The organism is Streptomyces sp. OR43 (assembly GCF_008042275.1).
Lineage (GTDB): Bacteria > Actinomycetota > Actinomycetes > Streptomycetales > Streptomycetaceae > Streptomyces.
Window position 1 is genome coordinate 3866863 of the sequence record NZ_RDBK01000043.1, and the last position, 91599, is coordinate 3958461.

At 71.0% G+C, this 91599-nt stretch carries 72 protein-coding genes, 1 pseudogene and 1 riboswitch; of the genes and pseudogenes, 51 read left to right on the top strand and 22 right to left on the bottom strand.

Annotation, left to right across the window (positions count from 1 at the left end; all coding sequences use genetic code 11):
- Positions 1–242 (bottom strand): antitoxin (locus EAO72_RS36575; RefSeq protein ID WP_148022239.1); only part of this gene is annotated, 242 nt, incomplete at its 3' end.
- 238 nt (positions 243–480) lie between these two features.
- On the opposite strand from EAO72_RS36575, the gene miaA reads away from it, so the two are divergent.
- The 6 genes from miaA (at position 481) to hflX (ending at position 8621) form a co-directional block, all read left to right on the top strand.
- Entirely contained in the window at positions 481–1419 is a 939-nt protein-coding gene (miaA, locus tag EAO72_RS36580; RefSeq protein ID WP_148021310.1) for a tRNA (adenosine(37)-N6)-dimethylallyltransferase MiaA, read from the top strand.
- 107 nt (positions 1420–1526) lie between these two features.
- The gene (locus EAO72_RS36585; RefSeq protein WP_148022240.1) at positions 1527–1967 is read left to right on the top strand and encodes a hypothetical protein; all 441 of its coding nucleotides are present in this window, start codon (positions 1527–1529) and stop codon (positions 1965–1967) included.
- 76 nt (positions 1968–2043) lie between these two features.
- The gene (gene dapF / locus EAO72_RS36590; RefSeq protein ID WP_148021311.1) at positions 2044–2931 is read left to right on the top strand and encodes a diaminopimelate epimerase; all 888 of its coding nucleotides are present in this window, start codon (positions 2044–2046) and stop codon (positions 2929–2931) included.
- Positions 2932–3171: 240 nt separating this feature from the next.
- Positions 3172–5343: a RelA/SpoT family protein gene (locus tag EAO72_RS36595; RefSeq protein ID WP_148021312.1), complete on the top strand. Its 2172-nt coding sequence runs from the start codon at positions 3172–3174 to the stop codon at positions 5341–5343.
- Between the two features lie 160 nt (positions 5344–5503).
- A complete protein-coding gene (locus EAO72_RS36600) occupies positions 5504–6967 on the top strand; it encodes a M1 family metallopeptidase (protein ID WP_148021313.1) in 1464 nt (487 codons plus the stop codon).
- 133 nt (positions 6968–7100) lie between these two features.
- Positions 7101–8621, top strand: a complete 1521-nt coding sequence (gene hflX, locus EAO72_RS36605; RefSeq protein WP_148021314.1) for a GTPase HflX — start codon at positions 7101–7103, stop codon at positions 8619–8621.
- Between the two features lie 73 nt (positions 8622–8694).
- On the opposite strand, the gene EAO72_RS36610 is transcribed toward hflX, so the two are convergent.
- Together EAO72_RS36610 and EAO72_RS36615 are read right to left on the bottom strand one after the other, a co-directional pair.
- The gene (locus EAO72_RS36610) at positions 8695–9867 is read right to left on the bottom strand and encodes a trypsin-like serine peptidase (protein ID WP_148021315.1); all 1173 of its coding nucleotides are present in this window, start codon (positions 9865–9867) and stop codon (positions 8695–8697) included.
- A 257-nt stretch (positions 9868–10124) separates the two neighbouring features.
- Complete coding sequence (locus EAO72_RS36615; protein WP_187285331.1) at positions 10125–11354, bottom strand: trypsin-like serine peptidase; 1230 nt, start codon at positions 11352–11354, stop codon at positions 10125–10127.
- Between the two features lie 361 nt (positions 11355–11715).
- Here EAO72_RS36615 and EAO72_RS36620 point away from each other — a divergent pair, with 361 nt between their 5' ends.
- The 5 genes from EAO72_RS36620 (at position 11716) to EAO72_RS36640 (ending at position 19757) form a co-directional block, all read left to right on the top strand.
- The gene (locus EAO72_RS36620; RefSeq protein WP_148021317.1) at positions 11716–13095 is read left to right on the top strand and encodes a diaminobutyrate--2-oxoglutarate transaminase family protein; all 1380 of its coding nucleotides are present in this window, start codon (positions 11716–11718) and stop codon (positions 13093–13095) included.
- A 29-nt stretch (positions 13096–13124) separates the two neighbouring features.
- Positions 13125–15017: an IucA/IucC family protein gene (locus EAO72_RS36625; RefSeq protein WP_148021318.1), complete on the top strand. Its 1893-nt coding sequence runs from the start codon at positions 13125–13127 to the stop codon at positions 15015–15017.
- 76 nt (positions 15018–15093) lie between these two features.
- Positions 15094–15801, top strand: coding sequence for a GNAT family N-acetyltransferase (locus tag EAO72_RS36630; RefSeq protein WP_148021319.1), 708 nt, complete (start codon positions 15094–15096; stop codon positions 15799–15801).
- Positions 15802–15861: 60 nt separating this feature from the next.
- Entirely contained in the window at positions 15862–17736 is a 1875-nt protein-coding gene (locus EAO72_RS36635; protein WP_148021320.1) for an IucA/IucC family protein, read from the top strand.
- 50 nt (positions 17737–17786) lie between these two features.
- A complete protein-coding gene (locus EAO72_RS36640; protein WP_148021321.1) occupies positions 17787–19757 on the top strand; it encodes an ATP-dependent DNA helicase in 1971 nt (656 codons plus the stop codon).
- Positions 19758–19840: 83 nt separating this feature from the next.
- Here EAO72_RS36640 and lexA read toward each other — a convergent pair whose 3' ends face one another.
- Complete coding sequence (lexA, locus tag EAO72_RS36645; protein ID WP_148021322.1) at positions 19841–20635, bottom strand: transcriptional repressor LexA; 795 nt, start codon at positions 20633–20635, stop codon at positions 19841–19843.
- Positions 20636–21223: 588 nt separating this feature from the next.
- Between lexA and nrdR the strand changes: the two genes are divergently transcribed.
- Positions 21224–21736, top strand: a complete 513-nt coding sequence (gene nrdR / locus EAO72_RS36650; protein WP_148021323.1) for a transcriptional regulator NrdR — start codon at positions 21224–21226, stop codon at positions 21734–21736.
- A gap of 164 nt (positions 21737–21900) precedes the next feature.
- Complete coding sequence (locus EAO72_RS36655) at positions 21901–24807, top strand: vitamin B12-dependent ribonucleotide reductase (protein ID WP_148021324.1); 2907 nt, start codon at positions 21901–21903, stop codon at positions 24805–24807.
- Positions 24808–24908: 101 nt separating this feature from the next.
- Here EAO72_RS36655 and EAO72_RS36660 read toward each other — a convergent pair whose 3' ends face one another.
- Positions 24909–25445, bottom strand: coding sequence for a TerD family protein (locus EAO72_RS36660; RefSeq protein ID WP_148021325.1), 537 nt, complete (start codon positions 25443–25445; stop codon positions 24909–24911).
- Positions 25446–25585: 140 nt separating this feature from the next.
- A complete protein-coding gene (locus tag EAO72_RS36665; protein ID WP_148021326.1) occupies positions 25586–26542 on the bottom strand; it encodes a DUF1152 domain-containing protein in 957 nt (318 codons plus the stop codon).
- A 90-nt stretch (positions 26543–26632) separates the two neighbouring features.
- On the opposite strand from EAO72_RS36665, the gene EAO72_RS36670 reads away from it, so the two are divergent.
- The 4 genes from EAO72_RS36670 to EAO72_RS36685 all read left to right on the top strand — a co-directional run bounded on the left by EAO72_RS36670 (position 26633) and on the right by EAO72_RS36685 (position 31187).
- Positions 26633–27238 carry a YdbC family protein gene (locus tag EAO72_RS36670; RefSeq protein WP_148021327.1) on the top strand — a complete coding sequence of 202 codons (606 nt, stop codon included), beginning with the start codon at positions 26633–26635 and terminating at the stop codon, positions 27236–27238.
- A gap of 92 nt (positions 27239–27330) precedes the next feature.
- A complete protein-coding gene (locus EAO72_RS36675) occupies positions 27331–27990 on the top strand; it encodes a histidine phosphatase family protein (RefSeq protein WP_148021328.1) in 660 nt (219 codons plus the stop codon).
- Between the two features lie 10 nt (positions 27991–28000).
- Positions 28001–28897, top strand: a complete 897-nt coding sequence (locus tag EAO72_RS36680) for an ADP-ribosylglycohydrolase family protein (RefSeq protein WP_148021329.1) — start codon at positions 28001–28003, stop codon at positions 28895–28897.
- A gap of 484 nt (positions 28898–29381) precedes the next feature.
- The gene (locus EAO72_RS36685) at positions 29382–31187 is read left to right on the top strand and encodes a DUF4153 domain-containing protein (protein WP_315986327.1); all 1806 of its coding nucleotides are present in this window, start codon (positions 29382–29384) and stop codon (positions 31185–31187) included.
- A gap of 194 nt (positions 31188–31381) precedes the next feature.
- Here the strand turns inward: EAO72_RS36685 and EAO72_RS36690 are convergent, their stop codons facing one another.
- Positions 31382–32935, bottom strand: a complete 1554-nt coding sequence (locus tag EAO72_RS36690; RefSeq protein WP_148021330.1) for an MFS transporter — start codon at positions 32933–32935, stop codon at positions 31382–31384.
- Between the two features lie 252 nt (positions 32936–33187).
- Between EAO72_RS36690 and EAO72_RS36695 the strand changes: the two genes are divergently transcribed.
- The 3 genes from EAO72_RS36695 (at position 33188) to EAO72_RS36705 (ending at position 35369) form a co-directional block, all read left to right on the top strand.
- Positions 33188–33814: a TetR/AcrR family transcriptional regulator gene (locus EAO72_RS36695; protein ID WP_148021331.1), complete on the top strand. Its 627-nt coding sequence runs from the start codon at positions 33188–33190 to the stop codon at positions 33812–33814.
- Positions 33815–33977: 163 nt separating this feature from the next.
- On the top strand, positions 33978–34688 hold the full coding sequence (locus EAO72_RS36700) for a ribonuclease HII (protein WP_148021332.1): 711 nt from the start codon (positions 33978–33980) through the stop codon (positions 34686–34688).
- Between the two features lie 60 nt (positions 34689–34748).
- Positions 34749–35369, top strand: coding sequence for a hypothetical protein (locus tag EAO72_RS36705; protein WP_148021333.1), 621 nt, complete (start codon positions 34749–34751; stop codon positions 35367–35369).
- 259 nt (positions 35370–35628) lie between these two features.
- On the opposite strand, the gene EAO72_RS36710 is transcribed toward EAO72_RS36705, so the two are convergent.
- Both EAO72_RS36710 and EAO72_RS36715 read right to left on the bottom strand, forming a co-directional pair.
- Positions 35629–36258 carry a hypothetical protein gene (locus tag EAO72_RS36710; protein ID WP_148021334.1) on the bottom strand — a complete coding sequence of 210 codons (630 nt, stop codon included), beginning with the start codon at positions 36256–36258 and terminating at the stop codon, positions 35629–35631.
- Between the two features lie 218 nt (positions 36259–36476).
- A complete protein-coding gene (locus EAO72_RS36715) occupies positions 36477–38648 on the bottom strand; it encodes a RecQ family ATP-dependent DNA helicase (protein WP_148021335.1) in 2172 nt (723 codons plus the stop codon).
- Positions 38649–38759: 111 nt separating this feature from the next.
- Between EAO72_RS36715 and EAO72_RS36720 the strand changes: the two genes are divergently transcribed.
- The 6 genes from EAO72_RS36720 (at position 38760) to EAO72_RS36745 (ending at position 47082) form a co-directional block, all read left to right on the top strand.
- On the top strand, positions 38760–40070 hold the full coding sequence (locus EAO72_RS36720) for a DUF4192 domain-containing protein (RefSeq protein WP_148021336.1): 1311 nt from the start codon (positions 38760–38762) through the stop codon (positions 40068–40070).
- Between the two features lie 114 nt (positions 40071–40184).
- On the top strand, positions 40185–40949 hold the full coding sequence (locus EAO72_RS36725; RefSeq protein WP_148021337.1) for an NUDIX hydrolase: 765 nt from the start codon (positions 40185–40187) through the stop codon (positions 40947–40949).
- 236 nt (positions 40950–41185) lie between these two features.
- Positions 41186–43153: an ATP-binding cassette domain-containing protein gene (locus tag EAO72_RS36730; RefSeq protein ID WP_148021338.1), complete on the top strand. Its 1968-nt coding sequence runs from the start codon at positions 41186–41188 to the stop codon at positions 43151–43153.
- Positions 43154–43334: 181 nt separating this feature from the next.
- Entirely contained in the window at positions 43335–44201 is an 867-nt protein-coding gene (locus EAO72_RS36735) for a FadR/GntR family transcriptional regulator (protein WP_315986331.1), read from the top strand.
- 324 nt (positions 44202–44525) lie between these two features.
- Positions 44526–46076, top strand: a complete 1551-nt coding sequence (locus EAO72_RS36740) for an RNA polymerase sigma factor (protein ID WP_148021340.1) — start codon at positions 44526–44528, stop codon at positions 46074–46076.
- Between the two features lie 175 nt (positions 46077–46251).
- Entirely contained in the window at positions 46252–47082 is an 831-nt protein-coding gene (locus tag EAO72_RS36745; RefSeq protein WP_148021341.1) for a S1 family peptidase, read from the top strand.
- Between the two features lie 103 nt (positions 47083–47185).
- Here the strand turns inward: EAO72_RS36745 and EAO72_RS36750 are convergent, their stop codons facing one another.
- A complete protein-coding gene (locus tag EAO72_RS36750) occupies positions 47186–47419 on the bottom strand; it encodes a DUF7455 domain-containing protein (protein ID WP_024489001.1) in 234 nt (77 codons plus the stop codon).
- A 434-nt stretch (positions 47420–47853) separates the two neighbouring features.
- On the opposite strand from EAO72_RS36750, the gene EAO72_RS36755 reads away from it, so the two are divergent.
- The 6 genes from EAO72_RS36755 to EAO72_RS36780 all read left to right on the top strand — a co-directional run bounded on the left by EAO72_RS36755 (position 47854) and on the right by EAO72_RS36780 (position 54652).
- Positions 47854–49974: a DNA gyrase/topoisomerase IV subunit B gene (locus tag EAO72_RS36755; RefSeq protein WP_148021342.1), complete on the top strand. Its 2121-nt coding sequence runs from the start codon at positions 47854–47856 to the stop codon at positions 49972–49974.
- A 158-nt stretch (positions 49975–50132) separates the two neighbouring features.
- Positions 50133–50651, top strand: coding sequence for a DUF1453 family protein (locus tag EAO72_RS36760; RefSeq protein WP_148021343.1), 519 nt, complete (start codon positions 50133–50135; stop codon positions 50649–50651).
- Positions 50648–51814 (top strand): sensor histidine kinase, encoded by a 1167-nt coding sequence (locus EAO72_RS36765; RefSeq protein ID WP_148021344.1) that lies wholly within the window; start codon positions 50648–50650, stop codon positions 51812–51814. The genes EAO72_RS36760 and EAO72_RS36765 overlap by 4 nt, the downstream gene beginning before the upstream one ends.
- Positions 51811–52488, top strand: a complete 678-nt coding sequence (locus EAO72_RS36770; RefSeq protein ID WP_148021345.1) for a response regulator transcription factor — start codon at positions 51811–51813, stop codon at positions 52486–52488. The genes EAO72_RS36765 and EAO72_RS36770 overlap by 4 nt, the downstream gene beginning before the upstream one ends.
- Before the next feature lie 131 nt (positions 52489–52619).
- On the top strand, positions 52620–53063 hold the full coding sequence (locus EAO72_RS36775; RefSeq protein ID WP_148022242.1) for a DUF485 domain-containing protein: 444 nt from the start codon (positions 52620–52622) through the stop codon (positions 53061–53063).
- Entirely contained in the window at positions 53060–54652 is a 1593-nt protein-coding gene (locus EAO72_RS36780) for a solute symporter family protein (protein ID WP_148021346.1), read from the top strand. Before EAO72_RS36775 ends, EAO72_RS36780 begins: the two co-directional genes overlap by 4 nt.
- Positions 54653–54816: 164 nt before the next feature.
- Here EAO72_RS36780 and EAO72_RS36785 read toward each other — a convergent pair whose 3' ends face one another.
- On the bottom strand, positions 54817–55179 hold the full coding sequence (locus tag EAO72_RS36785) for a DoxX family protein (RefSeq protein WP_148021347.1): 363 nt from the start codon (positions 55177–55179) through the stop codon (positions 54817–54819).
- Positions 55180–55284: 105 nt separating this feature from the next.
- Here EAO72_RS36785 and EAO72_RS36790 point away from each other — a divergent pair, with 105 nt between their 5' ends.
- Complete coding sequence (locus EAO72_RS36790; protein WP_148021348.1) at positions 55285–55668, top strand: winged helix-turn-helix transcriptional regulator; 384 nt, start codon at positions 55285–55287, stop codon at positions 55666–55668.
- A 52-nt stretch (positions 55669–55720) separates the two neighbouring features.
- Here EAO72_RS36790 and EAO72_RS36795 read toward each other — a convergent pair whose 3' ends face one another.
- Positions 55721–56404, bottom strand: coding sequence for a DUF7342 family protein (locus tag EAO72_RS36795; protein WP_148021349.1), 684 nt, complete (start codon positions 56402–56404; stop codon positions 55721–55723).
- The gene (locus EAO72_RS36800) at positions 56401–58047 is read right to left on the bottom strand and encodes a sensor histidine kinase (protein WP_148021350.1); all 1647 of its coding nucleotides are present in this window, start codon (positions 58045–58047) and stop codon (positions 56401–56403) included. The genes EAO72_RS36795 and EAO72_RS36800 overlap by 4 nt, the downstream gene beginning before the upstream one ends.
- A 97-nt stretch (positions 58048–58144) precedes the next feature.
- Between EAO72_RS36800 and EAO72_RS36805 the strand changes: the two genes are divergently transcribed.
- Positions 58145–59164 (top strand): LacI family DNA-binding transcriptional regulator, encoded by a 1020-nt coding sequence (locus EAO72_RS36805; RefSeq protein WP_148021351.1) that lies wholly within the window; start codon positions 58145–58147, stop codon positions 59162–59164.
- A gap of 29 nt (positions 59165–59193) precedes the next feature.
- Here EAO72_RS36805 and EAO72_RS36810 read toward each other — a convergent pair whose 3' ends face one another.
- Positions 59194–60489, bottom strand: a complete 1296-nt coding sequence (locus EAO72_RS36810; RefSeq protein WP_148021352.1) for a citrate synthase — start codon at positions 60487–60489, stop codon at positions 59194–59196.
- Positions 60490–60596: 107 nt separating this feature from the next.
- Here EAO72_RS36810 and EAO72_RS36815 point away from each other — a divergent pair, with 107 nt between their 5' ends.
- On the top strand, positions 60597–61754 hold the full coding sequence (locus tag EAO72_RS36815) for a citrate/2-methylcitrate synthase (protein ID WP_148021353.1): 1158 nt from the start codon (positions 60597–60599) through the stop codon (positions 61752–61754).
- 19 nt (positions 61755–61773) lie between these two features.
- Positions 61774–62871 carry a CobW family GTP-binding protein gene (locus EAO72_RS36820; protein WP_261991743.1) on the top strand — a complete coding sequence of 366 codons (1098 nt, stop codon included), beginning with the start codon at positions 61774–61776 and terminating at the stop codon, positions 62869–62871.
- Between the two features lie 24 nt (positions 62872–62895).
- On the opposite strand, the gene EAO72_RS36825 is transcribed toward EAO72_RS36820, so the two are convergent.
- Positions 62896–65346, bottom strand: coding sequence for a DNA gyrase/topoisomerase IV subunit A (locus tag EAO72_RS36825; RefSeq protein ID WP_148021355.1), 2451 nt, complete (start codon positions 65344–65346; stop codon positions 62896–62898).
- 247 nt (positions 65347–65593) lie between these two features.
- Between EAO72_RS36825 and EAO72_RS36830 the strand changes: the two genes are divergently transcribed.
- The 4 genes from EAO72_RS36830 (at position 65594) to EAO72_RS36845 (ending at position 70545) form a co-directional block, all read left to right on the top strand.
- Positions 65594–66964 carry a M16 family metallopeptidase gene (locus tag EAO72_RS36830; RefSeq protein ID WP_187285333.1) on the top strand — a complete coding sequence of 457 codons (1371 nt, stop codon included), beginning with the start codon at positions 65594–65596 and terminating at the stop codon, positions 66962–66964.
- A gap of 26 nt (positions 66965–66990) precedes the next feature.
- On the top strand, positions 66991–68373 hold the full coding sequence (locus EAO72_RS36835) for a M16 family metallopeptidase (protein WP_148022244.1): 1383 nt from the start codon (positions 66991–66993) through the stop codon (positions 68371–68373).
- A 228-nt stretch (positions 68374–68601) separates the two neighbouring features.
- Positions 68602–68768: riboswitch (cyclic di-AMP (ydaO/yuaA leader) on the top strand.
- A gap of 13 nt (positions 68769–68781) precedes the next feature.
- The gene (locus tag EAO72_RS36840) at positions 68782–69618 is read left to right on the top strand and encodes a M23 family metallopeptidase (RefSeq protein WP_148021356.1); all 837 of its coding nucleotides are present in this window, start codon (positions 68782–68784) and stop codon (positions 69616–69618) included.
- Positions 69619–69837: 219 nt separating this feature from the next.
- A complete protein-coding gene (locus tag EAO72_RS36845; RefSeq protein ID WP_148021357.1) occupies positions 69838–70545 on the top strand; it encodes a GntR family transcriptional regulator in 708 nt (235 codons plus the stop codon).
- A 178-nt stretch (positions 70546–70723) separates the two neighbouring features.
- Here the strand turns inward: EAO72_RS36845 and EAO72_RS36850 are convergent, their stop codons facing one another.
- A complete protein-coding gene (locus EAO72_RS36850; RefSeq protein ID WP_123462851.1) occupies positions 70724–71005 on the bottom strand; it encodes an HPr family phosphocarrier protein in 282 nt (93 codons plus the stop codon).
- Positions 71006–71178: 173 nt separating this feature from the next.
- On the opposite strand from EAO72_RS36850, the pseudogene EAO72_RS36860 reads away from it, so the two are divergent.
- From EAO72_RS36860 to EAO72_RS36880, 5 genes and pseudogenes are all read left to right on the top strand, one after another.
- Positions 71179–74078, top strand: a pseudogene (locus tag EAO72_RS36860) (bifunctional acetate--CoA ligase family protein/GNAT family N-acetyltransferase).
- 80 nt (positions 74079–74158) lie between these two features.
- A complete protein-coding gene (locus EAO72_RS36865) occupies positions 74159–74755 on the top strand; it encodes a DUF5998 family protein (protein WP_148021358.1) in 597 nt (198 codons plus the stop codon).
- Positions 74755–75945 (top strand): alkaline phosphatase family protein, encoded by a 1191-nt coding sequence (locus EAO72_RS36870; protein ID WP_148021359.1) that lies wholly within the window; start codon positions 74755–74757, stop codon positions 75943–75945. The genes EAO72_RS36865 and EAO72_RS36870 overlap by 1 nt, the downstream gene beginning before the upstream one ends.
- Positions 75946–76001: 56 nt before the next feature.
- The gene (locus EAO72_RS36875) at positions 76002–76652 is read left to right on the top strand and encodes a thymidine kinase (protein ID WP_148021360.1); all 651 of its coding nucleotides are present in this window, start codon (positions 76002–76004) and stop codon (positions 76650–76652) included.
- 152 nt (positions 76653–76804) lie between these two features.
- Complete coding sequence (locus EAO72_RS36880) at positions 76805–77596, top strand: hypothetical protein (protein ID WP_148021361.1); 792 nt, start codon at positions 76805–76807, stop codon at positions 77594–77596.
- 4 nt (positions 77597–77600) lie between these two features.
- Here EAO72_RS36880 and EAO72_RS36885 read toward each other — a convergent pair whose 3' ends face one another.
- A complete protein-coding gene (locus tag EAO72_RS36885) occupies positions 77601–78095 on the bottom strand; it encodes a hypothetical protein (RefSeq protein WP_148021362.1) in 495 nt (164 codons plus the stop codon).
- Positions 78096–78218: 123 nt separating this feature from the next.
- Between EAO72_RS36885 and EAO72_RS43895 the strand changes: the two genes are divergently transcribed.
- On the top strand, positions 78219–80714 hold the full coding sequence (locus EAO72_RS43895) for an MDR family MFS transporter (RefSeq protein ID WP_148021363.1): 2496 nt from the start codon (positions 78219–78221) through the stop codon (positions 80712–80714).
- A 9-nt stretch (positions 80715–80723) separates the two neighbouring features.
- Here the strand turns inward: EAO72_RS43895 and EAO72_RS36895 are convergent, their stop codons facing one another.
- A complete protein-coding gene (locus EAO72_RS36895) occupies positions 80724–81500 on the bottom strand; it encodes a VOC family protein (RefSeq protein WP_187285334.1) in 777 nt (258 codons plus the stop codon).
- A 233-nt stretch (positions 81501–81733) separates the two neighbouring features.
- Between EAO72_RS36895 and EAO72_RS36900 the strand changes: the two genes are divergently transcribed.
- Positions 81734–82567, top strand: coding sequence for a sulfurtransferase (locus EAO72_RS36900; RefSeq protein WP_148021364.1), 834 nt, complete (start codon positions 81734–81736; stop codon positions 82565–82567).
- A 193-nt stretch (positions 82568–82760) separates the two neighbouring features.
- Here the strand turns inward: EAO72_RS36900 and sepH are convergent, their stop codons facing one another.
- Positions 82761–83825 carry a septation protein SepH gene (sepH, locus tag EAO72_RS36905; RefSeq protein ID WP_148021365.1) on the bottom strand — a complete coding sequence of 355 codons (1065 nt, stop codon included), beginning with the start codon at positions 83823–83825 and terminating at the stop codon, positions 82761–82763.
- A 497-nt stretch (positions 83826–84322) separates the two neighbouring features.
- Here sepH and EAO72_RS36910 point away from each other — a divergent pair, with 497 nt between their 5' ends.
- Positions 84323–85429 carry an ICP22 family protein gene (locus EAO72_RS36910; RefSeq protein ID WP_148021366.1) on the top strand — a complete coding sequence of 369 codons (1107 nt, stop codon included), beginning with the start codon at positions 84323–84325 and terminating at the stop codon, positions 85427–85429.
- Positions 85430–85518: 89 nt separating this feature from the next.
- On the opposite strand, the gene EAO72_RS36915 is transcribed toward EAO72_RS36910, so the two are convergent.
- Positions 85519–86841, bottom strand: a complete 1323-nt coding sequence (locus EAO72_RS36915; RefSeq protein ID WP_148021367.1) for a D-arabinono-1,4-lactone oxidase — start codon at positions 86839–86841, stop codon at positions 85519–85521.
- A complete protein-coding gene (locus EAO72_RS36920) occupies positions 86798–88045 on the bottom strand; it encodes an MFS transporter (RefSeq protein WP_148021368.1) in 1248 nt (415 codons plus the stop codon). The genes EAO72_RS36915 and EAO72_RS36920 overlap by 44 nt, the downstream gene beginning before the upstream one ends.
- A gap of 173 nt (positions 88046–88218) precedes the next feature.
- Here EAO72_RS36920 and EAO72_RS36925 point away from each other — a divergent pair, with 173 nt between their 5' ends.
- A complete protein-coding gene (locus EAO72_RS36925) occupies positions 88219–89346 on the top strand; it encodes a ferrochelatase (protein ID WP_148021369.1) in 1128 nt (375 codons plus the stop codon).
- Positions 89347–89383: 37 nt separating this feature from the next.
- The gene (locus tag EAO72_RS36930; RefSeq protein ID WP_148021370.1) at positions 89384–90202 is read left to right on the top strand and encodes an inositol monophosphatase family protein; all 819 of its coding nucleotides are present in this window, start codon (positions 89384–89386) and stop codon (positions 90200–90202) included.
- 112 nt (positions 90203–90314) lie between these two features.
- Here the strand turns inward: EAO72_RS36930 and EAO72_RS42325 are convergent, their stop codons facing one another.
- Positions 90315–90488 (bottom strand): hypothetical protein, encoded by a 174-nt coding sequence (locus EAO72_RS42325; RefSeq protein WP_187285335.1) that lies wholly within the window; start codon positions 90486–90488, stop codon positions 90315–90317.
- Between the two features lie 434 nt (positions 90489–90922).
- Here EAO72_RS42325 and EAO72_RS36935 point away from each other — a divergent pair, with 434 nt between their 5' ends.
- Positions 90923–91576, top strand: a complete 654-nt coding sequence (locus EAO72_RS36935; protein WP_018551468.1) for a response regulator transcription factor — start codon at positions 90923–90925, stop codon at positions 91574–91576.
- Positions 91577–91599: the final 23 nt, after the last annotated feature.

Here is a 91599-nt window from a genome sequence, read left to right on the forward strand (position 1 = left end):
GTGCTGCCGGGGGTGGGCGGCGTACCGCCCCCGTCCTTCTGAGCCAGCTTGTCCACCGCTCCCTTGGCCTTCTGCGTACCCGACACGATCTTGTCGCTGTACTTGCCCTTGGTCTTGGCGTCCACCGTGCGCGCGGCCTTGTCGAGCCCCTGGTCGATCTTGTCCCCGTGCTGTTGCGCGAGGTCGCTCACCTTGTCCTTCGCGGGGCTCAGCTTCGCCTTCAAATTGTCCATGAAGCCCATCGGACACCTTCTCTGCTGGGGGCTGCGTGCGCGTGCTCTCCCCGGTCCCGATACCCGCCGCGCCGCCCCCTACTCTCCCGGCCGCGGTATCGGCGGCCTCGGGGGACAAACGGCAGAACCATGAGAAACCACCCATATGGAGACACCATTTTACTCGGCGGTGCGTGACGACGCGCATACCCCGCGGTCTGTCCGTCGCCCATTCGGGAACGGCCCGGAGGTTTGCGAGACTGTGGCAGTGAGAAGTCCAGCTCCCGCACCGCGGGTCATCGCCGTCGTCGGTCCCACCGCAGCCGGAAAGTCCGACCTGGGGGTGTTCCTCGCTCAGCAGCTCGGGGGCGAAGTGGTCAATGCCGACTCCATGCAGCTCTACCGGGGGATGGACATCGGCACCGCCAAACTGACACCCGCCGAACGCGGCTCGGTGCCCCACCGGCTGCTGGACATCTGGGACGTCACCGAGACGGCGAGCGTGGCGGAGTACCAGCGCCTGGCCCGCGCCGAGATCGACCGGCTGCTCTCCGAGGGCCGCACGCCCGTCCTGGTCGGCGGCTCCGGTCTGTACGTGAAGGGCGCGATCGACGCCCTGGAGTTCCCCGGTACGGACCCCGGCGTCCGGGCCGCCCTGGAAGCGGAGCTGGCCGAGCACGGCTCGGGCGCTCTGCACGCGCGGCTGGCCGGGGCCGACCCGGAGGCGGGCCGCGCCATCCTGCCGAGCAACGGCCGGCGCATCGTGCGGGCCCTGGAGGTCATCGAGATCACCGGCAAGCCGTTCACCGCCAACCTTCCCGGTAACGATGCGGTCTACGACGCCGTGCAGATCGGCGTCGACGTGGCCCGCCCCGAACTCGACGAACGCATCACCGTACGCGTCGACAGGATGTGGGAGGCCGGGCTCGTGGACGAGGTACGCGACCTGGAAGCACGCGGGCTGCGTGAGGGCCGCACCGCCTCCCGTGCGCTCGGCTACCAGCAGGTGCTCACCGCCCTGGCCGGGGAATGCACGGAGGACGAGGCGCGCGCCGAGACCGTGCGCGCCACCAAACGCTTCGCGCGCCGCCAAGACTCGTGGTTTCGCCGCGACCCGCGTGTCCAGTGGCTGAACGGTGCCGTGGAGCACCGCGGGGAACTCCCGGGCCGGGCGCTGGCGTTGGTCGAACGAGCGGTTACAGCCTGATCACGTGATGGCATCGGGAAGCCCTGCCCGTCATTTCGGCGACCTGCGGCGTGCCATCATCGAGCATCGATCGACCAGTGGAGTCCGAGTTGGGAGGGCGCGTGGCGATGGAGGCCGGCCCTCGCGACACAGAACAAGACGCACCGGACACGCAGCACGAGGCAGGACGTCTGAGCCCCGACGGGCCCGATGAGCTCGCGGTGACCCCCGAGGTCGAGGTGGAGCTGCGTCCCGCCCGTCGGATGCGTATCTGGCAGCTCGCGCCGATCGTCATGCTGGCCGCGCTGGGATCGCTGATGTTCGCCTTCCCGCTCGCCTTCGAGGTGGGTGACGGTGGCCCTGTGGTCGCCATGCTGGGGCTGCTGATCAGCTGCTGCGCCGCGGGCTGGGGCATGATGGCCGCCCGCCGCGTCGGGCACATCTGGCCAGGACTGCCGTCCCGGGGTTCCGGGGAGCGGGCCGACTGGCGGGTGATCGCGCTGTACGTGGCGGTGTGCGCCGTACTGGTCGCGCTGGCCGTCTGGCGCGTCGCCCGGCTGCGGGGCTGAGGGAGCGGACCGGGCGCCCGGGCCGTCCGGCGGGCCGGTTCGCCGCGCTGTCGGTGCGGGCTCGTACAGTTGTCTCGTGACCACCTCGCAGATCGCCTTCCTCAAGGGCCACGGCACCGAGAACGACTTCGTGATCGTTCCCGACCCGGACAACGCCATCGACCTGCCGGCGTCCCTCGTCGCGGGGCTGTGCGACCGGCGCGCCGGTATCGGCGGCGACGGCGTGCTCCACGTCGTGCGCTCCGCCGCCCACCCCGAGGCCCGGGTCATGGCGGACGACGCCGAGTGGTTCATGGACTACCGCAACGCGGACGGCTCGGTCGCCGAGATGTGCGGCAACGGCGTGCGGGTCTTCGCCCGCTATCTGCAGCACGTCGGCGCCGTGGAGGAGGGCGACCTCGCGGTGGCCACCCGTGGCGGCGTGAAGAAGGTGCACCTCGCCAAGAACGGCGACATCACCGTGTCGATGGGCCGCGCCCTGCTTCCCGGCGACGGGGTCACCGTCACCGTCGGCGACCGCAGCTGGGACACCCGCAACGTGAACATGGGCAACCCGCACGCCATCGCGTTCGTCGACGACCTGGCGCACGCCGGGGACCTGTTCAGTGAGCCGTCGTTCGCGCCGGCCGCCGTCTACCCCGACGGGGTCAACATCGAGTTCGTCGTGGACCGCGGGCCCCGGCACGTCGCGATGCGGGTCCACGAGCGCGGCTCGGGCGAGACCCGCTCCTGCGGCACGGGCGCCTGCGCCGTGGCCGTCGCCGCGGCCCGCCGGGACGCGGCGGACCCCGCGGAGACCGGAGTTCCGGTCACGTACACCGTCGATCTGCCGGGCGGCACCCTGGTGATCACCGAGCGCCCGGACGGCGAGATCGAGATGACCGGAGCAGCCGTGATCGTCGCCGAGGGCACGATCGATCCGGCGTGGTTCGACACGGTGGACGGACAGCGCCCGAAGCGTTGAACGGGCCGCGAGTGACACGGTGACGGGACAGCGCCCGACACGCTGAAGGAACAGGGCCCGAAGCTCCGAGCCGGCGAAGATCGAAACGCTGAGCGAACAGAGCTTCGCTCGAATGGGTGATCCGTTTCACGCTGGGCGAGAGCCGGACTCCGCCGCGTGGTGGGGTCGGTAGCATCAAGCACCGGCCCGGAAGCGCGACCGCGCCTCCCCACCGCCGGTCGACGTTGCCGGAGGTGCCCCATGAGCGCAGAGGCCACCAACCCAGGTGCTCCCATCCGCAGGCGGGGCCGTCCCCGGATCGATCTCCGCAGGCTCGGCCGGGTCGCCCTGCTCGGCCCGGTCTCCCGGGACCGGCTGCCGGACGCCATCGGACATGTCGCCGAGGCGCACCGGGCCCACCACCCCGACGCCGACCTCTCCGTACTGCACCGGGCCTACGTCCTCGCGGAGAGCTCGCACCGCGGACAGATGCGCAAGAGCGGCGAGCCGTACATCACGCACCCGCTCGCGGTCACGCTCATCCTCGCCCAGCTCGGCGCCGAGACCACGACCCTGACCGCGTCCCTCCTCCACGACACCGTCGAGGACACCGAGGTGACCCTCGACCAGGTACGCGAGCAGTTCGGCGAGGAGGTCTGCTACCTCGTCGACGGGGTGACCAAGCTGGAGAAGGTCGACTACGGCGCCGCCGCCGAGCCCGAGACGTTCCGCAAGATGCTCGTCGCCACCGGCGACGACGTCCGGGTGATGTCGATCAAGCTCGCCGACCGGCTGCACAACATGCGCACGCTCGGCGTGATGCGCCCCGAGAAACAGGCCAGGATCGCCCACGTCACCCGTGACGTCCTGATCCCCCTCGCGGAACGGCTCGGTGTGCAGGCGCTCAAGACCGAGCTGGAGGACCTCGTCTTCGCCATCCTCCATCCCGAGGAGTACGCGCACACCCGCGCCGTGATCTCCGCCGCGACCGCCGCGACCGCGACGGCGGACCCGCTCACCGCCATCGCGGACAACGTGGCCTCGGTGCTGCGGGAGGCCGGCATCACCGCCGAAGTGGCCGTCCGGCCACGCCACTTCGTCTCCGTGCACCGCGTCCGGATCAAGCGCGGTGAACTGCGCGGCAGCGACTTCGGACGCCTGCTGGTGCTCGTCGGTGAGGACGCCGACTGTTACGCCGTCCTCGGTGAGCTCCACACCTGTTTCACCCCGGTGATCTCCGAGTTCAAGGACTTCATCGCCTCACCCAAGTTCAACCTGTACCAGTCGCTGCACACCGCGGTGGTGGGCCCGGACGGCGAGGTCGCCGAAGTCCTCATCCGTACCCACCGCATGCACAAGGTCGCCGAGGCCGGCGTCATCGCGCTCGGCAATCCGTACGCCGCGGACGGCACGGCGCCGAGCGCCGAACCCGCCGACGGCACGGCACCCGGAGCCGAACCCGTCGACGGCGAACGGGCCGACCCGACCCGACCCGGCTGGCTCTCCCGGCTGCTCCAGTGGCAGCAGTCCGCGCCCGACCCCGACACGTTCTGGACCACCCTGCGAGCCGACCTCGCCCAGGACCGGGAGATCACCGTCTTCCGCACCGACGGCGGCACGCTCGGCCTGCCCGCGGGCGCCAGCTGCGTGGACGCCGCCTACGCGCAGTACGGCGACGCCGCCCACAGCTGCATCGGCGCCCGGGTGAACGGCCGGCTCGCCACCCTCAGCACCGTGCTCGGCGACGGCGACACGGTCCAGCCGCTCCTCGCCGAGGACGCCGCGTCCGGCCCCTCGCCCGACTGGCTCGACCACGCCAGGACACCCACCGCCCGCATCGCCATCACCGGCTGGCTCGATACACACCCCCAGGACACGGAGGCCGCCGCCGGCGGCCCGGCGGACGCCCCCGGGCCCGGTCCGCAGCCGGACCGGGCCGCCCGGCCCGCGCGGGGCGGACCCGCCGGAACGGCAGGCCGTCCCGTGAGCGCCGTGGTCGAGCGGCCCGACACCACCGTGCGCCTCGCGGGCTGCTGCACCCCCGTACCCCCCGACGAGGTCACCGGCTTCACGGTGCGAGGCGGCGCCGTCACCGTGCACCGGCTGGAGTGTCCGGTCGTGACCAGGATGGAGGCCGTCGGCCGGGTGCCGGTCGTCGTGAGCTGGGGCGACGCGGCCGAATGCCGGGTGACCCTGGTCGCGGAGTCCTTCGGACGACCCCGCCTCCTCGCCGACCTCACCGAGGCGATCGCCGGTGCGGACGCGGCGGTCATCTCGGCGACCGTCGAGCCCCCCAGCGAACAGCGCGTACGCCACACCTACACCCTGCAACTGCCGGACGCCGCGGGACTGCCCGCGCTGATGCGCGCCATGCGTGACGTACCGGGTGTGTACGACGTGAGCCGCGCCCAGCACCCGGCCGCCGCGCTCTGACGGACCGCCGCGCCCAGCACCCGGCGGCCGCGCTCTGACGGACCGCCGCATGTCGGCGCGGCCTGAGCACCCCCCGCACTTCCGCCACGGCGGATCTCGTTCGGGTGGCGCGGTGCGCGCCGTCCCGGTATGGCGGGCGCGGCGCTGGTAGCCGTAGTCCATGCCGTTCCTCTCCCGCCGTCTGCGGGCCGCCCTGCTGGCCACCGCATCGGCCACTCTCGTCGCCGCCACCCTGCCCGCACCGGTGCCCCTCGGCATCGGGGACCCGCTCTTCCCGCATCTCGGCAACCCCGGATACGACGTACTCGCCTACGACATCGGCCTCAGCTACCGGGGCCGCAACAGCGAACCCCTCGACGCCGTCACCACGATCGAGGCCCGGACGACCGAGCCGCTGGACCGGATCAACCTCGACTTCACCCGCGGAACCGTTCACTCCGTCGACGTCAACGGCCTGCGCGCGGACTTCGCGGCTGAGGGCGAGGACCTGGTCATCGGAGTGCCGGGCCGCCTCCCGGCAGGCGTGCCGCTGCGCATCACCGTGCACCACACGAGCGATCCCTCGGGCGAGCGGGACAGCGGGGGCTGGGTCCGGACCGCCGACGGGCTCGCCATGGCCAACCAGGCCGACGCCGGGCACCGGGTCTTCCCGGGCAACGACCACCCCGCGGACAAGGCGTACTTCACCTTCCGCGTCACCGCCCCGCAGGAGCTCACCGTGGTGGCCAACGGGGAGCGGACCGGAAGGGTCCGGCACGGCGACCGCACCACCTGGACCTACCGCACCGGTCACCCCATGGCCACGGAACTGGCCCAGGTCAGCATCGGCCGGTCCGCCGTCGCCGAGCGCACCGGCCCGCACGGTCTGCCCGTGCGCGATGTCGTACCGGCCGCCGACCGGGAGAGGCTGGAACCCTGGCTGAAGAAGACACCGGGCCAGCTGGAGTGGATGGAACAGCAGGTCGGCCGCTACCCGTTCGAGAACTACGGCGTGCTGGTCGCCGACACCGAGACCGGGTTCGAGCTGGAGACCCAGACCCTCTCCCTCTTCGAGCGCCGCCTGTTCACCGACGGCGGTTACCCCGAGTGGTACGTCGACTCGGTCATGGTCCACGAGCTGGCCCACCAGTGGTTCGGCGACAGCGTCTCCCCGCTGACCTGGTCCGATCTCTGGCTCAACGAGGGACACGCCAGCTGGTACGAGGCGCGCTATGCGGAGGAGCACGCCCACAAGCCGCTGGAGCGCAGGATGCGCGAGGCCTACACCCGCTCGGACGGCTGGCGCGCCGCGGGCGGCCCGCCGGCCCGCCCCGCCGCGCCGGCACCCGGCGAGAAGATCAGCCTGTTCCGGCCGGTGGTGTACGACGGGAGCGCGCTGGTCCTGTACGCGCTCCGCCAGAAGATCGGCGAGGGCGCCTTCGACCGGCTGGAGCGGCTCTGGGTGCGGAAGCACCGCGACTCCAACGCCGCCACGGCCGACTTCACCGCCCTGGCGTCCCGGGTGGCCGGACGTGACCTGACCGCGTTCTTCGACGGCTGGCTGTACGGGAAGAAGACACCGCCCATGCCGGGGCACCCGGACTGGGCGAGCGCGACACCCGCGGGCAGCGGTAAACCCGCGTGACGGGCGGGGCCCGCCGTGCCACTATCGACGAGTCGCCACGGCGGCCGGACCGGAGAAATCCCCCTGCGGGAATCATCCCGGGAGGTCACGCGTTGTGACTGATGTACACCACTCCTCTCGACGTAAGGATCCAATGACCTCCTCTTCTTCCCTTCCCCAGGACGCGCAGGACGCGCAGAGTGCCACGGAGAACGTCACCGAGAGCCTCACCGAAAGCCTTCGGGCCGACGCCCTGATGGAAGAGGACGTCGCCTGGAGCCACGAGATCGACGGAGCGCGGGACGGCGACCAGCTGGACCGCTCCGACCGTGCCGCACTGCGGCGCGTGGCGGGCCTCTCCACCGAACTCGAGGACGTCACCGAGGTCGAATACCGGCAGCTGCGCCTGGAGCGCGTGGTGCTCGTCGGTGTCTGGACCTCGGGCACGGTGCACGACGCGGAGATTTCCCTCGCCGAACTGGCGGCCCTGGCCGAGACGGCCGGAGCCCAGGTGCTCGACGCCGTCTTCCAGCGGCGTGACAAGCCCGACCCGGCCACCTACATCGGTTCCGGCAAGGCGCTCGAACTGCGAGACATCGTTCTGGAAACAGGGGCCGACACCGTCGTCTGCGACGGTGAGCTCAGCCCCGGCCAGCTCATCCACCTGGAAGACGTCGTCAAGGTCAAGGTGGTCGACCGGACCGCTCTGATCCTCGACATCTTCGCCCAGCATGCCAAGTCCCGCGAGGGCAAGGCACAGGTCTCGCTGGCACAGATGCAGTACATGCTGCCGCGCCTGCGCGGCTGGGGTCAGTCGCTCTCCCGTCAGATGGGCGGCGGCGGTTCCAGCGGCGGTGGCGGCATGGCCACCCGTGGTCCCGGTGAGACCAAGATCGAGACGGACCGGCGACGGATCCGCGAGAAGATGGCGAAGATGCGCCGGGAGATCGCGGAGATGAAGACCGGCCGCGAGATCAAGCGGCAGGAGCGCAAGCGCAACAAGGTGCCTTCGGTCGCCATCGCGGGCTACACCAATGCGGGCAAGTCCTCGCTGCTCAACCGGCTGACCGGTGCGGGTGTGCTGGTGGAGAACGCCCTGTTCGCCACCCTCGACCCGACCGTGCGCCGGGCCGAGACGCCGAGCGGGCGGATCTACACCCTCGCCGACACCGTCGGGTTCGTACGGCACCTGCCGCACCACCTGGTCGAGGCGTTCCGCTCCACCATGGAGGAGGTCGGCGAGTCCGATCTCATCCTGCACGTGGTCGACGGCTCGCACCCGGTCCCGGAGGAGCAGCTCGCCGCGGTGCGCGAGGTGATCCGCGAAGTGGGCGCGGTCGACGTGCCCGAGATCGTGGTGATCAACAAGGCGGACGCTGCCGACCCGCTGGTACTCCAGCGACTGCTGCGCAACGAGAAGCACGCGATCGCGGTGTCGGCACGGACCGGCGCCGGCATCGACGAGCTGCTCGCCCTCGTCGACAGCGAGCTGCCGAGGCCCTCGGTCGAGATCGAGGCACTCGTGCCGTACACCCAGGGCGGACTCGTCTCCCGGGTGCACGCCGAGGGTGAGGTGATCTCCGAGGAGCACACGTCGGAGGGCACCCTGCTCAAGGCGCGGGTGCACGAGGAGCTCGCTTCGGACCTCGCCGCTTTCGTACCCGCGGTGAGCTGAGCACAGCGATCACGGCGGAGGGCCGGCACCCCATGGGGTGCCGGCCCTCCGCCGTTTCCGGGCGCGGGTGCTGCTACCGGGCTCCGAACTTGTCGCTCATCATCGTGAAGATCTGCTGGGCGCCCTCGCCGAGGTGGGGTCCGGCGAGCCAGCCTGCGGTCACCGGTCCGATGGACGTGTTGGACACCAGGGCCAGCTTGCCGTCGCTCGTCTCGCTGAACCAGCCACCCCCGGACGAGCCGCCGGTCATCGTGCAGCCGATGCGGTACATCGTGGGCGTGGCGGGGCTGAGCGAGAGCCGGCCGGGACGGTCGACACACTTGTGCATGATCAGACCGTCGTACGGCGGGGCGGCGGGGTAACCCCAGGCCCCCATCGCGCTGATCTGCGTGACCTGAGGGGCGTCGAAGTCGACCGGCAGGGCGTTGCCCACGGTCTCCTCCAGGGACTTGGTGCCCTGCTCGGGCTTCACGTGCAGGACCGCGTAGTCGTACGGGGCACCCTCGCCGCCGGTGGGGCCGCCGTCGGCCAGCCACTCGCCCGAGGTGCTGGCCCAGTCCGCCCAGTAGGCACCGTACGGGGCGATCTCCCGCGGCTGCGCGTTCTTCAGCGAAGTGGCGTCCTTGCCCTGGTCGTTGTAGGCGGGCACGAAGACGATGTTGCGGTACCAGCCGCCCTTCGCGCCGGCGTGAACGCAGTGACCGGCCGTCCATACCAGGTTGGACCTGCCAGGATTCTTCGGGTCCTTGACGACCGTGCCCGAGCAGACCATGGAGCCCTCGGGGGAGTCGAAGAACACCTTGCCGACCGGGGCCGCGTAGTCGTGGTACGGCGTCTTCTCGCGCTCGGCCGTGACCGGCGCCGGCTCCGGGTCGCTGACGCCCTGGTCACCGGAGAGGTCCCCCGCGGACATCGTCTTGGCCGGGTCCTTCGCCGTCTTCATCCGGTCGGGCTTCCACAGTCCGTCGATGACCGGGTTGACGAAGTCCTTGGCCTCGTGCAGCCACTGGTCCTTGTCCCAGTTCTTCCAGTCGCCGCTCTTCCACTTGTCCAGGTCGACACCGTGCTTCTTCAGGGTGTCGGCCAGGTCGGCGGATATGTCGCCGCCGGAGTCCTTGCCTTCGGCCGACGTGGTGGCCGCGGGCTTGTCGGCAGCGGCGTCCTCGCTCGGACCGCAGGCCGTCGCCGTCAGCGCGAGTGCGGCGACGAGGCCGGTCGCGCTCAGCAGCGGACGTATGAATCGCATGGAAAGATTCCCCCTGAAACCTTTAAAAATGGCATGAGCGTGTCATGTCGCACGCCGGACGGACCGGCTGTCGGTGATGTGCGGGGACCACCCTATGACGCCCGGGACGGCGGCTCCTGCCACCGGAGGGCCGACGGGCCGGGAGCCCGGAAGTCACGAGGTGGATCAGGGGCCTTCCGTGAAAGGGTGTCCCGCGCAAGGCCCCTGTCGGGCCGGGTCGCCCTTCGCCCCGGGGGGAAAGGCGACCCGATCCCGCCCTACTGTCCCGCGTACTTCTTGCTGACCGAGTCGTAGACGCCCTTGGCTTCCTTGCCGAGGCGCGGACCGGCGAGCCAGCCGGCCGACACCGGGCCGATGGAGGTGTTGGAGACCAGCGCGGGCTTGCCGTCCTGCCCCGCCGCGACCCAGCCGCCACCGGAGGAACCGCCGGTCATCGAGCAGCCGATGCGGTACATCGTCGGGTCGTTCTCGGTGAGCGACAGCCGGCCCGGCTTGTCCTTGCACTGGTAGAGCTTCTGGCCGTCGTACGGCGGAGCGGCCGGGAAGCCGGTGGCCGTCATGTCGGCGATCTTGGGCACCGCCGGGGCGTTGAACTCGACGGGCAGCGCCGAACCGACCGTCTCCTCCAGGGACTTGCCTGTAGAACCCTTCTCCGGGGTCACGTGCAGCACGGCGAAGTCGTACGGGGCGCCCAGGCCGCCGACCGAAGCGCCCTGGTCGATCCACTGCTCGGAGGTCTGCGCCCACGAGCCCCACCACACGCCGTACGGGGCGACCTTCTCCTTGGGCGGGTTGTTCCGCAGTTCGTCGCTCGACAGCCCGCTGTTGTTGTACGACGGAACGAAGGCGATGTTGCGGTACCAGCCGCCCTTCTTGCCCGCGTGCACACAATGTCCGGCGGTCCACACCATGTTGGACTTTCCGGGGTGTGCCGGGTCCTTCACCACGGTTGCCGAGCAGACCATCGAACCCTCGGGGCCGTCGAAGAACAGCTTCCCGGACTCGGCGGCGTTGTCGTGGAAGGGCGTCTGCACGCCGACGGCGCGGACCGGGGCGGGTGTCGGGTCCGTCACGCCGGCGTCGCCGGAGATGTCGTTGTCGACGGGCTGCTCGGGGGCCTTGTCGGCGTCCCGCATCCGGTCCGGGTCCCAGAGGCCCTCGATGATGGGGTTGATGTAGTCCTTGGCCTCACGCAGCCACTTGTCCTTGTCCCAGTTCTTCCAGTCGCCGCCCTTCCACTGGTCGAGGTCGATCCCGTGCTCCTTGAGCCGGTCCTTCAGATCATCCGGAATGGTGATCTTGCCGTCCGACGTCTGGCCCGCGGAACTGCTGCTCGGCTCGGTGCTCGCGTCGTCCTCGCCGGGCCCGCAGGCCGTCGCGGTGAGGGCGAGGACGGCGGTGACCGCCGCCGTCGCGAGCACGGTGGAGGGGGTGCGGCGAGCGCTTCCCCCACGGCGTGCGGTGAATCCTGGTCGAATGAGTCGCATCTCGTGATCCCCCTGGGACTTCGTAACCCAACGCTTCTGTACTGCACTTCCGCACTGCCCGACGCCCGCGGGCCGGCTCCACCGGACTGCGCTCCGGGCGCCTTTCCGGGCAGGCCACGGCGCCCAGGAGGTTGTCCCGGAGCCACGGCACGGTCCCCCACTATGCCGGTGCGGCCATGGACGGCGTGCGGCAGGGCCCCGGTTGGGGTCCGCAAGGATCTTCGGATTTACCCGTGATCCGCCGCGCCCGGCGTCGTTGGTACGTACGGGGGACACGGAGACAGCGTTCACCCCCGTAGTCCGTCCTTGCGGAATCGTGCTGACGTGCAACGCAACTGTTACAGCGGGAGGATCAACAGCCGTGGCCGTGACCGAACCAGCTCCGGCACCACCACTCGCGCCGCACGAGGGCATCCTGCGCCGTCAGTCGCTGCGTGAATCGGCCGCCCGTACCTATGCGCGCTCACTGCCGATCGTGCCGGTACGGGCGCGAGGGCTCACCATCGAGGGAGCGGACGGGCGGCGCTATCTCGACTGCCTGTCCGGCGCGGGGACCCTGGCCCTCGGGCACAACCACCCGGTCGTCCTGGAGGCGATCAAGAAGGTCCTCGACTCCGGCGCGCCCCTGCACGTGCTCGATCTGGCCACACCGGTCAAGGACGCCTTCACCACGGAGCTTTTCGCCACGCTGCCGCGGGAGTTCGCCGACAACGCGCGCATCCAGTTCTGCGGACCGGCCGGCACCGACGCGGTCGAGGCGGCCTTCACCCTGGTCCGTGCCGCCACCGGCCGCAGCGGCCTGCTCGCCTTCACCGGTGCGTACCACGGCATGACCGCGGGTGCCCTCGCGGCGTCCGGCGGCGCCGAGGACGTACGGGTGACGCGGCTCCCGTTCCCGCAGGACTACCGCTGCCCCTTCGGCACCGGAGGCGAACACGGCGCGGAACTCGCCGCGCGGTGGACCGAGAGCGTGCTCGACGACCCCAAGAGCGGAACTCCCGCACCGGCCGGCATGATCCTCGAACCCGTCCAGGGCGAAGGCGGGGTCAACCCGGCACCCGACCTCTGGACGCGGCGGATGCGGGAGATCACCGCGGCCCGTTCCATCCCTCTGATCGCCGACGAGGTCCAGACCGGCGTCGGCCGGACCGGGGCCTTCTGGGCCGTCGAGCACAGCGGCATCGTGCCCGACGTGATGGTGCTGTCCAAGGCCATCGGAGGCTCCCTGCCGCTCGCCGTGATCGTCTACCGCTCCGAACTCGACACCTGGCAGCCGGGCGCGCACGCAGGCACCTTCCGCGGCAACCAGCTCGCCATGGCCGCCGGCACCGCAACCCTCGCGTACGTGCGGGAGAACCGGCTCGCCGATCGGGCAGCCGACCTCGGCGCCCGGATGCTCGCGAGCCTGCGGGCCCTTGCCTCCCAGCACTCCTGCATCGGCGACGTCCGAGGGCGGGGCCTGATGATCGGCGTCGAGCTCGTCGACCCCGAGGCCGCCCCGGTCGGCCCGGGCGGCGAGGCACCACCGGATCCCGTGCTCGCCACGGCCGTCCAGCAGGAGTGTCTGCGCCGCGGACTCATCGTCGAGCTCGGCGGCCGTCACTCCACCGTCGTACGCCTGCTCCCGCCCCTCACGCTCACCGACGAACAGGCGACAGCGGTCGTCGACCGCCTCGCCGACGCCCTGGCAGCCGCCGAACGCTCACCGTATCGACGGGCCGCGACCGCGTCGATCCGCTGACCCCGGAAACCATCACAGGAAAGACCGCCGTGAACCCCACCCCCGCGCCCGAGGCCGACGGCCCTCCCTCCAGCCACCACCGGGGAGAGGCCGGGACCTCCGGCCACCTCGCCGTCGAGACGTCGACCGTGCCGCGCCAGAAGGAGGTGCCGCACGGTCAGTGGCAGAGCCACCGGACGACCGCCGCCTGTGCCGCACCGGCAACGGACCCGCTGGACCACCCGGACCCGCTGCGCGCCGCCGACGCGGCAGGCATCGAGAACCTGCTCCGCTGCTGGGTCCGCGAATGCGACCTGCCCCGCCCGGAAGAGGACACCCTCCGCATCCCGCTCCCCGCCAGCGGCACCGCTCTGCTCGTCCCCGTCCGCCACTGGTCCGCCACCGGCTGGCACCGCTTCGGCCCGCCCCTCCTGGAACAGGCCCCAGAAGGCGCGCCCACCGCCGACGCCGTCACCGTCGCCGCGCTCCTGGGCCGAGAGGCCGACCACAACGAGGGCGCCGACATGGTGGCCAGGGTGGCCGACTCGGTACGGCGGACCGCCGGATTCATCGCCGTCCAACGGCGCCGGCCCACCGCCCCCGCCGAAGCGGACCTCTTCCTCACCGCGGAACAGTCCCTGCTCCTCGGCCACCCGCTCCACCCCTCGCCCAAGAGCAGGGAAGGCCTCTCCGACTCCGAGTCCCGCCTCTACTCGCCCGAGGCACACGGCTCCTTCGCGCTCCACTGGATGGCCGTCGACCGTTCCGTCCTGGCCACCGACTCGGCCTGGACCGACCACGGCCGGCCGGTCCCGGCCGCGGAACTCGTGGCCCGCCACGCCGAGGGCCTGCGCATCCCCGCGCACACCACGCCGATCCCGCTCCACCCCTGGCAGGCCCGCGAACTGGCGATGCGCCCCGAAGTCGCCGCCCTCGCCGACTCCGGCCTGCTGCACGACCTCGGCCCGTACGGCGAGCGCTGGCACCCCACCTCTTCGGTACGCACCGTGCAACGGCCCGGCGTCGACCTCATGCTGAAGCTCTCCCTCGGCGTGCGCATCACCAACTCCCGCCGGGAGAACCTCCGCAAGGAGCTCCACCGCGGCGTGGAGGTCCACCGGCTGCTGCGCACCGGACTCGCCCGGCAGTGGCATGCCGCCCACCCCGGCTTCGACATCGTCCGGGACCCCGCCTGGCTGGCGGTCGACACCCCCGAGGGCGAACACGTCCCCGGCCTCGACGTCATGCTGCGCCACAACCCGTTCGACCGGTACGACGACGCCGTCTGCATCGCCGGGCTCACCGCACCGCGCCCCTGGCCGGACCGGCCGGAGATGCGCTCCCGCCTCGCCGACATCGTCCGCCGCCTCGCCGCCGCCACCGGCCGGACCACGACGGCCGTCGCAGCCGAGTGGTTCCTGCGCTACCTGGACCGCGTGGTGCAGCCGGTCCTCTGGCTCGACGGCAACGCCGGAGTCGCGCTCGAAGCACACCAGCAGAACACCCTGGTCCTCCTCGACGCCGAGGGCTGGCCGGTCGGCGGCCGCTACCGCGACAATCAGGGCTACTACTTCCGTGAATCCCATCGCGCCGTGCTCGACCGCAGGCTCCCCGGCATCGGAGCGGTCAGCGACACCTTCGTCTCCGACGCCGTCACCGACGAACGCTTCGCGTACTACCTCGGCATCAACAACGTGTTCGGACTGATCGGGGCGTTCGGGGCGCAGCAGCTCGCCGACGAACAGGTGCTCCTCGCCGCCTTCCGGCGGTTCCTGGGCACGGCCACCGCACTGGGATCCCCACTGCCCGCCCAACTGCTGGAAACCCCCCGCCTGCGCTGCAAGGCCAACATGCTCACGCGCCTGCGGGGCCTCGACGAACTCGTCGGACCCGTGGACACCCAGTCCGTCTACGTCACCATCACCAACCCCCTGTGCGGCTGAGGAAGCCGCCCCGTCCCCGCCGGGACGCCGACCATCGAGCGACGGACGCCAACCGTCCGGAGAGGAGAGCGTCACCGTGCCTCCCGCCGATGCGCCCACCGACCCCCAGGCCGACCAGGGCGCCGAGGACACACTGGACCTGCGGCTCACCGCCGAACTGCTCGCGCTCCTGGGCGAGGAGGTCCCCGCGGACGGAAACGGACCGCAGGACTCCGGTCTCCTCGACCGGCCGGAGCGGTGGAAGCCCGTCACGACGCCGGCCGGCGTGTTCCAGCTCGTCCCCGTGCGACTGGAACGCGACCTCGCGGTGATCAGCCGCTGGATGAACGACCCTGCCGTCGCGGCCTTCTGGGAACTCGCCGGAGCCGAGACCGTCACCGCCGGACACCTGATGCCCCAACTCGACGGCGACGGGCGCAGCGTTCCCTGTCTGGGGGTGCTCTCGGGTGTGCCCATGAGCTACTGGGAGATCTACCGCGCCGATCTCGACCCCCTGGCCCGGCACTGCCCGGTCCGGCCGCACGACACCGGTATCCACCTCCTCATCGGCGAGGTGGGCCGGCGGGGCCGCGGGACCGGGAGCACCCTGCTGCGGGCCGTCGCCGACCTCGTACTCGACAACCGCCCACGGTGCACCCGCGTCGTCGCCGAGCCCGACGTCCGCAACACCCCGTCCGTCTCCGCCTTCCTGAGCGCTGGATTCCGCTACTCCGCCGAGGTCGAACTCCCGGAGAAGCGGGCCGCGCTGATGGTCCGCGACCGAGCCCACCGTGCCCAGCTGTGAACGATCCGCTGCCCTGTCCCCGCCGCTCGAACCCCGTCGGTTCCCACCCGAGGAGTCCCCGTGCAGAAATATCCCGCGAGCCGTGACGCAGCCCCTTCGCCCGCGCTGCTCAGCACCCCGGAACTGAACCGCGCGGTCTGGGACCGGGCCGCCGCCCGCCTGCTCGCCAAGATGCTCGGCGAATTCGCCTACGAGGAGGTGATCCGACCCGTCCCACGATCCGCCGGCGGTGATACGTACACCCTGGTGCTCGACGACGGCGGCAGCCTGAGCTTCACCGCCCGGCGGGGGGTCTACGGCAGCTGGCGCGTCGCCCCCGACTCGATCCGGGAGGCGAACAGCGAGGCGACGGAGGCCGACGCCGCCGGGGCGCCGGGCCATGACCAGGTCGCGGACAGCGTCCCCTTCGGGGATCCGCTGCGGTTCCTCGCCCGCGCCCGCCGGCTCCTCGATCTGGACGGTGCCACCCTCGGCCATCTCGTGCGCGAACTCACCACCACGCTCACCGCCGACGCCCGCCTCGACCACGGCGCACTCGCCGCCGCCGAACTGGCCGACCTCGGCTACGCCGAGCTCGAAGGCCACCAGACGGGCCACCCCTGGATCGTCGCCAACAAGGGGCGGCTCGGCTTCTCCGCCGCCGACGCGGCCCGCTACACGCCCGAGGCCCGCACCCCGGTCACCCTGCCCTGGATCGCCGTCTCCTCACGGATCGCCGCCTACCGGGGCGTGAGCGAGCTGGCCGACCCCGGCCGCCTCTACGCCCAGGAGCTGGACCCAGCGGTCCGGGAGTCGTTCTCGGACGTCCTGCGCGGCCGCGGTCTCGACCCGGACGGCTACTACTGCCTGCCCGTGCACCCCTGGCAGTGGGACGAGTGGATCGTGCCCCTGTTCGCCCCCGCCATCGCCGCCGGCGACATCGTCCCGCTGCACGCCGACCCGGACCTGCGGCTGCCGCAGCAGTCCATCCGCACCTTCGCCAACCTGGACCGGCCCGACCGGCACACGGTCAAGCTCCCGCTGTCCATCCTCAACACCCTGGTCTGGCGCGGCCTGCCGACCGAACGCACCCTCGCCGCGCCCGCCGTCACCGGCTGGGTGCAGGGGCTGCGCGACAACGATCCGTTCCTGCGGGACACCTGCGGTGTCATCCTCCTCGGCGAGGTCGCCTCGGTCACGGTCGAGCACCCGCTCTACGACCACCTCCCCGAGACGCCGTACCAGTTCAAGGAGATCCTCGGCGCGATCTGGCGCGAGCCGCTGCTGCCGCGCCTCGCACCCGGCGAGCGGGCCCGCACCCTCGCCTCGCTGCTGCACACCGACCCCCGGGGCCGTGCCTTCACCGCCGAGCTGGTCGCCCGCTCCGGTCTGACGCCGACCGGCTGGCTGACCCGCCTCTTCGCCGCGCTGCTCCCGCCGCTGCTGCACTTCCTGTACCGCTACGGCACGGTGTTCTCCCCGCACGGCGAGAACGCCATCGTCGTCTTCGACGACCACGACGTTCCGGTACGCCTGGCGATCAAGGACTTCGTCGACGACGTGAACATCAGCGCCCGGCCGCTGCCCGAGCACGACACGATGCCGCCGGACGTGCGCCGCGTCCTGCTCACCGAGGAACCCGCCTTCCTCACCCAGTTCATCCACTCCGGCCTCTTCACCGGAGTCTTCCGCTTCCTGTCCCCGCTCTGCGAGGAACAGCTCGGCATCCCGGAGAGCGCGTTCTGGTCACTCGTCCGGGCGGAGATCCTGCGCCACCAGGCCCGCTTTCCCGAGCTGAAGGAGAGGTTCGAGATGTTCGACATGCTGACGCCCCGCATCGAGCGCCTCTGCCTGAACCGCAACCGCCTGCACCTGGACGGTTACCGGGACCGGCCCGAGCGCCCGCACGCGGCGGTCCACGGCACGGTGCCCAACCCGCTCCACCCCTCCGCGTGAGTCCCGGAGTGACCGTCGTTGTCAGCGGCGCCCCGTAGGCTGGACGAGCTATGACGAAGCCATCTCTCCCCGAGCTCCTGCACGCCGCCGTGACCGCCGTCGGCGGTACGGAGCGACCCGGCCAGGCCGCCATGGCCGATGCCGTCGCCGAGGCAGTGGACGACCAATCCCACCTGCTCGTCCAGGCGGGCACCGGTACGGGCAAATCGCTCGGCTACCTGGTGCCCGCCCTGGCCCATGGCGAGCGCGTCGTGGTGGCCACGGCGACGCTGGCCCTGCAGCGCCAGCTCGTGGAGCGCGATCTTCCGCGTACGGTCGACGCCCTGCATCCGCTGCTGCGCCGCCGCCCGCAGTTCGCCATGCTCAAGGGCCGGTCGAACTACCTCTGTCTGCACCGTCTCCACGAGGGCGTGCCGCAGGAGGAGGAAGAGGGGCTCTTCGACCAGTTCGAGGCGGCGGCCCCGTCGAGCAAGCTCGGCCAGGACCTGCTGCGCATGCGGGACTGGGCGGACGAGACGGAGACGGGCGACCGGGACGACCTCACCCCCGGTGTCTCGGACCGGGCCTGGGCACAGATCTCCGTCTCCTCCCGGGAGTGCCTGGGCGCCACCAAGTGCGCGTACGGGGCCGAGTGCTTCGCCGAGCAGGCCCGCGAGCGCGCCAAGCTCGCCGATGTGGTGGTCACGAACCACGCGCTGCTGGCCATCGACGCCATCGAGGGCGCCCCGGTGCTCCCGAGCCACGAGGTACTGATCGTCGACGAGGCCCATGAGCTGGTCTCCCGGGTCACCGGAGTGGCCACCGGCGAGCTCACCCCGGGCCAGGTCAACCGGGCGGTGCGCCGGGCGGCGAAGCTGGTCAACGAGAAGGCCGCCGACGCGTTGCAGACGGCGTCGGAGGGGTTCGAGCGGGTCATGGAGCTGGCCCTGCCCGGCCGGCTGGAGGAAGTGCCCGAGGACCTCGGATACGCGCTGATGGCGCTGCGGGACGCCGCTCGTACGGTGATCACCGCGCTCGGCTCCACCCGTGACAAGTCCGTCGCGGACGAGGACGCGGTCCGTAAGCAGGCGCTCGCCTCGGTCGAGAGCATCCATGGCGTGGCGGAACGCATCACGCAGGGCTCCGAGTACGACGTCGTCTGGTTCGAGCGCCACGACCGCTTCGGCGCCTCCGTGCGGGTCGCCCCGCTCTCGGTCTCCGGGCTGCTGCGCGAGAAGCTCTTCAACGAGCGCTCCGTGGTCCTCACCTCGGCCACGCTCAAGCTGGGCGGGGACTTCAACGGGGTGGGCGCGTCCCTCGGGCTCTCCCCGGAGGGCACCGCCGGCGATGACATCCCGCAGTGGAAGGGCCTCGACGTCGGCTCGCCCTTCGACTACCCGAAGCAGGGGATCCTGTACGTCGCCCGGCATCTGGCGACACCCGGCCGGGAGGGGTCCCGTACCGACATGCTGGATGAGCTCGCCGAGCTGGTGGAAGCCGCGGGCGGGCGCACGCTCGGGCTGTTCTCCTCGATGCGGGCGGCCCAGGCCGCCGCCGAGGAGCTGCGGGGCCGGCTGGAGAAGCCGATCCTGCTCCAGGGCGAGGAGACCCTGGGGGAGCTGATCAAGAACTTCGCGGCCGACCCGGAGACCTGTCTCTTCGGCACGCTCTCGCTCTGGCAGGGGGTCGACGTCCCCGGTGCGAGCTGTCAGCTGGTGGTCATGGACCGGATTCCGTTCCCCCGGCCCGACGATCCGCTGATGAGCGCGCGGCAGAAGGCCGTCGAGGAGGCGGGGGGCAACGGCTTCATGGCGGTGGCCGCCACGCACGCCGCGTTGCTGATGGCCCAGGGCGCCGGCCGTCTGGTCCGGGCCACCGGAGACAAGGGCGTCGTCGCCGTGCTCGACCCGCGCCTGGCCAATGCCCGGTACGGCAGCTATCTGCGCGCCTCGCTCCCCGACTTCTGGTACACGACCGACCCGAACCAGGCACGCCGCTCGCTCGCCGCGATCGACGCGGCGGCCAAGGCAGACGCGAAGTAGCCCGCACGGGCCGTGGAGACATGACCAGGGCCCCTGGATCCGTACAGCGGATCCCAGGGGCCCTCGCGGGTGACGACGGTGCTTCACACCCGCCGCAGCACCGCCACGACCTTGCCGAGGATCGTTGCCTCGTCGCCGGGGATCGGCTGGTACGCGGAGTTGTGCGGGAGCAGCCACACATGGCCGTCCTCGCGCTTGAAGCGCTTGACCGTGGCCTCGCCGTCCAGCATGGCGGCCACGATGTCGCCGTTCTCCGCCACGGGCTGGCGTCGTACGGTGACCCAGTCCCCGTCGCAGATCGCCGCTTCGATCATCGAGTCACCGACGACCTTCAGCACGAACAGTTCTCCGTCCCCGACCAGCTGGCGGGGGAGAGGGAACACGTCCTCCACCGATTCCTCGGCGAGGATCGGCCCACCGGCCGCGATCCGGCCGACCAGCGGCACGTACGACGCCGCGGGCTTCCCGGTGGTGTCCGTGGGCTGGGTGCTGGGCTGGTCGGAGCCACGTACCTCGTACGCCCGCGGGCGGTGGGGGTCGCGGCGCAGGAAGCCCTTGCGCTCCAGGGCCATCAGCTGATGTGCGACGGAGGACGTGCTGGAAAGGCCCACCGCCTGACCGATCTCCCGCATCGACGGGGGGTAGCCCCGGCGTTGTACGGAGTCCCGGATGACTTCGATCACTCGCCGCTGCCGGTCCGTGAGCCCCGAGCTGTCCGCCCGGATTCCAGGAGGTCGTCCGGGCAGCGAGCGCGCTGGGCGCCCGGGCTCCGGCCCCTCCGTGTTCGTGACTGAGTCATTCATGGCATGCACCGGCTCGAGTCGGCTCTGGGAGCGGTCCTGGGCAGTGATGATGGCACTGTCTGCGGTGGTGGTCACGTCGGCCCCTCTCGAATGGTCTCCCTAGCTGGACAACGGTAGTAGCTTTCGAAAGGTTGCGCCAAACACACGTTCGAGTGAAAAACGAATAAAAGTGTGCCGAGTGTTCAGTGCCGGGTGTATGAGCGAAGCCGGGAGGGGCGTCGCACCGTCGGGCCGGACGGTTTCCCGACGGCTTCCCGCGCGTGCGCACGTTCCGGCAATTCGCATCATTACGCTACCGTCCGTGCCCGCGGCGTGAGCGCGCGGGGTCGCGGTCCAGCTCGCCCGAGGTGGCCGCGGGAGTGGCCGGACGGATGCTCCCGCGGCCCCGGGAGCATCGCCCCGCACGCGGTCGCGCCGGGTGCTTCCCGTACCCTCGTGGTCGGTCGTACGCTGCCTTCCGGCCATGTCGGACGCGCGACACGCGCCAGGGCCAAATGCGCGACCAAACCCAAGATCTAGTGGTTGGATTGCTACAGCCACCCAGAAGTTGTGGTCCCCGTCCATCGGGGGTGTGGTCATCGCCTATGCTTGAGACCGCTTCGAAGGCCCCTCACCGGGCCTGAAGAGGCTATTCAGTCGTGCTGTGAAGGAGGGTTGGGAGCCATGCACTGCCCCTTCTGCAGGCACCCCGACAGCCGGGTCGTCGACAGTCGCACCACCGACGACGGGACCTCGATCCGCCGGCGTCGCCAGTGTCCCGACTGCTCCCGCCGTTTCACGACGGTGGAGACCTGCTCGCTCATGGTGGTCAAGCGCAGCGGCGTCACCGAGCCCTTCAGCCGCACCAAGGTCATCTCCGGCGTGCGCAAGGCGTGCCAGGGGCGGCCGGTCACCGAGGACGCCCTCGCCAAACTCGGCCAGCGGGTCGAGGAGGCGGTGCGCGCCACCGGCAGCGCCGAGCTGACCACTCACGACGTGGGTCTGGCCATCCTCGGCCCCCTGCAGGAACTCGACCTCGTCGCGTACCTGCGGTTCGCGTCTGTCTACCGGGCGTTCGACAGCCTCGAAGACTTCGAGGCCGCCATCGTGGAACTCCGCGAGCGGCGGCCTCCCGTACAAGGATGCGGGACCGGCGAGACCCTTGAGGTCCCCGTTCCCGCCGTCGCCGCCGACTGAGCGGCACCCGCCGGCGCGGCTGATCCGAGGATCGGCAGCGGCCTGCACCTGGACCTGTTCCGGACGGCGCATGACGTAGGCGGCGTCCGAAGCATCAGACACACACTGTGCCCGGGGAAGTTCTCGGCACTTCAGGGCGTTTTTGCCCACATATGGGAGGCGGCATGACAGAGACGGCGAGCGGCCCGGCACGAGGTTCCCGCAACAAGGGAGCCAAGTCGACTGCGACCAAGCAGGGCCTGCGTATCGAGCGCATCCACACCACTCCCGGCGTGCATCCGTACGACGAGGTGGCGTGGGAGCGCCGTGACGTCGTCATGACCAACTGGCGCGACGGCTCGATCAACTTCGAGCAGCGTGGCGTCGAGTTCCCCGACTTCTGGTCGGTGAACGCGGTCAACATCGTCACCAGCAAGTACTTCCGCGGGGCTGTCGGCACCCCCCAGCGCGAGACCGGTCTGCGACAGCTGATCGACCGGATCGTGAAGACGTACCGGAAGGCCGGCGAGGACTACAACTACTTCGCCTCTCCCGCGGACGCCGAGATCTTCGAGCACGAGCTGGCGTACGCCCTCCTGCACCAGATCTTCAGCTTCAACTCGCCGGTCTGGTTCAACGTCGGCACGCCCCAGCCGCAGCAGGTCTCCGCCTGCTTCATCCTGGCCGTCGACGACTCCATGGAGTCGATCCTCGACTGGTACAAGGAAGAGGGGATGATCTTCAAGGGCGGCTCCGGCGCCGGCCTGAACCTCTCCCGTATCCGCTCCTCCAAGGAGCTCCTCTCCTCGGGCGGCAACGCCTCCGGCCCGGTCTCCTTCATGCGCGGTGCCGACGCGTCGGCCGGAACGATCAAGTCCGGTGGCGCCACCCGCCGCGCGGCCAAGATGGTCATCCTCGACGTCGACCACCCCGACATCGAGAACTTCATCGAGACCAAGGTGAAGGAGGAGGAGAAGATCCGCGCCCTGCGTGACGCGGGCTTCGACATGGACCTGGGCGGCGACGACATCACGTCCGTCCAGTACCAGAACGCCAACAACTCGGTCCGCGTGAACGACGAGTTCATGAAGGCCGTCGAGTCCGGCGGGAAGTTCGGGCTGCGTGCCCGGATGACCGGCGACGTCATCGAAGAGGTCGAGGCCAAGTCCCTCTTCCGCAAGATGGCCGAGGCCGCCTGGGCCTGCGCCGACCCGGGCATCCAGTACGACGACACCATCAACGCCTGGCACACCTGCCCGGAGTCCGGCCGGATCAACGGCTCGAACCCGTGCAGCGAGTACATGCACCTGGACAACACCTCGTGCAACCTCGCCTCGCTGAACCTGATGAAGTTCCTCAAGGACGACGGCCTGGGCAACCAGTCCTTCGAGTCCGAGCGCTTCGCCAAGGTCGTCGAGCTGGTCATCACCGCGATGGACATCTCCATCTGCTTCGCGGACTTCCCCACCGAGAAGATCGGTGAGAACACCCGCGCCTTCCGCCAGCTGGGCATCGGCTACGCCAACCTCGGCGCGCTGCTGATGGCGACCGGCCACGCGTACGACAGCGACGGCGGCCGCGCGCTCGCCGGCGCCATCACCTCGCTGATGACCGGCACCTCGTACAAGCGCTCCGCCGAGCTGGCCGCCGTCGTCGGTCCGTACGACGGCTACGCCCGTAACGCCGAGCCGCACCAGCGCGTCATGAAGCAGCACGCCGACGCCAACGCCGTGGCCGTGCACGCCGACGATCTGGACAACCCGATCTGGGCCGCCGCGACGGAGGCATGGCAGGACGTCATCCGCCTCGGCGCGAAGAACGGCTTCCGTAACGCGCAGGCGTCGGTCATCGCCCCCACCGGCACGATCGGTCTCGCGATGTCCTGCGACACCACCGGCCTCGAGCCCGACCTCGCCCTGGTCAAGTTCAAGAAGCTGGTCGGCGGCGGCTCGATGCAGATCGTCAACGGCACCGTCCCGCAGGCCCTGCGCCGCCTGGGTTACCAGGAGGAGCAGATCGAGGCGGTCGTCGCCCACATCGCCGAGCACGGCAACGTGATCGACGCCCCCGGCCTGAAGGCCGAGCACTACGAGGTCTTCGACTGCGCGATGGGCGAGCGTTCCATCTCCGCGATGGGCCACGTGCGCATGATGGCGGCCATCCAGCCGTGGATCTCCGGCGCGCTCTCCAAGACGGTGAACCTGCCGGAGACGGCCACCGTCGAGGACGTCGAAGAGGTCTACTTCGAGGCGTGGAAGCTGGGCGTCAAGGCGCTCGCGATCTACCGCGACAACTGCAAGGTCGGCCAGCCCCTCTCCGCGAAGACCAAGGAGAAGGAGAAGGAGGCCGTCACCGCCAAGGCCGAGGACACGATCCGTACCGCGGTCGAGAAGGTCGTCGAGTACCGCCCGGTCCGCAAGCGTCTGCCCAAGGGCCGTCCCGGCATCACCACCTCCTTCACGGTCGGTGGCGCCGAGGGGTACATGACCGCCAACTCCTACCCGGACGACGGTCTCGGCGAGGTCTTCCTGAAGATGTCCAAGCAGGGTTCGACCCTCGCGGGCATGATGGACGCCTTCTCCATCGCCGTCTCGGTCGGTCTGCAGTACGGCGTCCCGCTGGAGACGTACGTCTCGAAGTTCACCAACATGCGCTTCGAGCCGGCCGGCATGACGGACGACCCGGACGTGCGGATGGCGCAGTCGATCGTCGACTACATCTTCCGCCGCCTGGCGCTGGACTTCCTGCCGTTCGAGACCCGCTCGGCCCTCGGCATCCACTCCGCCGAGGAGCGTCAGCGCCACCTGGACACCGGCTCCTACGAGCCGTCGTTCGAGGAGGAGCAGCTGGAGGCCGAGAACCTGGTCAGGTCCGCTCCGGCCGAGCGCGCGGAGCCGCTCAAGGTGGTCACCACCGTCGAGGAGGCCGGCACGCCGGCTCCGAAGACGGCGCACACCTCCGCGGAGCTCGTCGAGATGCAGCTCGGTATCAGCGCGGACGCCCCGCTCTGCTTCTCCTGCGGTACGAAGATGCAGCGCGCCGGTTCCTGCTACATCTGCGAGGGCTGCGGCTCGACCAGCGGCTGCAGCTGACCGGACCGGATGCCCCGAGAGGGGCTGAGGCACGTGCCGAAGGGGGCGGGCAGGACTCCGATCGTGGAGTTCCTGCCCGCCCCCTTCTTCGCCGTGTCAGGTCAGGCGCCGGACGGACGGCTGCCCATCGCCGCGGCGAACGAGTCGGCGTCCCCGTCGAATCCCCGTACCGTGTCGTGGAACAGCCAGACGCCCGAGGAGTCCCGTACGAACTCGGCGACGACGGCCGCCGTCGCCGTGGGGACCGTCGAGAAGTCGTCCTCGGCGAGGCTGGTGTATCCCTCACGGATCTGCACGCCGGTGCTGTCTATCGCCCCGAACGTCTTGTGGCCGTCGCGCTGCTGGATGGCGACACCGACGACGACCCGGGAGTACGCCTCCGAGAGCCGGTCCAGCTCCAGCGTCATGACCTCGTCGTACCCGAGGCCCTGACCGGTCCTGCTGTCGCGGTTCAGCGTGATCGTGCCGTCGGGCGCGCGGCTGTCGAAGTGCACGAGGTACGCAGGGGCGCCGTACGGCTCCTCGGCCGGGTAGGTCGCCGCGATGATGTCGAGGTCGTTGGCGGGCTCGCCGTGAGGGCTGGGGTCCCACTTGACCCTGACCTCGACCTTCTCGATGTCCTTGTTGGGAGTGCTCATCGGGCTTCGCTCCTTCACGCGGGGCCGTCGCTCGGGGCCGTCGCTCCGGTTCTATCACCCGATCATGTCGGTAACGGCCCCCGGAACCAACCGTCTTGGGGGCGAGGGGCGTAATCGGGCCACGTCAGGGGCGCGGTGTCTCAATGCGGGATCTGCCGCGGTGGACGCGTGCGCACCTCGTCCCGGAAGGCCGCGATCGCGCTGCTGACCTGACGCAGGAGGTGGGTGTGCTCGATGCGGTCGAGATAGAGACAGTTGCGGGCGACTCCCTCCAGTTCGAAGGCGAAGTACAGGGACATCAGCGGATTGACGAAGAGCTCGCTGTTGCTGGTGCGCGAGGTGAACCGGACATCTCCGAACTCTCCCCTGACCGCCGCGGCGATGGATCCGTTGACGATGCTCGGGTGATCGGGTGTGTGCTCCTGGGCATGGGCCACCGCGTCGACGAACAGCGCGCCCTCGCGGGTCGTGCGGGGCACGGAGAACGCGCCCAGATACGCGCCGTCGCGGTCGAGCGCGGCGATGTTCTCCAGGACGAGGCCGTGGCTCACACCGTGGTAGGCGTCGACGCCGAACCCGATGGAGACGACCAGGCGGTCCGGCCCCTCGATCGCGGCGAGCGCCGCGACGCTGGTCAGGTCCTCCTCCGGAGTGCCCAGACCGGATTCGTCGCCCCGCATCAGGATGTCCGTGCCGCCGTCGACGAGAACGACGGCGTCGATGTCGTACCGCTCGATCAGCGCGCGGTAGGCGTCGCGCAGCGGCTGGACGCCCGTACGGGACAGGGCGTGGACGCGGCCCGGGTAGCCGTGCAGGGTGAGCCACTGGGCGAGGGTCCGCTCCGGGAAGTACACCTGGTGGAGAGAGGTCTCCGGGGTGATGATGGCGAGGTCGGGGGCGATCCAGGAGTCGAGGGGGAGCCCTTCGAGTGCGCTGAAGGACAGATTGGCGAACTGCACCTGCTTGTTCCGGTGGATCAGGGAGAGCGCGAGGGGAAGCCCGGCGTAGATGTCGAAGCCGCCGCCCGCACCGGCGACGAGGATCCGTTCCGCCGAATCGAGGCGGTCGAACAGGGGGTTGGTGTGCAGCGACGTCATGGCGATCATTGTGCGATCACCCGTGACCGGTTCTGATGTACTCCGTCGGAGCGTGACCCACGCCACGTCCATCACCCGTACGATGATGCGGTGCTGGTCAAGTGGATTCGCTGCAGTGTGGGAGACCGTCGCGGTTTCGAGCGGGGGCAGCGGAAGTGGGCGGGGCTGCTGGGTGAGCCGGGGTTCAGGGGCCAGGGCGGCGGCTGGAGCCGCAGCCGGCCGGAGGTGGCCCATGTCTTCGCGTTCTGGGAGAACAGGGTCTTCTACGACTCCTTCATGGCGCGCGGACACGACGCGCTGGCCGCGGCACAGGTCGGTACGTGCCACGACATCCAGGTCAAGCTGTTCGAGTACCGCTTCGACGTGAAGACCGGCTTCGAGCCCCACTTCACGGACGCGGACGTGGTCAGGGTGGCGCACAGCAAGGTGCACGAGGACCGTGTCGAGCACTTCGCGCTGATGCAGCGGCGGGTGTGGAATCCGGCGATGGCCGGATCGCCCGGAATGCTGCGCGGCGTGTTCGGAGAGGCGCCCGGGCACGAGTTCCTGGTCCTGTCGATGTGGCAGTCCAGCGCGGAGCGCGGCAAGTACCGCCCGGCGAGTGCCGAGAGGCTCTCGCAGCGGGCACAGACCGAGGACGACGTGGTCTCGCTCGCCGGTGACGTCGTGCGGCTCGAACCGTCATGGACGGTGTGACCGGCCGGCGCGGCCAGGGGTTGATGCGCGACATGCACCGTCGGGTTCCGGACAATTGCTCGAACGGCGGCGACTCGATCTAGGGTCGGTACATGGCAAGACCGCAACGCATTGTCCTCGTCAGGCACGGCGAGTCCGAGGGCAACGCCGACGACACCGTGTACGAGCGCGAGCCCGACCACGCGCTGAGACTCACCCCGACCGGACTGCGGCAGTCCCGCGAGACCGGGGTGCGGCTGCGCGAACTCTTCGACGGGGAGCGGGTCAGCGTGTACGTCTCGCCCTACCGCCGGACGCACGAGACGTTCAGATCCCTCGGCCTGGACCTGGACCGGGTCAGGGTGCGGGAGGAGCCCCGGCTGCGCGAGCAGGACTGGGGGAACTGGCAGGACCGGGACGACGTGCGCCTCCAGAAGGCGTACCGGGACGCCTACGGACACTTCTTCTACCGCTTCGCGCAGGGCGAGTCCGGCGCGGACGTGTACGACCGGGTGGGCGCCTTCCTGGAAAGCCTGTACCGCAGCTTCGAGGACCCGGACCACCCGCCGAACGTGCTGATGGTCACGCACGGACTCACCATGCGGCTGTTCTGCATGCGCTGGTTCCACTGGTCCGTGGCCGAATTCGAATCGCTGTCCAATCCGGACAACGGGGAATCGCGGACGCTGGTTCTCGGTAAGGACGGCCGCTACACGCTGGACAGGCCGTTCGAGCGCTGGCGCACCCCTGAGCCGTACGGCATCACCGGATAGAGTGGAAGCGATGACCGAATCCGCTTCCGACCCGCGCTTCGAACGCGCCCTTGCCAGCCTGCGTGGCCTCTCCGTGGGGGACGCCCTGGGCTCCCAGTTCTTCGTGCCCGCCCACTATCCACTCCTGAAGGACCGCGCCCTGCCCGCGGGGCACTGGCAGTGGACCGACGACACCGAGATGGCCGCCTCGGTCCTGGCCGTGCTGCGGAAGCACGGCCGCATCGACCAGGACGCGCTCGCCCGCTCCTTCGCGGTGCACCACGACTTCGACCGGGGGTACGGCCCCGCCGTGAACCGCCTGCTCAGGCTGGTCCGGGAAGGCGGGGACTGGCGCGAACTGGCCTCCGCGCTCTTCCAGGGCCAGGGCTCGTGGGGCAACGGCTCGTCGATGCGCATCGCACCGCTCGGCGCCTGGTACGCGGACGACCCCGAACAGGCCACGCACCAGGCCGAGATCTCCTCATACACCACGCATCAGCACCGGGAAGCCGTCGTGGGCGCCATGGCGGTCGCGGCGGCCGCCTCGCTCGCGGCGTCGCCCACCGGCCCGCCGACGCCGGGGGACCTCCTGGACGGCGTGATCGCGCTCGTGCCGCGCAGCGCGGTCGGCGCCGGGCTGCGCAGGGCCCGCGACATGCTGGACTACAAGGACGCGGGCACGGTCGCCGCGGTCCTCGGCAACGGGCGCCGTACGAGCGCGCACGACACGGTTCCCTTCGCTCTCTGGTCCGCTGCACGCAGTCTCGGCGATTTCGAGCAGGCCTTCTGGGTGACCGCCCAGGCCGGCGGCGACGTCGACACGACGTGTGCGATCGTCGGCGGAGTGGTGGCGTCGGGCGCGGCGGGCGCACCACCGGCCGAATGGACGGCCCGGACGGAAGAACTGCCGGACTGGATGCTGCGGTAGGCCACATTCCGCCCTGGAGTGGAGGTCGGGGTGGGCTGTTTTCCGCCGCCTCACTGATGGCGGAACGGCCCGGTTCCGCCCCGATCGGATGGCGGGACGGCCCGGTTCCGCCCCGATCGGATGGTGCGACGGCCCGCATTCCGGTCCCTACCGGACGGCGGGACGGCCCGGATTCCGCCCCCGACCGGATGGCGGGACAGGCCGCCCTCCGTGCTTGACTGTCACGGAACTGCCACAGCGTCGCCCCTGACGGCTGACAGCCGTCACGGGGGGTTACTCTTTCGGCCACGCCGCCCTCGGTGATCATCACGACGGGTGCGCACCGAATGAGACGCCGGGGGGCCGCGCTGCCCAGGGCTCGCGCGAGCGGATCCCGGTGGGGAGGGGTCCCGTGTCAGATCACACGCCAGAATCACCCCGGCAGGAGCCTGCGCCCAGCGCACCGGAGGCAGCCGAGCCGGTGCCCGCGGAGGGCCCGCCATCCGTGGAGGCCGGGCCGGCCGGGATACCGGCGGAGCCGGCCGGTGCCACGCGGTCGGAGAAGGTCGCCGGTGCGCCGGCAGCCGGCACGTCCCGGCCCGAGGGCGTCGACGCGGCGCCGGCGGGAGACGCGGCACACGGGCCCGCCCGAGCCCCGCAGCCGCCCGGGAGACCCGCGGTCCCCCAGCCGCGGGACATCGGACCGCAGCCTCCGAAGGTACCGGCCTACGCTCAACAGGCACGGCCGCCGCAGCCCAATCCGTGGGGGCAGCCCAGGCAGGCACCGGCACCTTCGGAGCTCTCGCGGCTCCGCCCGGTCAAGCCGGGAGCCATTCCGGGCGCCACGCTCTGGGCCGTACTCGCCACGGGGCTGCTCAGTGCCCTGCTGCTCGGCGAGGGCATCGGTCTGAATCTGCTCGTCGTGGCGTTCACCGCAGCGCTCGCGGCGTACTTCGCCGCCCGCGCGACGGCCCGCCGACTGCGCCCCTGGACCGCGGTCTGGGCGGTCGGCGGGCTGGCCCTGCTTGTTGTCCCGGCACTCCGCGACGCCGGCTGGCCGAGCTTCCTCGCCATCGTGTCCGCGTTCGCGCTCGGATCCCTCGCGCTGCACGGCAGCCGCAGCTGGCTCGGGATATTCCTCGGATCGCTGGGGCTGCTCACATCCGTCGCCGAGTCGCTGGGCTGGGGCGCCCGGGGTGTCCGTGAGCGGATGGCGGGTTCCCGGGGGCACTGGGGTGTGGTCTTCCGGTCCACGGTCGTGGCGGTCGTGCTGCTCATCGTGTTCGGGGCGCTTTTCGCCAGCGCCGACGCGGCGTTCGCCGACGTACTCGGCAGCCTGATGCCCGATGTGTCCGTCGGTGACAGCCCGTGGCGGTTCTTCCTCGGCGTGCTCGGCCTCGTCGGCGCGCTCGCCGCCGCGTACACCGCGGCAGCCCCCGTGCGCTGGGACGGTCTGACGGTCCGCCCGGGCAAGGCGCGGGGCCGTCTGGAATGGGCCCTGCCGCTGGTCGTCCTGAACCTGCTCTTCGCCGCCTTCCTCGCCATCCAGCTCACGGTGCTGCTCGGCGGATACGACAAGGTGATGGCCGAGACCGATCTCAGCTACTCCCAGTACGCCCGCGAGGGGTTCTGGCAGCTGCTCTGGGCCACGCTGCTCACCCTGCTGGTCATCGCGCTCGCGCTGCGCTGGGCGCCGCGCGGCGGAGCACGCGACCGTACGCTCGTCCGCGGAGTGCTCGGCACGCTGTGCCTGCTCACGCTCGTCGTCGTCGCCTCCGCGCTGCGGCGTATGGACCTCTACGTCGACGCGTACGGCCTGACCAGGCTGCGGATCTCCGTGGCGGCGGTCGAGCTGTGGCTCGGCGTGGTCCTCGTGCTGATCATGGCGGCCGGGGTCTTCGGCGCCAGAATGCTGCCGCGGGCCGTTGCGGCGAGCGCGGCCGTCGGCGTCCTGGCGTTCGGGCTCCTCTCGCCCGACGGCCTGATTGCGGAGCAGAACGTCGCGCGATACGACCGCCATCACTCGATCGACGTCGAGTACCTCCGCGGCCTCTCGGCCGATGCCGTGCCGGCCCTCGACACCCTCCCGGAGCCCCTTCGCTCCTGCGCGCTGGAGGAGATCCAGCGGTCGCTGCGGAGTTCGGACGAACCCTGGTACGCCACCAGCTGGGGCGAGGCGAGGGCCCGCGACATCCTCGGGGACTGGGATCCCGGCTACCGCACCAGGGACTGCAGCGGTCTCGGCTCGGGCGACAACGGGAGCGAACGCGGCGACGTGGACGATCCGTACGACCCCTACGACCCGTACTGATCGCCGTAGCGCATCGCACCGGAAGCGGGCCGTCCCCTGGGGGCGGCCCGCTTCCGTTCGTCCGTACGGCGTCCCACCGTGCTTCCCCGTCGCGCGGGGGTTCCGTTCACACCCGCGCTTCTCTGCGGGGCGGCCGTCCGCACGCTCGGTTTCGGGACGCGGCCGACGGGCGGTCGGATCCAAACGGAACACCCCTAGGCCGCCGGCCCTCCTGCCGCCGCCTTTCCGCTCAGCGCCTCCAGGTCGCTCTTTCGCACCCGGATCACCACCAGCGCGGTCAGCAGGGCGAGTCCGGCCATGACCACCGCGGCGAGGAACGCGGTCGAGATGCCCTGGGAGAGCACCGCGTGCCCCCAGCTGCCGGGCAGCTCCTGCGTCTTGGCGAACTCCGCCTTCTGCTCCGGGGACGCCTGCGCAAGGAACTGCGGAACCTGCTTCTCCGCTTCGTTGCGGCTCGCCGTACCGAATACCGTGACCAGAATGGAGAGCCCCAGCGAACCGCCCACCTGCTGGCTCGCGTTCAGCAGGCTGGAGGCGGCCCCGGCCTCGTGCTGGGCGACTCCGGAGACCGCCGTCAGCGTGAGGGTCACGAAGTTCAGTCCCATGCCGAAGCCGAAGATGAGCATCGGGCCCAGGACACCGGACAGATAGCTGCTGTCGGGGGAGATGAACGTGAGCCAGAGCAGGCCCACGCCGGTGAACGCCGAGCCCGTGACCATGAACGGCTTGGGTCCGAGCACCGGAAGGAACCGTTGCGAGAGCCCCGCGCCCACGATGATCGCGACGGTCACGGGAAGGAACGCCAGGCCCGATTCGATGGGGCTGTACGCCAGCACGTTCTGCACGAACAGCACGATGAAGAAGAACATGCCGAACATGGCCGCGGCCAGACTGAGCATGATCACATAGGTCCCGGAACGGTTGCGGTCGGCGAACATCCGCAGCGGAGTGATCGGTTCCTTGGCGCGCATCTCGATGAGGACGAAGGAGGCGAGCAGGATCACCGCGGCGCCGAACGAAGCCAGGGTCACCGAGTCCCGCCAGCCCTCCTCGGAAGCCCGGATGAAGCCGTACACGAGCGAGGCCATGCCAAGGGTCGAGGTCAGGGCACCCGAGATGTCGAAGCGGCCCGGATGCTTCTCGGACTCGTTGATGTACAGCGGCGCCAGGACCGCGATCAGGACGCCGATCGGCACGTTGACGAAGAAGACCCAGCGCCAGTCGAGCCATTCGGTGAGCAGCCCGCCCGCCAGCAGGCCGATCGCCCCGCCACCCGCGGACACGGCGGCGAAGACGCCGAACGCGCGGTTGCGCTCGGGACCTTCCGGGAACGTGGTGGTGATGAGGGCGAGCGAGGTCGGTGAGGCGATGGCCCCGCCGATGCCCTGGAGCGCCCGAGCCGCGAGCAACTGCCAGGGTTCCTGGGCGAATCCGCCCAGCAGCGAGGCCAGCGTGAAGACCAGGATGCCCGTCATGAAGACGCGGCGGCGGCCGAGGATGTCCCCCGCCCGCCCACCGAGCAGCAGCAGACCGCCGAAGGTGAGCGTGTAGGCGCTGAGGACCCAGGAGAGATCGGTGGTCGAGAAGCTGAGTGCATCCTGGATGTGCGGGAGGGCGATGTTGACGATCGTGGAATCGAGCACAACCATCAACTGGCAGGCGGCGATGACGGCCAGGGCGATCCCCGGGCGGCCCTGCTTTCGAGCGGCGCCCGGTGCGTCCTGTGCTTCTAACTGAGAGGTTGTCACTATGGGTCCCCCACAAGTGAATTAGTGAACGGATCCGTTCACTGTCGCGTCAACGTTAGTGAGTCCCCTTCAGTGAACGCAAGCGTTCACTGAATCCTTCGTCGGCGTGCCGTGTCCGTGTCCACCGCCCGGCCGGGGCCTGCTCAGTCCCGCGCCGATCCGTTGCGACGCCCGCTCCGCCATTGACCGCCCGGTTCCGAGCACCGGCCGGCCGGCGCGGGCGTACCGACCTGTTCCGATGGAGAGAAGCTCATGGTTACTTCGCGATCGGCAGCCGCCGCCCGGCAGCCGGTGGTGTCCCTGAGGCGCCGTGGACCCGTGCTGGAACGCGCGATCCTCGATGCCGCGCTGGAGCGGCTGAGTACGGTCGGCTGGACCGGGCTGACGATGGAGGGCGTCGCGGCCGGTGCCCAGACGGGCAAGGCCGCGATCTACCGGCGATGGTCCTCCAAGGAGGACCTGGTCGCGGAAGCGCTGCGCAGCGCCCTTCCGGCGATCGGTGACGCGCCGGACTACGGGAACATCCGCGAAGACCTCTACCAGCTGTGCTGCGGGCTCCGTGACGCCATGCTTTCCAAGTCGGGCTCGGCGCTGCGTGCCGTCCTTCACGAATGTGATGCCGATACGGCGGAACGGTTCCAGTCGGTGATCCTGAGCGGCGTGATCGGGCCGACGACCGCTCTCATCAGAGAAGTCGTGAGCAGGGGGGTCGACCGCGGTGAGGTGCGCGCCGATGCGCTGCGCGGGATGGCCTTCGACGTCATTCCCGCGATGATGATGTACCGCAGCAAGGTGTGCGGAAGCGAATGGACCGACGGGGACATCGCCGACCTGATCGATCAGGTCGCGGTCCCGTTCTTCAGCGCCGGCCCCCGCTGAGCGTCCGCCGCCGAGCCCTGCGACAGGAGGCAGGCAGTGCCTCGCGGCCGAGCTCGTGCGGGCGTTTCCCGTCTCCGTCCGGTGACCCGGAGCCGGACGGAGACGGCCCGGGTACGCCCCGGGGTGTTCTCGGCGCCCCCATCGGCGTACGCTGGCTGACGCCATGCCGTACGAACCACCCACGCACACCGTCGAGCGCTCACTGCGCGCCACCACCGGTGCCAAGACCGTCGCCGGTGTCGACGAGGTCGGACGCGGAGCGTGGGCGGGACCGGTCACCGTGTGTGCCGCGGTCACCGGCCTCCGTAAGCCTCCCCCCGGACTCACCGACTCCAAGCTGATCAGCCCGAAGCGCCGCGCGGAGCTCGCGCCGCTGCTGGAGCGCTGGGTCACCGCGTACGCCCTCGGCGACGCCACACCGCAGGAGATCGACGAGCTCGGTATGACCGCAGCGCTCCGGCTCGCCGCTGTGCGGGCCCTGGAGGCGCTGCCGGTGCGGCCCGACGCGGTGATCCTGGACGGCAAACACGACTACCTGGGCCTGCCCTGGCAGGTGCGCACGGTCATCAAGGGCGACCAGTCCTGCGTCGCGGTCGCCGCGGCCTCGGTCATCGCGAAGGTCCGCAGGGACGCCGTGATGGCCGAACTGGGCGCGGAAACCGGCGAGTACGCGGACTTCGCCTTCGACGCCAACGCCGGTTACCCGTCCCCTGTGCACAGGGCCGCGCTGGAGGAGCGGGGCCCCACGGCCCATCACCGCCTCTCGTGGTCCTACCTCGACGCGCTGCCCAGGTGGCAGCACCTCAAGAAGGTCCGCTTCTCCGCCGAGGCGGCCGCACTGGAAAGCGGGGGCCAGCTCGGCTTCGACTTCTGATCGCGCACATGTGCCCACCCGCCGATGCTTCGTGCGTCGGCGTTTGATAGACAACCACCCATGCCTCTCATCCCCGAGGAGCCTCAGATTCACGAGAGCGTCCAGGGTCCCCGCGCCACCACGGCCACCGGCCGTACCGCGTCGACCCCCCGTCCCGTACCCGGTCCGCGTTCCGCGGCCATGCCGCGCCCCGGTCGTCCGGGTCCCGGCCCCGCGAGGCCCGCGCCCCCGGCGCCGCGCCCGCAATCCACCTCCGGCCGGCCCCAGGCGGCCCGTCCGGAGAATCGTTCCGCACCCCAGCTTCAGGTGATCCCCGCCGCTGCCGACGGTGCGCTGGATGCCGCCGACGAGGCGGTGGATCTGCTGCTCGACTCCGGTCGCGCACCCGGAGACATCCTGGTGCTCACCACCGGTGAGCAGCACCCGTGGGCGACGCACGAGCTCTCCTTCGGCGAGGGTGCCTACTGGGCCCAGCACGAAGCGGGCGAGGACGTGTTCTTCGCCGGTGCCGCGGCGGTGGACCGTCTGAAGCCACGGCCGGTGGTGATCATCGCGGTCAACGGTACCGATGACGACGCCGCCGAGCGTGCGCTGACTGCGGCGCAGGGCCGCGCCGGAGCCCTGTTGATCGTCTGCGGCGATCCGCAGCGGATCAACTCCGTGCTCGGCGCGGGTGTCTGAGCCGGACCGGATATGACGTAGCAGCGGGCACGTGAGCCCGGGCCGGAGCGCATCGATGATGTGCTGCGGCCCGGACAGGTGCGATGTGCCGCTGCCCGGAGGCCGGAGTCCTTGCCCCGGTGACTGGCGCCCCGGTGGCCGTTCGCCGGAGACGTGCTGCCGGCCTGTGGTGACCCGGCTGCCCGTGAGGGTGGCCGGGCCTGCGGCCCGGCCGGGCAGTCAGCCGAGGCCCGGTCAGGGGAGCCGCCTGCGGCTGGGCTCAGCGAGCCGCGGTGCGGTGCAGCGCCTGGACCGCACCGCCGCCCGTGCGCACGGGGCCGGGATCCTGGTCCCGCGCGGCGTCGGCGAGGGAAGCCGGCTGCGACGCGGAGTGGGGACGACGGCCGCCGCGGCCCTCCCCGAGCACCTGCCAGCCGCCACGGGTCAGCGTGATGTACGCGCCGCACCGCAGCCCGTGGAGAGTGCAGGCATCCCGCAACCCCCACATCCAGGCTCCGTCCTCCTCCGTCCAACGCTCGTCCCCCTCACGGCAGTAGAGCAGTACCGCGGTACGCACGGGGGTACGGCGGCGAAGATCGTGCGGAATCACCCGGCGCAGGTGCGCCAGCAGGGCGTTACGGAACTCCCAGCCGTCCGCCGACACCGAACGACGGGCGAACGAGGCGCTGGCCGTCAGACGTTCCTCGTGATCGAGCACAGCGACGACGGCGGTCTGCGGGGTCGGCCGATGCCTTGAGTGCAGGCCGCTGACCACCTCGCGCGGGCTGCGCAGCAGGGGTATGCCCGCTGCCGCCCACTCGGCCGGTTCGAGCATTCTGGCAAGGCGGTTGGCGGAGTCTGTGGCCGGCGACATCGACGTGGCTGCGGACGGAGCGAATCCGAAGGTCACGGTCCTCCCTTCGCATACGCGCCCACGATGCGGGCAGAGTCGAATGAGGGCGCGCCGCAGCACAGCCCTTCCGGGCCCGCGAAAAGACCGTGCGGGGAGCGAGTCCAATTCTTCCTGGCGTATCGGCAGGCGGCAACGAGCAATTGGCGCAGCTGACGGTAATCAGCTGGAATGACACGGATATCCCTGCCCAGTCCGGCACCGGATGACGCCACCCGTCACGCCTGAACAGCGAGGACCAGCGGAAACACGCCGCCCGCCCCGGCCTGCCGCAGAAGCCGGGCCGCCACGGCCAGGGTCCAGCCGGTGTCCGAGCGATCGTCCACGAGCAGGACGGGACCTTCCACCGCTGCCAGGGCCTCGGCCAGCTCGGGACCCACGACGAGCCGCTCGTGCAGGGCCCGGACCCGCTGGGCGCTGTTGGTCTGGGAGATCCGGGCTCCATCGGCTCCCGGGGCGTAGCCGACACTGCCCAGCAGAGGCATGCGTCCGACCTCGGCGATGCGGTTGCCGAGTGACTCGATGAGCTGGGGCCTGCTGTGGGAGGCCACGGTGACCACACCCACCGGCCGGGGGACCGGGTTCACCGCACCGGCCGCCCAGCCCCCCGGGCCCCGCGCCCAGTCGGCCAGCACGGTCACCACGGCTTCGGCCACGTCGTCCGGCACCGGAGCGTCGGGCGACTGCGCGGCCAGCAGGGGGCGGAGCCTGTTGCCCCAGCCGATGTCGGAGAGGCGGCCCAGCGCCCTGCCGGTACCGGACAACTCGCCTGCCGGGATTCGCCCCTTGAGGTCGACCCCCACCGCGGCGAGACCGGTCGGCCACATCTTGCGGGGCTCCACCTCGACGCCGGGCCGGCCGAGCTCGCCCCGCGCGGTGTCCAGGGCGGTCGTGGAGACGGCCTCGTCGAAGCGGGCGCCGGCACAGTTGTCACAACGTCCGCAGGCCGCCGCCTCCTCGTCGTCCAACTGGCGGCGCAGGAACTCCATCCGGCAGCCGTCCGTCGTCGCGTAGTCGCGCATCGCCTGCTGCTCGGCCGCCCGTTGGCGCGCCACCCAGGCGTACCGCTCGGCGTCGTAGATCCAGGGCTCGCCCGTGGCGATCCATCCGCCCTTGACGCGGCGCACCGCGCCGTCGACGTCGAGCACCTTGAGCATGGTCTCCAGGCGAGTGCGGCGCAGGTCGACCAGGGGTTCCAGAGCGGGCAGCGAGAGCGGGCGCCCAGCCTGGGCGAGCGCGTCGATCGTGCGCCGCACCTGTTCCTCCGGAGGGAAGGCGACCGATGCGAAGTACTGCCAGATCGCCTCGTCCTCCTTGCCAGGAAGCAACAGGACCTCGGCGTGTTCGACGCCGCGGCCCGCACGGCCGACCTGCTGGTAGTACGCGATGGGGGAGGAGGGCGAGCCCAGGTGGACGACGAAGCCCAGGTCGGGCTTGTCGAATCCCATACCCAGCGCGGAGGTCGCCACCAGGGCCTTGACGCGGTTGGCCAGCAGATCGTCCTCCGCCTGCTGCCGGTCGGCGTTCTCGGTACGGCCGGTGTACGAGGCGACGGTGTGCCCGCACTGACGGAGATACGCGGTGACCTCCTCGGCCGCCGCGACCGTCAGGGTGTAGATGATCCCCGAACCGGGGAGCTCCTTGAGGTGGTCGCCGAGCCATGCCAGCCGGTGTGCGGCATTGGGCAGTTGCAGCACACCGAGACTCAGGCTCTCCCGGTCCAGCGGGCCGCGCAGGACGAGCGCGTCCGTCCCCGCGCCGGTGCCCAGCTGTTCCGCGACGTCCGCGGTCACACGGGCGTTCGCGGTGGCGGTGGTCGCGAGGACGGGCACGCCCGCGGGCAGATCGCCGAGCATGGTCCGCAGCCGCCGGTAGTCGGGCCGGAAGTCGTGGCCCCAGTCGGAGATGCAGTGCGCCTCGTCGACCACGAGCAGTCCGGTCGCGGCGGCGAGCCTGGGCAGGACCTCGTCCCGGAAATCCGGATTGTTGAGCCGCTCGGGGCTGACGAGCAGCACATCCACTTCACCGGCGGCCACCTCGGCCTGCACGGTGTCCCACTCCTCGGTGTTGGAGGAATTGATCGTCCGCGCACTGATCCCGGCCCGGGCCGCGGCCGCCACCTGGTTGCGCATCAGCGCCAGCAACGGGGAGACGATCACGGTGGGCCCGCCGCCCTGCGCGCGCAGCAGCGAGGTCGCGACGAAATACACCGCCGACTTTCCCCAGCCGGTCCGCTGGACGACCAGTGCTCTGCGCTTGTCGGCGACGAGCGCTTCGATGGCCCGCCACTGGTCCTCACGCAGCCGGGCAGTGCCGGAGGTGTCCCCGACGAGTCGTGCCAATACGGAATCGGCCGAAGCCCTGAGCTCTGCACGGTCTGCGTTGGTCATACCCCCATGCAACCCGATGGGTACGACAAACCGCGAACGACCGCGCGGTCCCTGTGGATAAGTTATCCACAGGGGGTCGCGGAAATTGTCCGCCCGGGGGACGGTCATCCCATGAACAAGCACCACGAATCCACCGGACCGTCCGACGAGCAGCAGATCACCTTGCGAGGGCCGGCCGAGCTGGCCGACGCCCTCCCGTATCTCATGGGGTTCCATCCGAACGACAGCGTGGTCATGGTCGCGCTGCACGGCGGGCGCGGCCGTTTCGGCGGGCGTCTGAGGCTCGGGATCCCGCAGTCCGCGCACGAGTGGCCTTCGGTTGCCGAGCAACTCGCCGAGTGCCTGATCAAGGGGAGCGAGCGGCGCGGCGGGCGACCCGATGCGATCGTGCTGTTCCTCTGCCAGGATCCGGCCGAAGGAGAAACGGGCAGCCAGACGATGGAGCGGCTTCGGCCCTTCGCCCAGCGGCTGCGAACCGCCTGTGGGGCGCTGGACGTGCCGGTGCTCGAAGCGCTCTGCATCTCCGGCGACCGGTTCTGGTCCTATGTCTGCCCCGACGCCCGCTGCTGCCCGGCCGAGGGCAATCCCCTGGCCATGCAGGGCACCTCGGTAATGGCGGCGGCAGCGGCGTACGCCGGCATCCAGGTACGGGGATCGCTGCGCGAGATGGAGTCCAGGSTCGCGCCCCAGCCGAGCGGGGCAGGCCGGGAGCAGCGACGGGCGCTGGATTCGGCCGGGTCCGCTCTGGTGCCCAAACTCCTCGACGAGGAGAGCCGCAAGGAGGTCGGAGGCGCGACCCTGGACCTTGCCCGGCGGCTCATGGAGCGCCTCGGGCAGGCCCCGGCAGCGTCGCCTTCGCTGTCCGACCTCAACGACGACCGGCTGATCAGCCATGAGGAGGCGGCGGCGGTCATCCTCGGGCTTCAGGACCGGGAGACCCGGGACAGGGCCGCGGAGTGGATGGAAGGCCCGGAGGCGCAGCCCGCGCTGAGGCTGTGGCGGGCACTGGCACGCCGGTGCGTCGCGCCGTACGAGGAGCATGCCGCGGCGCCGCTGACCCTGGCGGGCTGGGTCTCGTGGTCGACCGGTGACGAGCCGGCGGCGCGGGTGGCTCTTGGCCTCGCCCTGCGGCTGGATCCCGGATACACCTTTGCCCAGTTGCTCCACGAGGCATGCAACCAGGGCCTCGATCCGGAGACGCTGCGGCGCTGCCTGCGCGGTGAGCGCAGCACACGGACGCTGGGACGCGGCCGCGGCCGCGGCACGGGACGGGTCGCGGGGGCCCGTTCCGTGCGGGTCCAGGCTGCTGCCGCGCGGCGCCGGACGCGGCCGGGCTCCGCCCGTCCGGGGACGTCCGCCGGTCGGCGTCGGACCGGACAGCTGCGCAGCCAGGGCCGGCGAGGGACCAGGACCGGACGATGAGCGTGGTGCGGTGCCGGATTCCGGCACCGCACCACCGGATCGCCTGACGCCGTGACCGACGAAGAGGGTTGCGAAGGGAGTGTTTATCGTCAGGCAGACGACTATGATCACGGCATGCCGCCCTACGACCCGTCGACCTTCCCGCCCTTCGCTGTCACCGTCGACCTGGTCGTGCTCACGGTGCGTCGTCACGCGCTCTGTGCCCTGGTGGTACGCCGGGGTGAGACGCCGTTCCAGGGCAGATGGGCGTTGCCGGGCGGATTCGTCAGGGCGGACGAGGACCTCGGTGCCGCAGCGGCGCGTGAGCTCGTCGAGGAGACCGGGCTGTGCGCGCACGACCCGGCGGCCCCGGCGGTCGGCAATGGGGCCCACCTCGAACAGCTGGCCACGTACGGCGACCCCGCGCGCGATCCGCGTATGAGGGTCGTCAGTGTCGCGCATCTCGCGCTGGCCCCTGATCTGCCCGCTCCGCGGGCGGGCGGTGATGCGAACAGTGCGCGCTGGGCGCCCGTCGAGGACCTGCTCGGGCCGGAAGGGGGCTATGGCCGGGACGGGGAAAGTCAGGCTCCGCTGGCCTTCGACCATGCCCGCATCCTGGCCGACGGCGTGGAGCGGGCCCGCTCCAAGATCGAGTACTCCTCCCTGGCCACCGCGTTCTGCCCGCCCACGTTCACCGTCGGTGAGCTGCGCCGGGTCTACGAAGCGGTGTGGGGCGTGGTGCTCGATCCGAGGAACTTCCATCGCAAGGTGACGGGCACGCCCGGATTCCTGGTGCCCGCCGGTGGGACGACCACCAGGCAGGGCGGCCGTCCCGCTCAGCTGTTCAGGTCGGGTTCGGCCACGGTGCTGAACCCGCCGATGCTGCGGCCCGAGGTCTGACCGGGACGGGTTCGGCTTGCTGAGGCCCTGCGTAGGACCTCACGGTTCCCCGCAGGCGGAGCATGCAAAGCGCGCACCCAGGTAGAGCAGGCACCTAGGTAGAGCGGGCACAGGCGCCGCAGGGCGGGTCCGCCGGAACGCCATGGGCCCGACCTTGAGCGAAAAGTCGGATATGTCGGGTTATCGTGCTGCGGTACCTCTGCCGTCGAGCGGCCTCACCTCCTGCGAGAGAAGCGATGCTCCAGGCCATCGGACTCACCAGCGCCCGCCACCGCGGACTTCCGCCCGCCGTGGACGACCTCACGTTCGAAGCGGGATCCGGAAGCGTGACCGCACTGCTGGGCCCACCCGGATCGGGCAAGACCTCGGCTCTGCGCCTGATGCTCGAAATCGAGCCCGGGCGTGGCGTCACGTACTTCCGGGGCAGGCCGCTGCACCGTGTGGCTCATCCGGCCCGCGAGGTGGGCGTGCTGTTCGGAAACGTACCGGGGCACCCTGCCCGCACGGTCCGCGGGCAGCTCCGCATGCTCTGCGCCGCTGCGGGGGTACCCGCGTCCAGGGCCGACGATGTCCTGGACGCCGTCGGTCTCGTCGGGCTGGGGGACCATCGCATCGGCACGCTCTCCCTGGGCATGGACCGCAGGCTGGCCCTCGCCTCGGCACTGCTCGCCGACCCGCACACGCTGATCCTCGACGAACCCGCCGAAGGTCTGGGTGCGCGGGAGGCGGCCTGGCTGCACGGAATGCTCCGGTCCCATGCCGACCGGGGCGGAACGGTCCTCTACACCACGCGGGACCCCAAGGAAGCCGCGCGGTCGGCCGGCCATGTGGTGACCATCGACTCGGGGCGCCTCGTCGCCGATCAGGAAGCCGCGGACTTCTCCCGTACCCGGTTGCGCCCCCGCGTCGCGGTGCGCACCCCGCATGCTGCCCGCCTTGCCGCGATCGTCAGCCGGGAAGCCCGTGCCGCCCGGCGCTCCGTCGAAGTCGTCACCGAGGCGAGCAGCAGCCGGCTCTCCGTCTACGGCAGCAGCTGCGCGGAGATCGGGGACACGGCGTTCCGCCATGGACTTCCCGTTCATCAGCTCGCCGACGAGGTGGGCGACACCGGCCTCGCGTCCGGCCCTCGCGACAACGGCCTCCTGAGCGACGGTCTCGGTGCCAGCGGTTTCCTCGGCGACGGTCTCGGTGACAGCGGCCGTCTCGGTGACAGCGGTCTCAGTTGCAGCGGCCTCTCCGGCAACGGTCTCCGCGACAACGGTCTCGGTGGCAGCGGCCTCCCCGGTGACGGCGGCGTCGCTGTCGCGGATGCCCGACCTGCCACGGGCAACGACGCGGTCGCCACCGCTACCCGGCGCGCCACGGACGGCCCCCCTCCGGCCGCGATCTCGGCCGGGGCCCAGTTGCCGCCGCGGATCAGGCGGCGCCCGGCCCATGGCCCGCTGCGCCCGCTGCGCTATGAGCTGCGCCGCCTTTTCGGCGTCCGGACTACGACCCTGATCGTCGCCGTCACCCTCGTCGCCTCGGCCGTGCTGTCCGTCGTGCTCGCCCGTGACGGCCGTGCCCCGCTGCCGAACGTACTGGTCGCCTGGCCTTCGCTGTTGCCGCTGCCCCCCGCAGCGCTCGGTGCAGGGCTGCTCGGCGCCCTGTCCTTCGGTGACGAGTTCCGCTATCCCGCGCTCGCCGCCGGCCGCGGGACCGTGCCCCGCAGACTCGGGCTGCTGCTCGCCAAACTGGCTGTCTCGGCGGGTGTGGCGCTGTCGCTGGGGTTGCTCGTGGTGCTCGTCTCGGCCGCATCTCTCCGCCTCGTATACGGAGGGGACTTGGTGCAGGTGCCTTCGAATGTGATGTCGCTGGCCGTGAGTTGGTCGGGCCTGACGGTCGGCTGTGCCTGGGCCGGGTTGCTGGCCGCCGGAATCTTCCGCGTGACGGCGGCGGGCGTCGCCGCCGTACTCGCCGTCCCCGTGCTGATGGTTCCGCTCATCGAGGCGCTGCCCAAGGCGCCGACCGCCCGTTCGATGAGCGGACTTCCGGGCCGTCTCGGGGAACTGACCTGGCTGCAGTGGCCGCACGAGGCGGACCGGTGGGTGCTGGCCCTGGTGAAGGTCGTGGCGCACCCGGTGGGGACGGCGCTGACCCTGTCGTTGTCGGTCCTTGTCTGCGCGTATCTGTTCACGGGCCTTCGCGGCAGAGTGCGTTGGTGATCGGCGAAGGAGATTTGAACCTGACGAGAGCCACAACTCCATTGAAAATGCCCGTTTTATACCATTAAGGCGTCAATTGGGAGGCGGGTGCCGATCACCCTTTCGTGTGCTTTTCACCAAAGACCTCAAGGGGTGGCTGAGCCGCGCCGACAAAGGATGCGTGAGTACCCTTGCGCACACCATGATGACCGCCGCCCGCACCGCCGACACCGGCCTCGCCGGCCCGGGCGAACTCGACCGATACACCCACGCGGATGCGCCGGCCGGCGAGCGTGCCGCCGCGCGGTCCTGGGGGGACCCTGATTCCGAACTGGGCCGTGTGGGCCGGCGAGGATCGGCCAGCCGGGGCCGAGGCCTGCACGGCCAACTTGTTCAGCAGCTGGGTCAGATGATCGTTTCCGGTGACCTCGGTGCGGACCGGCCCCTGGTGCCGGAGGAGATCGGCCAGCGTTTCGAGGTCTCCCGCACCGTTGTCCGAGAATCTCTGCGCGTGCTGGAGGCGAAGGGCCTGGTCAGTGCCCGGCCCAATGTGGGCACCCGGGTACGGCCGGTCAGTGACTGGAATCTGCTCGACCCCGACATCATCGAATGGCGTGCGTTCGGCCCGCAGCGTGACGACCAGCGTCGCGAACTGGGCGAGCTGCGGTGGACGATCGAACCCCTCGCCGCCCGGCTGGCCGCCGGTCACAAGCGTGACGATCTTCAGCAGAGGCTCGGAGACATGGTCGAGATCATGGGGCACGCGCTCGGGCAGGGAGACGTGATCACCTGCGCCCGTGCCGATGCGGAGTTCCACTCCTTGCTCATCCAGGCCGCGGGCAACCGCATGCTGGAGCACCTCTCCGGCATCGTGTCGGCCGCACTCCAGGTCTCGGGCGGCCCGGTCACGGGCTGTGACCGACCCAATGAGGCATCGCTCGGCCACCACGCCCGCATCGTCGACGCTCTGGCGACCGGTGACGCGGCAGGTGCCGAAACGGCCATGCGGCAACTCCTCGTCGTCCAGGTGGAGCGAGTGGTGCCGGCGCCGCGCGAGCGCGAGCACTGACAGCGGCGCGGTCAGGGTGTACGGGCCATGTGTCGTCGGACCTTCGCGGTCCGGCGGCACAATTGTGGAGAGATGTCACCCCCTGGTCGCCTTCGTCGCAAATGAGGTGTGACTCGGGCCACGCGGATTGGGCGTAACACTCCTCGAAACAGCGCGATGACTTAAGAGGTGACCGCCGCGGAAGGAATACAGCAGCCGTTCAGTGCGCTGTGCAGTTCTGAGGCCTAGCCCGCGCCGTCGGTACATTTCCAGCCCGACGGTCGTCGGTACCAGCCCTCTCAGGGCAGGGCCGGAAGCCGTTTCCATCGTTCCGAGAGGTTGTTCGTGTCGGCCAGCACATCCCGTACGCTCCCGCCGGAGATCGCCGAGTCCGAATCTGTCATGGCGCTCATCGAGCGGGGAAAGGCTGATGGGCAGATCGCCGGCGATGACGTGCGTCGGGCCTTCGAGGCTGACCAGATTCCGCCAACCCAGTGGAAGAACGTTCTGCGCAGCCTCAACCAGATCCTCGAGGAAGAGGGTGTGACGCTGATGGTCAGTGCCGCGGAGCCGTCGAAGCGCGCCCGCAAGAGCAGCGTCGCAGCGAAGAGCCCGGTCAAGCGCACCGCCACCAAGACCGTCGCGGCCAAGACGACCGTGACGCGGACCGTCGCGGCCACCGCCGCCGCGTCGGCCGAGACCGTGGACGCGGTGGCCGATGACGCCGCTGCGGCCACCCCTGCGAAGAAGGCGGCAGCCAAGAAGACGGCTGCCAAGAAGACCGCCGTGAAGAAGACGGCGGCGAAGAAGACCGCCTCCAAGAAGGCCGGCAAGCAGGACGACGAGATCCTCGACGGCGACGACGCAGCCGAGGAAGTCAAGGCCGGCAAGGGCGAGGAAGAGGAGGGCGAGGGCGAGAACAAGGGCTTCGTCCTCTCCGACGACGACGAGGACGACGCGCCTGCGCAGCAGGTCGCCGTCGCCGGCGCCACGGCCGACCCGGTCAAGGACTACCTGAAGCAGATCGGCAAGGTCCCGCTCCTCAACGCCGAGCAGGAGGTCGAGCTCGCCAAGCGCATCGAGGCGGGCCTGTTCGCCGAGGACAAGCTGGCGAATTCCGACAAGCTCGCTCCCAAGCTCAAGCGCGAGCTGGAGATCATCGCCGAGGACGGCCGCCGCGCCAAGAACCACCTGCTGGAGGCCAACCTCCGTCTCGTGGTCTCGCTGGCGAAGCGTTACACCGGCCGCGGCATGCTCTTCCTGGACCTGATCCAGGAAGGCAACCTGGGTCTGATCCGTGCCGTCGAGAAGTTCGACTACACCAAGGGCTACAAGTTCTCCACATACGCCACCTGGTGGATCCGTCAGGCGATCACCCGCGCCATGGCGGACCAGGCCCGCACCATCCGTATTCCGGTGCACATGGTCGAGGTCATCAACAAGCTCGCGCGCGTGCAGCGTCAGATGCTCCAGGACCTGGGCCGTGAGCCCACCCCGGAGGAGCTGGCCAAGGAACTCGACATGACCCCCGAGAAGGTCATCGAGGTCCAGAAGTACGGCCGCGAGCCGATCTCCCTCCACACCCCGCTGGGTGAGGACGGGGACAGTGAGTTCGGTGACCTGATCGAGGACTCCGAGGCGGTCGTTCCGGCCGACGCGGTCAGCTTCACGCTTCTCCAGGAGCAGCTGCACTCGGTGCTCGACACGCTGTCCGAGCGTGAGGCGGGCGTGGTCTCCATGCGCTTCGGTCTCACCGACGGGCAGCCGAAGACGCTGGACGAGATCGGCAAGGTCTACGGCGTGACGCGTGAGCGCATCCGTCAGATCGAGTCCAAGACGATGTCCAAGCTGCGCCACCCGTCGCGTTCTCAGGTCCTGCGCGACTATCTCGACTAGGTCGCTCAGCCACGCGGTAGGCCGAGGGCCCGGATCCCCCAGGGGATCCGGGCCCTCGGTTCTGTGCGGGTGCGGGTCGCGGCCAGCCGGCCGGTTCTGTGCGGGTGCGGGTGCGGGTCGCGGCCGACGGAATGACTCTGGGTAGGCATGGTCCATCACAGAGTCAGGAGTACGCATGTCCCGTACCGTCGTCCGCACCATGACCGGGGCGCTCGCCCTCACTGCCGCAACGGCTGTGATACCCCTCGTCTCGCCCGCCCCGGCGGTCGCCGACAGCATCGTCATCGGCGGCCAGCCCGCTCACGTCAAGGACAGTCCGTGGGTGGTGGCGCTCTCCAGCCGTGACCGGTTCGGTGGTACCCGCGCCGGCCAGTTCTGCGGGGCCGTCGTGGTCGGGCCGAAGAAGGCACTGACGGCCGCGCACTGCCTGAGCCGGGAGGCGCTGGGTGTCGATGTCGGCCAGGTGCGGGATCTGCGGATCATCTCGGGCCGGGACGAGCTGAACGGCACCGACGGCAAGGAGATCGCGGTGAGCGGGACCTGGGTCAACCCCGGTTTCGACGCCACCACCAACAGCGGGGACGTCGCGGTACTCACCCTCGCCGAGGCGTTGCCCGAACAGAACGTGATCCCCATGGCCGGGGCCGGTGACTCCGCGTACGCCCCGGATACCGCCGCGGTGGTCTACGGCTGGGGCGATATGACCGGAAACGGTGACTACGCGTCGTCGCTCCGGTCGGCGAAGGTGACCGTGCTCCCGGACAGTTCGTGCGAGCAGGCCTACCCCGGAGGCCGTAACGGCACCTACGACGCCTCCGCGATGCTCTGCGCGGGCGAACCCCAGGGCGGCTACGACGCCTGCCAGGGAGACAGCGGAGGGCCTCTGGTGGCCCAGGGGAAGCTGGTCGGCCTCGTGTCCTGGGGGAACGGCTGCGGGCTCCCTGGCAGCCCGGGCGTCTACACGCGGATCTCCGCCGCCATCGAGTGGATGGAGGGGGCCGCCTGACCGGCGCGGGCTGAGCGGATGCGAGAACGGGCGACTCCCCGGGTGGGGAGCCGCCCGTCGGCCGGTGCGGGACCGGCCCCTGGCTCGTCGTGGATGCGAGGTGTCAGTGTTGTTCCTCTTCGGCGGCTTGGGCCTGCACGGCCGTCAGCCGGTCCGTCTCATCCTGTATTTCCGCGGCGATCTTCTTGAGTTCCGGCTCGAACTTGCGCCCGTGGTGGGCGCAGAAGAGCAGTTCACCGCCGCTGATCAGGACGACGCGCAGGTATGCCTGGGCGCCGCAACGGTCACAGCGGTCTGCTGCGGTCAGCGGGCTCGCGGGGGTCAGAACAGTAGTCACGTCGCCTCTTCTCTAGCTCGACGAGCTGTCGTACCAGGGTCAACATCCAACCAGGCCGAAAACGTTCCCGCTCGTGGCATTTCTTCGAAAGTTCTTCTCAGGATGGCTGTCTGTTGCCGGTTCGCGGCGAATGTGCCGTATTGCGTGGCGCTACGGTTTCGCGTTGCTTGTCTTGGTCGGTCCCACCGGCCGGCTTGCCGGTTTGTTCATGAGGACGTGCCCGGAGCCTAAATGGTTCATGCCTGGAAGGGAACGTGATGTGCACGTCACTCCAAGGAGGGATCGAACGTGTATGCGAGGCTGGACTAGTGTGAGCGTTCTCCGAGGGTGGCGTTACACCCGCTCTACCAGGCATCGGTACCCTCTCAGCGGCGACCGAAGCCGAGCCCGTTACCCACTGGGCCCCAAATGAAATTCAGCGAGGAGCGAACCGCGTGACCGCCGATACGTCCGTGCCGTCCACTGCGCTGCTGACCGGAGCAGACCGAGACGGTTCCAACTACACCGCGCGGCACCTGCTCGTACTCGAGGGGCTCGAAGCGGTTCGCAAGCGCCCCGGCATGTACATCGGGTCCACCGACAGCCGCGGTCTCATGCACTGCCTCTGGGAGATCATCGACAACTCCGTCGACGAGGCCCTGGGCGGTTACGGTGACCACATCGAGGTGATCCTGCACGAGGACGCCTCCGTCGAGGTCCGTGACAACGGCCGAGGCATTCCGGTCGACGTGGAGCCCAAGACGGGACTCTCCGGCGTCGAGGTCGTGATGACGAAGCTGCACGCGGGCGGAAAGTTCGGCGGCGGCTCCTACGCCGCCTCGGGCGGTCTGCACGGCGTGGGTGCCTCCGTCGTCAACGCGCTCTCCGCGCGGCTGGACGTCGAGGTCGACCGCAACGGCTCGACCCACTCGATCAGCTTCCGCCGTGGCGTTCCCGGCATCTTCACGGAGCAGGGGGCGGAGAGCCCGTTCGATCCCGCCAACGGGCTCCGCAAGACCAAGCGGATCCCGAAGGCCCGTACCGGCACCCGCACGAGGTACTGGGCCGACCGGCAGATCTTCCTGAAGGAAGCCAAGCTCAACCTGGACACGCTGTACCAGCGCGCACGTCAGACGGCGTTCCTGGTGCCGGGCCTCACGCTCGTCGTCCGCGACGAGCGGCGGATCGACGGCGCACCGGCCAGCGTGGAGACCTTCCACTACGACGGCGGCATCAGCGAATTCTGCGAGTACCTGGCCCAGGACAAGGCGGTCTGCGACGTACAGCGACTGACGGGGCAGGGCAGCTTCAAGGAGACCGTGCCGGTCCTGGACGAGCGGGGTCACATGATCCCGACGGAGGTCACCCGCGAACTCGGCGTGGACATCGCGCTGCGCTGGGGCACCGGCTACGACACCGTCGTCAAGTCCTTCGTCAACATCATCGCCACTCCCAAGGGCGGCACCCATGTGACCGGGTTCGAGCGCTCGGTGACCAAGACGGTCAACGAGGTGCTCCGGTCCGCGAAGATGCTGCGTGTCGCCGAGGACGACATCGTCAAGGACGACGCGCTGGAGGGCCTCACCGCCGTCGTGACCGTACGGCTGGCGGAGCCGCAGTTCGAGGGGCAGACCAAGGAGGTGCTGGGCACCTCCGCGGCCAACCGGATCGTCGCCAACGTCGTGGCCAAGGAGCTCAAGACGTTTCTGACCTCCACCAAGCGGGACGCGAAGGCCCAGGCCAGGGCGGTTCTGGAGAAGGCGGTGGCAGCCGCCCGCACCCGGATCGCCGCCCGCCAGCACAAGGACGCTCAGCGTCGCAAGACGGCGCTGGAGTCCTCCTCGCTGCCGGCGAAGCTCGCCGACTGCCGCAGTGACGACGTCGAGCGCAGCGAGCTGTTCATCGTGGAGGGCGACTCCGCGCTCGGCACCGCCAAGCTGGCGCGGAACAGCGAGTTCCAGGCGCTGCTGCCCATCCGAGGCAAGATCCTCAACGTTCAGAAGGCATCCGTCTCCGACATGCTGAAGAACGCTGAGTGCGGGGCGATCATCCAGGTCATAGGAGCGGGGTCCGGACGGACCTTCGACATCGACGCCGCCCGCTACGGCAAGATCGTGCTGCTGGTCGACGCCGATGTGGACGGGGCCCATATCCGCATCCTGCTGCTGACGCTGTTCCAGCGGTACATGCGTCCCATGGTCGAGGCGGGGCGGGTCTTCGCGGCGGTGCCCCCGCTGCACCGGATCGAGCTGGTCCAGCCGAAGAAGGGCCAGGACAAGTACATCTACACGTACTCGGACAACGAACTGCGCCAGCGCCTGCTCGAGCTCCAGCGGAAGAACGTCCGGTACAAGGACTCGATCCAGCGCTACAAGGGTCTGGGCGAGATGGACGCCGACCAACTGGCGGAGACGACGATGGACCCGCGCCACCGCACCCTGCGAAGGATCAACATCGGCGATCTGGAATCGTCGGAGAAGGTCTTCGACCTGCTGATGGGCAACGAAGTGGCGCCCCGCAAGGAGTTCATCACCAGCTCGGCAGCCACGCTGGACCGCTCGCGCATCGACGTCTGAGACCGCGACCTGCCCGGCATGCCGCCGGATCGAGCCGTTGTCTCCACCCACGGGTGGAGACAACGGCTCCACCCGTGATCCACCCCTCGGCCGATCTGCCGAGCGGTCCGTTTCCGTAGCGTCGGATTGTCAGCACTTTCCGCAACTCGGAGGCGCCCATGTCCGGGCTCGTCAACGTCCTGGTGATCGTCGCGGTCATCGCTCTCGTCGTGGTGCGCCAGTGCTCGGCGCAGCGGATCGCCGGCGACCGCCGCTGGTGGGTCCTGCCGGGAGTACTGCTGGTCATGGCCCTGCGCGAGCCCGGACTCGTGGATCCGCGACATGAGGCGCTGTCCGTCGTCGTCCTGTGCGCCGAGCTGGCCGTGGGCCTGGTCACCGGTGCCGGCTGGGCCTGGACCACCCGGCTGCGACGGGCCGAGGACGGGACCCTCTGGGGCAAGGGCACCAGGGCGACCGCGTACGTCTGGTGCGCGGGCCTGACGCTGCGAGCGGGCTTGTACGGGTTTGCCGCGGCCATGGGCATACATCAGGGCACGCCCGCCCTGATGACGGCTCTCGCGGTCACCTTGCTGGTGCGCGGCGGCATCCTGGCCCGCCGGGCCGCGGAGATACCGGAGCCCGGCCGTGGATCTGCCGAGGGCATGAGCTTCCGGCCTACGTGGAAGGACCGTGTGTGACAGCCGCTGCCTGGACGAGCTGGCCGTCGAAGGAGGCCCTCGCGCGTGAGACGCGTCCCCGGTCGCGGACCGTCATCAGCCGGTTGGTGCGGACGGTCGGGCTGATCACCCTCATGCTCTGGGGGACTTTCGCGGATGGGCCGTTCGGCCCGTGGGAGATCGTGGCCGGCGTCGTCGGGGTGGCAGGTTGCGCCGCGGTCGCCATCGCCTTCTTCCGCGCCAGCCTGCAGAACCGCCTGTGGCCGTCGCTCGCCCTGCTGTTCCTGCTGATGCTTGCGGCGTTCGGGGCGCAGCAGGCGGGGGCCGAGGTGCCGGCGACGGTGCTCTGGTGCGGCTGCGCCGTCACCGCGTTGGAGCGGCTTCCACTGCGCGCAGGTGTTCCGTCCACGGCGGTGGCGCTCATCGCGTATGCCGTGGTGAACACCGACGACTGGCTGACCACGGCCGTGACCACGGTCGGGCTCTGCCTCGCGGGGTACGTACTGCGGCTGGACGCCGAGGCCCGTGGAAGCGCGCAGCGCCTTCTGGCACAGGAGCGTGCCGCACGGGTGGCGGAGGCCGAGACGGCGGCCCTGGACGAGCGGTCCAGGATCGCCCGGGAGATCCATGACGTGCTCGCGCACAGCCTTTCCGCCCAGCTGGTGCACCTGGAGGCGGCCCGGCTGCTCATCGAGAGGGAGCCTGCCGGGGACTTCCGGGACGAGGTGCTGCGGCGGGTGGTCGCCGCTCGTTCCATGGCCCGTGAGGGGCTCGCGGAGACCCGCCAGGCGCTCTCTGCCCTGCGCGGGGAAGTGGCGCCCGTGGAGGAGTTCCTGCGGCAGCTGGTGGCGGCCGAGCCGGTCGAGGTCAGGGTGGTAGGTGAGCGGCGGACGCTGACCGCCGAGGCCTCGCAGACGGTCCGGCGCGTGGCGCAGGAGGCACTCACCAACGTGCGCAAGCACGCACCGGGGGCCGGCGTGCTGATCAGGCTGGAGTATCAGCCGGACGCCATTGCCCTGGACGTCAGTGATTCGGGTGGGGGCGGCGCCGGGGGAGAGCTCGCTGTCAGTGGCTCCGGCTACGGTCTGCTGGGGATGAGGGAACGGGCCGAACTGCTGGGCGGCAGTCTGGAGGCCGGTCCAGGCGAGGAGGGGTTCGTGGTGAGTCTGCGAGTGCCCGCGTGACCGCGCGGGTGGTGGTCGCCGACGATCAGTCGGTGGTGCGTGAGGGGATCGTCATGCTGCTGGGGCTGCTGCCCGGGATCGAGGTGGTCGGATCGGCGAAGGACGGGGAGGAAGCCGTCGCTCTGGTCGCCGAGCACGCCCCGGACGTTGTCCTGATGGATTTGCGGATGCCCCGCTGCGACGGGGTCGAGGCGACGCGCCGCATCCGCAAGGAATTCCCCGGCACACAGGTCGTGGTGCTGACGACCTTCGATGACGACGACTCGCTCTTCCCGGCGCTCCGGGCTGGGGCCCGTGGATACCTGACGAAGGACGCGGGGGGTGACGAGATCGTGCGGGCCGTCGAGGCCGTGCTCTCCGGGGAGGCGGGGCTCTCGCCCGCCATTCAGCGCCGTCTGCTGGAACAGGTCACGGAGGGCCCGCTGCCGCGGGCGGTGAACGATGTGCCGGAGCTGCCCGACGGGATGACGCCCCGTGAAGCCGAGGTGCTCGTGCTGATCGCCGACGGGATGTCCAACGCGGAGATCGCCCGGAGCCTCCACATTTCACAGGCCACCGTGAAGAGCCACATCAACAACCTGTTCGCCAAGGCCGGGCTCCGCGACCGGGCCCAGGCGGTCCGCTATGCGTACGTTCGAGGGATCGCACAGCCGCCCGGGACAACCTTCACCTGAAGAGGTGAAGTCCGGGGAATGATGTGCCCGGGATCTTCCCGATCTGCCCATTCTTGAGTACGCGGCCGAAGTGGTCCGTGGACAAGGGGAGTTGTTCGGTGGAGAAGGAAGCAGGGCGCGAAGCCGCAGGGATGCGGCTCGACGACCCGTGGTACGACGCGCTGGCCTCCGGATGGGGGGAGCTGGACGGCACGGGAAGCTTTGCGCCCGCTGCGGTGCCCGTCCCCGCCACACCCGGGCGCGGTCCCAGCGCGGCGGAGATCTACCTGGAGGTGCAGCACAGCGAGGCATTCCAGGAAGTGCGCCGCCGGTACCGGCGATTCGTCGTCCCCGCCACCCTCGCCTTCCTCGTCTGGTATCTCGCCTACGTCGTCACGGCGGTCACCGCACCCGGCCTGATGGCCCGTCCGGTGGCGGGCGCGGTCAACGTCGCCATGGTCGCGGGGCTCGGGCAGTTCCTCACCACGTTCCTGCTGACCGGGGCGTACGCACGGCATGCGCGGCTGCGCAGAGACCGGGCCGCGCTCGATCTGCGCTGGGACACCCAGGAGATGACGCGGGGGATCGGACGTTGAGCGGGAACCATCAGACCCTGGCGCTCCTGCTGTTCAGCGCCTTCATCGCCGTCACCCTCGGCATCACGACCTGGGTCAGCCGCAACCGGCAGGGATCGGCCGAGGAGTTCTACGCGGGCGGGCGGTTGTTCTCCCCCATGGAGAACGGTTTCGCCATCGCCGGCGACTACATGTCCGCCGCCTCATTCCTCGGTATTTCCGGGGTGATCGCCCTCTACGGCTACGACGGCATGCTCTACTCGGTCGGCTTCCTGGTCGCCTGGCTCGTCGTGCTGCTGCTCGTGGCGGAACTCGTCCGCAACTGCGGCCGGTTCACCCTCGCCGACGTGGTGGCGGCCCGCATGGCGGAGCGCCCGGTCCGGATCGCGGCGGGGACGTCGTCCGTCACCGTCTCCGTGCTCTACCTGGTGGCCCAGATGGTGGGGGCGGGCAGCCTTGTCGCACTGCTCCTCGGCGGGACGAGCGGCGCCGCGCGGTCCTGGACGGTCATCGGAGTCGGGGCACTGATGGTGGTCTACGTGTCGCTCGGCGGCATGCGCGCCACCACGTGGATCCAGATCGTCAAGGCCGTACTGCTGATGGCGGGCACCGTGGTGCTCACCGTGCTGGTCCTGGTGCACTTCCACGGAAACTTCAACGAGTTGCTCAACTCCGCCGCCGACCGCAGCGGTAACGGCAAGGATTTCCTCTCGCCCGGACTGCGTTATGGCGGAAGCTTGACGGCGCGCGTCGACTTCATCAGCCTGGGGCTGGCCCTGGTGCTCGGCACGGCGGGCCTCCCGCACATCCTGTCCCGCTTCTACACCGTGCCCACGGCCCGTGCGGCCCGGCGGTCCGTCGTCTGGTCCATCGGCCTCATCGGCAGCTTCTACCTGATGACGATCGTGCTCGGGTTCGGAGCGGCGGCTCTGGTCGGCTCCGCCGAGGTACGGGAGTCGAACCCCGCCGGGAACACGGCCGTTCCGCTCCTTGCCCTGGTCCTCGGCGGCGGTGAGGGTTCGACGGGGGGAACGATTCTGTTCGCGGTGGTCGCCGCCATCGCCTTCGCGACCATCCTCGCCGTCGTCGCCGGTATCACTCTCGCCTCGTCCGCGTCCGTCGCCCACGACCTCTACGCCTCGCTCAGGCGACCGGGGTCCCGCCAGTACAGCGAGGTCGCCGTGGCGCGCGTCGCAGCGGCCGGGATCGGGGTGGCCGCCATCGGGCTGGGGCTGCTCGCCCAGGATCTGAACGTGGCGTTCCTCGTGGGCCTGGCCTTCGCGGTCGCCGCATCGGCGAACCTGCCGGTACTGCTCTTCTCACTGTTCTGGCGGAAGTTCACCACGCGCGGGGCGGTCTGGTCGGTCTACGGCGGTCTGCTTCCCGCCGTGGCGCTCGTCCTGATCTCCCCGGTCGTCTCGGGCAGCCCCACCTCGCTGTTCCCCGGAGTGGACTTCCAGCTCTTCCCGTTGGAGAACCCCGGCCTCGTCTCCATCCCGCTGGGCTTCCTGGCCGGCTGGGTCGGCACGGTCACCTCGGCAGAGCCGCCCGACGAGGCCAAGCACGCGGAGACCGAGGTACGTGCGCTGACGGGAGCCGGCGCGGTGTGACCGGACGCATCCCGGGACCGGATCGGACCGGGACCGGATCGGACCGGGACCGGATCGGACCGGGACCGGATCGGACAGGGACCGGATCGCACCGGGCGGCGACCCGATTGGCCCGGCGGGGACCGGATCGGACGGGAACGGAACAGGGCTCGGGGCCTTCGGCGTCACCAGGTCGTGGCGAGCCACGCCGCTGCTGCGGCCAGCGCGATCAGCGCGGCGTTGAGACCGGTTTCCTTGGCCTCTCCCCGGGACAGGTGCAGGGCGCCTGCCAGCACCTGGAGCAGGAGCAGGCCGAGCGCCGCAGCCATCGCCAGGACCGGCGCGATGCCCGTGAGCGGCGGCAGCACCAGACCGGCCGCCCCAAGGATCTCGACGACGCCGATGACCCGGACCTGCCACATCGGAACCGTGTCCACCCAGCCCATCATGGGCGCCAGCCGCTCCTGGCTCTGGACGGCCTTCTTGCCACCCGCGTACAGATAGAAGGCCGCCAGGAGCCCGGCGACGATCCAGTAGGTGATTTCCATGGTGGTCCTCCGTCACGGTTACGATGCGTAAGTAAGCACATGATCGGTGACTGTCGGAACGCTTACAAAAGGCACACGGGTGTGCCTGGCGAACAGGGGGCGACGATGTCGAAGTACCGCCACAGCTGTCTCATCCGTGGTGACGGAGGCCGGGCGATCCGCGGCATCCTGGACCGTATCGGCGACAAATGGACCCTGCTGGTGGTCGCCACCCTCGACGGTGAACGCATGCGCTTCACCGAGCTCCAGCAGCGCATTCCCGGCATCTCGCAGCGCATGCTCACCCGCACGGTCCGGCACCTGGAGCGCGACGGCCTGGTGTCCCGCACGGTGTTCCCCGAGGTTCCGCCGCGGGTCGAGTACGAACTCACCGCGAGGGGACGCACCCTGATCGAGCCCGCCGTGAAGCTGGCCGAGTGGGCCGTCGACAACAACCCCGGCATCGAACAGAGCCAGACGACCTACGACTCCGAGCACCGCACGGCGTAGGGCTTCTCGTTCGGATCAGGCCTGATCCGAACGGAACAGCGGGGTGCGGCGGTCACCGGCCGCCGCCGGCCACCCACGCGTAGCGGTGTTCGGGGCGCCCGGTCTCCCCGTACCGCAGGGTCAGCCGGACGCGGCCCGAGCGTTCCAGGAGTTTCAGGTACCGCTGGGCCGTCTGCCGGCTCATCCCGGCGCTCTCCGCGATCTCCTGGGCGGAGAGCGGGCCGTCCGCGCCGCGCAGTGCCTGGCGGACGAGTTCGGCCGTCGTGGCCGAGTGCCCCTTGGGCAGATCGGGCTCGCCTGCCGCCCACAGGGCGCCGAAGAGCCGGTCCACCTCGCCCTGCTCGGCCTCGCCACCGCTTTCGAGGGAGCTGCGCAGCGCGGCATAGGCCTCCAGCTTCGTCCGCAGCCCCGCATACGTGAACGGCTTCACCAGATACTGCAGGGCGCCCTGGCGCATGGCTTCCTGCACGGTGGCGACATCGCGCGCCGCAGTCACCATGATCACGTCGGTGCGGTGACCGAGGCGGCGCAGTTCCCGCACCACGGCCAGGCCGGTGCGGTCGGGCATGTAATGGTCCAGCAGGATCAGATCGACCGGGCGTTCCCCGACCGCGGCAAGGGCGTCAGCGGCGCTGTGCGCCTGGGCCGCCACCCGGAAGCCGGGCACCTTCGAGACGTAGGCCGCATTGATCCGCGCGACACGGACGTCGTCGTCGACGACCAGGACCTCGATCACTGCGCCGCTCCCGCCTTGTCGGATTCCGTTTCGGTCATGGCCTCGGGAAGGACGACGGCGAATACGGCGCCGCCCTCGTCCGCCACGTCCACCGCCACGCTGCCGCCCTGCCGCTCGGCCAGTCGCCGCACCAGGGCGAGCCCGAGCCCGCGCTTGCCGTGCGCCGGAACCTCCTTGGTCGACCAGCCCTCGGTGAAGATCGTTTCGCGCTGTTCCGGCGGGACGCCGGGGCCGCTGTCGCGGACCCAGAGCATCACCGTACGGCCCTCGGCGTGCAGACCCACCTCGATCAGGGCACCGGCCGTTCCCGCGGCCGCGTCCAGCGCGTTGTCGACCAGGTTGCCGACGATCGTCACCAGCCCGCGCGGGTCGACGAGCCGGTCCGGAAGCAGGCTGTCGGGCGCCGTGCGCAGAGCCACGCCGCGCTCCGCGGCGACCGTGGCCTTGCCCACCAGCAGTGCGGCGAGGAGCGGGTCACGGACCTTCTCGGTGATCTGTTCCGCGGTGGCCCGGTGGACGCCGACCACCTCGGTGACGAACTCCCTCGCGTCCTCGTGCAGCTCCAGCTCCAGCAGGCCGAGGAGCGTGTGCAGGCGGTTGGCGTGCTCGTGGTCCTGGGCGCGCAGCGCGTCGATCAGCCCGCGGGTGGAGTCGAGCTCGCGGCCGAGGTGTTCGAGCTCGGTGCGGTCGCGGAGGGTGACGACGGCTCCTCCGTCGGCTGTCGGCATCCGGTTGGCGAGCAGCACCCTGCTGCCGCGGACGGTCAGCAGGTCCTCGCCGGACACGTCGCCGGCCAGCACATCGGCGGTCCGCCCGGTGCCGAACACCTCGGCCAGCGGACGGCCCGACGCTTCGGGGCCGACCCCGAGCAGCCGCTGCGCCTCGTCGTTCAGCAGCCGGACCCGACCGCCGCGGTCGAGTGCGACCACTCCTTCCCGGATGCCGTGCAGCATGGCCTCGCGCTCCGCCAGCAGCGCGGCGATGTCGGAGAAGGCGAGGTCATGGGTCTGCCGTTGCAGGCGCCGGGAGATCAGGTAGGCGGCGAGCGCACCCACGGCCAGGGCCCCGCCCGCGTAGGCGAGCAAGCCGGGGATCGCCGCGAGGAGCCGGGCCCGGACGCTGTCGTACGCGATCCCCACGGAGACCGCACCCGCGATGTTCCCGGACAAGTCGCGCAACGGCACCTTGCCCCGTGCCGAGCGCCCCAGGGTGCCGCTGTCGATCTCCATCACGTCCTGGCCCGCTAGCGCCTGGCCGGGATCGGTGGAGACGGTCCGCCCGATCCGGGACCGGTCGGGATGTGACCAGCGCACCCCGCGGCGGTCCATCACGACGACGTACTCGGCGCCCGTGGCCCGCCTGATCCGCTCCGCCGCGGTCTGCACGGCGCCGCCGGGCGTCGGGTCCGTGGCGAGCAGCGCCTCGGCGATCTGCGGCTGGGCGGCCGTGCTCTGCGCGATGGACAGGGCCCGGCGCATCGCCTGGTCGTCGAGTTGTGCGCTGAGGGGTGCCAGAAAGAGACCGGTGGCTAGTACGGTGACGCCGGTGGCGATGGCCAGCTGCATCAGCAGCACCTGCGAGAAGACCCGCTGGGGCCAGCCGAGCCGGCGCGGCCTCCTGGCCGTGGGCGGTGGGGCGCTCATCGTATGAACGGTAGAGGGCGTTCGGGCGCTTTCCGAAATTCGTCTCGATTCCCGTTCCACGCAATCGGCTTGCGCTTCTTGCGCTAATCTTGCGCACATGACGCGACGACTTGCTCAGGTGGCACAGAAGGTTGGAGTCAGCGAGGCCACGGTCAGCCGGGTGCTCAACGGCAAGCCGGGCGTTTCCGACGCCACGCGGCAGGCCGTCCTGTCCGCCCTGGACGTCCTCGGCTACGAGCGCCCGACCCAGCTGCGCGGCGAACGGGCCCGCCTGGTCGGGCTGGTCCTGCCCGAGCTGCAGAACCCGATCTTCCCGGCCTTCGCCGAGGTGGTCGGCGGTGCGCTCGCCCAGCAGGGCCTGACCCCGGTGCTGTGCACCCAGACCAAGGGCGGGGTCTCCGAGGCGGACTACGTCGAGCTGCTCCTTCAGCAGCAGGTGTCGGGCGTGGTCTTCGCCGGTGGCCTCTACGCCCAGGCGGACGCCCCGCACGACCACTACAAGGTGCTGGCCGACCGAAAGATCCCCGTCGTCCTGATCAACGCGGCCATCGCCCACCTCGGCTTTCCCTGTGTCTCCTGCGACGACTCCGTGGCCGTCGAGCAGGCATGGCGCCATCTGGTCTCGCTGGGTCACGAGCGCATCGGTCTGGTGCTCGGTCCCTCGGACCACATGCCCTCGCAGCGCAAGCTGACCGCTGCCCGGGCGCTCGCCGAGGCATCCGGCGCGGCCATCCCGGACGAGTGGGTGGCCAGGGCGATGTTCTCGCTGGAGGGCGGGCAGGCGGCCGCCATGCGGCTGCTGGAGCAGGGAGTCACCGGATTCATCTGCGCCAGCGACCCGCTCGCGCTGGGAGCGGTCCGGGCGGCCCGCCGCCGGGGCCTCTCGGTGCCCGAGGACGTCTCTGTCGTGGGCTACGACGACTCGGCGTTCATGAACTGCACCGAGCCGCCGCTCACCACCGTGCGTCAGCCGATCGAGGCCATGGGGCGGGCCGCCGTCGAACTGCTCTCGGTGCAGATCGGAGGCCGTAAGGTGCCGTCCGACGAGCTGCTCTTCGAGCCGGAACTGGTGGTGCGGGGCTCGACGGCCCAGCCCCCGCGCAGCGCTTCCCGCTGAGAGTCGAGAATTTACACAGCGGCCATCGTCTATTGCGAGACGGCTCCATGGCTCATGGGGAGCGGCTGGGGCGGCCGGGGGCCGGTGTACTGACCGCTGGGGCGCATGCGCAGCGGGCGCTCCCCGTACTCCTCCAGGGCGTGCGCGATCCAGCCCGCCGTGCGCGAGATCGCGAACACCGTCTCGCCCGCTTCCGAGGCCATGCCCGAGGAGACGGACAGGACGGCGAGCGCCAGATCGACATTGGCGTGCAGCGGTGTGTGCCGGGTGGTCGTGGCGACGACGTCACGGGCGGCAGCCAGAGCGGGCGCGGCCCGTGGCACCTCGGCGAGCAGCGCGAACAAGGTGCGGGCCCGGGGGTCCTCGCCGGCGTAGAGCCGGTGGCCGAGTCCCGGGATCCGGCGTCCGCTGCGCAGATGGTCCGCGACCACCGGGGCTGCCCCACCCCGCTCCAGGACCTCGGTCAGCATGCGGTGCGCCAGCCCGCTCGCGGCGCCGTGCAGAGGGCCCTCCAGCACCCCGAGCCCCGCGGAGACCACGGCGTACGGGTGGGCGCGGGCGGAGGCGGCGACCCGCGCCGCCAGGGTGGAGGCGGCCAGGTCGTGGTCGATCAGCAGCCCCAGAGCCGTGTCCAGCACGGCCAGTGACGCCTCGTCGTCTGGGCGGCCGGTGAGTTTCGGCCAGAGTTGACGGGCGAGACCGGGGGGCGAGGCCTCCGCCGGCGCCTCCTCCTCCCCGGCAACCGTCGGCAGCGCGGCCGCCAGGGTCGGGATCAGGCTCCGCGCGCCGCCGAGCACCGCCTCGCGCGACAGATCGAATCGGAGTGGATCGGCCGCCGCGGCCGCGACGACCGCCACCCGCAGCCGGTCGGTCGAGCCGCAGTGGGCGGGCAGTGCGCCGACCGCACGGCGGGCCGCGGCGAGCGTCTCGGCCGGCGCCGTGAAACGCATGCCGGGCCGCAGGTCCCCGGTCCACAGCCACTCCGCGACCTCCTCGTACGTATGACGCCGGGCCAGATCCGTGGCGTCCACGCCCCGGAAGAAGTACCGGTCGCTTCCGATGAGCGTGATGCCGGTGGGGAAGGACAGTGCGCCGGCCGTCGCGGTGGGTTCCCTGCGGCCCGTACGCCGTGCCAGGGCGTCGACCTCCGCCGCGTCGAAGGTGCTGCCGCGCCCGCCGGGGGCGCGGTTGCTGCTGAGCTGCCCCCGGCTCACGTACGCGTACACCGTCTCGGGCTTCACACCCAGGCGCTCGGCCGTCTCCCGCGTGGTGAGCCGCTGCGTCGATGGCTCGGTGAAGCCGGTCGCGCCCGATTGATCCGTCATGGTGCCCACCGTATCCATATTGATTCAATCAACATTGACAGATCTTCAGTCAAGCATGGACAGTCGAATCAATGCCAACCCCAACCGGAATGTCCATGGAGGAAGCAATGACGACCATCACCCCCACACCGCTCGACGTCCCCCGGGGCCTCGCCGGTGTCGTCGTCACGGATACCGCGCTCGGTGACGTCCGGGGCCGAGAGGGCTTCTACCACTACCGGGAGTACTCGGCGATCGAGCTGGCGCGGACCCGCAGCTTCGAGGACGTCTGGTACCTGATGACCGAGGGCGAGCTGCCAGGCCCCGCGGCCCGCGCCGACTTCGCCACCCGCACCGCAGCGCTGCGCAGGCTGCCCGCCGAGGTCCGCGACGCGCTGCCGGCCATAGCCCGCGCGGGCGCGGCGGCCGGCCCCCTCGCGGGGCTGCGCACGGCACTCTCCCTGCTCGGCGCCTCGGCCGGCTTCCGGCCCGTGTACGACATCGACGCGGACCGGCGCCGCGGCGACGCCCTGACCGCGTGCGCCGCCGTTCCCACCGTGCTGACCGCCCTGTACCGCCTCGGCCGCGGCCTCGAACCGGTGGAACCCCGCGACGACCTGCCTTACGCGGCCAACTACCTCTACATGCTGACCGGTTCCGTGCCGGACGCCGACCGGGTCAGGGCGGTGGAGCAGTACCTGATCTCCACCGTCGACCACGGTTTCAACGCCTCCACCTTCACCGGCCGGGTCGTGGCCTCCACCGGAGCGGACATCGCCGCCTGCCTGGTGGCCGCCGTCGGCGCCCTGTCCGGACCGCTGCACGGCGGTGCGCCCAGCCGCGCCCTCGACACCCTGGACGCCATCGGCACGCCCGACCGCATCGACGGCTGGATCCGCGAGCGGGTGCTGGCCGGTGACCGGATCATGGGCTTCGGGCACCCGGTCTACCGCACCGAGGACCCGCGTTCACGCATGCTGAGGTCCATCGCCCAGGGTTTCGGCGGCCCGCTCGTGGACTTCGCCGTAGAGGTGGAACGGCAGGTCGAGGCGATCCTCGCCGAGCTCAAGCCGGGGCGCGAACTGCACACCAACGTGGAGTTCTACGCCGGAGTGGTCATGGAGCTGTGCGGGCTGCCGCGCGAGATGTTCACCCCGACCTTCTGCTCGGCACGGGTCGTCGGCTGGAGCGCCAATATCCTGGAGCAGGCGGAGGACTCGAAGATCATCCGCCCGGCGGCCCGGTATGCCGGTCCGCCCCCGCCCCAGCCGGTCCCGGCYGTGTGACACCGCAGGAAGGCCCCCGTTGAACGCGTCGCCCCCGCCCCGCAGCCGGCAGATCCCCGTCATCGTCCTCGCCGGATTCCTCGGATCCGGCAAGACGACGCTGCTCAACCACCTCCTGCGCCATCGCGCGGGAAACCGCATCGGGGTGATCGTCAACGACTTCGGGTCCATCGAGATCGACGCCATGACCGTCTCCGGGCAGGTCGGCTCCACCGTCTCGCTGGGCGGCGGCTGTCTGTGCTGTGCGGTCGACGTGAGCGAACTGGACACCTACCTGGAGACCCTGACCCGCCCCGCCGCCCGCCTCGACGTGATCGTCATCGAGGCGAGCGGGCTCGCGGAACCCCAGGAACTCGTACGGATGCTCCTGGCCAGCGACAACCCGCACATCGTGTACGGGGGACTGGTCGAGGTCGTGGACGCCGCCGAGTTCGGGGCGACCCGGAAGCGCCATCCCGAGATCGACCGGCACCTCGCCGTCGCCGACCTCGTCGTCCTGAACAAGACGGACCGGGCCGGTGAGCAGGAGCGCGCGCAGGTCCGGGAAGCCGTTGAGGCGACCGGCAGCACGGCGGCCGTCATCCACGCCACGTACGGACGCGTCGACCCGGAGCTGCTCTTCGATCCCGCGCTGCGGCCCGAAGGCGAGGAGAAGGCGCGCCAGCTCACCTTCGAGGACCTGTACGTGGAGGAGCACGCCGGGGAAACGCACCACGGGGAACACCTGCACACGGCGTACGAGAGCGTCGACTTCACCTCCGACGTACCCCTCGACCCGCGTCGGACGATGGAGTTCCTGGACTCCCGGCCCGAGGGGCTCTACCGCATCAAGGGCTATGTCGACTTCGGTGCGGGCGACGTGGACCACGCGTACGCGGTCCACGCCGTCGGCCGGTTCCTGCGGTTCGCTCCGAGGTCCTGGACGCGCGGCGAGCCGCGGCTGACACGGCTCGTCCTGATCGGTTCCGGTATCGACGCCGATGCCCTGCGCAAGGAGCTGGAAGGCTGCCGGACAGTGGACGAGCAGGGACGGGAAACGGCGCAGGACGCCCCACACGAGCGAGCCATGTGGGGCGTCCTGCGCTACGTGCAACAGCCCGGCGACGACGACGCGTAGCGCCGGATCCGCCGGGCCCGCGGCCTACACGGGGCCCGCGATCACCGCGACCGGGCTCTCCAGCGGCGTCCCCGAACCGTCGCGCCGCGGATCGGCCGCGGGCAGCGAGGCCGGGGTGCCGTTCTTCTGCGCGGCGCGGGCCGGCGTCGCACCCGCCCAGGCGAACACCAGCACGTCCTCGCCCTTCAGGAACCGCTGGCAGCGCACTCCGCCGGTGGCCCGGCCCTTGCGCGGATACTGGTCGAACGGGGTGAGCTTGCACGTCAGCACCGAATCGTCCAGCGTGCCGTGCGAACCCGCGACCGTGAACACCACGGCGTCCACCGCCGGATCCACCGCCGCGAACGAGAGCACCACCGCGCCCTCGGTGAGCTTGACGCCCGCCATGCCGCCGGCCGGACGCCCCTGCGGGCGCACCTGCGCCGCCGGGTAGCGCAGCAACTGCGCGTCCGAGGTGATGAAGACCAGGTCCTCCTCACCGGTCCGCAGCTCCGCGGCACCGACGATCCGGTCACCGTCCTTGAGGCTGATGACCTCCAGTTCGTCCTTGTTGGCGGGATAGTCGGGCACCACACGCTTCACGACGCCCTGGAGGGTGCCGATCGCCAGGCCCGGCGAGGACTCGTCGAGCGTGGTGAGGCAGATGACCTCCTCGTCCGCCTCCAGCGTGAGGAACTCCCCGACCATGGCCCCGCCCGACAGGTTGGGTGCCGCGTGGGTGTCCGGAAGCTGCGGCAGGTCGATCACCGCGAGCCGCAGCAGCCGCCCGGTGGACGTCACGACGCCGACATCGCCGCGCGCCGTGGCCGGCACCGCCGACACGATCACGTCGTGCTTGGCCCGCTTGGCGTCCTCGGCGAACACGATCGGGTCGTCGTTGGCCGTACGCGCCAGCAGTCCGGTCGAGGACAGCAGGACCCGGCAGGGGTCGTCCGCCACCTCCAGCGGAACCGAGGCGACCTGCGAACCGGCCGACTCCAGCAGCACGGTGCGCCGGTCGGTGCCGAACTTCTTGGCGACCGAGGCCAGTTCCGTGGAGACGAGCTTGCGCAGCTCGGCGTCCGATTCGAGGATCGCGGTCAGCTCGGCGATCTCGGCGTTGAGCCGGTCACGCTCGCTCTCCAGCTCGATCCGGTCGAACCGGGTCAGCCGGCGCAGCGGGGTGTCCAGGATGTACTGGGTCTGGATCTCGCTCAGGGAGAAGTGCTCGATGAGCCGCTCCTTGGCCTGCGCCGAGTTGTCGCTGGAGCGGATGAGGCGGATGACCTCGTCGATGTCGATCAGCGCGACGAGGAGGCCCTCGACCAGGTGCAGCCGGTTGCGGCGCTTGGTCCGGCGGAACTCGCTGCGCCGGCGCACCACGTCGAAGCGGTGGTCGAGATAGACCTCCAGCAACTCCTTGAGGCCCAGCGTGAGCGGCTGTCCGTCGACCAGCGCCACGTTGTTGATGCCGAAGGACTCCTCCATCGGCGTCAGCTTGTAGAGCTGCTCCAGCACGGCCTCGGGAACGAAGCCGTTCTTGATCTCGATGACCAGACGCAGTCCGTGCGAGCGGTCGGTGAGGTCCTTGACGTCGGCGATGCCCTGCAGCTTCTTCGCCGAGACCAGGTCCTTGATCTTGGCGATCACCTTCTCCGGGCCGACGGTGAACGGCAGTTCGGTGACGACCAGGCCCTTGCGGCGCGGCGTGACGTTCTCCACGGTGACCGTGGACCGGATCTTGAACGAGCCGCGGCCGGCCGTGTAGGCGTCCTTGATGCCGCCCAGGCCCACGATCCGGCCGCCGGTCGGCAGGTCGGGACCGGGGACGAACCGCATCAGGGTCTCCAGGTCCGCACCCGGATGCTTGATGAGATGGCGGGCGGCGGCGATGACCTCGCCCAGGTTGTGCGGCGGCATGTTGGTCGCCATGCCGACCGCGATCCCGGTCGTGCCGTTGACCAGGAGGTTCGGATAGGCGGCCGGGAGGACGACCGGTTCCTGCTCCTGGCCGTCGTAGTTCGACTGGAAGGAGACGGTTTCCTCGTCGATCGACTCCGTCATCAGCGACGTCGCGTCGGCCATCCGGCATTCGGTGTACCGCATGGCGGCCGGCGGGTCGTCGTTGCCGAGCGAGCCGAAGTTTCCGTGCCCGTCGACGAGGGGGAGCCGCATGGAGAACGGCTGCGCCATCCGCACCAGCGCATCGTAGATCGACGCGTCGCCGTGCGGGTGGAGCTTACCCATGACCTCGCCGACCACACGGGCGCACTTCACGAAGCCGCGGTCCGGGCGCAGGCCCATCTCGTTCATCTGGTACACGATGCGTCGGTGCACCGGCTTCATGCCGTCACGGGCGTCCGGCAGGGCCCGTGAGTAGATCACCGAGTACGCGTACTCGAGGAAGGAGCCCTGCATTTCGTCGACGACGTCGATGTCGAGGATCTTCTCCTCGAAGTCGACCGGCGGCGGGGTCTTCGTGCTGCGGCGGGCCATCGCTGCTGCGACTCCTTCACGGATTCTGTTCGGGCAACCTCAGGTTCTGACGCGCACCATTGTGGACCGCCCCACTGACAACGCGGACCTCGACCCGTCCCAAAGGGCGTTCTCCACCCGCGCCGAGGCGCTCGGGACCCTCTTTCCCGCTAACTTTCGCGGCACGGGAACTTCGCCAGGTGCTGGTGCGCTTGCTTACAGTGGCAGGTCTCGCAGTAAAACCAGTATCGCGATCGAAGGGACGTACATGCCCATGGGTCACACGGCCACAGCCCAGGCCGGCTCCGGCGGCTTGACAGCGACCGAGCACCGTCTGGCCAACGGCCTGCGCGTGGTGCTCTCCGAGGACCATCTGACCCCGGTCGCCGCGGTGTGCCTCTGGTACGACGTCGGTTCGCGCCACGAGGTCAAGGGACGCACGGGTCTGGCTCACCTCTTCGAGCACCTGATGTTCCAGGGCTCCGGCCAGGTCAAGGGGAACGGACACTTCGAACTGGTGCAGGGCGCCGGCGGTTCCCTCAACGGGACCACCAGCTTCGAGCGGACCAACTACTTCGAGACGATGCCGACGCACCAGCTGGAGCTGGCCCTGTGGCTCGAGGCCGACCGGATGGGCTCGCTGCTCGCCGCGCTCGACGACGAGTCCATGGAGAACCAGCGCGACGTCGTCAAGAACGAGCGCCGCCAGCGCTACGACAACGTCCCGTACGGCACCGCCTTCGAGAAGCTGACGGCGCTCGCCTACCCGGAGGGCCACCCGTACCACCACACCCCGATCGGCTCGATGGCCGACCTGGACGCGGCGACGCTCGAGGACGCGCGGACCTTCTTCCGTACGTACTACGCGCCCAACAACGCCGTGCTCTCCGTCGTCGGCGACATCGACCCCGAGCGCACGCTCGCCTGGATCGAGAAGTACTTCGGCAGCATCCCCTCGCACGACGGCAAGCAGCCGCCGCGCGACGGCGCGCTGCCCGAGATCATCGGCGGCCAGCTGCGCGAGGAGGTCCGCGAGGAGGTTCCGGCGCGTGCGCTGATGGCCGCCTACCGGCTGCCGCACGACGGGACCCGCGAGTGCGACGCCGCGGACCTCGCCCTGACCGTGCTGGGCGGTGGCGAGTCGTCCCGGCTGCACAACCGCCTGGTACGGCGCGACCGGACGGCCGTCGCCGCCGGATTCGGGCTGCTGCGCCTGGCGGGCGCGCCCTCGCTCGGCTGGCTGGACGTCAAGACGTCCGGCGGTGTAGAGGTGGCGCAGATCGAGACCGCGGTCGACGAGGAGCTGGCCCGGTTCGCCGAGGAAGGCCCCACGCCCGAGGAGATGGAGCGCGCTCAGGCGCAGTTGGAGCGCGAGTGGCTGGACCGCCTCGGTACGGTCGCGGGCCGCGCCGACGAACTGTGCCGCTTCGCCGTGCTGTTCGGTGACCCGCAGCTCGCCCTGACCGCCGTGCACCGGGTGCTCGACGTGACCGCCGAGGAGGTCAAGGCGGCCGCCAGGGCCCAGCTGCGGCCGGACAACCGGGCGGTGCTGGTGTACGAGCCGGTCGAGCCCGCCGACGCCGCCGAAGAGGCGGACGCCGCCACCGACACCGACGCGCACGAAGGGGCGGACAAGTGACCGACGCTGCCGCGACTGGAGTTTCGATGGAGTACCACCCGCAGCCCGCCCCCGGCGTGGCCAGGCCCTGGGCCTTCCCCGCGCCCGAGCGCGGCTCGCTGCCCAACGGCCTCACGGTGCTGCGCTGCCACCGGCCCGGCCAGCAGGTCGTCGCCGTCGAGATCTTCCTCGACGCTCCTCTGGACGCCGAGCCCGAGGGTCTGGACGGGGTCGCCACGATCATGTCCCGCGCCCTGTCCGAGGGCACCGACAAGCAGAGTGCCGAGGAGTTCGCCGCCGAGCTGGAGCGGTGCGGCGCCACCCTGGACGCCCACGCCGACCATCCCGGTGTCCGGGTCTCCCTGGAGGTTCCGGCCTCCCGCCTGGCCAAGGCGCTCGGTCTGGTCGCGGAGGCGCTGAGGGCACCGGCCTTCAGCGACAGCGAGATCGAGCGTCTCGTGGGCAACCGGCTGGACGAGATCCCGCACGAGCAGGCCAACCCGGCCCGCCGTGCCGCCAAGCAGCTCTCCAAGGAGCTGTTCCCGGCCACGGCCCGCATGTCGCGTCCGCGTCAGGGCACCGAGGAGACCGTGGCCCGGATCGACTCCGCGGCCGTGCGCGCCTTCTACGACGCCCACGTCCGCCCGTCCACCGCGACCGCCGTGGTCGTGGGCGACCTCACCGGCATCGACCTGGACGCGCTGCTCGCCGACACCGTCGGTGACTGGTCGGGCAACACCGCGGAGCAGCGTCCCGTCCCGCCGATCACCGCCGACGACACGGGCCGCGTGGTGATCGTGGACCGTCCCGGCGCGGTGCAGACGCAGCTGCTGATCGGCCGGATCGGCGCCGACCGGCACGACAGCGTCTGGGCGGCCCAGGTGCTCGGCACCTACTGCCTGGGCGGCACGCTCACCTCCCGGCTCGACCGGGTGCTGCGCGAGGAGAAGGGCTACACCTACGGCGTGCGGGCCTTCGCCCAGGTGCTGCGCTCGACGGCCCCGGACTCCGCCTCCGGGGCCACGGGCGCCGCCATGCTGGCCATCAGCGGTTCCGTGGACACGGAGTCCACCGGCCCGGCGCTGGAGGACCTGTGGAAGGTCCTGCGGACCCTGGCGGCCGAAGGGCTGACGGACGCCGAGCGCGAGACGGCCGTGCAGAACCTCGTGGGCGTCGCCCCGCTGAAGTTCGAGATGGCGGCCTCCGTCGCCGGCACCCTCGCCGACCAGGTCGAGCAGCATCTCCCGGACGACTACCAGGCGCAGCTCTACGCACGCCTCGCCGACACCGGCACGGTGGAGGCGACGGCGGCCGTGGTCAACGCCTTCCCGGAGGACCGGCTGGTCACGGTTCTCGTCGGCGATGCCGCGCGGATCGCCGACCCGGTCCGGGCCCTCGGCATCGGTGAGGTGTCGGTCGTCACCGGCTGAGCACCACGGTCGTCCCGCCCCGGTACCGGAGGGAACGGACGAGTGACGGAAGGTCCCGGCGGAGCGGTCTCCGCCGGGACCTTCCGTTTTGTCCGCTTTGGTCGAGAGGTTGCCTGTCTGCCCTGTGGGATGCGCTACAAAACGGCCTGTCCGTTTGGTGACGGGAAGTGCCCCCGCTTAGCGTCGGCTCCGCTGTCCGCCACTCGTATGCCGCATCCGTGACGTACCGGGCAGTCATCGCCGAGTCCCCGTCAGGCGCGAGCCTGGGGAGCCGGGGACCCACGCAGTCCCTGGGGTGAATCGGATGGCCGTGTCCCGTACCGGGCCGGGGATCCGTAGGAGACCTTCCTGCTCCGAACCCGTCAGCTAACCCGGTAGGCGAGAAGGAAGGAAAGGACCAGCCACTTCATGGCGTTCACCCGTGCCACCGGGAAGCATCGTGCCCCGGGCCGTCTGACGCGCAGCGGCGCGAAGGCCGTCGGCATCGCGACCCTGGCCACCACCGGCGTCATCGGAGGACTGGCCTCCCCGGCCCTCGCCGCGGACACCGGAACCCCCGCCGTCGGCGACACCGGCCTCACCCAGGTCATCGCCATCGAGAACGTCCTCGCCGAGCAGATCGACGCGCAGGCCGACGCGCAGCAGCATCAGGCCGACGTCGCGGAGAAGAAGGCCGAGGTCAAGGCCGCCGCGAAGAAGAAGGCCGAGGCGAAGAAGGAAGCGGAGGCCAAGAAGAAGGCCGAAGCCAAGGCTGCCGCGAAGGCGAAGGCCGCCCGGGCCGAGAAGGCCCGCGAGAGCGCCGCCCGCGCCGCCCGCTCCGCCGAGCGCACCCGGCTCGGCTCCTTCCAACTCCCCGTAGCCGGTTCGTACGTGAGCACCGGCTACAAGTCCAGCGGCTCCATGTGGTCCTCCGGCAGCCACTCCGGCATCGACTTCCACGCCGCGTCCGGCAGCTCCGTCGTCGCGGTCGGCGCCGGCACGGTCGTCGAGGCCGGCTGGGGCGGGGCGTACGGCAACAACATCGTGCTGCGGATGACGGACGGCACGTACACCCAGTACGGACACCTCTCCTCGATCGGCGTGTCCGTCGGTCAGAGCGTCGGGGCCGGCCAGCAGATCGGCCTCTCCGGCTCCACCGGCAACTCGACCGGCCCGCACCTCCACTTCGAGGCCCGCACCACGCCCTCGTACGGCTCCGACATGGACCCGGTCGCCTACCTGCGCGCCCACGGCGTCTCCGTCTGACCGGCCGACGACCCTCGGAGAAGGCCCCGGCGCCACGCCGGGGCCTTCGTCGTGTCCGGGTGCCGCGGCCGTCCGCAGAGGTCGTACCGGAGCGGTCCGACGACCAAAAGATATTCATGAATTTCCACCCGCCGTCGGAAATGCGACCGCATTGCAATAGAGTCGCAGGACAGGCGTCGATCGGCCGTGTTTCGCGGGGATTAAGGCGGAGGTTCGGACATGCGCATTCCGGCGCATTCGGTATGCACGGCAATCCGTGAAGACATCGTCTCGGGTGTCTTCGAACGCGGCAGCCGACTCACCGAGGAGGTGCTCGCACGGCGTTACGGGGTCTCCCGGGTGCCGGTACGGGAAGCGCTGCGCACCCTGGAGTCCGAAGGGTTCGTGGTCACCCGCAGGCACGCCGGAGCCTGCGTGGCCGAGCCCACCGAGCAGGAGGCCGCCGATCTCCTGGAGGTCCGGATGCTGCTGGAGCCGCTCGGCGCGGCCCGTGCCGCCCACCGCCGCTCCGACGCACACCTCAAGGTGCTGCGCGGCCTGGTCAGGCTCGGTCAGGAGCGCGCCCGCCGGGGCGAGGGCGAGGACCTGCGCTCCCTGGGCGGCTGGTTCCACGAGACGCTCGCCCAGGCCTCCGGCAGCCCCGGCCTGATCGCGCTGCTCACCCAGCTACGGCACAAGACCACCTGGATGTACGCGATCGAGTCCCCGGCCCGCCCGGTCGATTCATGGGCCGAGCACGGGGCCATCGTGGACGCCGTGGCGCGCGGGGACGCGGAGCGGGCGCGGGCGCTGACCGCCCAGCACGCTGAGCGGGCCGCCGCCGCGTACCGGCTGCGCCGCCCCGGCCGGACGGAGTCCGCCGCGGCCCGGACCGGCCGGGTGAGCACTTCGCAACATGCCGTAAACACCCCGAGCGGCCGTCATTAACAATTGCGCCGTATACAAAGAACAGGCATTTAGGCAGCCTTTATTTTCTGCTGCCCGCATTCGCTCCGCGGAGGCGTTCGGCGCTCCGCTCCTTTTGGCGGAACGAAAGAGCCGCGGCACCCGGTCATGGGTGTCGCGGCTCTTTCGCGGGAATTCCCGCGGTCATGACCCGTCGGGGTCAGACGGTCTCCGGAAGCTCGTCGAGCCCCTCGGCGACCAGCTTGGACAGACGGTCCAGAGCGGCTTCGGCGTTGTCGGCCTCGGACGCGAGGACGATCTCCTCGCCGCCCTGCGCGCCGAGTCCGAGCACGGCGAGCATGGAGGCCGCGTTCACCGGGTTGCCGTCGGCCTTGGCGATGGTCACGGGGATGCCGGAAGCCGTGGCGGCACGGACGAAGATGGAAGCGGGGCGGGCGTGCAGGCCCTCGGCCCAACCGACGTTGACGCGGCGCTCAGCCATGGTTCTGCCCTTCACGAATCAATGGTTGTCTAGACCAGTCTCTCATGCAGTGCGCGATGCTCCGGCCGACCCGCGGACCGCTTTCCACCCGCGCCGCACCGTCGCCCGGCAACCCTCAGACTGCCCCCGCCCCGGCACCCACGCGACCGCTGGCGGAGCCGTACGCTTTGCCCATGCAGCCCTCTCCGGAGCAGAGTCCGCATCACGCCTACCCCGATCACTGGGAGGCGGACGTGGTGCTCCGCGACGGCGGCACCGCACGCATCAGGCCCATCACCACGGACGATGCCGACCGGCTGGTGAGCTTCTACGAGCAGGTCTCCGACGAGTCGAAGTACTACCGCTTCTTCGCTCCCTACCCCCGGCTCTCCGCCAAGGACGTCCACCGCTTCACCCATCACGACTACGTCGACCGGGTGGGACTGGCCGTCACGGTGGGCGGCGAGTTCATCGCCACGGTCCGCTACGACCGGATCAACGAGCAGGGCAGGCCCGCGTCGGCCCCGGCCGACGAGGCCGAGGTGGCCTTCCTCGTCCAGGACGCCCACCAGGGCCGGGGCGTCGCCTCGACGCTGCTCGAACACATCGCGGCCGTCGCCCGCGAACGCGGCATCCGGCGCTTCGCCGCCGAGGTGCTGCCCGCCAACAACAAAATGATCAAGGTGTTCCGCGACGCCGGATACACCCAGCAGCGCAGCTTCGAGGACGGGTCCGTCCACCTCACCCTCGACCTCGAACCGACCGCCGAGTCGCTCGCCGTCCAGCGCGCCCGGGAACAGCGCGCCGAGGCCCGCTCCGTGCAGCGTATGCTCGCCCCGGGCTCCGTCGCCGTCATCGGMGCGGGCCGCACCCCCGGCGGCGTCGGGCGAACGGTCCTGCGCAACCTCCTCGGTGCCGGTTTCACCGGTCGCGCCTATGCCGTGAACAGCGCGTTCGCCGCCGATCAGGCCACCATCGACGGCGTACCCGCCCACCGCTCCCTCGGCGAGATCGGCGAACCGGTCGACCTCGCCGTCGTCGCCGTCCCGGCCGACCGGGTGCCCGAAGCCGTCGCGGACTGCGGGGAGCACGGCGTCCAGGGGCTCGTCGTCCTGTCCGCCGGCTACGCCGAGTGGGGGGCCGAGGGCCGCGAACGCCAGCGCGAGCTGGTGCGCCAGGCCCGCTCGTACGGCATGCGGATCATCGGCCCGAACGCCTTCGGCATCATCAACAACTCCGAGGCGGTCCGGCTCAACGCCTCCCTCGCACCCGAGCGGCCCGCCTCCGGACGCATCGGCCTGTTCACCCAGTCCGGCGCGATCGGCATCGCCCTGCTCTCCGGGCTCTACCGGCGCGGCGCGGGGCTCTCCACGTTCATCTCCGCCGGCAACCGCGCCGACATCTCCGGCAACGACTTCCTCCAGTACTGGTACGAGGACCCGGACACCGACGTCGCCCTGCTGTACCTGGAGTCGCTCGGCAACCCCCGCAAGTTCACCCGCCTCGCCCGGCGGACCGCGGCCGTGAAGCCGGTGGTCGTGGTGAAGGGCGCCCGGCACAGCGGCTCCACGCCGCCCGGCCACGCGGTCCCCGTCAGCCGGATCCCGGACGCGACCGTCTCCGCGCTGATGCGGCAGGCGGGCGTGATCCGCGTCGACACGGTGACAGAGATGGTCGACGCGGGCCTGCTCCTGGCCGACCAGCCCCTCCCGGCCGGCGGCCGGGTCGCGATCCTCGGCAACTCGGAGTCCCTCGGGCTGCTCACGTACGACGCCTGCCTGGCGGAGGGGCTGCGCCCACGCCCGCCCGTCGACCTCACCACGGCCGCCACCCCGCAGGACTTCCGGGAGGCGCTGTCCGCGGCCCTGGCCGACGACGGCTGCGACGCGGTCGTGGTGACGGCGATCCCGTGGGTGGGCGAGAACGGCGAGGCGGAGTCGGGCGACGGCGAGGTCCTGGCCACGGCCCTGCACGCGGCGGCCGCCACGGGCCCCGCCAAGCCGGTGGCCGTGGTCCATGTGGAGATCGGCGGCCTCGCCGAGGCCCTGGCCGCCGCGACCAGCACGGTGGCGCAGCAGCGCCCGGCCACGGCGTCGCCCGCCCTCGGCGTACCGGGGCGCCCCGCGCCCGCCGCGCCGCCGCGACCGGGCGAATCGGGTGCGGGTACGACCCCCACCGCCCGGCCGGACACCTTCCCCGCCAAGCCGGCCCTCAGCCCCGACAACGGGACGCCTACCCCGCCGCCGAACGCGCGGTCCGGGCACTCGCCGAAGCCGTGCGGTACGCCCAGTGGCGCCGCCAGGCGGCCGTGCCGGGAAAGGTGCCCGAGTTCCTCGACGACACCATCGACGAACCGGCCGCGAGCACCCTCATCGACACCCTGCTCGGCCAGGACCCCGATCCGCGCGGCAGGCCCCTGGAACACGACGAGGCCCGCGAGCTGCTGGCCTGCTACGGCATCGCCGTCCGGCCCACCCTCCCGGCACCCGGCCCGGAGGAGGCCGTGGCCGCGGCGGCGCGGCTCGGATACCCCGTGGCGCTCAAGACGACCGCACCGCATCTGCGCCACCGCGCCGACCTCGGCGGCGTCCGCCTGGACCTCGACGGCGAGCCCGCACTGCGCCGTGCGTACGGCGAACTGACCCATCTGCTGGGCAAGCCCGCCGAGCTCCGGCCCGTCGTGCAGTCGATGGCCCCGCGCGGTGTCGACACCGTGGTGCGGGCCACCATCGACCCGGCGGCCGGCGCCGTCCTCTCCTTCGGCCTGGCGGGCGCACCCTCCGAACTCCTCGGCGACACCGCCCACCGGCTGGTCCCCGCCACGGACCGCGACGCCGCGGAACTGGTCCGGTCCATCCGGGCGGCCCCGGTCCTCTTCGGCTGGCGCGGCTCGGCGCCCGTGGACACCGCCGCGCTGGAGGAACTGCTGCTGCGGGTCTCACGACTGGTCGACGACCACCCCGAGGTGGTCTCGATCGCCCTGGAACCGGTCGTGGTCGCCACCCAGGGGCTGGCCGTCCTCGGAGCGAGCGTCCGGCTCTCGCCGCCCCCGGCCCGCACGGACCTCGGCCCCCGGCGCCTGTCCAACTACTGACCGCCGCCGCCCCGGGCCCCGTCCGGCAGCGGCGGCGGGACCGTCCCCGGCAGGCACCGGCCCCCCGTAGGATGGTGCCTATGGCTAAGACCGGTACGACGACCCAGGGGCTGCGCGCGGCGATCGAGCGCAGCGGCTACTACCCGGCCCTCGTGGCCGAGGCGGTGGAGGCCGCCGTGGGCGGTGAACCGGTCGCTTCGTACCTGGTGCACCAGGAGACGACCTTCGACTCCAACGAGGTGCGCAGGCACGTCACGGTGCTGGTGCTCACGGACACCCGCTTCATCGTCAGCCACACCGACGAGCAGAACGCCGACACCAGCTCCCCGACGCCGTACGCCACCACGTCCACCGAGTCGGTCAAGCTCGACCGGATCTCCTCGGTCGTGGTCAGCCGGGTCGTGGCCAACCCGGAGAAGTACGTCCCCGGCACGCTGCCCCGCGAGGTCGTCCTGACCATCGGCTGGGGCGCCGTCTCCCGGATCGACCTGGAGCCCGCCGCCTGCGGTGACGCCAACTGCGAGGCCGACCACGGCTACACCGGCAGCTCCACCGCCGACGACCTGAGCCTGCGCGTCAGCGAGGCCGGTGACGGCCCCGACACCGTGCGCCAGACGCTCGCGTTCGCCCAGGCGCTCTCCGAGGCCACGGCCGCGACCGCGGCGGCCGGCCGCTGATGGCCCACCCGGCCTGGCAGGACGACCCCGTCCTGCTGCCACTCGACACCGCCCCCGTGCCGGAGTACGGCAGCGGTTCGCTGGCCGATCTGCTGCCGACGCTCGTCGCGGGACAGGGCGTCCCCGGTTTCACCGCGGCGATCCCCGAGCTCACCCCGGCCGACCGCAACTGCGTCTTCCTGATCGACGGTCTCGGCTGGGAGCAGATCAAGGCGCACCCGGACGAGGCCCCGTTCCTGCACTCCCTCCTGCCCACCTCACGAGGCGGCTCGGGCCGCCCGATCACGGCGGGCTTCCCGGCGACGACCGCCACCTCGCTGGCCTCGGTCGGCACCGGCCTCGCACCGGGCGAGCACGGCCTGCCCGGCTACACGGCCCGCAATCCGGAGACCGGCGAGCTGATGAACCAGCTCCGCTGGAAGCCGTGGACACCGCCGAAGGTCTGGCAGCCGTACCCGACCGTCTTCCAGCTGGCCGACGCCGCCGGAGTCCGTACCGCCCAGGTCTCCGCCCCCACCTTCGAGCAGACCCCGCTGACCAAGGTGGCGCTCAGCGGCGGCTCGTTCCTCGGCCGGCTCACCGGTGAGGAGCGGATGGACGTCGCCGCCCAGCGGCTGGCGGCCGGTGACCGCTCCCTGGTCTACACGTACTACAGCGAGGTCGACGGCAAGGGACACCGCTTCGGTGTCGACTCCGACGCCTGGCGCGGGCAGCTGATGTACGTGGACGGGCTGGCCCGTCGCCTCGCCGAGCAGCTTCCGCCGCGCTCGGCGCTGTACATCACCGCCGACCACGGCATGATCGACATCCCGTTCGACGAGCAGTCCAGGATCGACTTCGACGAGGACTGGGAGCTGCGCGCCGGTGTCGCTCTGCTGGGCGGCGAGGGCCGCGCCCGCCATGTCTACGCCGTGCCGGGTGCCGAGGCCGATGTGCTGACCGTCTGGCGCGAGGTGCTCGGCGAGCAGTTCTGGGTGGCGAGCCGTGACGAGGCCGTCGAGGCGGGCTGGTTCGGCCCGCGGATCGACGAGCGGGTCCTCGGCAGGATCGGCGACGTGGTCGCGGCCGCCCACGACGACGTCGTGATCACCGCCTCGCGCAACGAGCCGCACGAGTCCGCGATGGTCGGCATGCACGGCTCGATGACCCCCGTCGAGCAGCTCGTCCCGCTCCTCGAAGTACGTACCTGACCCCTGCCGTCCGGCCCACCTCCCTCCCGCCCGTCCCGAAAGGTGCTCAACCCCTCATGCCCGAGCTTGTGTTCTTCTCCGGAACGATGGACTGCGGAAAGAGCACGCTGGCCCTCCAGATCGGACACAACCGTTCGGCGCGAGGGCTCCAGGGCGTGATCTTCACCCGTGACGACCGGGCGGGGGAGGGGAAGCTCTCCTCCCGGCTGGGCCTGGTCACGGAGGCGGTCGAGGCCGCCGAGGGCATGGACCTGTACGCGCACCTCGTCGACCAGCTCTCGCAGGGCGGCAGGGTGGACTACGTGATCGTCGACGAGGCGCAGTTCCTCGCCCCGGAACAGATCGACCAGCTGGCCCGCGTCGTGGACGACCTGGGGCTGGACGTATTCGCCTTCGGTATCACCACGGACTTCCGCACCAAGCTCTTCCCGGGCTCCCAGCGGCTGATCGAGCTCGCCGACCGCATAGAGGCCCTTCAGGTGGAGGCGCTGTGCTGGTGCGGGGCGCGTGCCACCCACAACGCCCGGACAGTGGGCGGCGCGATGGTGGTGGAGGGCGAGCAGGTCGTCGTCGGTGATGTGAGCAGTCCCGCCGCGGAGACCGGCTACGAGGTGCTGTGCCGGCGTCACCATCGGCGCCGTATGACGAGCGGCTCCGCCCGCGCCGGAGCGCTCTCGCCGGATGTCCTGCCGGTGGCCTCGGGCTGAGGGTGTGCCGGCCGTACCGGCCGTGGTTCACTGTGCCGGCGTCTCCGAGTGAGAGAGGCAGGACGCCCGCCATCCCCCGTACGACTGACGAACCGCCGGCCGTCCCGGGAAGCGCGCTGTGGCTCAAGGCGCAGCTGCTGGAGATCGCTTCCGTGTCGGCTCCGGACCGCGTCCCGCAGCTGGTCCGTGAGTGGACCGACCCGGTGCGGCTCCGGGACCCCGCCCCGGTCGGTCACCGCTTCCTGTTCCTCGTCTGTGTGAGCGGCGACGATCGCTCCTCGTCCACCGGGATCGGCGACGCGCTCGACGCGTTCACCGCGGCCGGCTGGAGCACGTCCCGACCGTCTTCGGAACATCCCGGGGAGAGCGTGGCGACCGCTCGCCGCGAGGACTTCGAGGCCAGGGTCTACGCAGGCAACGGGCCCGGATTCCTGACGTTCACCGGCTGGACCCCCGTCGTGTACACCGGACGGCAGTGGGGGCGGCCGCCGGCCACGCTCAGCACGGCCCATGGGGTGCTGTGCGACGACTGCCACGGCTGGGGAGTGTGCCTGCTCTGCGAAGGCAGGGCCTACACCGGTGGCAGCGGCGGCTACGGGCGCTGCTCGTGTGCCGCGAACAACTCCGGGCCCGGCACGTGCGCGGAATGCGCCGGGCGGGGTCTTCTTCCCGCCGAGGCGGTGGCGTGGAAGCGGAGGCGGTACGGGCTGCCCGATGCCGGCGGCGGCGACGCCTTCCCGCAGCCGCTGCCCGAGGACGGGCATGGCTCCAACGCCGGCGCGTTCGCCGATGTATGCCAACGGTCCTGTGCCTGCGGGGAGTTCCGCTGCTTCTGGCGCAACATCCTCTCCGAGGCCGACGATCACCTGCTCTCCCGGTTCGCCGGTGTCTGCCAGGGATGCGCCGCGCGGCGCGCCTACGCGTTCAGGCTTCCCCGGCCGTAGGGCGTCAGACGCCGAGATCGTCACACAGGTCGACGTACGCCTCGAGGTAGTCCGGGTTGCTCCGGAATCCGCTGAGGCCGATCACGTCGAACTCGTCCCTGGAGGTGGTCGCCCGTACACCGAGTGCGGCAAGCGCCTGGTTGACCGACGCACGGTCGGGAGTCACCCGGTTCTCACCGTCGAACGCGACGGCCCACTGGCCGCCCGTCCCGGCGAAGTAGTCGGTGGCGATGATCGCGAACAGCGGCCTGTCGGTCCCGGTCACTTCGCGGACGAGGTCATGCAGCACGGCCTCGGTCGGAAACAGAACGGTCAGGCCGTCGGGCAGATCGAGCAGTGCGCTGTTCCCGCGCCTCGCAGCCCAGTAGGCGGAGAAATAGTGATCGATCGGGAACACGCTGATGCCGTCGTGCACGAGAACGGCGCGCAGTCCTACGGAGCGCGCTCGCTCCGTGTCCACCCGTCCGGTCACGACGAGTGCGCAGACGCGATGCGACATGCGTGCCTCCCAGATCGGGTTCAGTCAGGTTCAGTAAGCGAACGGCTCGGACGGAGGCAGCGATCAGGGTAGCGATTTTTCTGATCACCCACCCGTGCAAGGCGGTTGGCCTATCTTACTTTCGTGAAACCGCTGACTCCCGGGGATCCCGCGCGCATAGGCCCGTACCGTCTGATCGCCCGGCTGGGTGAGGGCGGCATGGGGCTGGTCTATCTGGGCAGGTCCGAAGCCGGACGTACCGTGGCCGTCAAGGTCGTGCAGGCCGAGTACGCAGGGAACCAGGAGTTCCGCAGGCGGTTCGCCCGCGAGGTGGCGGCCGCGCGGCGGGTGGGCGGTCACTGGACCGCCGAGGTGCTCGACGCCGACCCCGAGGCCGCGGTGCCCTGGGTGGCGACCCGGTACATCCCCGGGCCCGACCTGAGCACCGTCGTCGCCAAGGACTTCGGCCCCCTGCCCGAGTACTCCGTCCGCATCCTCGCCAACCGGCTGGCCCTCGCCCTGCAGGCGGTGCACGAGGCGGGCCTGATCCACCGTGACCTCAAGCCGTCCAATGTCCTCGTGACGGTGGACGGGCCCCGCGTCATCGACTTCGGCATCGCCCGGGCCATGGACAGCCTCGCCGGGGACAGCCTGCACACGCGCACGGGCATGCTGATCGGATCCCCGGGCTTCATGTCACCCGAGCAGGTCCGCGGCCTCGAACTCGGCCCGGCCAGCGACATCTTCTGTCTGGGCGCCGTCCTCGTCCACGCGGCCACCGGGCGCCTGCTCTTCGGCGCCGCGGACACCGGTCTGCCCGCCCATCTGTTCCGGATCGCCGAGGACGAGCCGGATCTCACCGGCGTACCCGAGAGCCTGGCCGGTCTCGTCCGCGCGTGTCTGGAGAAGGATCCCGCCCAGCGGCCCACGCCCCAGGAGGTGGCAGCGCGCACAGCGCAGGACTCGGCGGCCGAATGGCTGCCGGGCGCGGTCCTCGCGCAGCTCGGACGCCATGCGGCCCAACTGCTGGACTACGCACCCGACCTGCCCGTGGACGCACCCGTGACGGGGCCGGATCCGCTGGTCAAGACCGCGCAGCCGCAGCCCCTGCCGCCGCCGCCCGCCTATGCCCCGACCGCCCCGGCGCAGTTCAGCCCGCCGCCGGGATTCGGACCGCCGCCCCAGGGCACCTGGTCCACCTTCCCGTCACCCTTCCCTCAGGACGAGGCGCCGCCGCATCCCCTGCGCTGGTGGGGGCTGGTGGTGATCGCCCTGGCGCAACTGATGGTGCTGTTCGACGTGACGACGTTCAACGTGGCGGCGCCGGCCGTCCAGACCGGCCTGGGCATGAGCGGCGACGGCCTGAAGGCGATGTTCACGGCGTACACGCTGGCGTTCAGCGGCGTGCTGCTGGTCGGTGGGCATCTCGCCGACCGCATGGGACGCAAACGTGTGTTCATGATCGGCCTGGTCGGTTGCGTGCTGGCGTCCGCGCTCGCCGGGGCCGCCGGCAGCGCCGGCGTGCTGATCCCGGCCCGCTTTCTGCAGGGCGCCTCCGCCGCGCTGCTGACCCCGGCCGCGCTGGCCCTGGTCAGCACCGGATTCACCGGTCCGAAGGAACGCGGCCGGGCCATGGGAATCTACGCCGCCATCGCGGGCGGCGGCACGGCACTGGCCTTGCTCGTCTCCGGAACGCTCATGGAGAGCCTCTCGTGGCGCGTCTCGCTCTATGCCTGCATCCCCTTCGCCGTGATCGCGCTGATCGGTGCGGCGACCCTCGTACATGAGCGTCCCGGGCGCGCCGACGCACGCCCGGACACCGCGGGAACGGTGCTCGGCACCGGCGGCCTCATCGCCCTCTCCTACGGCCTCAGCGAGGCCGATCCGCGCGGCTGGAGCGACCCGCTGGTCCTGGGCCTGCTGGCGGTGGGCACCCTTCTGCTCGCCGCCTTTCTCGTGCGGCAGACCATGCGGACGGACTCCTTCCCCTCGGCGTCCGGCGTCACGGGACCGGACCGTCTCGGCTGCTTCCTCGCCATGCTGCCGACCGGGTTCGGCGTCATGACGTCGCTCGTGGCCGTGGAGGTCTTCCTGATGAACGTCCGTCGTGACACCCCGCTCGAGACCGGCGTGGCCTTCCTGCCCATGGTCGGCGCCGTAGTCATCGGTTCCACGCAGGTGTCCGCCCGCCTGCTGCCCCGCGTCGCGCCCCGCCTCCCGATCGTGAGCGGTCTGGCGGTCATGGCCGTCGGCATGCTGCTCCTGAGCCGCCTCGAAGCCGACAGTGCCTATCTCACCGAGGTGCTGCCCGGTCTTCTCCTCATCGGCTTCGGTACCGGTCTCGCCTTCCCGCCGTTCTTCGCCACCGCGACCGCCGGCGGCCCCGAGCTCTCCGGCGCGCGTTCCGCGGCCGTCACGGCGGGCCAACAGCTCGGCCTGGTGCTCGGCAGCGCGCTGCTGGCCGCCGTTCTCACCGCCGAGCTGCGCCATCTGTCGGGGCCCGACGAGGTGACGACGGCCCTGCTCGGCGCCTACACCATTGCCCTGCGGTGGGCGGCCGGCGGCATGGCCCTCGCCTGTCTCGCCGCCGGTCTGCTGGTCACCTCCAGGGCGCCGGGAACGCGCACCCCGGTCCGGTGAGCGAGCCGCTCAGCGCCCCGCCGACCGTACGATCGTGAACGCCGCGCCCTCCGGGTCGGCGACCGTGGCCACCCGGCCGCCGGCACCCTCCCGGGGCGGCTGCAGGACGTGTCCGCCGAGTTCCGTCGCGCGCTGTGCGGCCTCGTCCGTGTCGTCGACCTCGAAATACGTCATCCAGTGCGGACCCCGGTCGCGCGGCAGGGCGTGGCCGACGCCGTGCAGCGAGGCCACCGGGTGGCCGCCCAGGTGAAGGGTCTGGTAGTCGAAGTCGGCCGAGACGACCGCCTCGGTCTCGTAGCCGAAGACCGCCTGGTAGAACTTGGCGACCGTCGACGTCTCCCGGGTCACCAGCTCGTTCCAGACCGGAGTGCCGGGGGCGCCGGCCAGCGTGGTGCCGACGTGTGCGGCCGCCTGCCAGATCCCGAACACGGCGCCGACCGGGTCTGAGGCGATGGCCATCCGGCCCGCCTCCCCGGCGTCGAGCGGCCCGACGCCGACGGTGCCGCCGCAGGCGCGGATCGTCTCCGCCGTGAGATCGGCGTCGTCGGTGGCCAGGTAGGTGGTCCACGCGATCGGGAGGTGCCGGTCCGGCGGCAGCTGTCCGATGCCGGCGACCTCCTTCCCGTCGATCAGCGCCCGGACGTACGGGCCGAGCTGTTCCGGGCCCGGACCGAACTCCCAGCCGAACAGGTCGGCGTAGAAGTTCTGGGTCGTGCGCAGGCCGTGCACGATCAGGCTCACCCAGCATGGTGTTCCGGGTGCTCGCCGGGCGGCAGCCTCGGTCATCGTCACACTCTCCTCCGACCATCGTGGTGGCCGTACAGGGGGAACGGGGCCGGCGCGCCGTTGTGCGGTACGGGATGTGTACGCCCCGTGCAGATGCTTGCACCACCCGGCGCGTGATGCGCCCCGGCCGCGCCGCAGTTTCCGCGATCTCGACCGAGGAGGTCCGGTTTGTGGTGATACATGCATTTCGGCGCTGTTACAACCGGGCCGGCCTCTGCGCGAGGATGGCACGCATGAAGCCCATCATCACCGCATCCGAATGTGCGAGCGAGTCGGCGGGGCCACGTCCGCCGGTGCTCCTGGACGTACGTTGGCAGCTGGGCGGCCCCCACGGCCGGCCCGATTACGAGGCCGGGCATCTTCCCGGCGCGGTCTTCGTCGATCTGGAGGCGGAACTCTCCGGGCCGGCGGGTGACGGCGGACGCCACCCCCTGCCCGATCCGGCGGAGTTCGGTGCCGTCATGCGCCGTGCCGGGGTGAGCCGGGACAGCTCGGTCGTCGTGTACGACGGAGGCCTGGGCTGGGCGGCGGCCCGTGCCTGGTGGCTGCTGCGCTGGACCGGGCATCGGGACGTCCGGGTGCTGGACGGCGGTCTCGCGGCGTGGACCGGTGAACTGTCGAAGGAGATTCCGAGCCCCGCGGAGGGGGACTTCGTCCCCGTGCCCGGCGCGCTGCCTCTGCTGGACGCCGACGGCGCCGCCGCTCTGGCCCGCTCGGGCCTGTTGTTCGACGCGCGGGCGGCCGAACGGTACCGGGGCGATGTCGAGCCGCTCGACCGGGTGGGCGGGCACATCCCGGGCGCGGTGTCGGCCCCCACGGTGGAGAACGTCGGCGCGGACGGACGCTTCCTTCCCGCCGAGCGGCTGGCCTCCCGGTTCTTCGGGCTGGGTGCCACCGAGGACGTCGGGGAGGTCGGTGTGTACTGCGGCTCGGGGGTCTCCGGCGCCCACCAGGTGCTGGCGCTGGAGATCGCCGGCTTCGCGGACGCGGCGCTCTATGCGGGTTCCTGGTCGCACTGGACGCGCGACGAGTCGCGTCCGGTCGCCACGGGCCCCGACCCGCAGTAGCGGACCCACCGGGCGGTCGCCAGGGGCCCCGCCCTGCGGGAGCGGGCCCGCCGGGCGGTGGCTCCCGGCCCCGGCCCGCGAGAGGGCACCCATCGGGCGGTCGGGACGGCTGCGGATTCGCCCGGACAGCGCACGAGGGCCCGTACGCGGCTGCGTACGGGCCCTCGTCATGCTGCTGTCACCCGGGACTCTCTCAGTCCTGCTTCTTGCGGCGGGTACCGAAGACGATCTCGTCCCAGCTCGGCACGGCGGCCCGCCGGCCGGGCCGGACCCCGTCCGCCTCGGCCTGCCGGTCCGTCGTACCCGTGAGCCGGTCGCGGTGCCCCGCGACCGCACGCGGCATCAGGACGTCCGCGTACGCGGAACCCGCGCCCGCCGAGGCCGCGGGGGCCGGCGGCTCCTCCGCCTCCGGCTCGTGGGGGGCGGGTTCGAGCGCCGGGGGCTCGGGCGGTGCGGGCCGCTCCGGTACGACCATGTCGCCGCGGAAGCTCGGGACCGCCTCCAGCAGGCTGGTGAGCGAATCCCGCTCGCTCGCGGTGACCCCGCCGATGCGCTCCTCCGGCTCCGGGGGCGGAGGCGGCGCGGGGCGTTCCATCTGGCGGTCCAGGGCGCGGTCCAGCGGCCGGTCGCGCGGCAGCCGGGCGATCCGGGGAACGAACGGGAAACTGGGCTCGGGCGCGGCGACGTCGTCGGTCTCGCCGATCAGCGAGCGTGCCTCGTCGTCGACGGCCTGGACCAGCCGGCGCGGCGGATCGTAGGTCCAGCTCGCCGAGTGCGGCTCGCCGGCGACCCGGTACACCAGGAGGACCTCCCAGGTGCCGTCGTCGCGGCGCCACGAGTCCCACTGGACGGTTTCCTTGTCGGCGCCGCGCAGCAGGAGGCGTTCCTGCACCGCCTCGCCGAGTTGAGGGCCGGTGTTCTCGCCGGGACGGCGCACAGGAGTCTTCCGGGCCCGCTCGGCCATGAAGGCGCGCTCCGCGAGCACGGGGCCCTCGAAGCGGCGGACACGGTCGACCGGAATCCCGGCGAACTGAGCGACCTCCTCCGCGGAGGCACCGGCTCGTATCCGGGCCTGGATGTCGCGGGGGCGGAGGTGACTCTCCACCTCGATCTCGATCTGGCCGAGCCGCGCGCGGTCGTTGCGCACGGCGGCTCGCAGCCGCTCGTCGATCGGAAGCGTGTACTCCGTGCTGTCCGCAGCCTTGAGCACCAGTCGTGTGCCGTCGTTGGAGACGGCCACGACACGCAGTTCGGGCATGGGGACCTCCCGGGTGGTGCCTGCCGACGTCACGTGCGTCGCTGCTTCCGCTAGTCGAGTGTGGCCTGCCCGGGTGCAGCCTGCCACAACATTGCCGTGTTGCCCGGCGTGTCGGGCGTGAGCCCTTGATCGCCGGTATGACACGGTGACCTCTTGCGCAACGCAAAGTAACCGATGGTCACTCCGCGTAGCCGGCCTCCGTGCGATGCCGCGGCGCCGCCGGATCGAGTGCCTCCTTCGGCCCCCTCCCGAAGGTTCCGGACTTCCACGCGGGAGTCCGGCCCCAGGGCTCGCCACAGTACTCCATTCGGGCCATCGGGGTGGACCGCCGCGCCGTCGAAGTTCTCGTGAGGCACGGGAGTTGAGGTACCCCGTTGAAGGCGGGATGCCCGCAATGCGTGTCCTCCTTCACAGAACCAACGTAAACGGAACTATCTGCTTCGCTCAAATGTCCCTTGTTGTTGCATGGTGGGAGAGATGTCAACCAAGGGCTGGAAATGGTGCAGAAGCCGGAAAGTGACACAGAACCCAGAGAAAGGCGGATAGACCTGAGCCTGCCCCAGGTGGCGGGCAGTGCGGTGGCGGCGGTCGCGGCGGCGGTGGCGGCCTCGCAGCTGGGCGTGTACGGGACGATTCTCGGCGCCGGGGTGATGAGCATCGTGGCCACCTGCGGAGGCTCGGTCTTCCAGCACTTCTTCCGCCGCACGGGCGAGCAGATCCGCGAGGTCACCGTCCAGGTGAAGCACCCGGGCCGCGAGGTGACGGTCCATACGCGCCAGACCCGGGACGGCGGGGACCCGGACGCGCGATGGGAGACCTCCGGTACGCGGGTCGCTCTGCGCGAGGCCGCCGGATCCGCCGACGCCACCGCGATGCTGCGGCCTCTGGACGCCACGACCGTGCTCCGGCAGGTGGACGCCGCGGACCTGCCGGTGGGCGGCACCCCGAAGGACGCCGACGCCACGACCGTGCTCCGCCAGGTGGACGCCACGACCGTGCTGCGCAAGGCGACCGCCGGCCCGGACCGTACGCAGCTCATCGAGTCGCCGGCCGGAACCCGGCCGTTCACCGCCGCCCCGGCGCCCGACGACGCGTTCACGCAGGCGACCACGCACGGCACCCGGATCCGCGGCTGGAAGCGCTCGGCCCTCGGGGCGGCCGTGGTGTTCGTCGTGTCGATGATCGGGATCACCACGTTCGAGCTGGTCTCCGGCAACGACCTGAGCGGCGGGCACGGGACCACGGTCGGCTCCGTCGTACGCGGCGAGCGGGGCTCGGGTTCGTCCGACCCGGCACCGTCCACCGGCACCGACCCGGAGCAGGACGCCACGACGCCCGCCGAGGACCACGGAACGGCCCCCGGCGCCGACCCGCAGGGCGGCCGGAGCGCGGCCCCGGACCCGGACCCGGACCCGGACGGCGCCTCGACGGCCGACCCGACGCCCACGCCCACGCCGTCGGAATCCGCCGGCGGCGACACGGCGCCGACGCCCGCCCCCAGCCCGACCACCGGCGACGGCAGTTCCACGCCCGATCCGACCGGCACGGGCAGCGCTCCGGCCCAGAACGGCGACGCGCCCGCCGCCACGGACACGGGGGAGTGAGAGCGGAACCGGACACCGTTTCCTCGGACGCCGTCGGCCTCCGCCCCGAACCGGGGCGGAGGCCGACGGCGTCCGAGGACGGTCCCGGGTCAGTCGCCCAGGATCCGGCGGAGGTAGTCGTTGGCGAAGAGCCGGTCCGGGTCCAGCCGGTCCCGTACGGCGGTGAACTCGCCGAAGCGCGGGTACACCCCGGCCAGGTACGCGGCGTCACGGGTGTTGACCTTGCCCCAGTGCGGACGGCCGCCGTGGGCGGTCATGATCCGCTCGACCGCCGTGAAGTACGCCTGGTAGGGCGTGCCCCGGTACAGATGGACGGCGATGTACGCGCTGTCCCGGCCCGAGGCCGTGGAGAGCGCGATGTCGTCCGCGGGGGCCGTGCGCACCTCCACCGGGAAGCTGATCCGCAGCGGGGAACGGTCCACCATCGCCCTGACCTCGCGCAGCGCGTCCACGGCGGCCTCGCGCGGCAGGGCGTACTCCATCTCCACGAACCGGACCCGGCGCGGGCTGGTGAACACCTTGTAGGGGATGTCGGTGTACGTACGCGCCGACAGGGCCCGGCTGGAGAGCTTGGCGATCGAGGGGATCGTGGCGGGGACCGCCCGGCCGAGCGAGCAGGCCACCTGGAACACGCCGTTGGAAAGGAGCTCGTCGTCGATCCAGCCGCTGACCCTGCCGGGCGGGGCGGCCGGGCCGGCGCTCCGGTTGTTGCGCTTGGTGTTGCAGTTTCCCGTGTGCGGGAACCAGTAGAACTCGAAGTGTTCGTTCTCGGTCACCAGCTGATCGAAGTCCGCCGTGACCTTGTCGAAGGCCATCGGCTCCTCACGTGCCGTCAGCAGGAAGACGGGCTCCACGGCGAAGGTGAGGGCCGTGATGACGCCCAGCGCGCCTAGCCCGATCCGGGCGACGGCGAAGATCTCCGGGTTCTCCGTCTCCGAGCAGGTCAGCACCGTGCCGTCCGCGGTGACCAGTTCCATGGCGCGGATCTGCGCGGATATGGACGCCGAGTCACGGCCCGTGCCGTGGGTGCCGGTCGAGGTGGCCCCGGCGACCGTCTGCTCCATGATGTCGCCCATGTTGGTGAGCGAGAGTCCCTCGCGGGCCAGCGCGGCGTTGAGCCGCTTCAGCGGCGTGCCGGCCTCGACGGTCACCGTCATCGCCGCGCGGTCGATGTCCCGGATGCCGGTGAGCAGATCGGGGCGGATCAGGAGCCCGTCGGTCGCGGCGGTCGCGGTGAACGAATGGCCGGTGCCGACCGGCTTCACCTTCAGGCCGTCCTCGGACGCCCTGCGCAGCGCCTCGGCGAGCTCGTCCACGGAGGCGGGTGACACGTCCCTCGCCGGGCGGGCGGTGACGTTCCCCGCCCAGTTACGCCACGCGCTCGTCGTCGTCCGTGCGTAGGTGTCGGTCATCTTCCCCGCGCCCTTCCGTAGGAACCGGCCCTGTGAGCCGGCGGTACCCCAGGAGTGCCACCGCGGCCGCGAGCGCTCCCGCCACGACGGGCACCGCGTACCCCGCCTTCGCCCCGGACGCGTCGACCACCCAGCCGGCGGCCGAGGAGCCGAGCGCCACGCCTACGGCGAGCCCGGTGCTGGTCCAGGTCATGCCCTCGGTCAGTCTGGTGCGCGGTACGTGCTGTTCGACGAGGGCCATGGTCGTGACCATCGTCGGTGCGACGGAGAGACCCGCGACAAAGAGCGCCACGGCCAGGAACGGCAGGTTCCCGGCCAGTTGGAGGGGGATCATACTCACGGCCATCGCACACACTCCCACCAGCCACCGGGTGGATGACCTGCCCCTGAGATGCAGCAGGCCGAACACGGCCCCGGCGAGGCACGACCCCAGCGCGTACACCGCCAGCACCAGGCTGGCCGCCGCCTTGTGGCCCTGCTCCTCCGCGAAGGCCACCGTCACCACGTCGACCGCCCCGAAGATCGCCCCGGTCGCCACGAAGGTGACCACGAGCACCTGGAGCCCGCGCGAGCCCAGCGCCGAGCCTTTGGTGTGCCGGGCATGCGGGTGCGGCACGGGTTCGGTGGCCCGCTGGGCGGTCAGCCAGAAGACGCCGACGAGCAGAAAGCCGGCGGCGACCAGCGGGCCCGCCTCCGGGAACCAGGCGGTGGAGAGCCCGATGGAGATGATCGGGCCGAAGATGAAGCAGACCTCGTCGACGATCGATTCCCACGCGTACGCGGTGTGCAGCTGCCGCGCCGAGCTCCGGTAGATCTCCGCCCAGCGCGCCCGGACCATCGACCCGACACTGGGCACACAGCCCGCACCCGCGGCGAAGACGAAGAGGGTCCAGTCGGGCAGCCGCTGCTGCGCGCAGACCAGCAGACCGGTCACCGCCGCCAGGGCGACGAGCGTCACGGGACGCAGCACCCGGCGCTGCCCGTACCTGTCCACCAGCCTGGACACCTGAGGACCGACCACCGCGGCCGACATCGCCAGCGTCGCGGAGAGCGCGCCCGCCAGCCCGTACCGGCCGGTGAGCTGGGAAATCATGGTCACCACGCCGATGCCCATCATGGACAGCGGCATCCGGCCGAAGAAGCCGGCCGAGGAGAACCCCTTGGTGCCGGGGGCGGCGAAGATCGCGCGGTAGGGACTGGACAAGGAGGGCTCCGCTACGGCGTGATCACACGCGGTGTCAGGGGTGAACGTGGCCGATACAGCTTACGGGCGCGCCGCCGCACCGGACAGCGAATACCGGACAGCCGGCACCGGACGGGACCACGGGGCGGATGTCGGTGGGAGCCGGACGGCGGGCGGGTGGCAGGATCGACGTCATGTCCGATCTGCGCGATCCCGCTCCCTACGACGCCCTGCTGCTGCTCTCCTTCGGAGGTCCCGAAGGCCCGGACGACGTGGTTCCGTTCCTGGCGAACGTGACCCGCGGCCGGGGAATCCCCGAGGAGCGCCTGAAGGAGGTCGGCAAGCACTACTTCCTCTTCGGCGGCGTCAGCCCGATCAACGCCCAGAACCGGGCGCTGCTCGACACGCTGCGCAAGGACTTCGCGGAGCACGGACTGGACCTGCCGGTGTACTGGGGCAACCGCAACTGGGCGCCCTACCTGACCGACACCCTGCGCGAGATGGCCCGGGCGGGGCACCGCCGCATCGCCGTCCTGGCGACGAGTGCCTACGCCTCGTACTCCGGCTGCCGGCAGTACCGCGAGAACCTCGCCGAGTCGCTGGGCGTCCTGGAGGCCGAGGGCCTGCCGGTGCCGCGCGTCGACAAGCTGCGGCACTACTTCAACCACCCGGGCTTCATCGAGCCGATGGTGGACGGTGTCCTCGCCTCGCTCGCCGACCTGCCGCCGGAGGCACGGGCGGGCGCGCATCTCGCGTTCACCACCCACTCCATCCCCACCTCGGCCGCGGACACCTCCGGCCCGGTGGAGGCGCACGGCGACGGCGGCGCGTACGTCGCCGAGCACCTGGACGTGGCACGGATGATCGTGGCGGCCGTGACGGTACGGACCGGCGTCGAGCACCCCTGGAAGCTCGTCTACCAGTCGCGCAGCGGTGCCCCGCACATCCCCTGGCTGGAGCCCGACATCTGCGACCACCTGGAGTCGCTGCACGGGGACCGGGTCCCCGCCGTGGTCATGGCGCCCATCGGCTTCGTCTCGGACCACATGGAGGTCCTCTACGACCTCGACACCGAGGCAACCGCGAAGGCGGCCGAGCTCGGGCTCCCGGTGCGGCGGTCCGCGACGGTCGGTGCCGATCCGCGGTTCGCGGCCGCCGTGCGCGACCTCGTGCTGGAGCGGGCCGCCACCGAGAAGGGCCTGGGCCGGGAGCGGTGCGCGCTCGGCAGCCTCGGGGCGAGCCACGACCTCTGCCCGGTCGGCTGCTGCCCCGGCCGGGCGCCCAAGCCGGCCGCCGCCGGAGCCGACAGCCCGTACGCGTAGCCGACCGATCCGTACCCCTCACACCTCTGGGAGCGCCGTGACCGACCCCCTGCTGCCCGAACTGCTCGACCTCGCGCTGGACGTCGCCCGCCGCGCCGGTGCGCTGCTGCGCGACGGCCGCCCCGCCGACCTGGGGGTGGCCGCGACCAAGTCCAGTCCGGTGGACGTCGTCACCGAGATGGACATCGCCGCCGAGAAGCTGATCACCGGCTTCCTGTCCGAGCGCCGCCCGCACGACGGCTTCCTCGGTGAGGAAGGCGCCAGCTCCGAGGGCAGCAGCGGCGTCCGCTGGGTGATCGACCCGCTCGACGGCACCGTGAACTACCTCTACGGCCTGCCCACGTGGGCCGTCTCCGTCGCCGCGGAACGCGACGGCGAACGGATCGTGGGCGTCGTCGAGGTCCCGATGCGCGCCGAGACCTACCACGCGGTCCTCGGCGGCGGTGCGTACGCAAAGGGCGGGGCGTACGGGGAAGGCGCCCGGCTGCGCTGCCGGCCGGCCCCGCCGCTCGACCAGGCGCTCCTGTCGACCGGCTTCAACTACGTCGCCGACGTCCGCGCGCACCAGGCGGACGTGGCGCGCGTGCTGATCCCGCGGCTGCGGGACATCCGGCGCGGCGGTTCCGCGGCGATCGACCTCTGCGACGTCGCCGCCGGCCGCCTGGACGGCTACTACGAGCGCGGCCTCCATCCGTGGGACCTCGCGGCCGGTGACCTCATCGCCCGCGAGGCGGGCGCGCTGACCGGCGGGCGCCCGGGACAGCCCGCCGACGGCGGCCTGACGGTGGCCGCGGCGCCCGGGGTCTTCGAGCCCCTGCAGGCGCTGCTGGAGGAACTGGGCGCCTGGCACGACTGAGAACCGGCCGCCCACAGCCTCGGGAGGGCTGCTGAGCGGGCTGTGGGCGTCACCGGAAGCGAGAAGGCCCCGCGGATGCGCACGCAGCATCGCGGGGCCTTCTCGTGACGGCTCAGACGCTTGTGGCGCCGATGTGAACACCGTGCTCGGCAGCGAGGCGGTGCAGGTCGTCCAGCTCGCCCTGCTCGACATCCGCGAGGAAGTCGTCGCCCGTCTCGCGGGCCTTCGTGAGGTCGGACTCGGTGGTCTGGATGCGTTGCAGCAGACCAGCGGTGAAAGCGTCCATGAAGCGCCCCCTCATCGTGGGTCGGTGGCACGGGGGTGTGCCCGGGTTTCCCTCCGCCGAGGCGGTAGGGCGGGTGATCACGCACTCTCCGGGGGACGGAGGGGCCTGTGGCACGCCACATACAAGACGTGATCGCGGGTGTGAATTCGTCCTCCCCAGCCCGACCCTCAGAGAAACCTCAACTGGCCCGGGAATCCTCCGAATTCCCGGAAGCCGCAGGTCGGCCCACGCCGTCTTACCGCCGGTTTATACGCGTTACGGGCAGGATGGAGCCGCACAGACCGTGCCGGGACACGGTCCGGATCATGGACCACGGGTCCGTCCGGACGCTCCGCGGGTCTGTGGGAACGCTGTGGAGTCACGCAGCGAAGTCCCGCCGTGAAGTTCTGCAGTGAAGTTCAGTTCTGCCGTGAAGTTCTAAGGAAGGAAGCGCCGTGCGCGTACTCGTCGTGGAGGACGAGCAGCTGCTCGCCGATGCGGTGGCCACCGGATTGCGCCGAGAGGCCATGGCCGTCGACGTCGTGTACGACGGCGCCGCGGCCCTGGAGCGCATCGAGGTCAACGACTACGACGTCGTGGTGCTCGACCGGGACCTCCCCCTGGTGCACGGCGACGACGTCTGCCGCCGGATCGTCGAACTGGGTATGCCGACCCGGGTGCTCATGCTCACCGCGTCCGGGGACGTCAGCGACCGGGTCGAGGGCCTGGAGCTCGGTGCGGACGACTACCTGCCCAAGCCCTTCGCCTTCAGCGAGCTGACCGCCCGGGTCCGGGCGCTGGGCCGCCGTACGACCGTCGCCCTGCCGCCCGTCCTGGAGCGCGCCGGGATCAAGCTCGACCCCAACCGCCGTGAGGTCTTCCGCGGCGATCAGGAGGTCCAGCTCGCCCCCAAGGAGTTCGCGGTCCTGGAGGTCCTGATGCGCAGCGAGGGCGCCGTCGTCTCGGCGGAGCAGCTCCTGGAGAAGGCCTGGGACGAGAACACCGACCCGTTCACCAACGTCGTCCGGGTGACCGTCATGACCCTGCGGCGCAAGCTCGGCGAGCCGCCGGTGATCGTCACGGTGCCCGGCTCCGGCTACCGGATCTGAGGCCCGTGCCCACCGTCCCGCCC

What these genes read in the sequence shown, in the direction of transcription:
- EAO72_RS36585 (WP_148022240.1), top strand. Translation starts at nt 1,527, where the DNA reads ATGGAGGCCGGCCCTCGCGACACAGAACAAGACGCACCGGACACGCAG.
- EAO72_RS36595 (WP_148021312.1), top strand. Translation starts at nt 3,172, where the DNA reads ATGAGCGCAGAGGCCACCAACCCAGGTGCTCCCATCCGCAGGCGGGGC.
- EAO72_RS36600 (WP_148021313.1), top strand. Translation starts at nt 5,504, where the DNA reads ATGCCGTTCCTCTCCCGCCGTCTGCGGGCCGCCCTGCTGGCCACCGCA.
- hflX (WP_148021314.1), top strand. Translation starts at nt 7,101, where the DNA reads ATGACCTCCTCTTCTTCCCTTCCCCAGGACGCGCAGGACGCGCAGAGT.
- EAO72_RS36610 (WP_148021315.1), bottom strand. Translation starts at nt 9,867, where the DNA reads ATGCGATTCATACGTCCGCTGCTGAGCGCGACCGGCCTCGTCGCCGCA.
- EAO72_RS36615 (WP_187285331.1), bottom strand. Translation starts at nt 11,354, where the DNA reads ATGCGACTCATTCGACCAGGATTCACCGCACGCCGTGGGGGAAGCGCT.
- EAO72_RS36640 (WP_148021321.1), top strand. Translation starts at nt 17,787, where the DNA reads ATGACGAAGCCATCTCTCCCCGAGCTCCTGCACGCCGCCGTGACCGCC.
- nrdR (WP_148021323.1), top strand. Translation starts at nt 21,224, where the DNA reads ATGCACTGCCCCTTCTGCAGGCACCCCGACAGCCGGGTCGTCGACAGT.
- EAO72_RS36655 (WP_148021324.1), top strand. Translation starts at nt 21,901, where the DNA reads ATGACAGAGACGGCGAGCGGCCCGGCACGAGGTTCCCGCAACAAGGGA.
- EAO72_RS36660 (WP_148021325.1), bottom strand. Translation starts at nt 25,445, where the DNA reads ATGAGCACTCCCAACAAGGACATCGAGAAGGTCGAGGTCAGGGTCAAG.
- EAO72_RS36665 (WP_148021326.1), bottom strand. Translation starts at nt 26,542, where the DNA reads ATGACGTCGCTGCACACCAACCCCCTGTTCGACCGCCTCGATTCGGCG.
- EAO72_RS36675 (WP_148021328.1), top strand. Translation starts at nt 27,331, where the DNA reads ATGGCAAGACCGCAACGCATTGTCCTCGTCAGGCACGGCGAGTCCGAG.
- EAO72_RS36680 (WP_148021329.1), top strand. Translation starts at nt 28,001, where the DNA reads ATGACCGAATCCGCTTCCGACCCGCGCTTCGAACGCGCCCTTGCCAGC.
- EAO72_RS36695 (WP_148021331.1), top strand. Translation starts at nt 33,188, where the DNA reads ATGGTTACTTCGCGATCGGCAGCCGCCGCCCGGCAGCCGGTGGTGTCC.
- EAO72_RS36700 (WP_148021332.1), top strand. Translation starts at nt 33,978, where the DNA reads ATGCCGTACGAACCACCCACGCACACCGTCGAGCGCTCACTGCGCGCC.
- EAO72_RS36705 (WP_148021333.1), top strand. Translation starts at nt 34,749, where the DNA reads ATGCCTCTCATCCCCGAGGAGCCTCAGATTCACGAGAGCGTCCAGGGT.
- EAO72_RS36715 (WP_148021335.1), bottom strand. Translation starts at nt 38,648, where the DNA reads ATGACCAACGCAGACCGTGCAGAGCTCAGGGCTTCGGCCGATTCCGTA.
- EAO72_RS36725 (WP_148021337.1), top strand. Translation starts at nt 40,185, where the DNA reads ATGCCGCCCTACGACCCGTCGACCTTCCCGCCCTTCGCTGTCACCGTC.
- EAO72_RS36730 (WP_148021338.1), top strand. Translation starts at nt 41,186, where the DNA reads ATGCTCCAGGCCATCGGACTCACCAGCGCCCGCCACCGCGGACTTCCG.
- EAO72_RS36735 (WP_315986331.1), top strand. Translation starts at nt 43,335, where the DNA reads ATGATGACCGCCGCCCGCACCGCCGACACCGGCCTCGCCGGCCCGGGC.
- EAO72_RS36745 (WP_148021341.1), top strand. Translation starts at nt 46,252, where the DNA reads ATGTCCCGTACCGTCGTCCGCACCATGACCGGGGCGCTCGCCCTCACT.
- EAO72_RS36760 (WP_148021343.1), top strand. Translation starts at nt 50,133, where the DNA reads ATGTCCGGGCTCGTCAACGTCCTGGTGATCGTCGCGGTCATCGCTCTC.
- EAO72_RS36775 (WP_148022242.1), top strand. Translation starts at nt 52,620, where the DNA reads ATGCGGCTCGACGACCCGTGGTACGACGCGCTGGCCTCCGGATGGGGG.
- EAO72_RS36785 (WP_148021347.1), bottom strand. Translation starts at nt 55,179, where the DNA reads ATGGAAATCACCTACTGGATCGTCGCCGGGCTCCTGGCGGCCTTCTAT.
- EAO72_RS36790 (WP_148021348.1), top strand. Translation starts at nt 55,285, where the DNA reads ATGTCGAAGTACCGCCACAGCTGTCTCATCCGTGGTGACGGAGGCCGG.
- EAO72_RS36800 (WP_148021350.1), bottom strand. Translation starts at nt 58,047, where the DNA reads ATGAGCGCCCCACCGCCCACGGCCAGGAGGCCGCGCCGGCTCGGCTGG.
- EAO72_RS36805 (WP_148021351.1), top strand. Translation starts at nt 58,145, where the DNA reads ATGACGCGACGACTTGCTCAGGTGGCACAGAAGGTTGGAGTCAGCGAG.
- EAO72_RS36810 (WP_148021352.1), bottom strand. Translation starts at nt 60,489, where the DNA reads ATGACGGATCAATCGGGCGCGACCGGCTTCACCGAGCCATCGACGCAG.
- EAO72_RS36825 (WP_148021355.1), bottom strand. Translation starts at nt 65,346, where the DNA reads ATGGCCCGCCGCAGCACGAAGACCCCGCCGCCGGTCGACTTCGAGGAG.
- EAO72_RS36830 (WP_187285333.1), top strand. Translation starts at nt 65,594, where the DNA reads ATGCCCATGGGTCACACGGCCACAGCCCAGGCCGGCTCCGGCGGCTTG.
- EAO72_RS36835 (WP_148022244.1), top strand. Translation starts at nt 66,991, where the DNA reads ATGGAGTACCACCCGCAGCCCGCCCCCGGCGTGGCCAGGCCCTGGGCC.
- EAO72_RS36840 (WP_148021356.1), top strand. Translation starts at nt 68,782, where the DNA reads ATGGCGTTCACCCGTGCCACCGGGAAGCATCGTGCCCCGGGCCGTCTG.
- EAO72_RS36845 (WP_148021357.1), top strand. Translation starts at nt 69,838, where the DNA reads ATGCGCATTCCGGCGCATTCGGTATGCACGGCAATCCGTGAAGACATC.
- EAO72_RS36850 (WP_123462851.1), bottom strand. Translation starts at nt 71,005, where the DNA reads ATGGCTGAGCGCCGCGTCAACGTCGGTTGGGCCGAGGGCCTGCACGCC.
- EAO72_RS36865 (WP_148021358.1), top strand. Translation starts at nt 74,159, where the DNA reads ATGGCTAAGACCGGTACGACGACCCAGGGGCTGCGCGCGGCGATCGAG.
- EAO72_RS36870 (WP_148021359.1), top strand. Translation starts at nt 74,755, where the DNA reads ATGGCCCACCCGGCCTGGCAGGACGACCCCGTCCTGCTGCCACTCGAC.
- EAO72_RS36875 (WP_148021360.1), top strand. Translation starts at nt 76,002, where the DNA reads ATGCCCGAGCTTGTGTTCTTCTCCGGAACGATGGACTGCGGAAAGAGC.
- EAO72_RS36885 (WP_148021362.1), bottom strand. Translation starts at nt 78,095, where the DNA reads ATGTCGCATCGCGTCTGCGCACTCGTCGTGACCGGACGGGTGGACACG.
- EAO72_RS36895 (WP_187285334.1), bottom strand. Translation starts at nt 81,500, where the DNA reads ATGACCGAGGCTGCCGCCCGGCGAGCACCCGGAACACCATGCTGGGTG.
- EAO72_RS36900 (WP_148021364.1), top strand. Translation starts at nt 81,734, where the DNA reads ATGAAGCCCATCATCACCGCATCCGAATGTGCGAGCGAGTCGGCGGGG.
- sepH (WP_148021365.1), bottom strand. Translation starts at nt 83,825, where the DNA reads ATGCCCGAACTGCGTGTCGTGGCCGTCTCCAACGACGGCACACGACTG.
- EAO72_RS36910 (WP_148021366.1), top strand. Translation starts at nt 84,323, where the DNA reads ATGGTGCAGAAGCCGGAAAGTGACACAGAACCCAGAGAAAGGCGGATA.
- EAO72_RS36915 (WP_148021367.1), bottom strand. Translation starts at nt 86,841, where the DNA reads ATGACCGACACCTACGCACGGACGACGACGAGCGCGTGGCGTAACTGG.
- EAO72_RS36925 (WP_148021369.1), top strand. Translation starts at nt 88,219, where the DNA reads ATGTCCGATCTGCGCGATCCCGCTCCCTACGACGCCCTGCTGCTGCTC.
- EAO72_RS42325 (WP_187285335.1), bottom strand. Translation starts at nt 90,488, where the DNA reads ATGGACGCTTTCACCGCTGGTCTGCTGCAACGCATCCAGACCACCGAG.